General features: G+C 59.4%; 115 protein-coding genes. 73 read left to right on the top strand and 42 right to left on the bottom strand.

Going from position 1 to position 111,750, the window contains the following annotated elements; all coding sequences use genetic code 11:
- Positions 1-169: 169 nt before the first annotated feature.
- On the bottom strand, positions 170-1,087 hold the full coding sequence (gene metR / locus GIW48_RS13465) for a transcriptional regulator MetR (protein WP_017137016.1): 918 nt from the start codon (positions 1,085-1,087) through the stop codon (positions 170-172).
- Positions 1,088-1,269: 182 nt separating this feature from the next.
- Here metR and GIW48_RS13460 point away from each other — a divergent pair, with 182 nt between their 5' ends.
- The gene (locus tag GIW48_RS13460; RefSeq protein ID WP_099548510.1) at positions 1,270-2,289 is read left to right on the top strand and encodes an alpha/beta fold hydrolase; all 1,020 of its coding nucleotides are present in this window, start codon (positions 1,270-1,272) and stop codon (positions 2,287-2,289) included.
- A 57-nt stretch (positions 2,290-2,346) separates the two neighbouring features.
- Complete coding sequence (locus GIW48_RS13455) at positions 2,347-3,000, top strand: DsbA family oxidoreductase (RefSeq protein ID WP_170036373.1); 654 nt, start codon at positions 2,347-2,349, stop codon at positions 2,998-3,000.
- Positions 3,001-3,089: 89 nt separating this feature from the next.
- On the opposite strand, the gene GIW48_RS13450 is transcribed toward GIW48_RS13455, so the two are convergent.
- Positions 3,090-3,860 carry a MipA/OmpV family protein gene (locus GIW48_RS13450; protein WP_236460176.1) on the bottom strand — a complete coding sequence of 257 codons (771 nt, stop codon included), beginning with the start codon at positions 3,858-3,860 and terminating at the stop codon, positions 3,090-3,092.
- Between the two features lie 225 nt (positions 3,861-4,085).
- On the opposite strand from GIW48_RS13450, the gene GIW48_RS13445 reads away from it, so the two are divergent.
- Genes GIW48_RS13445 through GIW48_RS13420 form a run of 6 tightly spaced genes read left to right on the top strand, consistent with a single transcriptional unit; the run spans position 4,086 to position 11,354 of the window.
- A complete protein-coding gene (locus tag GIW48_RS13445; RefSeq protein ID WP_017137020.1) occupies positions 4,086-4,796 on the top strand; it encodes an MtnX-like HAD-IB family phosphatase in 711 nt (236 codons plus the stop codon).
- Positions 4,789-6,183: an aspartate aminotransferase family protein gene (locus GIW48_RS13440; protein ID WP_017137021.1), complete on the top strand. Its 1,395-nt coding sequence runs from the start codon at positions 4,789-4,791 to the stop codon at positions 6,181-6,183. The genes GIW48_RS13445 and GIW48_RS13440 overlap by 8 nt, the downstream gene beginning before the upstream one ends.
- Entirely contained in the window at positions 6,180-7,055 is an 876-nt protein-coding gene (locus GIW48_RS13435; protein WP_236447473.1) for an alpha/beta hydrolase, read from the top strand. The genes GIW48_RS13440 and GIW48_RS13435 overlap by 4 nt, the downstream gene beginning before the upstream one ends.
- A 9-nt stretch (positions 7,056-7,064) precedes the next feature.
- Positions 7,065-8,189 (top strand): GNAT family N-acetyltransferase, encoded by a 1,125-nt coding sequence (locus GIW48_RS13430; RefSeq protein ID WP_170036375.1) that lies wholly within the window; start codon positions 7,065-7,067, stop codon positions 8,187-8,189.
- Positions 8,189-9,967, top strand: coding sequence for a sensor histidine kinase (locus GIW48_RS13425; RefSeq protein ID WP_017137024.1), 1,779 nt, complete (start codon positions 8,189-8,191; stop codon positions 9,965-9,967). The genes GIW48_RS13430 and GIW48_RS13425 overlap by 1 nt, the downstream gene beginning before the upstream one ends.
- Positions 9,957-11,354 (top strand): sigma-54-dependent transcriptional regulator, encoded by a 1,398-nt coding sequence (locus GIW48_RS13420; protein ID WP_017137025.1) that lies wholly within the window; start codon positions 9,957-9,959, stop codon positions 11,352-11,354. Before GIW48_RS13425 ends, GIW48_RS13420 begins: the two co-directional genes overlap by 11 nt.
- A 132-nt stretch (positions 11,355-11,486) precedes the next feature.
- Here GIW48_RS13420 and GIW48_RS13415 read toward each other — a convergent pair whose 3' ends face one another.
- The 11 genes from GIW48_RS13415 to GIW48_RS13365 form a co-directional block, all read right to left on the bottom strand.
- A complete protein-coding gene (locus GIW48_RS13415) occupies positions 11,487-11,825 on the bottom strand; it encodes a GlpM family protein (RefSeq protein WP_177032773.1) in 339 nt (112 codons plus the stop codon).
- Complete coding sequence (locus GIW48_RS13410; RefSeq protein ID WP_017137027.1) at positions 11,825-13,162, bottom strand: sigma-54-dependent transcriptional regulator; 1,338 nt, start codon at positions 13,160-13,162, stop codon at positions 11,825-11,827. The genes GIW48_RS13415 and GIW48_RS13410 overlap by 1 nt, the downstream gene beginning before the upstream one ends.
- Positions 13,162-15,063, bottom strand: coding sequence for a sensor histidine kinase (locus GIW48_RS13405; protein WP_169985332.1), 1,902 nt, complete (start codon positions 15,061-15,063; stop codon positions 13,162-13,164). The genes GIW48_RS13410 and GIW48_RS13405 overlap by 1 nt, the downstream gene beginning before the upstream one ends.
- 209 nt (positions 15,064-15,272) lie before the next feature.
- Positions 15,273-16,007 carry an amino acid ABC transporter ATP-binding protein gene (locus GIW48_RS13400; RefSeq protein ID WP_017137029.1) on the bottom strand — a complete coding sequence of 245 codons (735 nt, stop codon included), beginning with the start codon at positions 16,005-16,007 and terminating at the stop codon, positions 15,273-15,275.
- Positions 16,004-16,675, bottom strand: a complete 672-nt coding sequence (locus GIW48_RS13395; protein WP_017137030.1) for an amino acid ABC transporter permease — start codon at positions 16,673-16,675, stop codon at positions 16,004-16,006. The genes GIW48_RS13400 and GIW48_RS13395 overlap by 4 nt, the downstream gene beginning before the upstream one ends.
- Positions 16,675-17,421, bottom strand: coding sequence for an amino acid ABC transporter permease (locus GIW48_RS13390; RefSeq protein ID WP_099548514.1), 747 nt, complete (start codon positions 17,419-17,421; stop codon positions 16,675-16,677). The genes GIW48_RS13395 and GIW48_RS13390 overlap by 1 nt, the downstream gene beginning before the upstream one ends.
- A 194-nt stretch (positions 17,422-17,615) precedes the next feature.
- On the bottom strand, positions 17,616-18,542 hold the full coding sequence (locus GIW48_RS13385; RefSeq protein WP_058421600.1) for a glutamate/aspartate ABC transporter substrate-binding protein: 927 nt from the start codon (positions 18,540-18,542) through the stop codon (positions 17,616-17,618).
- Between the two features lie 488 nt (positions 18,543-19,030).
- Positions 19,031-20,569 carry a glycerol-3-phosphate dehydrogenase gene (gene glpD, locus GIW48_RS13380; RefSeq protein ID WP_017137033.1) on the bottom strand — a complete coding sequence of 513 codons (1,539 nt, stop codon included), beginning with the start codon at positions 20,567-20,569 and terminating at the stop codon, positions 19,031-19,033.
- Positions 20,570-20,855: 286 nt separating this feature from the next.
- Entirely contained in the window at positions 20,856-21,611 is a 756-nt protein-coding gene (locus tag GIW48_RS13375; protein ID WP_010212755.1) for a DeoR/GlpR family transcriptional regulator, read from the bottom strand.
- Positions 21,612-21,706: 95 nt separating this feature from the next.
- Complete coding sequence (gene glpK / locus GIW48_RS13370) at positions 21,707-23,212, bottom strand: glycerol kinase GlpK (protein WP_138453704.1); 1,506 nt, start codon at positions 23,210-23,212, stop codon at positions 21,707-21,709.
- A 77-nt stretch (positions 23,213-23,289) separates the two neighbouring features.
- The gene (locus GIW48_RS13365) at positions 23,290-24,147 is read right to left on the bottom strand and encodes an MIP/aquaporin family protein (protein WP_169985840.1); all 858 of its coding nucleotides are present in this window, start codon (positions 24,145-24,147) and stop codon (positions 23,290-23,292) included.
- A gap of 325 nt (positions 24,148-24,472) precedes the next feature.
- Here GIW48_RS13365 and ybaK point away from each other — a divergent pair, with 325 nt between their 5' ends.
- On the top strand, positions 24,473-24,943 hold the full coding sequence (gene ybaK / locus GIW48_RS13360) for a Cys-tRNA(Pro) deacylase (protein ID WP_017137036.1): 471 nt from the start codon (positions 24,473-24,475) through the stop codon (positions 24,941-24,943).
- Positions 24,944-25,085: 142 nt separating this feature from the next.
- Here the strand turns inward: ybaK and GIW48_RS13355 are convergent, their stop codons facing one another.
- Together GIW48_RS13355 and argF are read right to left on the bottom strand one after the other, a co-directional pair.
- Entirely contained in the window at positions 25,086-26,195 is a 1,110-nt protein-coding gene (locus GIW48_RS13355; RefSeq protein ID WP_099548516.1) for an ABC transporter ATP-binding protein, read from the bottom strand.
- On the bottom strand, positions 26,192-27,112 hold the full coding sequence (argF, locus tag GIW48_RS13350; RefSeq protein WP_069786197.1) for an ornithine carbamoyltransferase: 921 nt from the start codon (positions 27,110-27,112) through the stop codon (positions 26,192-26,194). The genes GIW48_RS13355 and argF overlap by 4 nt, the downstream gene beginning before the upstream one ends.
- Positions 27,113-27,534: 422 nt before the next feature.
- Here argF and GIW48_RS13345 point away from each other — a divergent pair, with 422 nt between their 5' ends.
- Positions 27,535-29,643: a molybdopterin oxidoreductase family protein gene (locus GIW48_RS13345; RefSeq protein WP_236460177.1), complete on the top strand. Its 2,109-nt coding sequence runs from the start codon at positions 27,535-27,537 to the stop codon at positions 29,641-29,643.
- 84 nt (positions 29,644-29,727) lie between these two features.
- Positions 29,728-30,066, top strand: coding sequence for a Grx4 family monothiol glutaredoxin (gene grxD, locus GIW48_RS13340; RefSeq protein ID WP_056857625.1), 339 nt, complete (start codon positions 29,728-29,730; stop codon positions 30,064-30,066).
- A gap of 132 nt (positions 30,067-30,198) precedes the next feature.
- On the opposite strand, the gene bfr is transcribed toward grxD, so the two are convergent.
- A complete protein-coding gene (gene bfr / locus GIW48_RS13335) occupies positions 30,199-30,669 on the bottom strand; it encodes a bacterioferritin (protein ID WP_236460178.1) in 471 nt (156 codons plus the stop codon).
- 201 nt (positions 30,670-30,870) lie between these two features.
- Positions 30,871-31,089, bottom strand: a complete 219-nt coding sequence (locus GIW48_RS13330) for a bacterioferritin-associated ferredoxin (protein ID WP_010564137.1) — start codon at positions 31,087-31,089, stop codon at positions 30,871-30,873.
- 243 nt (positions 31,090-31,332) lie between these two features.
- On the opposite strand from GIW48_RS13330, the gene GIW48_RS13325 reads away from it, so the two are divergent.
- Positions 31,333-31,935: a peroxiredoxin gene (locus tag GIW48_RS13325; RefSeq protein ID WP_003172097.1), complete on the top strand. Its 603-nt coding sequence runs from the start codon at positions 31,333-31,335 to the stop codon at positions 31,933-31,935.
- A gap of 133 nt (positions 31,936-32,068) precedes the next feature.
- Here GIW48_RS13325 and rnt read toward each other — a convergent pair whose 3' ends face one another.
- Positions 32,069-32,740 carry a ribonuclease T gene (gene rnt, locus GIW48_RS13320; protein WP_017137041.1) on the bottom strand — a complete coding sequence of 224 codons (672 nt, stop codon included), beginning with the start codon at positions 32,738-32,740 and terminating at the stop codon, positions 32,069-32,071.
- A complete protein-coding gene (gene pyrC, locus GIW48_RS13315; RefSeq protein WP_017137042.1) occupies positions 32,737-33,783 on the bottom strand; it encodes a dihydroorotase in 1,047 nt (348 codons plus the stop codon). Before pyrC ends, rnt begins: the two co-directional genes overlap by 4 nt.
- A 156-nt stretch (positions 33,784-33,939) precedes the next feature.
- On the opposite strand from pyrC, the gene GIW48_RS13310 reads away from it, so the two are divergent.
- The 3 genes from GIW48_RS13310 to GIW48_RS13300 all read left to right on the top strand — a co-directional run bounded on the left by GIW48_RS13310 (position 33,940) and on the right by GIW48_RS13300 (position 37,463).
- Positions 33,940-34,848, top strand: coding sequence for a flagellar protein MotY (locus GIW48_RS13310; protein WP_099548518.1), 909 nt, complete (start codon positions 33,940-33,942; stop codon positions 34,846-34,848).
- A gap of 129 nt (positions 34,849-34,977) precedes the next feature.
- Positions 34,978-36,195, top strand: coding sequence for an argininosuccinate synthase (locus GIW48_RS13305; protein WP_003208700.1), 1,218 nt, complete (start codon positions 34,978-34,980; stop codon positions 36,193-36,195).
- Between the two features lie 635 nt (positions 36,196-36,830).
- Positions 36,831-37,463: a response regulator transcription factor gene (locus tag GIW48_RS13300; protein ID WP_017137044.1), complete on the top strand. Its 633-nt coding sequence runs from the start codon at positions 36,831-36,833 to the stop codon at positions 37,461-37,463.
- Positions 37,464-37,548: 85 nt separating this feature from the next.
- Here the strand turns inward: GIW48_RS13300 and GIW48_RS13295 are convergent, their stop codons facing one another.
- The 4 genes from GIW48_RS13295 to metG all read right to left on the bottom strand — a co-directional run bounded on the left by GIW48_RS13295 (position 37,549) and on the right by metG (position 41,811).
- Positions 37,549-37,731, bottom strand: coding sequence for a PA3496 family putative envelope integrity protein (locus GIW48_RS13295; protein ID WP_017137045.1), 183 nt, complete (start codon positions 37,729-37,731; stop codon positions 37,549-37,551).
- 107 nt (positions 37,732-37,838) lie between these two features.
- Positions 37,839-38,477: an endonuclease III gene (nth, locus tag GIW48_RS13290; RefSeq protein WP_017137046.1), complete on the bottom strand. Its 639-nt coding sequence runs from the start codon at positions 38,475-38,477 to the stop codon at positions 37,839-37,841.
- Between the two features lie 69 nt (positions 38,478-38,546).
- The gene (gene rsxB / locus GIW48_RS13285) at positions 38,547-39,515 is read right to left on the bottom strand and encodes an electron transport complex subunit RsxB (protein ID WP_138453760.1); all 969 of its coding nucleotides are present in this window, start codon (positions 39,513-39,515) and stop codon (positions 38,547-38,549) included.
- A 244-nt stretch (positions 39,516-39,759) separates the two neighbouring features.
- Positions 39,760-41,811 carry a methionine--tRNA ligase gene (gene metG, locus GIW48_RS13280; protein WP_017137048.1) on the bottom strand — a complete coding sequence of 684 codons (2,052 nt, stop codon included), beginning with the start codon at positions 41,809-41,811 and terminating at the stop codon, positions 39,760-39,762.
- A 172-nt stretch (positions 41,812-41,983) separates the two neighbouring features.
- Here metG and apbC point away from each other — a divergent pair, with 172 nt between their 5' ends.
- A complete protein-coding gene (gene apbC / locus GIW48_RS13275; RefSeq protein WP_017137049.1) occupies positions 41,984-43,078 on the top strand; it encodes an iron-sulfur cluster carrier protein ApbC in 1,095 nt (364 codons plus the stop codon).
- A 495-nt stretch (positions 43,079-43,573) separates the two neighbouring features.
- On the opposite strand, the gene fdxA is transcribed toward apbC, so the two are convergent.
- From fdxA to GIW48_RS13250, 5 genes are all read right to left on the bottom strand, one after another.
- Positions 43,574-43,897, bottom strand: a complete 324-nt coding sequence (fdxA, locus tag GIW48_RS13270) for a ferredoxin FdxA (protein ID WP_236460179.1) — start codon at positions 43,895-43,897, stop codon at positions 43,574-43,576.
- Between the two features lie 142 nt (positions 43,898-44,039).
- Positions 44,040-46,631 (bottom strand): DNA mismatch repair protein MutS, encoded by a 2,592-nt coding sequence (gene mutS, locus GIW48_RS13265; RefSeq protein WP_099548520.1) that lies wholly within the window; start codon positions 46,629-46,631, stop codon positions 44,040-44,042.
- 274 nt (positions 46,632-46,905) lie between these two features.
- A complete protein-coding gene (locus GIW48_RS13260; RefSeq protein WP_236460180.1) occupies positions 46,906-47,187 on the bottom strand; it encodes a DUF3077 domain-containing protein in 282 nt (93 codons plus the stop codon).
- Between the two features lie 420 nt (positions 47,188-47,607).
- A complete protein-coding gene (locus GIW48_RS13255; RefSeq protein ID WP_236460181.1) occupies positions 47,608-48,927 on the bottom strand; it encodes a sensor histidine kinase in 1,320 nt (439 codons plus the stop codon).
- Complete coding sequence (locus GIW48_RS13250; RefSeq protein ID WP_138451275.1) at positions 48,920-49,594, bottom strand: response regulator transcription factor; 675 nt, start codon at positions 49,592-49,594, stop codon at positions 48,920-48,922. Before GIW48_RS13250 ends, GIW48_RS13255 begins: the two co-directional genes overlap by 8 nt.
- Positions 49,595-49,730: 136 nt before the next feature.
- On the opposite strand from GIW48_RS13250, the gene GIW48_RS13245 reads away from it, so the two are divergent.
- Complete coding sequence (locus GIW48_RS13245) at positions 49,731-49,907, top strand: hypothetical protein (RefSeq protein ID WP_170036389.1); 177 nt, start codon at positions 49,731-49,733, stop codon at positions 49,905-49,907.
- A 370-nt stretch (positions 49,908-50,277) separates the two neighbouring features.
- Here GIW48_RS13245 and GIW48_RS13240 read toward each other — a convergent pair whose 3' ends face one another.
- Both GIW48_RS13240 and GIW48_RS13235 read right to left on the bottom strand, forming a co-directional pair.
- Complete coding sequence (locus tag GIW48_RS13240) at positions 50,278-51,423, bottom strand: serine hydrolase domain-containing protein (RefSeq protein WP_236460182.1); 1,146 nt, start codon at positions 51,421-51,423, stop codon at positions 50,278-50,280.
- 57 nt (positions 51,424-51,480) lie between these two features.
- A complete protein-coding gene (locus tag GIW48_RS13235) occupies positions 51,481-52,548 on the bottom strand; it encodes a fatty acid desaturase (RefSeq protein WP_236460183.1) in 1,068 nt (355 codons plus the stop codon).
- Positions 52,549-52,851: 303 nt separating this feature from the next.
- Here GIW48_RS13235 and GIW48_RS13230 point away from each other — a divergent pair, with 303 nt between their 5' ends.
- From GIW48_RS13230 to recX, 30 genes are all read left to right on the top strand, one after another.
- A complete protein-coding gene (locus GIW48_RS13230) occupies positions 52,852-53,415 on the top strand; it encodes a recombinase family protein (protein ID WP_236460184.1) in 564 nt (187 codons plus the stop codon).
- Positions 53,416-53,526: 111 nt separating this feature from the next.
- Entirely contained in the window at positions 53,527-54,261 is a 735-nt protein-coding gene (locus GIW48_RS13225; protein ID WP_017137055.1) for an XRE family transcriptional regulator, read from the top strand.
- A 148-nt stretch (positions 54,262-54,409) separates the two neighbouring features.
- A complete protein-coding gene (locus GIW48_RS13220) occupies positions 54,410-54,568 on the top strand; it encodes a hypothetical protein (protein ID WP_236460185.1) in 159 nt (52 codons plus the stop codon).
- A 285-nt stretch (positions 54,569-54,853) separates the two neighbouring features.
- A complete protein-coding gene (locus tag GIW48_RS13215) occupies positions 54,854-55,192 on the top strand; it encodes a phage holin family protein (RefSeq protein ID WP_053254660.1) in 339 nt (112 codons plus the stop codon).
- Positions 55,193-55,215: 23 nt separating this feature from the next.
- Positions 55,216-55,731 (top strand): hypothetical protein, encoded by a 516-nt coding sequence (locus tag GIW48_RS13210; protein ID WP_236460186.1) that lies wholly within the window; start codon positions 55,216-55,218, stop codon positions 55,729-55,731.
- Positions 55,732-55,734: 3 nt separating this feature from the next.
- The gene (locus GIW48_RS13205; protein ID WP_170036399.1) at positions 55,735-56,346 is read left to right on the top strand and encodes a phage baseplate assembly protein V; all 612 of its coding nucleotides are present in this window, start codon (positions 55,735-55,737) and stop codon (positions 56,344-56,346) included.
- A 9-nt stretch (positions 56,347-56,355) separates the two neighbouring features.
- Positions 56,356-56,688 (top strand): hypothetical protein, encoded by a 333-nt coding sequence (locus GIW48_RS13200; protein WP_053254663.1) that lies wholly within the window; start codon positions 56,356-56,358, stop codon positions 56,686-56,688.
- Positions 56,685-57,680 carry a baseplate J/gp47 family protein gene (locus tag GIW48_RS13195; protein ID WP_177032757.1) on the top strand — a complete coding sequence of 332 codons (996 nt, stop codon included), beginning with the start codon at positions 56,685-56,687 and terminating at the stop codon, positions 57,678-57,680. The genes GIW48_RS13200 and GIW48_RS13195 overlap by 4 nt, the downstream gene beginning before the upstream one ends.
- Positions 57,677-58,315, top strand: coding sequence for a phage tail protein I (locus tag GIW48_RS13190; protein ID WP_177032755.1), 639 nt, complete (start codon positions 57,677-57,679; stop codon positions 58,313-58,315). Before GIW48_RS13195 ends, GIW48_RS13190 begins: the two co-directional genes overlap by 4 nt.
- Positions 58,312-58,842, top strand: a complete 531-nt coding sequence (locus GIW48_RS13185) for a phage tail protein (RefSeq protein WP_236460187.1) — start codon at positions 58,312-58,314, stop codon at positions 58,840-58,842. Before GIW48_RS13190 ends, GIW48_RS13185 begins: the two co-directional genes overlap by 4 nt.
- Before the next feature lie 23 nt (positions 58,843-58,865).
- Positions 58,866-59,708 carry a hypothetical protein gene (locus tag GIW48_RS13180; RefSeq protein WP_236460188.1) on the top strand — a complete coding sequence of 281 codons (843 nt, stop codon included), beginning with the start codon at positions 58,866-58,868 and terminating at the stop codon, positions 59,706-59,708.
- An 11-nt stretch (positions 59,709-59,719) separates the two neighbouring features.
- Complete coding sequence (locus tag GIW48_RS13175) at positions 59,720-60,043, top strand: tail fiber assembly protein (protein WP_236460189.1); 324 nt, start codon at positions 59,720-59,722, stop codon at positions 60,041-60,043.
- A gap of 84 nt (positions 60,044-60,127) precedes the next feature.
- On the top strand, positions 60,128-60,301 hold the full coding sequence (locus tag GIW48_RS13170) for a hypothetical protein (RefSeq protein ID WP_163005422.1): 174 nt from the start codon (positions 60,128-60,130) through the stop codon (positions 60,299-60,301).
- 2 nt (positions 60,302-60,303) lie between these two features.
- Positions 60,304-61,470 carry a phage tail protein gene (locus GIW48_RS13165; RefSeq protein ID WP_219337791.1) on the top strand — a complete coding sequence of 389 codons (1,167 nt, stop codon included), beginning with the start codon at positions 60,304-60,306 and terminating at the stop codon, positions 61,468-61,470.
- Positions 61,470-61,976 carry a phage major tail tube protein gene (locus GIW48_RS13160; RefSeq protein ID WP_099548528.1) on the top strand — a complete coding sequence of 169 codons (507 nt, stop codon included), beginning with the start codon at positions 61,470-61,472 and terminating at the stop codon, positions 61,974-61,976. The genes GIW48_RS13165 and GIW48_RS13160 overlap by 1 nt, the downstream gene beginning before the upstream one ends.
- A gap of 153 nt (positions 61,977-62,129) precedes the next feature.
- Positions 62,130-62,702, top strand: a complete 573-nt coding sequence (locus GIW48_RS13155; protein ID WP_169985346.1) for a phage tail assembly protein — start codon at positions 62,130-62,132, stop codon at positions 62,700-62,702.
- 127 nt (positions 62,703-62,829) lie between these two features.
- Positions 62,830-64,665: a phage tail tape measure protein gene (locus GIW48_RS13150; protein ID WP_236460190.1), complete on the top strand. Its 1,836-nt coding sequence runs from the start codon at positions 62,830-62,832 to the stop codon at positions 64,663-64,665.
- Positions 64,665-65,048: a phage tail protein gene (locus GIW48_RS13145; RefSeq protein WP_017137070.1), complete on the top strand. Its 384-nt coding sequence runs from the start codon at positions 64,665-64,667 to the stop codon at positions 65,046-65,048. Before GIW48_RS13150 ends, GIW48_RS13145 begins: the two co-directional genes overlap by 1 nt.
- Positions 65,041-65,253, top strand: coding sequence for a tail protein X (locus GIW48_RS13140; protein ID WP_017137071.1), 213 nt, complete (start codon positions 65,041-65,043; stop codon positions 65,251-65,253). Before GIW48_RS13145 ends, GIW48_RS13140 begins: the two co-directional genes overlap by 8 nt.
- A 9-nt stretch (positions 65,254-65,262) precedes the next feature.
- On the top strand, positions 65,263-66,273 hold the full coding sequence (locus GIW48_RS13135; RefSeq protein WP_170036411.1) for a contractile injection system protein, VgrG/Pvc8 family: 1,011 nt from the start codon (positions 65,263-65,265) through the stop codon (positions 66,271-66,273).
- A 47-nt stretch (positions 66,274-66,320) separates the two neighbouring features.
- Complete coding sequence (locus tag GIW48_RS13130; protein ID WP_138451102.1) at positions 66,321-66,479, top strand: Com family DNA-binding transcriptional regulator; 159 nt, start codon at positions 66,321-66,323, stop codon at positions 66,477-66,479.
- A gap of 38 nt (positions 66,480-66,517) precedes the next feature.
- Complete coding sequence (locus GIW48_RS13125; RefSeq protein ID WP_170036413.1) at positions 66,518-67,480, top strand: hypothetical protein; 963 nt, start codon at positions 66,518-66,520, stop codon at positions 67,478-67,480.
- A 157-nt stretch (positions 67,481-67,637) separates the two neighbouring features.
- On the top strand, positions 67,638-67,814 hold the full coding sequence (locus GIW48_RS13120) for a hypothetical protein (protein ID WP_170036415.1): 177 nt from the start codon (positions 67,638-67,640) through the stop codon (positions 67,812-67,814).
- Positions 67,815-67,942: 128 nt separating this feature from the next.
- On the top strand, positions 67,943-68,140 hold the full coding sequence (locus GIW48_RS13115; protein ID WP_236460191.1) for a hypothetical protein: 198 nt from the start codon (positions 67,943-67,945) through the stop codon (positions 68,138-68,140).
- 83 nt (positions 68,141-68,223) lie between these two features.
- On the top strand, positions 68,224-68,409 hold the full coding sequence (locus GIW48_RS13110; protein WP_419789528.1) for a Com family DNA-binding transcriptional regulator: 186 nt from the start codon (positions 68,224-68,226) through the stop codon (positions 68,407-68,409).
- Positions 68,410-68,541: 132 nt separating this feature from the next.
- Positions 68,542-69,303 (top strand): N-acetylmuramoyl-L-alanine amidase, encoded by a 762-nt coding sequence (locus tag GIW48_RS13105; RefSeq protein ID WP_170036530.1) that lies wholly within the window; start codon positions 68,542-68,544, stop codon positions 69,301-69,303.
- Positions 69,304-69,357: 54 nt separating this feature from the next.
- Positions 69,358-69,915, top strand: a complete 558-nt coding sequence (locus GIW48_RS13100; protein ID WP_138451097.1) for a glycoside hydrolase family 19 protein — start codon at positions 69,358-69,360, stop codon at positions 69,913-69,915.
- Positions 69,916-70,023: 108 nt separating this feature from the next.
- Complete coding sequence (locus GIW48_RS13095; RefSeq protein WP_138451094.1) at positions 70,024-70,524, top strand: CinA family protein; 501 nt, start codon at positions 70,024-70,026, stop codon at positions 70,522-70,524.
- Positions 70,525-70,607: 83 nt separating this feature from the next.
- Positions 70,608-71,666 (top strand): recombinase RecA, encoded by a 1,059-nt coding sequence (gene recA / locus GIW48_RS13090; RefSeq protein ID WP_048720087.1) that lies wholly within the window; start codon positions 70,608-70,610, stop codon positions 71,664-71,666.
- Between the two features lie 8 nt (positions 71,667-71,674).
- A complete protein-coding gene (gene recX / locus GIW48_RS13085; protein WP_034118389.1) occupies positions 71,675-72,142 on the top strand; it encodes a recombination regulator RecX in 468 nt (155 codons plus the stop codon).
- A gap of 204 nt (positions 72,143-72,346) precedes the next feature.
- Here recX and GIW48_RS13080 read toward each other — a convergent pair whose 3' ends face one another.
- A complete protein-coding gene (locus GIW48_RS13080; protein WP_236460193.1) occupies positions 72,347-73,459 on the bottom strand; it encodes a TIGR00730 family Rossman fold protein in 1,113 nt (370 codons plus the stop codon).
- Positions 73,460-73,837: 378 nt separating this feature from the next.
- The gene (locus tag GIW48_RS13075; RefSeq protein WP_017137078.1) at positions 73,838-74,278 is read right to left on the bottom strand and encodes a PA3611 family quorum-sensing-regulated virulence factor; all 441 of its coding nucleotides are present in this window, start codon (positions 74,276-74,278) and stop codon (positions 73,838-73,840) included.
- A 179-nt stretch (positions 74,279-74,457) separates the two neighbouring features.
- On the opposite strand from GIW48_RS13075, the gene GIW48_RS13070 reads away from it, so the two are divergent.
- The 3 genes from GIW48_RS13070 to GIW48_RS13060 all read left to right on the top strand — a co-directional run bounded on the left by GIW48_RS13070 (position 74,458) and on the right by GIW48_RS13060 (position 76,518).
- Entirely contained in the window at positions 74,458-75,177 is a 720-nt protein-coding gene (locus tag GIW48_RS13070; protein WP_236460195.1) for a tRNA-uridine aminocarboxypropyltransferase, read from the top strand.
- 252 nt (positions 75,178-75,429) lie between these two features.
- The gene (erdR, locus tag GIW48_RS13065) at positions 75,430-76,080 is read left to right on the top strand and encodes a response regulator transcription factor ErdR (RefSeq protein WP_017137080.1); all 651 of its coding nucleotides are present in this window, start codon (positions 75,430-75,432) and stop codon (positions 76,078-76,080) included.
- Between the two features lie 75 nt (positions 76,081-76,155).
- On the top strand, positions 76,156-76,518 hold the full coding sequence (locus tag GIW48_RS13060) for a diacylglycerol kinase (protein ID WP_017137081.1): 363 nt from the start codon (positions 76,156-76,158) through the stop codon (positions 76,516-76,518).
- Positions 76,519-76,521: 3 nt separating this feature from the next.
- Here the strand turns inward: GIW48_RS13060 and GIW48_RS13055 are convergent, their stop codons facing one another.
- Complete coding sequence (locus tag GIW48_RS13055) at positions 76,522-77,448, bottom strand: LysR family transcriptional regulator (RefSeq protein WP_026013711.1); 927 nt, start codon at positions 77,446-77,448, stop codon at positions 76,522-76,524.
- 124 nt (positions 77,449-77,572) lie between these two features.
- Between GIW48_RS13055 and fpr the strand changes: the two genes are divergently transcribed.
- The gene (gene fpr, locus GIW48_RS13050) at positions 77,573-78,352 is read left to right on the top strand and encodes a ferredoxin-NADP reductase (RefSeq protein ID WP_003189055.1); all 780 of its coding nucleotides are present in this window, start codon (positions 77,573-77,575) and stop codon (positions 78,350-78,352) included.
- A gap of 66 nt (positions 78,353-78,418) precedes the next feature.
- Here fpr and tsaA read toward each other — a convergent pair whose 3' ends face one another.
- From tsaA to rimO, 5 genes are all read right to left on the bottom strand, one after another.
- Positions 78,419-79,114, bottom strand: coding sequence for a tRNA (N6-threonylcarbamoyladenosine(37)-N6)-methyltransferase TrmO (gene tsaA / locus GIW48_RS13045; protein WP_099548535.1), 696 nt, complete (start codon positions 79,112-79,114; stop codon positions 78,419-78,421).
- 3 nt (positions 79,115-79,117) lie between these two features.
- Positions 79,118-79,579 carry a DUF1456 family protein gene (locus GIW48_RS13040; protein WP_003189058.1) on the bottom strand — a complete coding sequence of 154 codons (462 nt, stop codon included), beginning with the start codon at positions 79,577-79,579 and terminating at the stop codon, positions 79,118-79,120.
- 69 nt (positions 79,580-79,648) lie between these two features.
- Positions 79,649-80,359: an rRNA pseudouridine synthase gene (locus GIW48_RS13035; protein ID WP_058421638.1), complete on the bottom strand. Its 711-nt coding sequence runs from the start codon at positions 80,357-80,359 to the stop codon at positions 79,649-79,651.
- Between the two features lie 221 nt (positions 80,360-80,580).
- A complete protein-coding gene (locus tag GIW48_RS13030; RefSeq protein WP_017137085.1) occupies positions 80,581-81,048 on the bottom strand; it encodes a GNAT family N-acetyltransferase in 468 nt (155 codons plus the stop codon).
- A gap of 158 nt (positions 81,049-81,206) precedes the next feature.
- Positions 81,207-82,547: a 30S ribosomal protein S12 methylthiotransferase RimO gene (gene rimO / locus GIW48_RS13025; RefSeq protein ID WP_017137087.1), complete on the bottom strand. Its 1,341-nt coding sequence runs from the start codon at positions 82,545-82,547 to the stop codon at positions 81,207-81,209.
- A 289-nt stretch (positions 82,548-82,836) separates the two neighbouring features.
- Between rimO and GIW48_RS13020 the strand changes: the two genes are divergently transcribed.
- The 3 genes from GIW48_RS13020 (at position 82,837) to GIW48_RS13010 (ending at position 86,493) form a co-directional block, all read left to right on the top strand.
- On the top strand, positions 82,837-84,738 hold the full coding sequence (locus tag GIW48_RS13020; protein ID WP_099548536.1) for a potassium transporter Kup: 1,902 nt from the start codon (positions 82,837-82,839) through the stop codon (positions 84,736-84,738).
- Positions 84,739-84,865: 127 nt separating this feature from the next.
- Positions 84,866-85,972 carry an NADH:flavin oxidoreductase/NADH oxidase gene (locus tag GIW48_RS13015; RefSeq protein ID WP_017137089.1) on the top strand — a complete coding sequence of 369 codons (1,107 nt, stop codon included), beginning with the start codon at positions 84,866-84,868 and terminating at the stop codon, positions 85,970-85,972.
- Between the two features lie 335 nt (positions 85,973-86,307).
- Positions 86,308-86,493 (top strand): hypothetical protein, encoded by a 186-nt coding sequence (locus GIW48_RS13010; protein WP_200432982.1) that lies wholly within the window; start codon positions 86,308-86,310, stop codon positions 86,491-86,493.
- A gap of 117 nt (positions 86,494-86,610) precedes the next feature.
- Here GIW48_RS13010 and GIW48_RS13005 read toward each other — a convergent pair whose 3' ends face one another.
- Positions 86,611-88,236 carry a glucan biosynthesis protein D gene (locus tag GIW48_RS13005; protein WP_236460197.1) on the bottom strand — a complete coding sequence of 542 codons (1,626 nt, stop codon included), beginning with the start codon at positions 88,234-88,236 and terminating at the stop codon, positions 86,611-86,613.
- Positions 88,237-88,540: 304 nt separating this feature from the next.
- Here GIW48_RS13005 and GIW48_RS13000 point away from each other — a divergent pair, with 304 nt between their 5' ends.
- The 16 genes from GIW48_RS13000 (at position 88,541) to GIW48_RS12925 (ending at position 105,239) form a co-directional block, all read left to right on the top strand.
- Positions 88,541-89,251, top strand: coding sequence for a tellurite resistance TerB family protein (locus tag GIW48_RS13000; protein ID WP_236458923.1), 711 nt, complete (start codon positions 88,541-88,543; stop codon positions 89,249-89,251).
- Between the two features lie 171 nt (positions 89,252-89,422).
- The gene (locus tag GIW48_RS12995; RefSeq protein ID WP_099548538.1) at positions 89,423-91,045 is read left to right on the top strand and encodes a methyl-accepting chemotaxis protein; all 1,623 of its coding nucleotides are present in this window, start codon (positions 89,423-89,425) and stop codon (positions 91,043-91,045) included.
- Positions 91,045-91,557: a chemotaxis protein CheW gene (locus GIW48_RS12990; protein ID WP_017137094.1), complete on the top strand. Its 513-nt coding sequence runs from the start codon at positions 91,045-91,047 to the stop codon at positions 91,555-91,557. The genes GIW48_RS12995 and GIW48_RS12990 overlap by 1 nt, the downstream gene beginning before the upstream one ends.
- Complete coding sequence (locus tag GIW48_RS12985) at positions 91,554-92,807, top strand: CheR family methyltransferase (RefSeq protein ID WP_236460199.1); 1,254 nt, start codon at positions 91,554-91,556, stop codon at positions 92,805-92,807. The genes GIW48_RS12990 and GIW48_RS12985 overlap by 4 nt, the downstream gene beginning before the upstream one ends.
- Positions 92,804-93,505: a chemotaxis protein CheW gene (locus GIW48_RS12980; RefSeq protein ID WP_017137096.1), complete on the top strand. Its 702-nt coding sequence runs from the start codon at positions 92,804-92,806 to the stop codon at positions 93,503-93,505. The genes GIW48_RS12985 and GIW48_RS12980 overlap by 4 nt, the downstream gene beginning before the upstream one ends.
- Positions 93,502-95,784 carry a hybrid sensor histidine kinase/response regulator gene (locus GIW48_RS12975; protein ID WP_017137097.1) on the top strand — a complete coding sequence of 761 codons (2,283 nt, stop codon included), beginning with the start codon at positions 93,502-93,504 and terminating at the stop codon, positions 95,782-95,784. Before GIW48_RS12980 ends, GIW48_RS12975 begins: the two co-directional genes overlap by 4 nt.
- Positions 95,781-96,791 (top strand): chemotaxis response regulator protein-glutamate methylesterase, encoded by a 1,011-nt coding sequence (locus GIW48_RS12970; RefSeq protein WP_236447261.1) that lies wholly within the window; start codon positions 95,781-95,783, stop codon positions 96,789-96,791. Before GIW48_RS12975 ends, GIW48_RS12970 begins: the two co-directional genes overlap by 4 nt.
- A gap of 52 nt (positions 96,792-96,843) precedes the next feature.
- A complete protein-coding gene (locus GIW48_RS12965; protein ID WP_017137099.1) occupies positions 96,844-97,845 on the top strand; it encodes a response regulator in 1,002 nt (333 codons plus the stop codon).
- A gap of 233 nt (positions 97,846-98,078) precedes the next feature.
- Positions 98,079-99,174, top strand: a protein-coding gene (prfB, locus tag GIW48_RS12960; protein ID WP_096236834.1) for a peptide chain release factor 2 whose coding sequence is annotated in 2 segments (ribosomal slippage) — positions 98,079-98,150 and positions 98,152-99,174 — 1,095 coding nt in all. Because the reading frame shifts where the segments join, the coding sequence is not laid out codon by codon here.
- Between the two features lie 71 nt (positions 99,175-99,245).
- Entirely contained in the window at positions 99,246-100,748 is a 1,503-nt protein-coding gene (gene lysS, locus GIW48_RS12955; protein WP_017137101.1) for a lysine--tRNA ligase, read from the top strand.
- 162 nt (positions 100,749-100,910) lie between these two features.
- Positions 100,911-101,627, top strand: coding sequence for a TetR/AcrR family transcriptional regulator (locus GIW48_RS12950; protein ID WP_026013712.1), 717 nt, complete (start codon positions 100,911-100,913; stop codon positions 101,625-101,627).
- 57 nt (positions 101,628-101,684) lie between these two features.
- Positions 101,685-102,245 (top strand): hypothetical protein, encoded by a 561-nt coding sequence (locus GIW48_RS12945; protein ID WP_099548539.1) that lies wholly within the window; start codon positions 101,685-101,687, stop codon positions 102,243-102,245.
- 21 nt (positions 102,246-102,266) lie between these two features.
- Complete coding sequence (locus GIW48_RS12940; RefSeq protein ID WP_017137104.1) at positions 102,267-103,544, top strand: flavohemoglobin expression-modulating QEGLA motif protein; 1,278 nt, start codon at positions 102,267-102,269, stop codon at positions 103,542-103,544.
- Positions 103,545-103,718: 174 nt separating this feature from the next.
- Positions 103,719-104,624: an alpha/beta hydrolase gene (locus tag GIW48_RS12935; protein ID WP_099548540.1), complete on the top strand. Its 906-nt coding sequence runs from the start codon at positions 103,719-103,721 to the stop codon at positions 104,622-104,624.
- A complete protein-coding gene (locus tag GIW48_RS12930) occupies positions 104,621-104,947 on the top strand; it encodes a hypothetical protein (RefSeq protein WP_017137106.1) in 327 nt (108 codons plus the stop codon). Before GIW48_RS12935 ends, GIW48_RS12930 begins: the two co-directional genes overlap by 4 nt.
- Before the next feature lie 118 nt (positions 104,948-105,065).
- Positions 105,066-105,239, top strand: a complete 174-nt coding sequence (locus tag GIW48_RS12925; RefSeq protein ID WP_157786501.1) for a hypothetical protein — start codon at positions 105,066-105,068, stop codon at positions 105,237-105,239.
- 50 nt (positions 105,240-105,289) lie between these two features.
- Here GIW48_RS12925 and GIW48_RS12920 read toward each other — a convergent pair whose 3' ends face one another.
- The 3 genes from GIW48_RS12920 to GIW48_RS12910 form a co-directional block, all read right to left on the bottom strand.
- Positions 105,290-106,075, bottom strand: a complete 786-nt coding sequence (locus GIW48_RS12920) for an OmpA family protein (protein ID WP_017137108.1) — start codon at positions 106,073-106,075, stop codon at positions 105,290-105,292.
- A gap of 55 nt (positions 106,076-106,130) precedes the next feature.
- Positions 106,131-106,556 carry a DUF4398 domain-containing protein gene (locus GIW48_RS12915; RefSeq protein ID WP_017137109.1) on the bottom strand — a complete coding sequence of 142 codons (426 nt, stop codon included), beginning with the start codon at positions 106,554-106,556 and terminating at the stop codon, positions 106,131-106,133.
- A 282-nt stretch (positions 106,557-106,838) separates the two neighbouring features.
- The gene (locus tag GIW48_RS12910; RefSeq protein ID WP_099548541.1) at positions 106,839-107,183 is read right to left on the bottom strand and encodes a pilin assembly protein; all 345 of its coding nucleotides are present in this window, start codon (positions 107,181-107,183) and stop codon (positions 106,839-106,841) included.
- A gap of 184 nt (positions 107,184-107,367) precedes the next feature.
- On the opposite strand from GIW48_RS12910, the gene ppc reads away from it, so the two are divergent.
- The 3 genes from ppc (at position 107,368) to tsaB (ending at position 111,696) form a co-directional block, all read left to right on the top strand.
- Entirely contained in the window at positions 107,368-109,995 is a 2,628-nt protein-coding gene (gene ppc / locus GIW48_RS12905) for a phosphoenolpyruvate carboxylase (protein ID WP_169985358.1), read from the top strand.
- Between the two features lie 280 nt (positions 109,996-110,275).
- On the top strand, positions 110,276-110,923 hold the full coding sequence (adk, locus tag GIW48_RS12900) for an adenylate kinase (protein ID WP_056857561.1): 648 nt from the start codon (positions 110,276-110,278) through the stop codon (positions 110,921-110,923).
- An 89-nt stretch (positions 110,924-111,012) separates the two neighbouring features.
- Entirely contained in the window at positions 111,013-111,696 is a 684-nt protein-coding gene (gene tsaB / locus GIW48_RS12895) for a tRNA (adenosine(37)-N6)-threonylcarbamoyltransferase complex dimerization subunit type 1 TsaB (RefSeq protein ID WP_236460202.1), read from the top strand.
- Positions 111,697-111,750 lie beyond the last annotated feature (54 nt).

Here is a 111,750-nt window from a genome sequence, read left to right as displayed (position 1 = left end):
AGGGGAACCATAGTTCTGTGTGGGAGCTGGCTTGTCGAATCGTCGCACCGCTGCGATAGCATCAACTCTGTGTACCTGACACACCGAGGTGTCTGCATCGCAGCGGTGCGACGATTCGACAAGCCAGCTCCCACATTAGAGTCCTCATTGTGTTCACCTTTGTGCGTGATTAACGCACGGCGCTGACCCCATCCAAAGTTGAAAACGAGGTGTCCTTGGCGGTCAGCAAGAAGTCGCGCATATACGGCGCATCCAGCATGTCCGCACGGATCCCCGCATACAACGTCGCGAACAAGCCTTTTTCGCCCAAACGCTTGGCCTTCACATACCCACGCGCGCTGTATTCATGCAGCGCCCAATGGGGCATGCCGCACACGCCACGGCCGCTGGCGACCAATTGCATCATCATCACCGTCAGCTCCGAGGTGCGCACCTGGGCCGGCTCCACGTCGGCCGGTTCCAGGAAACGCGTGAAAATATCCAGGCGGTCGCGCTCAACCGGGTAGGTGATCAGGGTTTCGCTGAGCAAGTCTTGCGGCACGATGTACGACTTGTTCGCCAGCGCATGCTGGTTGGCCACGGCCAACATGGCTTCGTAGGTAAACAAGGGCACATAGGTGATGCCCGGCAGTTCCAGCGGGTCGGAGGTCACCACCAGGTCCAGGTCGCCACGGGCCAGGGCCGGCAGCGGCGCGAAGGCAAAGCCTGAGGCCAGGTCCAGTTCGACTTCCGGCCAGGCATCGCGGAACTGGTCGATGGTCGGCATCAGCCACTGGAAGCAGCTGTGGCATTCGATCGCCATGTGCAAGCGCCCGGCGGTGCCACCGGCCAAACGCGCAATGTCACGCTCGGCGCCGCGCAACAAGGGCAGGGTGGCATCGGCCAGTTGCAGCAGGCGCAAGCCGGCGCTGGTGAAGCGCAACGGTTTGGTTTTGCGCACGAACAGCGGCATGCCCAGGCGCTCTTCCAGTTCTTTGAACTGGTGGGACAGCGCCGATTGCGTCAGGTGCAGGCGTTCGGCGGCTTCGACCAGGCTGTCGGCTTCGCGCAATGCGTGCAGGGTCTTGAGGTGGCGGATTTCGAGCACGGGCGCTCCATGAAGATAATTTGTGATGATTAGATATATCGTGAGTGTGTCTCATGTTGCCAGTCATGTCGACCATGACCGTTGGGCGCACTTCATCAAACTGTCACGCAACTGTGGCAGCGCGCTTGTACAAACTTCATCAGACTCGCGCTCTACTGGGGTTCTGCGTTTCGGTGTTTTTCATGCGCGTGTTGTTTTTATTGGCCGCTCTAGTGTTCGGCCTGCCGTCTTTTGCGGCTTCTCGATGTGATGTCAATGTCCCGACCCAAACGGTCGACCTGGAAAAAGTCAGCATCGCCTATCAGAGCATCGGCCGAGCGTCGGACCCGGCGTTGCTGTTGGTCATGGGCCTGGGCGGGCAGTTGATCCACTGGCCGGATGAAGTGGTGGTGGCCTTGTGTGAACAGGGTTTTCGAGTGATCCGCTACGACAACCGTGACGTTGGCCTGTCCACCTGGCGCCAGGCTCCCGCCAGCGCCAACCTGACGTTCGAAGTGCTGCGCTACAAGCTCGGTTTGCCGGTGGCGGCGCCGTACACGCTGACCGACATGGCCGACGATGCATTGGGCTTGATGGACGCGCTGCAGATCCAGCAATTCCACGTGCTGGGCGCGAGTATGGGCGGCATGATCGCCCAGCACCTGGCAGCCATGGCGCCGCAGCGGGTCGAAAGCCTGACGCTGGTGATGACCAGTTCCGGCGCCGAAGGCTTGCCGGCGCCCAATGCGGCGTTGGTGCAGTTGCTGTCGCGGCGCAGCGCGCCAAACCGTGAAGTGGCGCTGGAGCAACAAGCCGATTTACTCGCAGCCCTGGGCAGCCCCAACGTGAAAGATGATCGCCAGGCGCTGCTGCACCAGGCCGCGCTGTCCTACGACCGCGCCTTCAACCCGGACGGCGTGAAGCGTCAGATCATGGCGATTTTGGCTGAGCCGAGCCGCGTGCCTTTGCTTAACCAATTGCGCGTGCCGACCCTGGTGGTGCACGGCACCGCCGACCCGTTGTTGCCGGTGATGCACGGCGTACACCTGGCCGCGCATATCCAGGGCAGCCAGCTGAAGCTCATACCGGGCATGGCCCACCGCTTCCAGGAAGCCTTCAAGGCACCGCTGCTGACGGCTGTGCTGCCGTATCTGAAAGCCCATCGCGAAGATGCCGCGCATTGGGCGCAGATTGATCTGGGCGAGCCTTCGAAGGTGCTGTGAAGTTGGTGTATGGTGCAACCTTTATGGCGCACATTAATGCCAGCGAGGTTGCCTACTATGAGTACTCCCCTGAAAATCGATTTCGTCAGCGACGTGTCTTGCCCCTGGTGCGTCATCGGCCTGCGCGGCCTGACCGAAGCCCTCGACCAACTGGGTAGCGAGGTGCAGGCCGAGATTCATTTCCAGCCGTTTGAGCTGAACCCGAAGATGCCGGCCGAAGGGCAGAACATCGTCGAGCACATCACCGAAAAGTACGGCTCCACCGCCGAGCAATCCCAGGCCAATCGTGAGCGTATCCGCGACATGGGCGCGGCGCTGGGCTTTGCCTTTCGCACGGACGGGCACAGCCGTATCTACAACACCTTCGATGCGCACCGGCTGCTGCATTGGGCGGGGCTTGAAGGGTTGCAGTACAACCTCAAGGAAGCGCTGTTCAAGGCGTATTTCAGTGATGGGCAAGACCCGTCCGACCACGCGACGCTGGCGATCATCGCCGAAAGTGTTGGGTTGGATATCAAGCGCGCGGCTGAAATTCTGGCGTCTGACGAGTACGCTGCTGAAGTCCGTGAGCAGGAAGAATTGTGGATTACACGCGGTGTGACTTCAGTACCCACCATCGTGTTCAACGACCAGTACGCGGTCAGCGGTGGGCAGCCGGCTGAAGCCTTTGTCGGGGCTATTCGTCAGATCATCCAGGAAGCCAAGGCCTGATGATCGTTCCCTTGCTCTGCGTGGGAACGCCGCCCCGGACGCTCCGCGTCCTGCCCTTGAAGTTATGACGCAGAGCGTCACAGGATGCGTCAGTCGAACTTGTAGCTGATCGCCGTCTGGACCTGGCCCTGGTTTACCTTGCCGGTCTCTTTGACGATGGTGCTGTTCGCCGCCGACCCCACCAGGCGAGTCCAACTGGCGCTGGTCAACAGTGACCAGTGGCTGTCCAGTGGGAATTCGAAGCTCTCGGTCAGCGTCAGGTTCTGAAAGCCTGCGCTGGCGTTATAGGTGCGGATGCCGGACGCAACGGACTCTTTATCATCAACGCCAAAAAACGCCTGGGTCTGGCGCGCATCAGCAAAATGCGCCATCAAGCCAGTGCTGCCGATAATACCGCCGCCCAGCGGGTAGCCCAACTCGCCGCCCAGTTTGCCGAGCACGCCACTTTGGTCACGCGAGCCGCCGACGGCTTGGCCAACCTGGGCGTATACGCGCCAGAACTCGGCCGGTGAGTACTGGACGAACCCCCCGACTTCGGCCATGTCCGGCACATCCCGCAAGCCACGCAGTGAACCGTTGGCCGTGCGGCCCGGCAGGTAATTGATATACGGGCCGGCGCTGAAACCGTTGGTATTGAGTGCGCTCCAGGTCAGGCCGTCGTCGGTGCCCAGGCTCACATTGCCCCAATCCAGATCGAAATAAGGAATCGGCCGGGTTTCGTAGCGGCTGCCTGTCGGGTCATGGGGCTCATAGCTGACGCCCGCGCCGACTTCGCCGGTAATACCTTCGGCCAATACCGAGCTGGAAAAGCTCCACAGCCCCAGCAAACCGGCGAATACAGCAGAAGTAACCTTGAACATGGAGCGTTTCCTTATCTGAACCTGCGCGCATTCACGCGCGAAGAGCGTCCCTGAGGCAAGCACTCATCTTGTTTGTAGCAAGCTACAAAAATTGTAGCTCCTGCGACACAAATCACCCTGTTTATCGACCAAAAACCCAGACCCGCTGGGCTTTGGCCAGTTGGCACAGTCTCTGCAATACCCCTGGCACAAGCGCACAGAGCGCTCCTCTTCCAGGTAAACGCAATGATCCAGTGGCATATCGTGTGCGACTTCGACGGGACCATCACCCCCACCGACGTCATCGACAACGTCCTCCAGCGCTTCGCCGGCCCTGAGTGGGAAACCATCGAACAGGAATGGCTGGATGGGCATATCGGTTCCCGCGAATGCCTGAGCCGTCAACTGGCGCTGATCAAGGCCACCCCGGCTGAACTGCTGGCGTATTTCGACAGCGTTGAAATCGACCCGGACTTCCCGGACTTTGTCGATCACGTCATGGGCCTGGGCGCGACCATCGAAGTGGTCAGCGACGGCATCGAGCAAGGCATCGCGCGCATTCTGTCGCGCAACTACGTGACCTTGCTGCCGATCCTCGCCAACCGCCTGCGCCAGGTCGACCAGAACAGCTGGCGCATCGACTTCCCGTATTCCAGCGATGCCTGCCGCGCCGCCTCCGGCAACTGCAAGTGCAAATCCACGCCGCGCAACAAGCGCGTGCTGGTGATCGGCGACGGCAAGTCCGACATGTGCGTGGCTTCAACCGCCGACTTCGTCTTCGCCAAAGGCAGCCTCGCCAAGTACTGCGAAGCCAACAACATTCCCCATGCGCGCTTCGACACCTTTGCCGAATTGCCCGCACTGCTGACCGCTTTGCCACAAGGCATCGCCGCTAACTCCGGCACCTTTGCCGCCGACCTCTCTGTTGAAAATCAGGAACTCTTCCACCATGTCTGATATTCGTATCGCTACCGCCGAAGACCAGATTCTTCTGGATAAAGAAGCCAAATACTGCTCCTACGGCGACACCGTTCACTACATCGAGCCGCCGCGTATTTTCAGCCGTTGCGAAGGCTCCTACGTGTGGGACACCGAAGACCAGGCCTACCTCGACCTGCAAATGTGGTACTCGGCCGTTAACTTCGGCTACGCCAACCCGCGCTTGAATAACGCGCTGAAACAGCAGATCGACACCCTGCCGCAAATCGCCAGCCAGTACCTGCACAAAGGCAAGATCGAGCTGTCGGAAATGATCGCGGTCGATGCCAAGAACAAATTCGGCCTCGACGGTCGCGTGCACTTCAACGTCGGCGGTTCGCAGTCGATCGAAGACTCGCTGAAAGTGGTGCGTAACGCCTCCAACGGCAAGAGCCTGATGTTCGCCTTCGAAGGCGGCTACCACGGTCGTACCCTCGGCGCTTCGTCGATCACCTCGAGCTTCCGCTACCGTCGCCGCTACGGCCATTTTGGCGAGCGCGCCAACTTCATCCCGTTCCCGTACCACTTCCGCGGCCCTAAGGGCATGACCAAAGAAGAATACGGCAGCCACTGCGTGCAGCAATTCGCGCGGCTGTTCGAGACCGAATACAACGGCGTCTGGGACCCGAAAACCAACCAGTGCGAATACGCAGCGTTCTACGTCGAGCCGATCCAGGGCACCGGCGGCTACGTGATCCCGCCGATGAACTTCTACCGCGAATTGAAGCAAGTGCTGGATCAGCACGGCATCCTGATGGTGTCCGACGAAATCCAGATGGGCTTCTACCGTACCGGCAAACTGTGGTCGATCGAACACTTCGACGTACAGCCGGACGTGATCGTCTTCGGTAAGGCGCTGACCAACGGCCTCAACCCGCTGGGCGGCATCTGGGCGCGTGAAGAACTGATCAACCCGAAGGTCTTCCCGCCAGGTTCGACCCACTCCACCTTCGCCTCCAACCCACTGGGTACGGCGGTAGGCCTGGAAATGTTCAAGATGACCAGCGAAGTCGACTACGGCGCAATGGTCATGGCCAAGGGCAAATACTTCCTGGAAGGCCTGCAAGACCTGCAGAAACGTTTCCCGATCATCGGCGACGTCGATGGCCTGGGCCTGGCCCTGCGCTGCGAAATCTGCGGCCCGGATGGCTTCACGCCGGATAAGGCGACCCTGGACTACATGGTCGAAGAAGGCATGAAGGGCGACATGATCGTCGATGGCCAGAAACTCGGCCTGATCCTCGACGTGGGCGGCTACTACAAAAACGTGATCACCCTGGCACCGTCCCTGGAAATCAGCTACCCGGAAATCGACCTGGGCCTGAAACTCCTCGAGCAACTGCTGGTGCGGGCGACCAAGCGGTGAACAACATCGGGATCGACCTCGGTGAAGGTGATGCCGGCTTCGTTCTCGGTGAAGGTCCGGTCGGGATCCTGTTGATCCACGGCCTGACCGGCACCCCGACGGAATTGCGCCAGGTCGCCAAAGGCCTGGCCAAGGCGGGTAACTGCACGGTGTATGTGCCCACACTCGCTGGGCACTGCGGCGATAACAGCGACCTGCAGGCCACCGGCTGGCTGGACTGGTACGAAGGCGTGCGCAAGACCTTTGCGCAGGTCAAGCAGCGCCATGAGCAGGTGTTTGTCGGTGGCTTGTCCATGGGCGCGGTGATGTCGATGTACGTGGCCGCCGAGCACCCTGGGCAAGTGGCCGGGCTGCTGATGTATTCGACCACCTTGAAGTACGACGGCTGGAGCATTAACAAGCTGGCGTTTTTGACGCCGTTGCTGATGAAGATCCCGTTCGGCGTGCACATCTGTCGCTTCGAAGAGAAGCCGCCTTACGGCATCAAGAACGAGCGCCTGCGGGCGATCGTCGAGCGTCAGATGAAGGAAGGCGAAAGCAGTGAGGCCGGTTTACTGACCATGGAAGGCATCACGGTGCGCGAGTTGCACCGCATGAACGCGGTGGTCAAAAAGCGCATGCCCGAGGTCAAGGTGCCGGCGCTGGTGCTGCACTCCATCGAGGACGACATCACCAGCCGCTGGAACGCTGATTATGTCGAGCGCCACCTGGGCGGCCCGGTGACCAAGATCCTGCTGGATAACTGCTACCACATGATCACCGTCGACCTGCAATACCGCCGAGTGATCGAGTTGAGCGCAGAGTTTGTCGAGCAACACGCCGCCCCGGCTGTGCAGGCGCCCGTGGATTATCGACAGCGGGCCTCAGCCTAAGGACTAGACGTGATCACCGCCCAAGCCTTCTCGACTATCCGGGCCATCCCGCGTTGCGCCTGGAATGACTGCTTTCCCGCAGCCCTGGAGGATTGGGATTTTTACGTTGCCGTGGAAAACGCCGCGATCGATGATTTCAAGTGGCGTTACCTGGCCGTCTACGACGATGAAACGCTGGTGGCCGTTGCCGCCGCGTTCATCACTTATTATCGCCTCGACACCACGGTGTCGGGCGCCGGCAAGCGCTTTACCGAGCGCCTGGAGCGACTGTGGCCGGGTGTTTTGCGCTTGCAGTTGTATGCCATTGGCTCGCCGGTGGCCGAGCGTTGCGATGCGGGCATCGCCAGTCACGTGCCCCAGGGGCAGCGCCGACTGTTGATCAAGCATTTGCTGGAGGCGGCACGCGAGGATGCCACTACCTTCGGGATTGGCCTGGTGGCGGTCAAAGACGTGCCGACCAGTGACCTGGACTGGGCAGAAAATTGCCGCCAGGCAGGCTTTCAGAGTATGCCAAGCTTACCCAGGGGTTGGTTGACGGTGCCTTACGGCTCGGTTGAGGCCTACCTGGGCTCGCTGTGCAAGGCGACCCGCAAAGACTTGCGCCGCAAGTTGCGCGCGCCAGGCCCACGGGTCGAGTGGCGGCACACTATTGATGATGTGTTGCCCGAGGTGATGCGCCTGTACGAAGACACGCTCAGCCGCGCCGATTTGCAGTTCGAACGCCTGCCGGCGCGTTATTTCACCGGCATTCTTGAACAGCTGCAAGGGCGTGCGGTCTGTGCTCTTTACTGGGTGGATGAGCGTCTGGTGGCGTTCAACCTGGTGCTGTTGGACCAGCATCGGCTGATCGACAAGTTTTTCGGGCATGACCGTGAGTTCAGCCGTGCGTACAGTTTGTACTTTCGCTACTGGTTGACCAATGTCGACTACTGTATTGCACACAAGATCCCGGTGTACGAGTGCGGTCAGGAGGGCTATGCCAGTAAGCTGCGCCTGGGGTGCGAGTTCCAGGGCAACAGCATGTTCTTCCGTCACCGTAACCGGCTGGTCAACGGCCTGCTCAAACTCGTGAAAATGTACATAAGACCGGACCGTTCCGACCCTGCCATGGCTGCTGCGATAAGCGAAACCTGATGATCACCAAGACCCGCCCAAAAGCCCGCCCCTTTGCCATTTCGCGTTGGAGCGTCCAGCGCAAGCTGGTGCTGGCGTTCTGGCTGGTCAGCGTTATCCCGACCATGATCGCGGCCGAACTGGCGGCGACCACGTTGTCGCAGATTTTTGACAGCAACGTGCGCATCTGGCTGCAAGAGTCGACCAAGATCGTCAAGGACGAAATCGGCGACATCCTGCATGACAACGCGCGCATGGCCAAGCTGTTCCTGCGCTACACGGCTCCGCCGTTGAACAAACAAGCCGCCAAGCATGACCGGCTCACCGCCGATATTGCCGAGGCCACCGATATCGACGTGGTCTCGCTGATTCGTGTCAGTGACCACAAGATTGTGTTCAGCACGGCCCCTGACGATGTCGTCAAGCAGATCAACCTGACCAGCAACGCAGTGTTGCAAACCATCCAGGTGGCCGGCGTGACGACGGGCCTGGTGGTCTCAACGTTCGAAACCACCCAAGAGGGCGTCGACTACGTGCTGTTGGTGGCCACGTACCTGGACAGCAGCTTCCTCACCAGCGTGGCCGATGTGCACTCCCTCGACCTGCGCCTGTACCTGGCCAACCCTACGGGGTTTTCCGAGATATTCTCGACCCAGCGCTTTGAGAATCATCCGTCACGCATTCCCACGAATGTTGAAACGGCGATGCGCGCCACCAAGCAACCGAGCGAGCAGTTCACCAATAACTACAGCGGTTTGTACTGGCCGATCTTCAATGATGGCGGCGAACTGCAAGGCGTGATTTTCAGCGGCCTGTTGCGCCATACCAGCCTGGTGGGGCTGGTGAACCAGAGCAACCTGTTCGTGCTGATCTTCTTGCTGAGTTCGGCGTTGTCGCTGGGCGCCGGTGTCTTGGTGTCACGCCGCCTGACCAAACCGTTGCGCGATTTATCCCAGGGCGTGGACGCAGTGATCTCGGGCAATTACGAGCATCGCGTGCTGGTCAGCGGCGGCGATGAGCTGGCGCAACTAAGCAGCACCTTCAACCACATGACCGAACGCCTGGGCGAGTTGCACCACCTCGAGGCCCAACTGCGCCGCCGCGATCGCCTGCATGCCCTGGGTGAAGTCGCCATGGGCCTGGCACACGAGATTCGCAACCCGCTGGGCATCATCAAGACCGCCACCCAACTGCTGCACCGTCGCGTCGACCTGCCGGACACCGACAAGCGCCACCTCGAATACGTTATCAGCGAAGTCAGCCGCATCAACGACCTGATCACCGAGTTTCTGGATTTCGCCAAACCCAACCCGCCCCTGCGTGTGTTGCAGGCGGCGCGCCCGGTGGTGGAAGAGATCCTCGGCTTTTGCAGCCCGGAGCTGGCCACCCATAACATCGATGCGCACATCGATGACCAGGCGCCCGGCGCGACGATTTATGCCGATGCCAAGCAGCTCAAGCAGGCATGCCTGAACCTGATCCTCAATGCCATCGATGCGATGCCCGAAGGCGGGCGCCTGACCTTGGGCATTCGCAGTGTGGACGGCAATACGGTGATCAGCATTGCTGACACCGGCCAAGGCATTCCGGCCGATATGATCGAGCGGATCTTCACGCCATTCGTCACCACCAAGGCCTCGGGCACGGGCCTGGGGCTGGCTAAAGTCTATTCGATCATGGAAAGTCATGACGGCAGCATCGAATGTGCCAGTGAGAAAGATGCCGGCGCCACCTTCAGCCTGTACATTCCGGCCCATGGCGAAGACGACGGTGACGATGAGGAAGTTCATGACGCATAACGTATTGGTAGTCGACGACGAGCCCAAGCTCTGCGACTTGTTGTCATCGGCCTTGAGCCAGAACGGCATCCAGGTATTTACCGCCGGCAATGGCCTGCACGCGCTCAAGGTGCTGGAGCAGGAAGACATCGACCTGGTGATCAGCGACTGGCGCATGCCAGGCATGGACGGGCCGGCGCTGTTGGCGGAGATAAAAGTGCGCTTTCCGGAGTTGCCGGTGATCGTGATGACCGCCTACAGCACGGTAAAAAACGCCGTGCAGTCGATGCGTAATGGCGCCTATGACTACATTGCCAAGCCGTTCGATATCGACGAGCTGGACATCACCGTGGCCAAGGCCCTGCAGTTTCGCGACATCATGCGCGACAACGCACGCCTGCGCGCCGAGCTGGATCACCATGCGCAGTTCGACAGCCTGGTGGGCGACAGCCCGGCGTTTCGCCAGGTGCTGCACGCGGTCGATTCGGTACGCGACAGCAACGCCACCATCCTGCTGACCGGCGAAAGCGGTACCGGCAAGGAAATGGTCGCCCGCGCGATTCACAAACATGGCAGCCGCGCCGACAAGCCGTTCGTGGCGGTCAACTGCGCGGCCATCCCCGAAGGCTTGCTGGAAAGCGAGATGTTTGGCCATCGCAAAGGCGCCTTTACCGGTGCCGTGGCCGATCGGGTAGGGCGCTTTATGCAGGCCGACCAGGGCACTTTGTTTCTGGATGAGGTGGGCGATATGCCGTTGGCGTTGCAGGCCAAGATATTGCGGGCCTTGCAGGAGCGGGTGATCGAGCCGGTGGGCGACTCGCGCGAGCGCAAGGTGGATGTGCGCGTGATCGCCGCCACCAACAAGAACCTGCTGGATGCGGTGGCCAATAAAGAATTTCGCGAAGACCTGTATTACCGCCTCAATGTATTCCCGATCCCGTTGCCGGCCTTGCGCGAGCGCGCCGAAGACATCGTGCCCCTGGCCCGGCACTTCGCCCAGACCCTGAGCGCTACCGCGGGCAAACGCATCACCGGCTTCAGCCCCGAGGCATTGCAGGCGATGGCGGCTTACCACTGGCCGGGCAATATTCGTGAGCTGCAGAACTGCGTGGAGCGGGCGACCATCGTGGCGGCTTCGCCGGTGATTGAAGACATTGACTTGCCGGCTTATCTGTTTGCGTCCAAACCTGCCGAGGACGGCGTTACGGCGCTGCTCGGTGACACACCGGGCGTGCCAGCCGACCTGGATGCGGCGCTGGCTGAGGTCGAGAAAACCTACATCATGGCGGCATTGAACGAGAGCAACGGCGTGCAGGCTGCGGCAGCGGCGAAGATCGGGATTTCCGAGAGGAGTTTTTGGTATCGGCTGAAGAAGCTGGGGATTCAGGTCGAGAAGATCATCCGCTGATCTATCAGGCTCACCATGAACCCCAATGTGGGAGCTGGCTTGCCTGCGATAGCGGTATGTCTGTGCCAGATAAGTTGGCTGATACACCGCCATCGCAGGCAAGCCAGCTCCCACAGGTTTAACCGCGGTGTGTCAGGCGTGGACGCGCACCCACACACTCACCAGAATCGTCGCCGCCATCAACCATGCCACTGCCGCCACGGCGAGTGAGGCCTCCAGGCGCATGCGGTCAACCATCACATACAGCGTCGCCAAATACACAAAATACGGAATGATCGACCACATCCCAAACAGGATGGTGGTCTTCAAGTCGTCCACCGAACGGCCCTTGCCGACGATGTAATGCGCGATCAGCGCGAAGGTCGGAAACAGCGGCACCAGCCCTGCGATGTAGTAATTTCTGGTCTTGGCCAGCGCCGCCAGGATCAGCACCACCGCCGCGCCCAGGGCGGCTTTCAAGAGTAAGTCCATCAGTGGCTCAACCCGTATTTCTTGACCTTGTCGAACAGCGTGGTCTTGGCCATTCCGAGTTCCAGGCTCGCCTGGGTGAGGTTGCCGCCGCTGCGTTGCAGGGCGTCGTTAAGCAGGTTGCGCTCGAAGGCTTCCACCGCTTCGGTAAAGGCCAGGCCGTGGTTGCTGCTGCTGGCGCCGCTTTTCTTGAAGGCTGGCAAGCCCAGCGCAAAGCGCTCGGCGACGTTGCGCAGTTCACGCACGTTGCCTGGCCAGTCGTGGCTCATCAGGGTCGATACGGTCTGGTTGTCCAGCTCCGGCACACTGCGGTCAAAACGCAGCGACGATTGCTGCAGGAAGTGTTCGAACAGCTGCAGGATGTCTTCACGGCGCTCGCGTAACGGTGGCAATTCCAGGGTCACGACGTTGAGGCGGTAGTAAAGGTCGCTACGGAATTGGTTGGCGCGGCTCAGTTCGTCCAGGTCGGATTTGGTCGCGGCAATGACTCGGCAATCCACCGCCACACTCTGGTTCGAGCCCAGGCGTTCCAAGGTGCGTTCCTGCAACACACGCAGCAGTTTGATCTGCAGGTTGATCGGCATGCTTTCCACTTCGTCGAGGAACAGCGTGCCCTCATGGGCGTGTTCGATCTTGCCGATGCGCCGCTTGCCCGCGCCGGTAAAGGCGTTGGCTTCGTGGCCGAATATTTCGCTTTCGAACAGGTTCTCCGGCAGGCCGCCGCAGTTCAGGGCAACGAATTGATGGTCGTGGCGTCGGCTGAAATCGTGCAAGCAACGCGCAACCAGTTCCTTGCCGGTGCCGGTTTCGCCTTCGATCAGCACGTTGGCCGAGGTATCAGCGACGTTGGCGATCAGTTCGCGCAGGTTTTGCATGGCGGGCGAGCGGCCGATGATGCGGCCTTCCAGCGAGTCGCGCTCGGCCAGTTGGCGGCGCAGCGACCAGACTTCCCGCGCCAGCCCACGTTGCTCAAGCGCACGGCGCGCCACATCGACCAGGCGCTCGGGGGAGAAGGGTTTTTCCATGAAGTCGTAGGCGCCGTTACGCATGGCACCGACTGCCATCGAAATATCCCCGTGGCCGGTGATCAGCACCACCGGCAGGCTTTTATCCAGGGCCTTGAGGCGGGTGAGCAGCTCCAGGCCATCGATGCCTGGCAGGCGAATATCGCTGATGACGATGCCGGCAAAGTTCTCACCGATGCGCTTGAGCGCTTCCTCGGCACTGCCCACACCCACGCTGTGAATGTCTTCCAGCGCCAGGGCTTGCTGGCAGCCGAGCAGCACATGGGGGTCGTCTTCGACGATCAGAACGGTGAGGTCTTTAGGATCGGTACTCATCATGTCGACTCAGCTTTTTGGGTGCCCACCAACGGCAGGCACAAGACGAAGGCAGTACCACCACTGGCCGGGTGTTCCACGGCGAGGTTGCCGCCGGTGGCCGCCGCCAGGCTGGCCGAAAGTGTCAGGCCCAGGCCCAGGCCTTGTTCGCCGGGTTTGGTGGTGAAGAACGGTTCAAATAAATGTTTGCGCGCTTCGGGGTCGATGCCGTGGCCATTGTCGCGCACTTGCAGGCGGTACTTGCCCTCGCTGCTGTGGCCGTCCAGCCATAGTTCGGGGGCCGGTTGTGCCTGCATGGCGTCGAGGGCGTTGCCGATCAGGTTGACCAGGATCTGTTCCAGGCGGGTCTGGTCGATCTGCAATTGCGCGCTGACAAAGTCACGGTGCACGGTCAACGGCAAGCCGTCCAGGCGCGCGCCCAGAACCTGGAAGGCGGCGTCCACGGCTTTGCCCAGGTTGGCCTCGCCCTGATCATCGCCGCGCCGGGCAAACGAGCGCAGGCTGGCGGTGATGCGGCCCATGCGGTCGATCAACTCGTTGATGGTCTTGAGGTTGGCGCTGGCGGTGTCGAGGGCGCCACGCTCCAGGAAGCGCACGGTGTTACCCGACAGCGTGCGCAATGCCGCCAGCGGCTGGTTGAGTTCATGGGCAATGCTGGTGGACATCTGGCCGATGGCCGCCAGCTTGCCGGCCTGCACCAGTTCATCCTGGGCGCGGCGCAGGGTTTCTTCGGCCTGGCGGCGTTCGCGGATCTGGCCCTTGAGCCGTTCGTTACTGGCGCGCAGGTCGGCGGTGCGTTCGGCAATTCGCCGTTCCAGCTGGCTGTTGGCTTCCTGCAAGGCTTCGCGCGCAGCGAGGCGGGTGGCGATGACTTTGCGCCGCTCGTTCCAGGCAATCAGCAGGAACGCGACCAGGCCAAATGCGACCGCCACCAGAATGCCCTGATTGATCGCGGCGCGACGCAGGTCGTTAAGTGGAGTCAGCAGGGTGAAGTTCCACGGCGTGTCGCTGAGCGGGCGGGTCTGGGCCAGGTAGCTGACTTCGCGCTCGTCGTTGACCACTTCGCTGTTGGCCGGAAAGGTGAGTTTCTCGGTGCCTTCGTTGAGACGCTCGCGGGCCAACGGCTCCAGCTCGTTCAATGTCGCCCAGTAATATTGCAGGCTGTGGGCCAGGCGTTCCTTGGTGTCATCGCTCAGCGGGCGCACGGCCTTGAGACGCCGGGCCGGGTCGCTGGAGAGGATGATGATGCCGTTCTCATCGCTCACAAAGGCTTCGAGACGCGCGCGCTGCCAGCGTTCTTCGAGTGCTTCAAGGCGCACTTTGACCACGGCCACGCCGATGATCTTGCCGTGCTCTTCGAGGCCGTGCGCCAGGTAGTAACCGGGTTCGCCGTTGGTGCTGCCAATGCCATAGAAACGGCCGGGCTGGCCGCGCACGGCGTTTTGGAAATAGGCACGGAAGGACAGGTCTTCACCCTGGTAACTGTCGGCATCGCGCCAGTTACTGGTGGCCAGCACGCGGCCGGTGGTGTCCATCACGTAGATGGCCCGGCTGCGACTGCGTCGGTTCAGGCCTTCGAGGTAATCGTTGACCGTTTGCCGGGTTTCCTGGCTCGGGTCGGCCAGCAGCCTGGAGACGCTGGATTCCAGCTCCAACAGGCTGGGCAGGTAGGTGTATTTGCTCAGTTCGCTTTCGACGGTACGGGCATGCAGCTCCAACTGGCGTTCGCCGTTGTCGCTGAGGGTGCGGATGCCATAGTACTCACTGACCCAGAAGCCGATGTAACCCAAGCCGATCATCAGGGCGATGATCAACGGCGGCAGGAACAGTTGGCGAATCAGACGAGGTTTCACGGCAAGTGATGGCGGTGCGGCGCGAAATTGGTTGGGGTCGCATTTCATCACAGATGCCTTGGGTCAACCAGCGCTGTCAGCCCTGTTGCGAACCCGGTTGTGTGGGCAATTTGATTATGTGGGAGCCGGGCTTGCCCGCGATGCAGGCGCCTCGGTGTATCAGTTGCACCGAGGTGATGCTATCGCAGGCAAGCCAGCTCCCACACAAGCCGTCGTCCACACAAGCCCGGTTCCCACAGGGAGAACAGTGCTGCTTTTTAGTGCTGCAGGATTTTCTCAAGGAAGTGCTGCGCGCGTTCGGAGCGGGCGCTGATATCGCCGAAGAACTCCTCTTTCGGGCAGTCTTCGATGATCTTGCCGGCGTCCATGAAGATCACGCGGTCGGCCACTTTGCGCGCGAAGCCCATTTCGTGGGTCACGCACATCATGGTCATGCCTTCGTGGGCCAGTTGCACCATCACGTCGAGCACTTCGTTAACCATCTCCGGGTCGAGCGCGGAGGTCGGTTCGTCGAACAGCATGACGATCGGGTCCATGGCCAGGGCGCGGGCAATGGCCACACGTTGTTGCTGGCCGCCGGAGAGCTGGCCCGGGTGCTTGTGGGCGTGCGCCGACAGGCCCACACGGTCAAGCAGCTGCAGGCCCTTCTTGGTGGCTTCTTCCTTGCTGCGGCCCAGCACTTTGATCTGTGCGATGGTCAGGTTTTCGGTGATGGTCAGGTGCGGGAACAGCTCGAAGTGCTGGAACACCATGCCCACGCGCGAGCGCAGTTTGGGCAGGTTGGTCTTCGGGTCGGCGATGGAGGTGCCGTCGACCACGATGTCGCCCTTCTGGAACGGTTCCAGCGCGTTGACGCACTTGATCAGGGTGGATTTGCCCGAACCCGATGGGCCGCACACCACGATCACTTCGCCTTTTTTGACATCAGTGCTGCAATCGGTCAGCACCTGGAAGTCGCCATACCACTTGTTGATGTTCTTGATAGAGATCATACGGCAAACCTTTTTTGCAGACGCTTGACCAGCAGCGAGGCGGAAAAGCTGATGATGAAGTAGACGACACCGGCGAAGATCAGGAACTCATTGGAGCGGCCGATGATGTCGCCGTTGGAGCGGGCGGAGTTGAGGAAGTCCACCAGGCCCACGGTGTAGACCAGCGAGGTGTCCTGGAACAGGATGATCGACTGTTGCAGCAGCAACGGGGTCATCTTGCGGAAAGCCTGGGGCAGGATGATCAGACGCATGGTCTGGCCATAGGTCATGCCCATTGCCTGGGCTGCGCCCATCTGGCCCTTGGGGATCGACTGCACGCCGGCCCGCACGATTTCACAGAAGTACGCAGCTTCGAACATCATGAAGGCCACGACGCAGGAAGTGAACGCGCCGATCGGGGTGTCTTCGCCGGTGATCCAGCGCAGCACGAACGGCACCGCCAGGTAGAACCAGGTGATCACCAGCAGCAGCGGGATCGAGCGGAAGTAGTTCACGTAGGCGCCGGCCAGGCGCGACAGCAGTTTGCTGGACGACAGGCGCATCAGCGCCAGGACCGTACCCAGTGCGATGCCGCCGACCACGCCCATGACCATCAACTGCAAGGTCATGACCATGCCGTTCCACAGGCCCGGAATGGCGGGGATGATACCGCTGAAATCGAAGTCCATTATTTACCCCCCACGGAGATCAGGCCGGGCACCGCGACTTTCTTCTCGATCACGCGCATCAGCAACATCAGGCTCATGTTCAAGGTGAAGTAGATCAACGTGGCCAGGGTGAAGGCTTCAAACAGGTTGGCCGAAAACTCGGCAGTCTGTTTGGTTTGCGCCAGCAGTTCCATCAAGCCGATCAAGGACGCCACGGAGGAGTTCTTGAACACGTTGAGGAATTCGGAGGTAAGCGGCGGAATGATGATGCGGTAGGCCTGGGGCAGCAGCACGTTCCAGTAGATCTGTGGCAGCTTGAAGCCCATGGCACGCGCCGCAGCTTCCTGGCCACGTGGCAGCGCCTGGATGCCGGTACGCACTTGTTCGCACACACGGGCGGCGGTGAACAGGCCCAGGCACACGACAACGCTCAGGTAGGCCGAGGTGGTCGGGTTGAGGTCCTGTTTGTACCAGTCCTGCAGGTTCTGCGGCAGCATATCGGGCACCAGGAAGTACCAGATAAACAGCTGCACCAGCAGCGGCACGTTACGAAACAGCTCGACGTAGCAGGTCGCGATGCCCGCTACGATGCGGTTTGGCACGGTGCGCATGACCCCCAGAATGGAGCCAAGCAACAAGGCGATAATCCATGCCACGACAGCGATGGCGATGGTCCAGCCCAAGCCGGCGATGTACCAGTCGAGATAAGTCTCGCTGCCAACGCCAGTGGACTTGAAGAACACGCCCCAGTCCCAGTTGTAATTCATTAGGGTCTCCCCTCGAGATCGATCGATGTACAAGCACCCGCTTGGGGAAGATCCTTTCCCGCCTGACGGTGAACGCCAGGCACACGCGATCGGCTCGAAAACCGCCAGGTCGAGTGTTCCACATTAATGCCAGCAGGTAGTAACAGACGCCTGAGGGAGGGTTGGCTCCCTCAGGACATAAGCTTAGTCAGGTATCAGATTTTTACGTCAGGGGCTGGCTTGTCGCTTGGGTTGGCGATCAGCTCCTTAACCTTTTCGCTCATCGGGAAGTTCAGGTTCAGGCCTTTTGGTGGGATCGGGCTCTCGAACCATTTGCTGTAGATCTTGTTGATCTCGCCGGATTTGTACAGGGCAACGATGGCGTCATCCACGGCTTTCTTGAAGGCCGGATCGTCTTTACGCACCATGCACGCGTAGGCTTCGAAGGACTGTGGAGTACCGGTGATGACCCAGTCGTCCGGCTTCTTGGCCTTGGCTTCTTCGCCGGCCAGCAGGGCGTCGTCCATCATGAACGCGACGGCACGGCCGCTTTCGAGCATCTGGAAGGATTCGCCGTGGTCTTTGGCCGAGATAACGTTCATGCCCATCTGCTTGTCGGCGTTCATCGCTTTGATGATGCGCTCGGACGTGGTGCCAGCGGTGGTCACGACGTTTTTGCCTTTCAGGTCGGCAAAGTCAGCGTAGGACGGCTTGCCATCCTTGTCCTTCTTGACCAGCAGACGGGTGCCGATTTCGAAGATGTTGACGGTGAAATCAACTTGCTGGGCGCGTTCGGCGTTGTTGGTGGTGGAGCCGCACTCAAGGTCCGCAGTGCCGTTCTGGATCAGCGGGATACGAGTCTGCGAAGTCACCAGGTTGTATTTGGCCTTCAGATCGGGCTTGTTCAGGTCTTTTTTCAGGGCTTCAACTACAGCCAACTGAACGTCGTGGGAGTAGCCCACGGGTTTGCCCGAGCCATCCGCGATGTAGGAAAACGGAATGGAGCTGTCGCGGTGAGCGAGGGTGATGGTGCCGGAGTCGTTGATTTTCTTCAGTGTGCCGGTGAGTTCGGCGGCGAAAACTGGAGTGCTGATCAGAGCAGCAGCGATAGCTGCGCCCAGGATATGGGGAACGATGCGCATCAATACTTCCTCGACATTTGTTTTTTTTATGAAGCCGGCTAAGCGACTCTCTTTGTACTGCGAATGCCCATGACGGCTCCTAAGGCGCCTCAGGCAATCGTCAGGGAGTGTAGAGCATGAGTCGTGCCATACCAGAAATAAAAGGTTATTTGATTGATTTATAAGGAGATTAATTTTGTGTTACGAGGGATTTGTAACGGTTTGGTCCGGCAAACCGAATGGGGTGGGGTGTGGCGTTCGGAAAACCGAATGGTCAGCAAGGTATTCCGAGCCAGGCTTTTTGTGGGAGCTGGCTTGCCCCGCGATCCCTGCACCTCGGTCTTTGATTGAACCGAGGTGATGCAATCGCAGGCACCGGCGGCCTATCCGGTGCTGCTGGGCTCGGCCTTCAGTGTGATTCGCGACATGGGCCTGCGCTATGCCAGGACACACCCCATAAAAAAGCCCCTGGACCTTGCGGTACAGGGGCTTCTCGTCACTGCCTGCGATCAGGCTGCTTCAATCTTCGCGCGGTTTTGCTCGACCTTGGACAGGTAGCGCTGCACGTTTTCCTGCTCTTGCGGTGTGGTGAACAAGCCCAGCTTGGTCCGGCGCCACAGCACGTCCTGCGGTTGCGTCACCCATTCTTCGGCGCACAGGTAATCGACTTCGCGGGTGTACAGGCCGCCACCCAGGTGTTCGCCCAAGTCAGCAAGCGATTGCACGCCTTCGAGCAAGCGCCAGGTACGGCTGCCGTACGTGGTGGACCAACGGCGTGCGATCTCGCTTGGCACCCAGTCAAATTTGGCGCGAATCGCTTCGGCCAAGGCTTCTGGCGTAGTCATGTTCTCGCCGCCCGGCAGGCTCGCCGTGGCGGTCCAGCTTGGGCGCATTTGCGTGAAAAACGGCGCCAGTTGCGCCATCGCCGATTCGGCCAGCTTGCGGTAGGTGGTCAACTTGCCACCGAACACCGACAGGATCGGCGCTTCACCGTTACCGCCAGACAGCGACAGGGTGTAGTCGCGGGTGATGGCCGACGGGTTGTCCGATTCGTCGTTGCACAACGGGCGCACGCCGGAGTAGGTGTGCACGATGTCGTCGCGGCTCAACTGCTTCTTGAAGTGCGCGTTGACCACTTTGAGCATGTAGTCGGTTTCACCTTCGGTAATCGCAACCTTCGCTGGGTCACCGGTGTACTCACGGTCGGTGGTGCCGATGATGGTCAGGTGGTTCAGGTACGGAATCGTGAAGACGATGCGCTGATCTTCGTTCTGCAGGATGTGCGCGTGCGCACCTTCGTAGAGTTTCGGCACGATCAAGTGGCTGCCCTGGATCAGGCGGATGCCGTAAGGCGAGTCCAGCTTCAGGTCTTCCTTGATGAACTTGGCGACCCACGGGCCGGCGGCGTTCACCAAGGCGCGGGCGCGGATCGAGAACAGGCTGCCATCGGCGCGTTCCATGTTCATTTCCCACATGCCGTTGCTGCGATGTGCGCTGATGCAACGGGTCTGGGTGTGGATATGCGCGCCTTTTTCACGGGCGGCCATGGCATTGAGTACCACCAGGCGGGCGTCATCAACCCAGCAGTCGGAGTATTCGAAGCCTTTGGTGATTTCACTTTTCAACGGGCTGTCGGGGCCGAACTTAAGGCTCTTGGAACCGGCGAGTTTCTCGCGCTTGCCCAAGTGGTCGTACAGGAACAGGCCCGCGCGAATCATCCACGCCGGGCGCAGGTGCGGGCGGTGCGGCAATACAAAGCGCATCTGCTTGACGATGTGCGGGGCCTTGGCCAGCAGCACCTCACGTTCGGCCAGAGCCTCGCGCACCAGGCGGAATTCGTAATGTTCGAGGTAGCGCAGGCCGCCGTGGATCAGCTTGCTGCTGGCGGAAGATGTGTGGCTGGCCAAGTCGTCCTTTTCGCAAAGGAATACCGACAAACCGCGCCCGGCTGCGTCTGCTGCAATGCCGACGCCATTGATTCCGCCGCCAATTACGGCAACGTCATAGACTTCGGCAAGCGGTGGAGCAGGCAAGGTGGAAGGGTTCATCGGCTGGCCTCGCGATCTTTTCGTCTTGGAATTCGAACATTAATGTTCATTTGCGAAAATGGTAGCTGATAAACGCGCACACAGCCACCCGACTTCGATTGAAAAAACTCATCGAAGGGCTGAAAAGGGAAGAATTGTGAACATGAGCCAAGGAAAGGCTCGAGAGAGGGGGGTTGGATATATCGCCATCGCGGGCAAGCCCGGCTCCCACAGTTGACCGAGTGCCTGCATGAGAATGCGGTCAACTGTGGGAGCGGGCTTGCCCGCGATGGCGCCAGTCCAGGCGCTAAACCACTTCCAGCCTGACTTTGTGCTGGTTCAACAACTGCACCAACGCCGGCACCGGCTGCTGGTCGGTCACCAGACAGTCCACCAGACTGATCGGCCCCAAGCGAATCATGGCATTGCGCCCGAATTTGCTTGAGTCGGCCGCCAGGATCACCTGGCGTGCATTGGCGATGATCGCCTGGGAAACCCTGACTTCCTGATAGTCAAAGTCCAGCAGGCTGCCGTCTTCATCAATGCCACTGATGCCGACCAACGCAAAGTCGACCTTGAACTGGTTGATAAAGTCGACACTCGCCTGGCCCACCACACCGCCGTCACGGCGCACGTTGCCGCCGGTCAACAGCACATCGAAGTCGTCCTTGGCACTGAGCATGGTGGCAACGTTGAGGTTGTTGGTGATGATTTTCAGGTGGTTGTGATTGAGCAGCGCACGCGCGATGGATTCGGTGGTGGTGCCGATATTGATGAACAGCGAGGCGTGATCAGGGATTTGCGCGGCAATGGCTTCGCCGATGCGTTGTTTCTCATCGCGCATCTGGTCGGCACGCATGGCGTACGCGGTGTTCTCGACACTGGAGTCATAGGCCGCGCCGCCGTGGTAGCGGCGCAGCAGGTTGGCGTCCGCCAGCTGGTTGATATCGCGGCGGATGGTTTGCGGGGTGACAACGAATAGCTGCGCCATCTCCTCGATACTGACGTAGCCGCGTTCGCGCACCAGTTCGAGAATTTGTTGTTGGCGGGGAGGCAGATTCATGGGGCGTCCTTTGGGCTGCCATACAAAAGTGGCCCATGATGCCGCAGCAATCGACTCCCCGCCAGTTACAACCCGATTTGGGTCCGACGGTTGGCTTATTCAGCGCCTTCGTGCGGTTCCCAGTCGCGGGTGCGGCTGACTGCTTTTTGCCAGCCGGCGTAGAGCTTCTCTTTGGCGGCTTCATCAAGCTGTGGTTCGAATTCGCGCTCGATGACGGCCTTGCCACGCAGTTCTTCCAGGCTGCCCCAGAAACCGCAGGCCAGGCCTGCCAGGTACGCGGCGCCGAGTGCCGTGGTTTCGCGCATTTGCGGGCGCTCGACCTGGGTGCCGAGGATATCGGCCTGGAACTGCATCAGGAAGTTGTTGGCCACCGCGCCGCCGTCCACACGCAGGGCTTTGAGGCGTTCGCCAGAGTCCTGTTGCATGGCGTCCAGCACGTCGCGGGTCTGGTAGGCAATCGACTCCAGGGCGGCACGGATAATGTGATCCACGCGCACGCCACGGGTCAGGCCGAACAGCGCGCCACGGGCATACGGGTCCCAGTACGGAGCGCCCAGGCCGGTGAAGGCTGGCACCAGGTACACGCCGTTGCTGTCCTTGACCTTGCCGGCGAAGTATTCGGTGTCGGTGGCGTCGGCGATGATCTTCAGCTCGTCACGCAGCCATTGCACGGTGGAGCCACCGTTGAAGACCGCACCTTCGAGGGCGTAAGCCACTTCGCCACGTGGGCCGCAAGCGATGGTGGTGAGCATGCCGTGCTTGGATTTCACCGCCTTGTCGCCGGTGTTCATCAGCAGGAAGCAACCGGTGCCATAGGTGTTCTTGGCCTGGCCGGCTTCTACGCACATCTGGCCGAACAGCGCCGCTTGCTGGTCACCGGCAATACCGCCGATGGCGATGCCGCTTTTGGTGCGGCCGTAGATTTCCGAGGAGGACTTGACTTCCGGCAGCATTTCGCGCGGCACGTCGAGAATCTCCAGCATCTTCGCATCCCACTCCAGGGTGTGGATGTTGAAGAGCATGGTGCGCGAGGCGTTGGTGTAGTCGGTGACGTGGGTCTTGCCGCCGGTAAATTTCCAGATCAGCCAGCTGTCGACGGTGCCGAACAGCAGTTCGCCATTGCGCGCTCGCTCGCGGCTGCCTTCGACGTTGTCGAGGATCCACTTGAGCTTGGTGCCGGAGAAGTACGGGTCGGTGACCAGGCCGGTGGTGTCGCTGATGTATTGCTCGTGGCCGTCGCGCTTGAGCTGCTGGCAGATCTCGGTGCTGCGGCGGCACTGCCACACGATCGCGTTGTAGATCGGGCGGCCGGTGATCTTGTCCCAGACCACGGTAGTTTCACGCTGGTTGGTGATACCGATGGCAGCAACCTGGTCATGGTGCAGGCCGGCTTGTGCCAGGGCCTCGACCATTACCGCGCTCTGGGTGGCGAAAATTTCCATCGGGTCATGTTCGACCCAGCCGGCTTGCGGGTAATGCTGAGCGAATTCACGCTGGGCGGTGCAGACCACGTTGGCGTCACGATCGAAGATGATCGCCCGCGAACTGGTGGTGCCCTGATCGAGGGCAATGATGTAGTTCTTATTCTGAATGTCGGTCATGTCAATTGCCTTGGACGAAATAAGGAAGTCAGAAATCAGCTTGGGCCGCGAAGGGCAGGGGCACCAGGCCGGCGCTTTCAGGAAATACGAGTCTTGCCGTTGACAGCCGTGTCAGGTGTTTCTTCAGCTATAGCAGGTGCGGCGCTCGGCAAGTGGCGGGCAATCAGCCCACGATAAGCCGCTGCGCCGAGGCAGGCGCCGACAATCGGCGCGAAAATCGGTACCAGGAAGTAAGGAATATCGCGGCCGCCAGTAAAGGCCATTTCACCCCAGCCGGCGAAAAAGGTCATCAGCTTGGGGCCGAAATCACGCGCCGGGTTCATCGCAAAGCCGGTCAGCGGGCCCATGGCACTGCCGATAACTGCAATCAGCAGGCCGATTAACAGCGGGGCCAACGGGCCGCGGGGCAGGCCATTGTTATCGTCGGTCAGGGCCATGATCACGCCCATCAGGATGGCGGTGATGACCATTTCCACCAGGAATGCCTGGGCCGTGCTCAGCAGCGCGTGCGGGTAGGTGGAGAACACCGACGCCAATTCCAGGCTGGCCTGAGAGCCGCGAATCATGTGGTGAGTTTGTTCGTAATCGAAAAAGAGGTTGCTGTACAGCGTGTAAACCAACGCCGCCGAGCAGAACGCGCCGGCGATTTGCGCGAGGATATAGAAGGGCAGTTTGCGTTTTTCGAAATCGGCAAAAATGCACAGCGCGATACTTACCGCCGGGTTGAGGTGCGCCCCGGAAATACCGGCGCTCAGGTAGATCGCCATGCTCACGCCGACCCCCCAGATAATACTGATTTCCCACAGCCCGAAGCTGGCACCCGCGACCTTGAGCGCAGCGACACATCCTGTACCGAAGAAGATCAGAAGCGCAGTCCCCAGGAATTCGGCCATGCATTGGCTCGAAAGTGAAGGCTGTTGAAGAGCAGTAGTCATGGCAAACCTCGATTGTTGTTCTTGTTGGCGCACAGCCTCAACGGACCGTTGCGCGATTTTCACCGTAATCAGGATCCCCATCCTGACTGCAGCTTCCCGCTGGAACACTGGAGCACTATTCCTACAGTATTCGGAAACGAAAAAATATAGACAAGAATGACCGCTGTCAAAGGTCGAAAGTGAACCATTGGTCATTTTCGAACTATTGGTCTGGTGAATGATCACGGGTGAGGCTGCAAGCGCGCATGGCGGGAGGGGCGCACTAGAGCGTTTTGCGCGGGCTTGGCCTAGAATTGGCGATCTTTCTGCCGCGCCCGGAGTAGTCATGACACCCGCACTGGACCTGTTGAAAAAAGTTCGCGCCGAACATCGCATCCACAGTTACGAGCACGACCCCAAGGCCGCGTCTTATGGCCTGGAGGCCGCGGAAAAATTGGGGCTCGACCCGGCGCAGGTGTTCAAGACCTTGCTGGCCAGCAGTGAGAAAGGTGAATTGCTGGTGGCGGTGGTGCCGGTCGTCGGAAGTCTGGACCTGAAGGCGCTGGCCCATGCGGCCGGCGTTAAAAAAGCCGAGATGGCCGATCCGGTAGCGGCGCAGCGCTCTACCGGTTACCTGTTGGGCGGCATCAGCCCGTTGGGGCAGAAGAAGCGTTTGCGCACATTTATTGATGAGACCGCGCAACAGTTTGCGACGATTCATGTGAGCGCAGGGAGGAGGGGGTTAGAAGTGGAACTGGCCGCAGCGGTGCTGGCCGAGCATACCCAGGCCAAATTTGCGCCGATTGGGCGAGGCTGAAACTCAATTCTGAATCCACTAAAAACCCAATGTGGGAGCTGGCTTGCCTGCGATTGCATCACCTCGGTTCAACTGACAGACCGAGGTGTCTGCATCGCAGGCAAGCCAGCTCCCACATTTTTTACCCGGTTTAGTCAGTTGCTCAGTGGGCGGCGCTGTAACGTCGCACGCCGGATTCGACTTGAGGAATCTGCGCCGCCGTGCTGCCCGATGCCTGAAACAACACCAGATGCTCCGCCGCCACCCGAATCCCCACCTGCGCGCCCACCTGATGGTCGGCATGGCTGGGGAAAATCGACTCCAGCTGTGCACCGGTCGGCAGTTGCAAGCGGTACAAGGTCGAAGCACCGAGGAAAGTCTTGCCGACAATCCGCGCTTTCAACGCGCTGTCGGGTGCGTAAACGATGTCATCCGGACGTAGCAACACATCCACCGCGCCACCCGTTGGCCAGGTGTAGGCACGGTTGCCACGCAGATCACCCAGTTCGGTACTCACCGATTCCGGCGAACTCAATTGCCCGCGAATGAAGTAACCCTGGCCGATAAAGCTGGCGACATAAGGGGTTTGCGGTTCGTGGTAGAGGTTGTAGGGCGTGTCCCACTGCTCAAGACGGCCCTCTTTGAATACGCCCACGTGATCACTCACGGCGAAGGCTTCTTCCTGATCATGGGTGACCAGAATCGCGCTGGTGCCGCGCGCCTTGAGAATGTCGCGTACTTCATGGCTGAGCTTGCGCCGCAGTTCACCGTCGAGGTTGGAGAAAGGTTCATCGAGCAGCAACAGTTGCGGTTCCGGCGCCAAGGCGCGGGCGAGGGCGACGCGTTGTTGCTGGCCGCCGGAAAGTTCGTGGGGGAAACGCTTGCCGAGGTTTTTCAGGTTGACCAGTTCCAGCAGTTCGCCAACCACGCGGTCTTTTTGCGGGTGCTTGCGAATGCCGAAGGCGATGTTGTCGGCCACGCTCAAATGCGGAAACAGCGCGTAGTCCTGAAACACCATGCCAATGCGACGTTTCTCCGGCGCCAGGGTGAACCCGGCGCTGGAGATTACTTCGCCGGCCAGGCTGATCTCACCTTCATGCACCGGCTCAAACCCGGCGATCGCGCGCAAAGTGGTGGTTTTTCCGCAACCCGAGGAGCCCAGCAGGCAGCCGATGTCACCGGCGTTGAGGTGCAGGTTGAGGTGCTGCACCACGCGTTGATCTTGATAGCCGCATGCCAGATTGCGCAGGTTCAGCAGTAATGGCTGGCTCATGCGTGGTGGTACGACGGCGGGACGAGGAATTCGAGCAGCGCCTTTTGCGCATGCAGGCGGTTCTCAGCCTGGTCCCACGCCACCGAACGCTCATCGTCGAGCAGGTCGAGGCTGATTTCTTCGCCCCGGTGCGCGGGCAGGCAGTGCATGAACAGCACGTCCGGCGCGGCCAGGTCGAGCAGGGCGCGGGTCACCTGGAACGGCGCGAACAACGCCAGGCGCTTGGCGGTTTCTTCTTCCTGGCCCATGGAGGTCCACACGTCGGTACTCACCAGGTGCGCGCCGATGACCGCGTCCCGCGGGTCGCGCACCACGGTCACGCGATCGCCCGCCTGGGCCAGGAAACGTGCATCCGGCTCGTAGCCTTCGGGGCAGGCCACACGCAGTTGGAAGTCGAACTGGATCGCCGCTTCTATATAGCTGTTGCACATATTGTTGCCGTCGCCGATCCAGGCCACGGTCTTGCCCTGGATCGAACCACGGTGTTCAAGGAAGGTTTGCATGTCGGCCAGCAACTGGCACGGGTGCAGGTCATCGGACAGGCCGTTGATCACCGGTACACGCGAGTTGGCGGAAAATTCGGTCACGGTGCTGTGGGCAAAGGTGCGGATCATCACCGCATCGAGCATGCGCGACATCACGCGGGCAGCGTCGGCGATCGGTTCGCCGCGGCCCAGTTGGGTGTCACGCGAGGACAGGAAGATGGCTTGGCCACCCAGCTGGATCATGCCGGCTTCGAACGACACGCGGGTGCGGGTCGACGACTTCTCGAAAATCATCCCGAGCACACGGTTTTTCAAAGGCTCGAACAGTACGCCGCGGTTACGCAGGTCTTTAAGCTCAATGCCTCGACGGATCACGCTGACCAGCTCTTCGGGCGTGCAATCCATCAGGGAGAGAAAGTGCCTTGCGCTCATCATTAACTACCTTTTTGCAACAGACCGCAGATACTCAAAGCCTTGTTTATTGTGACAACGGGCGAGACCTGCGGCGAAAGCCGCACGGGGCGACGAAATAGGGGAAGGCGCGATCTTATAATTAAATGTCGCGTCTTACCAATAGGGCTACAGTTTTTAAGGGTGTTCAAGAGGGGCGCCGAAGCGCTTTTGAAGACTGATTCCTGACAGCAGCGACCCATTTGTACACTGGCGCCAAGACCTTTTGCAATGTGTGGGGCGGGCCTGGAGCGGGTTGTGTCGGTTTCGGAGCGCCTATGCAAAGATTTGAAACACTTGCCCATGGCCTGGCCTGATGCCCCTCGATTCACAGAACGAACGTTGCTGGTGCGCGTTCAGGTGTCGAGCCATAGTTGGGCCAAAGCCCAATAAAGAGACTGGCCATGACCAAGACTCTCCACCACCGTGCCTGCCATCTGTGTGAAGCCATCTGCGGCCTGACCCTGGAAACCACCCAGGCGGACGACGGCAGCCTGGCGATCACCTCCATCAAGGGCGACCCGCTGGATACGTTCAGCCGCGGACACATTTGCCCGAAAGCCGTGGCGCTGCAGGACATCCAGAACGACCCCGACCGCCTGCACCAGCCCATGCTGCGAGTGGGCAGCGACTGGCAGCCGATCCCGTGGGACGAGGCCTTTGCACTGGTAGCCGAACGCCTCGCAGGCATCCAGGCCCGGCATGGGCAGAACGCGGTGGCGGTGTATCAGGGCAACCCCAGCGTGCATAACTACGGGTTGATGACCCACAGCAACTACTTCCTTGGCCTGCTGAAGACGCGCAATCGGTTTTCCGCCACCTCGGTAGACCAGTTGCCCCATCACCTCACCAGCCACCTGATGTACGGCCATGGCTTGTTGCTGCCGATTCCGGATATCGACCACACCGATTTCATGCTGATCCTGGGCGGCAACCCGCTGGCGTCCAACGGCAGCATCATGACCGTGCCCGATGTGGAGAAACGCCTCAAGGCCATCCAGGCCCGCGGCGGCAAAGTGGTGGTGGTTGACCCCCGGCGCAGCGAGACGGCGGCGATTGCCGATCAGCATGTGTTCGTACGGCCCGGTGGCGACGCGGCGCTGCTGTTCGGGCTGCTCAACACCTTGCTCAGCGAAAACCTGACTCGCGACAGCCATTTGCCGATTGCTGGCCTGGAGGATGTGCGCCAGGCGATTGCCGGGTTTACCGCTGAAACCATGAGCCGCCAGTGTGCGGTGCCTGCCGAGCAGATTCGCCAGTTGGCGCGGGACTTTGCGGCGGCGGACAAGGCCGTGTGCTACGGGCGCATGGGCGTATCGACCCAGGCCTTCGGCACGCTGTGCCATTGGCTGGTGCAGTTGATCAATCTGGTCACGGGCAACCTCGACCGTGTCGGCGGCGCCTTGTGCACCACGCCGGCGGTGGATCTGGTGGCCTCCACTGGCGGCGGGCACTTCAATCGCTGGCAAAGCCGGGTGTCCGGGCGGCCGGAGTACGGTGGCGAGTTACCCGTATCGGCCCTGGCCGAAGAAATGCTCACTGAAGGCGAAGGGCAGATCCGCGCCCTGGTGACGGTGGCCGGAAACCCGGTGCTGTCCACGCCTAACGGTCGCCAACTGGAGAAGGCCCTGGACGGTTTGGAGTTCATGGTCAGCGTCGACCTGTATATCAATGAAACCACGCGCTATGCCGACCTGATCTTGCCGTCCACCTCAGCGTTGGAAAACGATCACTACGACACCACGTTCAATATGTTTGCGGTGCGTAACGTCACCCGCTTCAATCGCGCGATCCTGCCCAAGCCGGCCGGCGCGTTGCATGATTGGGAGATCTTTGTCGGCTTGGCCAAGGCCTTCGCTGCGCACACCGGCGCGGTGCTCAAGCCGACCATGGCGCCGGCACAGATGATCGACTTTGGCTTGCGTGCCGGGGTCTATGGCGATGCTTCCGAGCACAAACTGTCGGTGGCCATGCTCGCCGATCATCCCCATGGCGTGGATCTGGGGGCGCTCAAACCCAACTTGGCCGCACGCTTGAAAACCGCCGACGGCCACGTGCAGGCAGCGCCTGCGGTGATCCTGGCAGACCTGGCGCGCTTTGCGGCCCAGCCGGTGCCAATGGTCAATGAGCTGTTACTGATCGGCCGTCGGCATGTACGCAGCAACAATTCCTGGATGCATAACTATCACCGCCTGGTGAAGGGCAAGCCGCGTCATCAACTGCATATGCATCCCGACGACCTTGCCAGCCGACAATTGAGTGATGGGCAGTGGGTGCGCGTCAGCTCACGCGTTGGCGAGATCGAAGTGGAAGTGGTGGCCAGCCTGGACATGATGCCTGGCGTGGTCAGCCTGCCACACGGCTGGGGCCACGGTCGCCCAGGCGTGCGCATGACCATCGCCAGTGGGCAGCCTGGGGCCAGTGCCAATGACCTGACCGACGAGCGGCAATTGGATGAATTGTCTGGAAACGCCGCGCTCAATGGCGTGCCGGTACAGGTGGCCGCCGCATAAGGCCCGAGCACTGCGCTGGAATTTTGCGTTACAATGCGCCACCGTGCCGACCTGTGAGTCGCAAAGTTCCAGCCGAGGTGTTCCATGGATATCATCGAAACGATCAAAGAGCAGATTGCCAATAACACCATTCTGCTTTACATGAAGGGCGCCCCGAACGCTCCTCAGTGCGGTTTCTCCGCGAAGGCTTCCCAGGCCATCATGGCGTGCGGCGAGAAATTCGCTTACGTGGATATCCTGCAAAACCCGGAAATCCGTGCCAACCTGCCGAAGTACGCCAACTGGCCAACTTTCCCACAGCTGTGGGTCGCCGGTGAACTGGTCGGCGGTAGCGATATCATCACTGAAATGGCAGCTGATGGTTCGTTGCAAGCGTTGATCAAAGAAGCAGCGGCAAACGCGGCAGCCAAGACTGACGCCTGATCCGGATGCAATAAAAAGCCCCGCTTCTCGAAAGAGAGCGGGGCTTTTTTGTGATCGTTCCCACGCTCCGCGTGGGAATGCATCCTGTGACGCTCTGCGTCACCATGCTCAAGTGGGAACGATCTTCAGCGCTTATTCACCCATCTGCGATTGCAGGTAGTTTTCCAGGCTGACTTTAATGATCAGACCCAACTGAGTTTCCAGCCAGTCGATATGTTCTTCCTGATCTTCGAGGATATCTTCCAGCAGTTCACGGCTGCCGAAGTCACCTTTGGTTTCGCAATGAGCGATGGCGGCCTTAAGGTCGCTGTGGCTCTTCTGCTCGAACTTCAGGTCGCTGCTGATCATTTCCTGGGTGTGCTCGCCGATGTTCAGCTTGCCCAGGTCCTGTACGTTCGGCAGGCCTTCCAGGAACAGGATGCGCTTGATCAGCGCGTCGGCGTCCTTCATGGCCTTGATCGATTCTTTGTATTCACGCTTGCCGAGCTTTTCCAGGCCCCAATCGTCATACATGCGCGCATGCAGAAAGTACTGATTGATCGCGACCAGTTCATTGGCAAGGATTTTGTTGAGTTGCTGGATGACTGAGATGTCGCCTTTCATGACTGGGGTCCTGCCCTGTAATAGCTGTGTATAAGGCGGAGTTTGAGCGGCGAAATCCCTAGTGTCAAACCTAAGTTATTGAATAATAAATGAAAATTAATCTGAATAAGAATGTTTGTGTTCCGCGTCTTGACGCTAACTAATTGAATTACGGGCATAAAAAAACCGGACATTAAGTCCGGTTCTTCAAAACACGCCTATTTAAGCGTGTGTAAATTCTGCTGAGTAGGGGAGTGCGGCCTGGGCTGTTTGCAGCTGCGTCAGGGTTTCCCGTACCACTTGCTTGGCGAGGCAAGCACATTTGCCGCACTGGCTGGCAACGCCGGTGGTTTCACGTACTTCCTTGTAGCTGCAGCAACCTTCATAGATTGCTTCGCGGATTTGTCCGTCGGTGACGCCAGTGCAGAGGCAGACATACATAAGGGAGAACCATCGCGGGTTTAAGGCTTAAGTGCGATGGATCTTAATGTTAACGAGAATGATTGTCAAAGTAGATTCACAGGGTATTGCCAGGTACCTGCGGCGCGCTGACGAACGGTTTTTTCAGTGTATGATGGTCGGTCTTCACGAAGCGTGACCGCGTCACAGGCCTGTCGCTTAACTGCGCCAGACTTGGGCTGGTCCTTTTACTTCAATCGTCACCCTTACATCAGGAGATACCCAATGAGCGTACTCGTCGGCAAACAAGCCCCGGATTTCGACGTACCTGCCGTCCTCGGCAATGGCGAAATCGTAGACAGCTTCAAACTGTCTGAAGCCATCAAAGGCAAATACGGCCTGGTGTTCTTCTACCCGCTGGACTTCACCTTCGTGTGCCCGTCGGAGCTGATCGCTCTGGACCACCGCATGGACGATTTCAAGGCGCGCAATGTTGAAGTGGTAGCCGTTTCCATCGACTCCCATTTCACCCACAACGCCTGGCGCAACACCGCCATCAATGATGGCGGCATCGGCAAAGTCAAATACACCATGGCTGCCGACATGAAGCACGACATTGCCAAGGCCTACGACGTTGAGTCCGAAGGCGGCGTGGCGTTCCGTGGCGCGTTCCTGATCGACGACAAGGGCGTTGTACGCTCGCAGATCATCAACGACCTGCCGCTGGGCCGTAACATGGAAGAGCTGATCCGTCTGGTTGACGCCCTGCAATTCCACGAAGAGCACGGCGAAGTCTGCCCTGCCAACTGGAAAAAAGGCGACAAAGGCATGAACGCTTCGCCAGAAGGCGTTGCGGCTTACCTGACCGAGAACGCTGGCAAGCTGTAAGCCTCGTTTCAGGTACAAAAAAACCGGCCTGTGAGGGCCGGTTTTTTTATGCACTGCATTTTTGACTCTGTGGCGAGCAAGCTTCTGTGGCGAGGGAGCAAGCTCCCTCGCCACAACCACAAAGGCGTCAGCCTCAGTCGTTGAAGTCTTCCCAGCCGCCCATTTGCTTCCACCGATTGACGATGCCGCAGAACAGCTCGGCAGTCTTCTCGGTGTCGTAGCGGGCCGAGTGGGCCTCACGACCGTCAAAGTCGATACCGGCCGCCTGGCAGGCCTTTGCCAGCACGGTCTGGCCGTAAGCCAGGCCCGCAAGCGTGGCGGTGTCAAAGCTGGAGAACGGGTGAAACGGGTTGCGCTTCATGTCCAACCGCGTCACGGCAGCATTCAGGAAGCCCAGGTCGAAGCTGCTGTTATGGCCCACCAGGATCGCGCGTTTGCAGCCATTGGCCTTCAACGCTTTACGCACACCACGGAAGATATCGGTCAGCGCCGCTTCTTCACTCACGGCCATGCGCAGTGGGTGATCGAGCTTGATGCCGGTGAACTCCAGGGCTGCAGCTTCGATATTCGCGCCTTCAAACGGCTCCACACGGAAGAAGTGGGTGTGTTCCGGGAACACAAAACCCTGTTCATCCATGCCGATAGTGGTCGCGGCGATTTCCAGCAATGCGTCGGTGGCGCAGTTGAAACCACCGGTTTCTACGTCGATGACAACCGGCAGATAACCGCGAAACCGCTCGGCCATCGGGTGGCGGGAGCCGCCACCACTGTGCTCGTGTTCGTCGTCGTAATGGTCTTCACTCACTTGCTTTCCTCCAGCAGGCGCCAGCGCAGTGTTTCACCGGCGCGCAGCGGGATAACAGTCAGCTCGCCAAACGGCAGGCTGGCAGGGGCGGTCCAGTCTTCACGAACCAGGGTAATGCGGTCGGTATTCGCCGGCAGGCCGTAGAAGCGCGGGCCGTTGAGGCTGGCGAAGGCTTCGAGCTTGTCCAGGGCGTTGCGCTGTTCAAACGCTTCGGCATACAGCTCGATGGCGGCATACGCGGTGTAGCAACCGGCACAGCCGCACGCAGCTTCTTTGGCGTGCTGGGCGTGGGGCGCCGAGTCGGTGCCGAGGAAGAACTTCGGGCTGCCGCTGGTAGCGGCGTCCAGCAGGGCTACCTGGTGGGTGTTGCGCTTGAGGATCGGCAGGCAATAGAAGTGCGGCCGAATCCCGCCCACCAGCATGTGGTTGCGGTTGTAGAGCAGGTGATGCGCGGTGATGGTCGCGCCGACATTGGCCGAAGCCTCGTTGACGAACTGCACGGCGTCGGCGGTGGTGATGTGTTCGAACACGACCTTGAGGGTCGGGAACAGCTCGACCACGCGGCGCATATGCTCGTCGATGAAGATCTTTTCACGATCAAACACATCCACATCGCCACGGGTGACTTCACCGTGGATCAGCAGCGGCATGCCGACTTCAGCCATGGCTTCGATTGCCGGCAGGATCTTGTCGATACTGGTCACGCCGGAGTCGGAGTTGGTGGTCGCGCCCGCCGGGTACAACTTGGCGGCGTACACAAAACCGCTGGCCTTGGCCTCGCGGATTTCGGCAGGCTGGGTACGGTCGGTGAGGTAGAGCACCATCAACGGTTCGAAGCGGCTGCCGGCCGGGCGCGCAGCGAGGATACGCTGGCGATAGGCATCGGCTTGCTCGGCATTACGCACCGGAGGTACCAGGTTAGGCATGATAATCGCGCGGCCAAACGTGCGCGCTACATCGGCCACGGTTTGGGGTAACGCAGCACCATCGCGAAGATGAATATGCCAGTCGTCGGGACGCAGCAGGGTCAGGCGGTCGGACATTGGGGATTCCAGGCGGGTCAATCTGGTGGGAATGCTACCGGAAAAGACTCTTGCAGGCACTCGCTATCAAGTTTTGCCGCACGTGTCCGATATCCCTGGGTATGCCTTAACGACGTATGACGCTTTGAAGTGTTGTAGAAACCAGTGGAGCCTCCCGTGCGCCAGCATTATCTAGCCCTGCTCAGTGTGTTCGCCAGCCTGCCTGCGATGGCACTCACATTCCAGACACGTCTGGAGAATATTGAGTGGAAGGTGGAAGGCGACCAATTCGAGTGCCGCCTGGCCCAGCCGATCACCGATTTCGGTTCGGGTGAGTTTGTGCGCCGGGCCGGCGAGCAGGCGACATTTCGCCTGAAAGCCTATAGCGGCGCGCTCGGAGCGGGCTCGGCGACCTTGCTGGCTGCGGCGGCACCCTGGCAACCGGGCCGTGGTGATATCAACTTGGGCGCCGTGCGTGTTGGCAGTGGCGACGTGCTGTTCAACAGCTCCCAGGCCCAGGCCGGGCGTTTGTTCACGGGTTTGCTGGAGGGGCGTAGCCCGACGGTGCGGCATTACGGGCGTGAGGGCGGCTACTCGGAGGTCCGCCTGTTGCCGGTGAAATTCAACAAGGCCTTCAACGACTATCAACTGTGCACCACCAAGCTGTTGCCGATGAATTACGATCAGGTCAAACAGACTGAAGTCGGCTTCCCCGGCGGCGGTATCGAGCTGGACGCCGCTGCCAAGAAGAAGCTGGACGTGATTCTCGCGTTCATGAAAGCCGACCCGACGGTTAATCACGTCGAGCTCAATGGTCATTCCGACAACAGCGGTAACCGCCTGACCAACCGTGACGTCTCGCGCCGTCGTGCCCTGGCGGTGATGGACTACTTCAAGGCCAATGGCATTCAGGAATCGCAGATCACCCTGCGTTTTCACGGTGAAAGTTACCCACTGGCGCCCAATACCAATGCCGCCAACCGCGCCCGCAATCGTCGCGTGAATATTCAGCTCGAACGCGTGGCTGCCCCCGAGAAACCGGCACCCCAGGCCACTGGCCCGAGCAGCGCGGCACACACGTCATAAGGTGCGACCATCGGTCGCCCGCTCGACATAATCTGTCGCTTTATCTTCATTTGCTGTCGCGCCTCTGTAAATTCACGGTTTTGGTCGGTAGAATCGACGGCTTTCCGTACAACCCCGTGGAGTGATGGCATGGCCGACGTAAACAAGGTCGTTCTCGCGTATTCCGGCGGCCTGGACACTTCGGTGATCCTCAAGTGGCTGCAGGATACTTATAACTGTGAAGTGGTGACCTTCACCGCTGACCTGGGTCAGGGCGAAGAGGTCGAACCTGCACGTGCCAAGGCGCAAGCCATGGGCGTGAAAGAGATCTACATTGACGACCTGCGCGAAGAATTCGTCCGCGATTTCGTCTTCCCGATGTTTCGCGCCAACACCGTCTACGAAGGCGAGTACCTGCTGGGTACTTCCATCGCACGCCCGCTGATCGCCAAACGCCTGATCGAAATCGCCAACGAAACCGGCGCCGACGCCATTTCCCATGGCGCTACCGGCAAGGGCAACGACCAGGTGCGTTTCGAACTGGGCGCCTACGCCCTCAAGCCAGGCGTGAAAGTGATTGCTCCTTGGCGTGAATGGGACCTGCTGTCCCGTGAAAAGCTGATGGATTACGCTGAAAAGCACGCAATCCCGATCGAGCGTCACGGCAAGAAGAAGTCCCCGTACTCGATGGACGCCAACTTGCTGCACATCTCCTATGAAGGCGGCGTGCTGGAAGACACCTGGACCGAGCACGAAGAAGACATGTGGAAATGGACCGTCTCCCCGGAGAACGCTCCAGACAAGGCCCAGTACCTGGAACTGACCTACCGCAACGGCGACATCGTTGCACTGGACGGCGTCGAAATGACCCCGGCCACCGTGCTGGCGACCCTGAACCGTATCGGTGGCGAACACGGTATCGGCCGTCTCGACATCGTCGAGAACCGCTACGTGGGCATGAAGTCCCGTGGTTGCTACGAAACCCCAGGCGGCACCATCATGCTGCGCGCTCACCGCGCCATTGAGTCGATCACCCTGGACCGTGAAGTGGCTCACCTCAAAGACGAGCTGATGCCCAAGTACGCCAGCTTGATCTACACCGGTTACTGGTGGAGTCCGGAGCGTCTGATGCTGCAACAGATGATCGACGCCTCCCAGGTCCACGTGAACGGCGTTGTGCGCCTGAAGCTGTACAAGGGCAACGTGATCGTCACCGGTCGCAAGTCTGATGAGTCGCTGTTCGACGCCAACATCGCCACCTTCGAAGAAGACGGCGGCGCCTACAACCAGGCGGACGCGGCAGGCTTCATCAAGCTGAACGCGTTGCGTATGCGTATCGCTGCCAACAAGGGTCGCAAGCTGTTCTGAGTGCTTGGCTCGTTGTAAAAAATGGCCCCTTGTTCCAGGGGCCATTTTTTTTGCCCGTATATAAAGGCAGGCGCTTTAAATACAGCCTGATGTTTAAGCGATGCGCTGTCGTTTAAGTTTTGTTGAATATCGAAGTTGAACGCGGCCGTTTCAGCGGTGGTGTGTTTATTTCTGTACGACTGAATGAATTTTTTACACCTGCACAGGAACTATGTCTTACGGAAAATTCACTACCTAAGTACAGCGAGTATGTAGGGCGCTGAAACTTCTGTAGGAAATAGGGATGTAAATAGGTATGTTGAATGGAACTGAATCAGTTGATTTTTTTTCAGCTGCTCGCTGGCCTTGCTGCGACAAGCAAGGGGTATTTCCTGAAAGTCATGTGCGCTACATTTACCTCGTACCCATTCTGCGGTGCATATTTCACTCAAAATATGTATGGCCCCGGAAAGTTCTGAAGGGTTCCATAAAACCTGACGCACCAGAGTTTGTGTTTTTTTGTAGGTTAATTCCTATATCGTTGTGGGTTGGGTCTCTGCTTGCTGTTGCTTGGGGGGGAGCGCTATGCCAACTAGGAAACGACTAGGCTATTGTGCTTGCTCTAAATAATTCGAACAGCGAAATTGGACTTTCTCATGAATAAAGTGCTGATCGTGGATGATCATCCCGTCATTCGTCTTGCTGTGCGCATGCTAATGGAACGTCATGGTTATGAAGTCGTTGCCGAGACTGATAACGGCGTCGATGCGTTGCAACTTGCACGGGAACATATGCCGGACATTGTCATACTGGATATCGGAATACCCAAGCTCGATGGCCTGGAAGTCATTTGCAGGCTGGCCTCCACCAAGCAGGCTACACCCGTCAAGGTGCTGGTGCTGACGTCCCAGGCGCCTGGCCATTTCTCCATGCGCTGCATGCAGGCGGGGGCGGCGGGCTACGTATGCAAGCAGCAGGACCTGACCGAGCTGCTGAGCGCCATCAAGGCTGTACTTTCCGGCTACAGCTATTTCCCCAACCAGGCGCTCAACTCGGTACGCTCGACCATGGGCAATGCCAGCGAGGCGGACATGGTTGAACGCTTGTCGGGTCGCGAGATGATGGTGTTGCAGCAACTGGCCAGAGGCAAAACCAACAAGGAAATTGCCGATGGCATGTTCCTGAGCAACAAAACCGTCAGCACCTACAAGACCCGCCTGTTACTCAAGCTCAATGCACGCTCCCTTGTGGACCTGATCGAGCTGGCCCAGCGCAACGGCCTCGTGTAGACGCGGTGCGGTTTTGCACCAAAACCCGAAAACCCGGCAAAAAAAAAGCCTCCGTCAGGGAGGCTTCCGGCCGTCAGCGCATCGATCAGAGGTCGAAGTCGTAATCGGCCAGTTGTTTTTGCAAGCGTCGCTCTTCCAACAGGTTGTCGATAGTGCGGCGTTTGCTCAAATTGGTCTTGGCCACCTCTGCCACAGGGGCGTCCCCTTCGTCTTCCGCCACATCAACGAGATCGTCTTCTACATCCAGTTGTTCTTTGCCAGTGCTCATAAGGTTAACTCCAGGCTAAGACTGCCGTTGGCGCTCCTTATAACGATAATCCACGAACGGGTAAAAAAGATTTTTTCAATCGACTGATCGAGAAAACCAATGAACCCTCAATCGTCCGAGGTTTTGTCCTTGTACTCGCACAGGTCTTCGATGCGGCAACTCCCGCAGCGAGGCTTGCGGGCCTGGCACACATAGCGCCCGTGCAGGATCAGCCAGTGGTGGGAGTCGAGCAGATAGGGCTTGGGCACAAACTTCATCAACTGCTTTTCTACCTCGACCACATTTTTGCCACGCGCGATGCCGGTTCGGTTGCTGACGCGGAAAATATGCGTGTCCACTGCCATGGTCAGTTGCCGGAACGCGGTATTGAGTACCACGTTCGCAGTTTTGCGGCCTACGCCGGGAAGGGCTTCCAGGGCTTCGCGGGTTTGTGGCACTTCACTGCCGTGCAGCTCAACCAACAAGCGGCAGGTCTCAATGACATTCTTGGCCTTGCTGTTGTACAGGCCGATCGTCTTGATGTACTCCGACAAACCCTCCACACCCAAGGCATAAATGGCCGCTGGCGTATTGGCCACTGGGTACAGCTTGGCCGTAGCCTTGTTGACGCCCACGTCCGTGGATTGTGCTGACAGGATCACCGCAATCAGCAACTCGAACGGCGACGAGTAGGCCAGCTCGGTCTTGGGTTCCGGATTGTCTTCATGAAACCTGCGGAAAATTTCCAGGCGTTTTGCGGCGTTCATGGGGCAGGTGGTTCCTTGCAGGCGATCAGCGCGATTGTAGTAATACACACAGCAGGGTTTAGCGCGGGTTTAAACGCTGTCATGAGTATCCACTTGGCGTTGTGCGTCATCGACTTTGCTTTGCGCCTCGGCCAGTTGCTGTGGAGTGGCGTTTAGATCCTGGGCTTTCTTCAATGCTGCGCGGTGCATGGCCAGCTGGATTTTAGCGCGCTTGAGATCGGCGCTGTTACTCGGTGCCGTTGCTGGCGTCGGTGTGCTCTGTACTTCCAGTGCGGCCAGCGCCTGCTCCGCTGCTTCGAACTGCTGTTGCAGCACGATCAACTGCGACTGCTGCTCAAAGGTCGGTGGATGTCCAAATGCCTTGAGTGATTTATGCAGTTGGGCGCGACTCATGGCAACGGTGATCTTGGCCTTCTTGACCGCTGTATCCCGGGCCGCCTGAGCGTCATCGGCTTGCACAGGGGCAACCGGCGGGGCCAAACGTTTAGCCCGCGCCAGGCGCTCGGCGAGTTTATGCGCTTCCTCGCGTTGCAGCCGCGCATTGCGTTGCTCAAAGCGCCGCCGCGCGCGGTCGCGCTTGAGGCCGCGCTCATGGCGTTGCCCATCATCGGCCGCCAGGCCGCCGACAATCGCCAGCACAGTGGTCGCTGGACGCATTTCAATGCAATCCACAGGGCAGGGCGCAACACACAGGTCGCAGCCGGTGCATTCATCCATGATCACGGTGTGCATCAACTTGGCGGCGCCGACAATCGCATCCACCGGGCACGCCTGGATGCACTTGGTGCAGCCGATGCATTCGGCTTCGCGGATGTAGGCGACCTGGGCCGGGGCTTCGCCACGACTGGTGTCCAGTTCCAACACCGGCACACGCAACAGCTGGGCCAGGCCGGCAATGGTTTCTTGCCCTCCGGGCGGGCACTTGTTGATTGCCTCACCCAACGCGATGCCCTCGGCGTAAGGCTTGCAACCCGGATGCCCGCATTTGCCGCATTGGGTCTGCGGCAGCAGCGCGTCGATACGTTGAATCAAGTTCATGGGGTGATCATTGGTATGCCGGTTGAACAAACAGTGCCTGTAGTGGCGAGCGCGCGTTCTGTGGCGAGCGGGCTTGCCCCGCGTTGCGGCGCGGAGCGGCCCTTGGTACAGGCACTCGGTTTAACAGGCCAAATGCGGCGACTTTATTGGGGCTGCTGCGCAGCCCAACGCGGGGCAAGCCCGCTCGCCACAGGCAGCCCGTTTGCCACGGGAGGCCCGCTTGCCGCAGACGGGCTTTGCGGGCTTACTTGATACGCTGACCCGGCTTGGCACCGCTGTCAGGGCTCAACAGGTAGATCTCTTCGCCGCCAGGCCCGGCTGCCATCACCATGCCTTCGGAGATGCCAAACTTCATTTTGCGTGGCTTGAGGTTGGCGATCATCATGGTCAAGCGGCCGTCGAGCTTGGAAGGATCCGGGTAGGCGCTCTTGATGCCGGAGAACACGTTACGTTGCTCGCCACCCAGGTCCAGGGTCAGGCGCAGCAGCTTATCGGCACCCTCCACGGCCTCGGCCTTGACGATCAGCGCAACGCGCAGGTCTACAGCGGCAAAGGCGTCGAAGTCGATTTCTGCCGAGATCGGATCCTTGGCCAGCTCACCGTTACCGGCGGGCGCAGCCGAACCGGTGTCGGTCTGGCTGGCGACCAGGTCTTCTTTCGAAGCGTCGGTCATGGCCTGGACTTTCACCGGATCAATACGCGTCATCAACGGCTTGAACTCGTTCAACTGATGGTTGCTGAGCAAGGTGGCGTGGTCGTTCCAGGTCAGCGGCGCGACGTTGAGGAACGCCTCGGCATCAGCGGCCAGCAATGGCAGCACCGGTTTGAGGAAGATTACCAATTGGCGGAACAGGTTGACGCCCGTGGCACAGATAGCCTGGACTTCAGCTTGCTTGCCTTCCTGCTTGTTCAGCGACCACGGTGCCTTGTCGGCGATCCAGGCGTTGGCGCGGTCGGCCAGGCCCATGATCTCGCGCATGGCGCGGGCAAAGTCACGGGCTTCATAGGCGTCGGCGATGCTTGGTGCGGCGGCCAGGAAGGCTTCGGTCAGTTCCGGTGCGGCGTTTTCAGCCACCAGTAAACCGGCATTGCCCTTGTGGATAAAACCGGCGCAACGGCTGGCGATGTTGACCACTTTGCCGACCAGGTCCGAGTTGACCTTCTGCACGAAGTCTTCCAGGTTCAGGTCGAGGTCGTCGACACCACGGCCCAGCTTGGCGGCATAGTAGTAGCGCAAGTATTCCGGCGACAGGTGGTCCAGGTAGGTGCGCGCCTTGATAAAGGTGCCACGGGACTTGGACATTTTCTGGCCATTGACCGTCAGGTAGCCGTGCACGGCGATACCGGTCGGCTTGCGATAGCCCGAACCTTCGAGCATGGCCGGCCAGAACAGCGCGTGGAAGTTGACGATGTCCTTGCCGATGAAGTGGTACAGCTCGGCGGTGGAATCCTTTGCCCAGAACGCGTCGAAGTCCAGCTCAGGCGTGCGGTCGCAGAGGTTTTTGAAGCTGGCCATGTAGCCAATCGGCGCGTCCAGCCACACATAAAAGTACTTGCCCGGCTCGCCCGGGATCTCGAAGCCGAAGTACGGCGCATCGCGGGAGATGTCCCACTGCTGCAGGCCGCTGTCGAGCCATTCGGAGAGTTTGTTGGCCACGGCGTCCTGCAAGGTGCCGCTGCGGGTCCAGGTTTGCAGCATTTGCTGGAAATCCGGGAGCTTGAAGAAGAAGTGCTGGGAATCCTTGAGCACCGGGGTGGCGCCGGAGATTGCCGACTTCGGGTTCTTCAAGTCCGTCGGTGCATAGGTTGCGCCACATTTTTCGCAGTTGTCGCCGTACTGGTCTTCGGTGCCGCATTTAGGGCAGGTGCCCTTGATGAAGCGGTCGGCCAGGAACATTTTCTTTTCCGGGTCGAAATACTGGGTCACCGAACGCTGGTCGATGTGCCCGGCTTCCTTCAAGCGCAGGTAGATCTGGCTCGACAGCTCGCGGTTTTCTTCGGAGTGGGTCGAGTGGAAGTTATCGAAGTCCACCAGGAACTCGGCAAAGTCGGCGCTGTGTTCAGCCTGCACATTGGCGATCAGTTGTTCCGGGGTGATGCCTTCCTTCTCGGCGCGCAACATGATGGCCGAACCGTGGGCGTCGTCCGCGCAGACATAAATGCATTGGTTGCCGCGATGCTTCTGGAAGCGCACCCACATATCGGTCTGGATGTACTCAAGCATATGGCCAAGATGGATGGAACCATTGGCATAGGGCAGGGCGCTGGTGACGAGGATCTTGCGTGGCTCGGACATGGGGCTCGGCTACTTGATGAAACGGAGGTCGGCCACTATAAAGCGCCGGGAAATATATTTCACCCCGTGGTGCTGTTTCTGAATCTTCCCAGGTCTCGAAAGCATGCCGCTGGGCGGCTGGAACGGTTAGGATAGCCGCCTGTTTCAGTCAGTCTTTTTTCGGGAGTAGCCCATGAGCGCCGTCAATCGCGCAGCGGTGGAAGCCGTTCTTCGCCAGTACACCGACCCCTATTTGAACCAGGACCCGGTCAGCGCCGGCTGTGTACGTGCCATCGAGGTCCAGGGCGACCAGGTGTCGGTCCAGTTGGAACTGGGCTATGCCGCCGGTTTGTTCAAGAGTGGCTGGGCACAGATGTTGCAAATGGCCATCGAAGGCTTGGAGGGCGTGCGCTCGGCCAAGGTCGACATCCAGTGCGTGATTGCCGCGCACAAGGCCCAGGCGCAGATTCCGGGCCTGGCCAACGTCAAGAATGTCATCGCCGTGGCCTCCGGCAAGGGCGGCGTGGGTAAATCCACCACCGCCGCCAACCTGGCGCTTGCGCTGGCCCGCGAAGGTGCGCGCGTGGGCATCCTCGACGCCGATATCTACGGCCCAAGCCAGGGCGTAATGTTCGGCATCGCCGAAGGCACGCGGCCCAAGGTCAAGGACCAGAAGTGGTTTGTGCCGATTGAGTCGCTGGGCGTGGAGGTCATGTCCATGGCCTTCCTCACCGACGACAACACGCCGATGGTGTGGCGCGGGCCGATGGTCTCCGGCGCCTTGCTGCAACTGGTCACCCAGACCGCCTGGGGCGACCTCGATTACCTGGTGATCGACATGCCGCCAGGCACTGGCGATATCCAACTGACACTGGCGCAAAAAGTGCCGGTGGCTGGCTCAGTAATCGTGACCACGCCTCAGGACCTGGCGCTGCTGGATGCCAGAAAAGGCGTGGAGATGTTCCGCAAGGTCAACATCCCGGTGCTGGGCGTCGTAGAAAACATGGCGGTACACATCTGCTCCAACTGCGGCCACGCCGAGCATTTGTTCGGCGAAGGCGGTGGCGAAAAGTTGGCGACCCAATACGGGGTTGAATTGCTGGCGTCGTTGCCGCTGGCGATGGAAATTCGTGAGCAGGCCGACGGCGGCAAGCCGACCGTGGCCGCGGAGCCTGATGGACCGATCGCTATGGTGTACCAGGAGCTGGCCCGTCATGTGGGCGCGCGGATCGTCCTGCAGGAAGCGGCCGCACCGGCGATGCCGACCATCACTGTCAGCGACGACTGAGCCTGCTGAAGGAAAACAGCCTCGGCGTTGTCGGGGCTTTTTTATGCCTGCCGATCAGTCAATGGTTCCGAATCATGCGTTTGCGCAATTGCGCGTGTAAGCATTTGCTTACTTTTTCGTAAGTGTTTGGTTTTTTTGCCGGGCATGTCCATCTCGAAACGGTGAACGAATTTTCTATCCATCTGAAAAATAACAATTATTTATACTTGAATGAGCGTTCAAGTCTGTCAGCCGATCACTTGGATCCCGTTGAACTTCCCCCGGAACTCTCTAAGATCAGCCCTGTGTCCACGGATTGGCACAGCCGTCAAGGAACGATGGTTGAAGGAACGTCGCAGGATGCGATTCATCAGGATGATGAAAAGGAATACAGGGACTAGGGAAAAAATGTGGGCGGGTCATACCGCCCCTTTTTTTTGCCTGCAGAAAAGTGAAAACGACCACTCAGAAACGCAAAAAGGCCCGCAAGGGGCCTTTTCGATGCTGGCAGGTAGATCAGCGTTCCAGATCGGCGATCTTGCCTGGCTTGCCATCCCACTCTTCAGCGTCTGGCAGTGCATCTTTACGCTCTGTGATGTTTGGCCAAATGTCAGCCAACTCTTGGTTCAATTCGATAAAGTTTTCCATACCCGCCGGGACTTCATCTTCGGAGAAGATCGCATTGGCCGGGCATTCTGGTTCACACAGGGCACAGTCAATGCACTCATCCGGGTGGATAACCAGGAAGTTCGGGCCTTCGTAGAAGCAGTCCACCGGACACACTTCGACGCAGTCGGTGTACTTGCACTTGATGCAGTTGTCGGTAACGACGAAGGTCATTTCTAATTCTCTCCTCAGGCGGCGGCAGCGAAACCCTTTGTGGCAGGGCTCGCGAGGTTCGGGAGCGATAGTCTGCAGGCCAGGCTAATAACCCGCAGCATCCCAAACCGCGCGAGAGTCTACCAGCTTGCAAGCCTGTGCGTTATATCCGAACTTGCAGTGCATATAACATTTCGAGTGCTTTACGCGGCGTCAAGCCGTCCAGGTCAAGCTTTGCCAGCTCATCCAGCACTGGATGGGGCAGGCTGGCGAACATATCACTCTGGTGCGGCGCGCTGGGTTTTGCGCTGGTTTTGGCCGGGCTTGCCACAGGAATCTCGTGGGGCAGGGCGGTTTCTTCCAGGCGGCTCAAGTGTTCGCGGGCACGGGTGATGACTTGCGCAGGAACCCCCGCCAACTGCGCCACGGCCAAACCGTAACTCTGGCTCGCCGGCCCCGGCAACACGTGGTGCAGGAACACGATGCGCTCGTTGTGCTCAGTGGCATTGAGATGCACGTTGGCCACCAGCGGCTCGCTCTCGGGCAATACCGTCAGCTCGAAATAGTGCGTGGCGAACAGCGTATAGGCGCGCAAATGCGCCAAACGCTCGGCCGCCGCCCACGCCAGCGACAGACCATCGAAGGTGCTGGTGCCGCGCCCCACTTCGTCCATCAGCACCAAACTGCGTTCGGTGGCGTTGTGCAGGATGTTGGCGGTTTCGCTCATTTCCACCATAAAGGTCGAACGCCCGCCGGCCAGGTCATCACTGGAACCGATCCGCGTGAAAATGCGGTCCACCAGCGACAACTCGCAACTGGCTGCCGGCACAAAGCTGCCGATATGCGCCAGCAACACGATCAAGGCGGTCTGGCGCATGTAGGTGGATTTACCACCCATGTTGGGACCGGTGATCACCAGCATGCGCGTGTCGTCATCCAGCGACAGGTCGTTGGCCACGAACGGCGTGGTCAACACCTGCTCCACCACCGGGTGGCGGCCCTGCACGATGCGCATGCACGGCTCACTGACAAAACGCGGGCAGTTCAGGTCAAGGTTCAGCGCACGTTCGGCCAGGTTGCTCAGCACATCCAGTTCCGCCAGGGCGGCGGCGGTGTCTTGCAGCGGCGCCAAGCGGCTGATCAAGTCCTCAAGCAACGCTTCATACAGCATCTTTTCGCGCGCCAGGGCACGGCTTTTGGCCGACAGTGCCTTGTCTTCGAACTCTTTGAGCTCCGGCGTAATGAAACGCTCGGCGCCCTTAAGGGTTTGGCGGCGCTGATAATCAATCGGCGCCGACTCGGCCTGCTTGCTCGGCAACTCGATAAAGTAGCCGTGCACGCGGTTGTAGCCGACCTTCAAGTTGGCCAGGCCGGTGCGGGCTTTTTCGCGGGCTTCCAGGTCGATCAGGAACTGCCCGGCGTTTTCGCTCAGCGATTGCAGCTCGTCCAGCTCGCTGTCGTAACCGGTTTTAAGCACGCCGCCGTCACGGATAATCGCCGGCGGGTTGTCGATAATGGCTTTTTCCAGCAGCGCCGCGAGGTCCGGGTAAGTGCCGGCCGTTACGGCGAGTTGTTGCAGGTGCGGCGTGTCCAGTTCGGTCATGGCCACTTGCAGCTGCGGCAGCGCGCTCAACGCATCGCGCAGGCGCGCCAGGTCACGTGGCCGCGCATTGCGCAGGCCGATCCGCGCCAGAATGCGCTCGATATCACCGATTTCTTTAAGCTGCGGCTGCAGGTTCTCAAAGCGATAGCGATCCAGCAGGCAAGTAATAGAGGTCTGGCGCGCTTGCAGCACGGTCAAGTCGCGCAGTGGGCGGTTCAACCAACGGGTCAGCAAACGGCTGCCCATGGCCGTCTGGCAACGGTCGACCACCGATTGCAGCGTGTTATCGCGGCCACCGGCCAGGTTGGTGTCCAGCTCCAGGTTGCGACGGCTGGCGCCATCGAGCACCACAGTGTCATCCAGGCGCTCATGGCGCAGGCTGCGCAAATGCGGCAGGGCGGTGCGCTGGGTTTCCTTGGCATAGCTGAGCAAGCAACCGGCAGCGCCGATGGCCAGGGTCAAGGTCTCGCAGCCGAAGCCTTTAAGGTCCTGCACCGAGAACTGCTGGCACAGGCTTTTTAGCGCTGTATCGCGCTCAAAATCCCACGGCGCACGCCGCTTGGTCCCACGGCGTTTTTCCGCCGGCAGATCCTTTGGCCAATCATCCGGAATCAACAACTCCACCGGATTGATACGCTCCAGCTCCGCCAGCAGGTTCTCCCAGCCCTTGATCTCCAGCACGCTGAAGTTGCCGCTGGTGATATCCAGCACCGACAGGCCAAACAAACGCTCATCGCCCAACACCGCCGCGATCAGATTGTCACGACGCTCATCCAGCAACGCCTCATCACTCACCGTGCCCGGCGTGATAATGCGCACCACCTGACGTTCCACCGGCCCTTTGCTGGTCGCCGGGTCACCGATCTGCTCACAGATCACTACCGACTCGCCCAGCTTCACCAGCTTGACCAGATAACCTTCCAACGAATGGTAAGGAATCCCACACATCGGAATCGACTGCCCCGCCGACTGCCCGCGCGCGGTCAGGGTGATGTCCAGCAGCTTGGCGGCCTTCTTCGCGTCTTCGTAGAAGATCTCGTAGAAATCGCCCATGCGATAGAACATCAACTGATCAGGGTGCTGGTTTTTGAGGCGCCAGTACTGCTGCATCATTGGAGTGTGGGAGGACAGATCGGAGGTGTTTTTACTCATCAGATAGTTAGCAAATTCGTTAAAAGGAGTGGGGCAAAGATGGGGCACTTGGCCCTGCTAATTTTGCGATGGCGGCAAGGTTAACACGCGAGGTCTAGGGTTCGCAGGTCACAAACAGCCAGGTAAAACCCAAAAATGGCGCAGCGCCCAATGGCCATCACTCTCAAGAATGAACACCGAACCTGTGGCGAGCTACCTCGCCACAGGTTAGCGGTGCTTGAGCTATCTCTTGAGTGATCGGAATCAGGCGCCGCACCGGTTTTTCACTCGCCCCTTACTGAAGGTTACCGGGCGAATCCAACACCCTCACCACATCATCAACCACCGCCTTGACCATCTCCTGCAAGTAATGCGACGCCCAAGCGTAACGGTCCGTTTCCTTGGTCATCGCCGCATCTTCGGCGAGTTGTTTGGCGACGTGGAGGAGGTCCGAGGCGTGGTTTAAGGCTTCGTGCAGGGAGACGCCGCTGTTGACGCGGAATAGCGGTTGGTCGCAGTGGAAGGAGAAGGGGGTGACGCCGAGGGTGGTTAACGCAGACGGATTTGTAGCGGTCATCGGTAAAACTCCCATATCGGTTGAGAGCTACCACGTTCGTTATCAGGCGAATTGGGTGGCAGCTGTGCGCAGGCTGATAAACCGGAGATACAGGAACCCGGCAGACCCGAAGGTCTCCCACGCACAGCCGCCATTGCACGAAATGTTGGGCGAAAAAAAACGCCAGCAAATCGGGTTTTGGGGGCGCTAGGTGCGCCTGCATCTTGCCGGGTTATCAGGCCCGGTCGCTGAATTGGCAGCGACGGAGGGGAGGGTAGCGTGGTGGGGGTATGGGTGCAACTGGGGATATTGCGTCACAGAAAACGAATTTACCCCTGAACTATTCCCGTACGAAAGCTAACCCACTCAAAGCGCCGCATAGACCGGGGCGGCAAGGGGACAGATCAATTTAATTATTATCCAGAAAATAAATCAGTCCCCTCAGTTGTACTTCCCCCCATTATCTAAGGCCCGCACGCGGGTAAAGCCGAGAATCACGGTAAAGCGTTGTTGCTCGAGCACCACTTCAATCTGCCAGCCCAGTTTTGCACATAGCTGGCGCATCAACTGCAGCCCGAGCCCGTAGCCAAAATCGTTGGATTCCTGCCGCGACTTGATCTCCCTGATGTGGTTGACGATGCGCAACTGAGGGTACTTGAAACTGATTTCCACGGTGCCGTCTTCTGCGTATTGCAGCGCATTGCGCAGGAAGTTACCGATCACAATGCGACACGCCGTGGGGGGCAATAGGCAGGGCTCGGTGTGGATGTTGATCATCAAGTCGATATCCCGGTTACCGATCAGGTAGCGATGCTGTTGAATCAACTCGCCAACCAACTCGCTGACGTCAATGTGTTCCTGCGGCAATGGCTCGGGGTTCTCGCGGCTCATCCACAGCAACGTCTCGGCGATCAGTTGCATGTTCAGCACCGAACGTTCGATACGTTGCAAGGGCGGTGGCAGGACGCCGCCGGACTGCATGGCCAGCAATTCAATATTGGCCTTGAGCACGGCCAGCGGGGTCCGAAGTTCATGACTGGTATAGCGCAACAAGCGCTCTTCACGCAGGCTGGCGGCCTGAACCTGCTCAACGCTTTGGGCCAGTACATCAGCCAGCATGTTGAACTCTTTGAAGCTGAAGTCCGGCCGTTTGCCAGACAAGGCTTCCGGATTTTTCAGCGTACTGGACCATTGGGCCAGACGCCCCAGCGGGCGAACCAACCACCAGACCAGCAATGCGATGATGATCAATGCCGGCACAAATACCGCCAGGCTGATCAGCGCAACGCTACGCAGTACCTGGTCAAAGTAGGCGTCGGACAGCGGAGTCTCGACCTCACCCCCGGCTTCATGATCGTGGTCGACGTCGTACATATAAAGAATTTTGCCATCACCGAGGGGCTGCTCGAGGATTATCTGAATCGGCGCGTCGTCGTCATCGGAGTACAGGTCGCCAAAGATATGCACCGCGCCGAAGGACAGACTCGGTGGTGTCGCCAGTATCTGGCGAACGTTTTCCGGTAACGCCTGCTTGCCGATGACGCCGGTATAGAAGTAGTTGCCTGGAGGCGGCGTGGTCGGGTCGTTGTTGTAGTGCCTGGTGAAATACTGGGCTTCCTCTTCCATCATTGCACTGGCGGTGTAGAGCAACCCGCGCACAGTGAATGCAGGCAGCAATTGGCTGTAAATCACTAGGACCACAGTAATCAGCAGCAGAAAGCTCCCACTGATCACCCATTTCAAACTCAGGGCGTTACGCATGGGGTTTTACCTGAATACCGACCCCGGGAAGCGTGTGGATCAAGGGTCGACCAAAGGGTTTGTCTACCGTCTTGCGCAGTCGATGCATATGGACTTTAAGCGTATTGCTGTCGGGTGGCTCGTCGCCCCAGATGCTTGTTTCCAGGCGTTCCCGTGGTACGGGTTCTGGGCTGGCACGCATCAGGTGCTCCAGTAAGGTCCAGCAAATGGGCGACAAATGCAGCGCTTGCCCGGCGCGACTGACTTTACGGGTGCTCAGCTCCATCACCAAGTCATCCACCTGCAGGCGACTGGCCTGACCACTGCGGCGCAGGCTCAGTGCTCGAATCCTGGCCACCAGTTCGGCCAACTCGAATGGCTTCACCAGGTAGTCATCAGCGCCCGCAGCAAAGCTGGCGAGTTTGTCCGACAGAGCATCCAATGAAGTGAGCATCAAAATGGGCGTCTGACTGCCTTGCTGGCGTAACCGTTCACACAATTGCTGGCCGTCCAAACGCGGCAACATGATGTCCAGGATAATGACGTCGTAGTGCTGCTCAAGTGCCAGGTTAAGCCCGGTCTGGCCATTACTGGCGTGGTCGCAGACGATGCCGCTGATCTCCAGGTATTCAATGACGGTAGTGGCCAGATCGAGATTGTCTTCGACCAGCAGCAGGTGAATATGCACGGGATGTCCCCTTGGACGCTTGTCATTTATGGCCCGAAGGATAGCGGAAGTCAGCAGGGGTTCTCTGCAGGTTTACCTGACGTTAACCCATCACTGTTTAAGCTCAGGCTCTTCATATCCTGAGAGCGGCACAGCCATGAACCTGTCCTCGATGATCAAAGGCGCTTTGTTAGCGTTGATTTTTTTCGGCCTGATGGCCAGCGCCCTGCCGTCCCGGGGGCAGTTTGTGCGTCTGGGAGGCGGCGTCTGGTTTCTGATGGGCCAGCACATCGAGCAGACACGTGCGTACGGCGTTGCCAATGCACAGCCATAACGACGGCGTCAGCTACGCCTGGCAGGTAGCCATATGCCTCACACTGGTTGTGTGTGTGTCGGTGTCCATGGGTATCTATATCGTTCGCTTGAATACGCAAATTGATAAGCAACGAGAACTGTCGCCGGTGTATCTGCACGATTGTGACAAAGGGCTTGGGGGCTTTGTGGTCTACACCGACGGCAGGCGTAGCGTGGACAGTTGCTACATAGTCAATGAAAGTGAATCAACGGGCGTCGACGGGGCGCAGGACCCAACAAGACTCACCGCGTGGTGAGCGGCTCAGATACACCCTCTCGTACAATAAAACCGCTCCCTGATCGGTTGGCACATTCCAGACACCAAGAACTCCACCCGCAGGGCAACCCGCTCAAAGCGCTGCATACACCAGTGATGACAGCCTTCCAGGCCGAGGGTCAATCATCGAATGACTGCCCGAAGTCGTGGTGACAAACCCAAAGCTCGCTCGCCTCTCGGGGTCGGCGAAGCTTATCGGACCACCCAGCCCGATATGGCCAAAGGTGCCCGGGCCCATTGCGTGGGAAGCCGTCGGATCACGTTGCTGTTCCAGCATGCAGCCCAAGCCATAACGCATTGGGCGCATCCAGACCCGGTCCATGCCGTGACTGTGTTCTCGTGTGAACTCATTGAGCAGTTCGCGACCGATAAAGTGTCCGGCCATTAATGCCGTGTAAAAACCGGCTAAACCGTGCGCTGTGCCATGCCCGCACACCGCCGGTTGCTGATAGGCCCACCAGCGTGGGTCACTGGTTCGCCTGGGCACCATTCCGGGGTTGGTGAAGGCGAGTGTCGCGATGTGCAATGGCTCGTTTTTGAGCACCGTGCGCAACGCTTGCGAGTAACTGTCACCAATGCGTCCGCTGGCAGCGTCGAAACGAGCAATGCGATGAAAGTCTTTTGCGTCCACGCCAAGGTGAACGTCGAGGGCATGGGGATCCAGAATCTCTTCATGAATAAAGACACAGGGATCACGCCCGTCCACCCGGCGAATCAGCTCTCCCAGGATCCAGCCAAACGTCGTGGTGCCATACCCAAGGTCTGTTCCCGCTTCCCACCAAAGCGGCTCGGCCTCCAGGACCCGCACCATATGCTCCCAGTCATACATCATGGCGTTATGGTCGGGGGCTCGCAGTGCCGGCAGGCCCGCGGTGTGATTCATCACCTGACGCAAGGTCACCTTGGCTTTGCCGTTTTGGGCGAACTCAGGCCAGTAGCGGGCCACGGATGCATCCAACTCCAGCTTGCCCTGTTCAACCAACATCAGCACGGCCACCGCGACGTAGGGTTTTACCACGCAAAAGGTATTGGCCAGCGTGTCGTGGCGCCAGGGCGTGGTGCCTTCCTGATCCGCCGTACCGGCCCATAAGTCGATAACCTTCTTTCCGTCTACTTGCACACACAGCCCTGCACCACGCTCCTGCGGATCATCAAAAATGTCCTCGAAGGCTTGCCTGACCGCTGCGAACTGCTGCGCACAGATCCCTTGTGCTTTCATACTTCAGACTCCTTGTCGTTGTAGTGCTGCCCTTGATACGTGCGAGCGTGATGGCACTCACCCCCGCGACCGAGTGTGTGCGTGCTTCGTGGAATAACGGTTCGCGCGCTTGTAGGTGCCGAAGTCATTGAACCTGACACCGGCTTGCGCCATAACTTTATGCGCATGGGGTGCCGTCATCTGGCGAAGGTAGAACGGGTCTCTGACCACAAAGTGATGAATGCTGTGCGTGCTGCCGAAGTTGAAACAGAACATCTGGAACGGCCACAACCACCAGGGGTTCATCACCTGAGTTTGTTGTAACGGATTGCGCGCGGCAACATCGCCATAATAGTGCATGTTTGAACTGATGAAAAACAGGCAGAATTGGCGTATTAAGTTAGGCGCGATCAGAATAACAACGGCGCTGTTAACTATCTCGATTAACCCCGGCGTTGCAGCGGAAGGGTGAACCTCCTGGCCCATGATTGAGCCAAACCAGACAGTTGCGTGGTAGCCAAGGAACACATACCAGCACCCCCAATACAACAGGCCGAAAGGTGTGTTGAGCCGAATAATCTTGCCTAACAACTTAATCTTTTGCCGCCATCCAGGTGCAAAAATCGCGTTTAGAAAACCAAATATAAAACCATCCATCAGTTTCAATAAGCGCAGTATTCCCCACGGGCTACCACTGGTCGTTATCCAGGCCTCGACATCTGAATCAGTTCCGGACTCTTTGTGATGGTGAAAATGCAGACTGCGTCTTAACCAAGGACTGGGCATGCCCGGTCGGGCCAGCCAGCAAAAAAACATCATGGCATTATGGGCCAGTGGCTTTTTCCTGAAATAAAGACGATGAATCAAGTCGTGCTCGATTTCATGAATAAGCGAAGTCAGTAGCGCATTGATAAAAATGCACAGCCATGCGGGGATAAAACCCTTGATGTAGAGACCTCCTGTGATAACCATGCCCACCAGTGAAAACACCATGACACTTGCGCCCAGCGCATCCTGGCGCAGCAAGATCGGATAACGTTCGCGCAGGTAATTGCCATGCTCGGTAATGCTGCGGGTAACCGTATCGATCTTTTCCTGATCGGTAGTTAGCCGATCAACTTCAACGGCTTTTTCCAAGACTTTCATCCATTCATCCTCTGCTTGCGTCAGGGAATTGCCAGCCTTGTCAAGCCGGCCACGTCAACTGTTTGAACTGGAAAACAATGGGTATTTAACGCTGTTGCGTAAATCCAATGAATGCAAAATCGACGCTGTGTCAAAAACTTGTTAGGATTAATCCAGGCCTCAAAATGATAAGACAAGTTCAAGTCTTTGCAACTGTGTATTTTGGGTGGCTTCAGTGTTACGGATGTGTAAGGATTTAGTGATTTAGTTACAGTTTGTACAAGTATAAAAAGGACTTTGTACAACTATTGCCAAGGAGGCACCATGAGATCTTATCGCATTAGATATTTCCGGCACTCTCTGCAAGCGCCCTGCGATAGCATCGAGAACATACCCAGCCGTGATGTATTTGACGCGGTGTTTTGCGATGAGGCAGCAGACGAGGCGGTAAATCGCGCTGGCCTGGAAAGACTCATTCGCTACCTGCAGTGCGGGGATACCGTGGTGGTCGATAGCATGACCTCGCTGACTTCCAGTACCGAACAACTGTGTACTCTTATTCGACGGCTGATTGAAAAGCAGGTAACGCTGGAGTTTCTAAACGAAAACCTGATTTTCCGGCATGACTGTCTTGAGGTTGTGGAGACCATCATTGCGGTAATGGAGCGGATTGCGGCGTTCGAACGCGCCACAAGAAGGGAGAAACAGGTAACCGGAATCGCTGCCGCAAAGGTCCGTGGGTGCTACGGCGGTCGCAAGAAAAAACTGTCTGGCAATCAGGTGGTCAGTTTGATTGGCCGAGCCAGCGCAGGAGAAAACAAATCTAAATTGGCGCGTGATTTTGATATCAGTCGTCAGACACTTTATCGCTATTTGAAACCCTCATAGGGCGTGTCAGCGGCCGAATGCAGCCGGGCAGAGGTGGAAAATTTTTGATATTGCATAAAATATGCAATTTAGCATTTGCCAACCCCAAAAACTCCCGGCACTATCGCCGTTATGCAAAAACGCAACGTTTCAACCGTCTTAAGAGAGCTGCTGGACCGCGACCGGATCTCCCCCACGGAGCTTCACCGGCGTACCGGCGTGCCTCAATCCACACTTTCGCGGATCCTCAGCGGCAAGATCGTTGATCCGTCGGACAAGCACATCTCGCGCATCGCCGAGTACTTTCGCGTCAGCACCGACCACTTGCGCGGGCGCGCGGCGATGGGTGCTGGGCGCGATGACGGGCGCGACCCGATGCATTCGGAACTCAAGGACATAAGCCTGTGGGACGACGACACGCCCGTTAATGATGACGAGGTGTCGATCCCCTTTTTGCGCGAGGTTGAATTGGCTGCTGGATCAGGAAGATTCGTCATCGAGGAAAGTGAGAAGGCCAGCCTGCGGTTCGGCAAGCGCAGCCTTCGCCACAACGGTGTGCAGTTCGACCAGGCCAAATGCGTGACAGTGCGTGGCAACAGTATGTTGCCGGTGCTGCGCGATGGCGCGACGGTTGGGGTGAATGCGGGCAAGAGCGGCATTGGTGATATCGTCGACGGCGACTTGTATGCCATCAATCACAATGGCCAGTTACGGGTGAAACAGCTCTACCGCCTGCCTTCCGGGATTCGCCTGCGCAGTTTCAATCGCGATGAGCACCCGGACGAGGACTACAGCTTCCAGGATATCCAGGATGAGCAAATCAGCATCCTCGGCCATGTGTTCTGGTGGGGCATGTACGCCCGTTAACCTCCTTGCGTAAGACAAAGCCCGCCCATGTGCGGGCTTTTTTTCGACCGTAGAAAACCGGTAAACCCCTGGCCCATAAGGTTCGAAATGCGCTGGTGCATTCCGATAGCAAAAAAAATGCATTTGTGCATTGACTGTATATGCATACATGCATATTCTCCGTCTCAAGCCAGCCAACAAGGTGGTGGAGGCGGCAAGGATGCTGCCAAGGAAAGTGACAAGGAAGGCACGCAACATCGGCAAGGACGCCATCGAAGCGATGGCAGGGATGCCAGGCAACACCGGCAAGGATGCCGACGCTCTTTAGTTACACCGCTTCAAAAAAACAGGCAGCGATGAACCGGCCTCAACGGTTCAGAGGGTTGGCAACTGACCCGGGTGTGCAGCGTAAAGCACCAGAAGCAGTTATCCGGCAGACAGGGATCGTGGTCGGAAAAACATTGAGGAAAGAACCGTACCGCGCCAGTAGCGCCGAACGTTCGAGGACATCATTACTGAAAAGCCCGGGCAACCGGGCTTTTTGGAATGCCGACCTATCGAAGCATGTGTGAATGAAAAATGGACTATTGAGTGCTCAGCCAGGAGGCGTGACATGACAAATGAACAGCAAGCGTTAGCGGAAATGCCTATCTGGCTGGTCATCGTATTGGCCGTGATCGGCGGTGTATCCGGCGAAATGTGGCGCGCCGACAAAGAAGGCGCACGTGGCTGGTCGCTGATCCGCCGCCTGGCCCTGCGCTCCGGCGCGTGCATGGTCTGCGGGGTTTCAGCCCTGATGCTGTGCTACGCCGCCGGCATGTCGATCTGGACCGCCGGCGCCATTGGTTGCCTCACCGCGATGGCCGGTGCCGATGTCGCCATTGGCCTTTATGAACGCTGGGCCGCCAAGCGCATCGGGGTCAACCAAGGCTCCGGCCAAGACCCGCAGTAACCGTTGCAAGGATGCTACTTAATATGACCCTTATCGAAAAGCCATCCCAACTGCCCAACGCCATAGGCGCGGCGCTGCACGCGGCCTTCCCGAACTTGAAGGTCGGCAATCACCAGGATTTTCAGGGCGCCTTGGATAAAACCGGCGTGTTGATCACGGTCGAAGGCAATGGCCCAGGCATTCGCTCTCGCGAAGGGCGCAAGGCTCACGCCCTGACGATTTCTCTCCGGGCCATGGTGGCGCCGGGTGCGCTGCCGTTTGATGCCTGCGACCTGGCCAGCCAACTGATGGACCAGGTGCTGGATAACCGTTGGGGCCTGCCATTGGCCCAGTGCGATTTGCCGCTAAATATCGTCGCCGCTCCGGTTGCTGCAACAACAGCAGAAACGGACTACGACACTTGGACTGTCTCCTTCACCCAGACCGTCTACATCGGGCCGGTATTACTCACAGATCCTACCGGACAGCCGCTGTTTGCCCGCACCTGGGAAGTGTCGAACATCGACGATCCCGACCAATACAAACCACTGGCGGAGTAGCCCATGTTCGACGCGCTGTTACGCATGCAGCTGGGGCCGATTGTCGAGCGCCTGGCAGAGATGGAAACCCAACTTGAAGACCTGTATCGACGCGCCGAGAGTTTTTGTCGGATCGGCACGTGTCAGTCGGTCGATGCCGCCAGCAATACCTGCAAGGTCAGCCACGGTGATTTGCTCACCCCGGCGATCCGCTTTTTCAACCCCAGCGCAGGCGGACAAACCGAAACGCGTATCCCGTCCGTGGGTGAACAATGCCTGTTGCTCAACTACGGCGGCGGCGAAGGCGGTGGGCAGTCTGTGGCCTTGTTCGGCCTCAACAGTAGTCAGTTTCCGCCCGTCTCCAGCGTTGCCACATTGACCCGACGACGCCATCAGGACGGCACCCAAAGCGACTATGACGATGCCAGCCACATTTTCAATTGGGTCAACGGCCCCACCACGTTCAGCGGTTCGCGCGAACAGGTAGACGTCAAAGTCGGCGCCGCCAGCTTGGTCATGAGCGCCCAGAACATCACCCTGCAAATCGGCGGCACCAGCCTGGTACTGGACGCTGGCGGCGCGCACTTCAGCGGCCCGCTGGTGGACCATCAAGGCCGCGTCATCAGCCCTCGATAAGGACATCCCATGCTCGGCATCGATCGAAACACCGGGGCAGCCGTCGATGACTGGCTGCAGTTCGTGCAGCGCGCCACCCGAGCGCTGACCACCCCCGTGGGCACTCGGCAGAAACGCCCGCTATATGGCTCGCTGATCCCGCAACTGCTCGGCCAGAACCTCGGCGACGACCTGCTGATACTCGCCCAAAGCCACGCCGCGCAGGCGTTCTACAACAGCCACAACGGCATCGGCGATTTTCAACCCCAGGTCATCGTCGCCACCCGCCAAGGCGCCGGCCTGCTGTTGCGCTTCGCCGGCACCTGGAAAAACCGCCAACAAACCTTCGAGGTCGTGACATGAGCATGCTGATCCCCGGCCAGAACCAACTGGCAGAACCGGCCATCATTGCGGTGGATGAGTTCGAGCCGTTGTTGGCCGAATTCAAGGCGTTTGTTGTGGACTACGTCGCCACCCGAGCACCGCAAAGCGCGGCCAAACTCAAGGTCAGCCTCGACAACGAAAGCGAGTTGCTGACCCTGGCCCTGGAAGCCTTCTGTGTAAGGCTGCAAACCCACGAACGCAAATACAATGCCCGTATCAAGCAGATGCTGGCGTGGTGGGCCACCGGCAGCAACCTGGATGCGCGCCTGGCGGACATGGGCCTGGAACGCCAAGTGCTCGATCCAGGCGACCCGGCGGCGTTTCCGCCGGTGCCGCCGACGTTGGAGAGTGACGACGACGCTCGCTTGCGTTATTACCTGGCGCCCCATGCACCGGCAGCCGGCTCGCGGATGCAGTATCGGCGAGAGGTTTTTACCCTTGGTGAACGGCCGTCGGTGAAGGTGCAAAGCGCGACGCCGGGCGTGGTGACGGTCAGCTACACCTTTGATCCGGACGGCTATGCGGCGCAGGTCAAGGACGGCAATGCGCGTAGAACGGCGCCCGGCGAAGTGATGGTCACGGTGCTTGCTCGTGAGAGCGACGGCACGCCGTCCGCCGATTTGCTTGACGGGGTTCGTCGCCATTTCGCACGGCCGGATGTGCGGCCGGAGACCGATCTGGTTAGCGTGCAAGGTGCGCAGATCCTGCGCTACAAGATCCGGGTCGTGGCCAAGATCAATGCCGGGCCGGATTCGGGGCTCACTCAAGTTGCGGCGCAGAAACTGCTGCTGGACTACGCAGAGTCCTGTCATCGTCTCGAAGGGCGGGTGGATCCCAGTTGGATCGACTACGCGATTCACAGCGCCGGTGCCGCGCAGTTACAGATCGTTGAACCGCTCGAACCCATTATCAGTAACGCCTTCCAGGCCCCTTATTGCACGGGTGTCGAGGTGGAGGTGCGCACGCTATGAGTGAGCACAAAGCGAGTTTGTTGCCAGCCAACAGCTCACCGTTGGAAAAGGCTCTGGACGTGGGATTCGGGCAATTGCTCGACCGGGTCATGCCGCCGTTTCCTGCGTTGATGAATCCACTGCAAACCCCTGGCGAATTCCTGCCTTACCTGGCCGCCGACCGCGGCGTCAGTGAATGGGACGCCGACGCCAGCGAAACCGAAAAGCGCCTGACCGTGGCCTTGTCCTGGCAGATCCAGCGTCAGGCCGGCACGCCCAAGGCGTTGAGTTATGCGGTGGAATCGCTGGGGTTCACCCCCAACATCAGCGCCTGGTATCAGCAGCGGCCAAGGGATATGCCCTACACCTTCGACGTGCAGGCCATCATCGGGCGCAGTTGGTCCAGCGGTGATCACAATCGTTTGATTCGCCGTATCAACGCGGCCAAAAGCGAGCGGGACCAGGCGACCATCACCATCGTGCATGAAACCCAAGGGCGACTTGCGCTCACTCAAGTCCTCCATGCGCCGTTAAGTGACGGCGAGTTGTATCTGGACGGAGCGCTGCCGGACGTTGCGCTGGTTGCCCGGCTTAACAGCGCTGGGGTTGCCCAGCACTACACCATTAACGACTACGACCTCAGGGCGCAGCCATGACAGATGACATTACGCGCCTGGTGCGCTTCACCTCCAAGGGTTTGGATGAAGTGCTGCAGGCAAAGAACCAGGGCTTGAAAGGCGAAATCACCCACATCGGCGCCGGTACTGGCCGCTATAACCCGGACGGCACCGAAGTGGCCTTGCGCGACGAGCGCCAGCGTGTCGCCATTGTGGATTACGAGGACTTGGGCGAGCGCCAACTCAGGATGGCCGCGCTGTTTGATGGCGACGGTGAATATGAGATTGGCGAGTTCGGTTTTTACCTCGCCAGTGGGACCCTGCTGGCGGTGTATTCCGTGGCGGGGAAGTTGCTGACCTATAAAGCGTCGGCGGCACGGGTGCTGCAAAAGTTTACGCTGGATATTTCGCCGTTGCCAACAGACAGTGTGACGGTGGTAGTGGGCAGTGAAAACCTCAATGTCTTATTGACCGAAGAATTCGCTCAACTGGCGGCAGCCAGCGTTGACAACATGGCGAGGCATGTGGGGGTTTTGTTTCGCGTCATGAGTATGGAAACCAAATAGATATTTTACAGGGAGTTTAAACGATGAGTTTGGAAACGGTAATCGCCGGCTTGGTGTCGGCATGCAATGCGTTGACGGATACGGTCAACAAAAAGATTTCATTGATAGATCAACGCGTCGCTGCGGCAACTGAACAGGTTCCAGCTGCTGTTCGAGCAGAGGTTAACAAGGCGTTATATGTCGACTCTTCCAGCGGTGTGGATACTAATAGTGGTTTGACTCCCGATAAGCCGCTTAAAACTATTGCGGCGGCGGTGAGCAGAGTTATGTTGTGCGGCTCCGCGACTATTTTTTTGCGACGCGGTAAGGTTTATGAAGTCGGTCGGGGCCTGGGCGGCACCAACGTTGATAACATGTCGCTTCTTTTTGTCCCTTACGGTACGGAAGCCTCTAAACCGATCGTGCGTGGGGCATTGGTGCGCTTTTCTGACTCCAGTACTTATGTGTGTGGTGGGTTCTCTGCCTTCACCGAGATGTCTATAAAGTTTACGGACTGCCGAATCGAAACAGGACTGGCTAATGGCGTGTCGCAATATGGCCCCGATTACGGAGGCTTGTTTTCTCGCGACGGCGGTCTTGGTGAGAGCGTGAGCTTTAAGCTCTTCTTTCATAAGTGTGAAGTCGTTGTTCAAGACGTGCCACTGTTCAGCACGTATTACGGATTTATTCAACTTAGCCTTGCGCAGACGACAATCAGTAAAGGTGGGACACAGAGCACAATCGTGAATGTCGGTGTGCCTAAGATGGTTGATATCAGTAGCGTGTCTATTGTTGGTTTCGGCGCTGGGGCAACGCTGGATAACCTGCTTACTTTGGCGCCGGGTTCCTACACCGCCAGGCAGGTTTATACAACTATTTCTGCATAAGGAGTTTTTAAGTGAGAACAGTTACTTACAAGGGCTCGATCTACGTCAATCCAGACGCAGAGAGTCTTCAGCATATCGGTTTGTCGGCTGACGATGCGGCTGAGGTTATGGCACTGCTGGTTAGCAGTGAAACGCTGCAACGCCGAGACGAGCTACTGCAAATCGCGGCGATACGCATCGCACCGCTGTTGGATGCACAAGAGTTGGGAAAGGCAACCGATGACGAGTTGGCGCGGCTGCAAGCCTGGAGGCTGTATCGAGTCGAACTGAACCGCCTCGATAAGCAGGCAGATTTCCCAACCTCAATTGATTGGCCTGTAGCGCCAATCCAGTGACTGACACGACCGCGAAAGCGGTTTTTTTTCGCCCGCTGAATTTTCTTATTCAGAAGGCATTTTTGCGTCTGGAGAAACTTACCCATGGCCAACCGCCAAACCTACACCGTCCTCATCCCATTCCCCACCGGAGGTGGCCACTGGTCCACCGCCGGTGAGGAGCTTGAACTTCTGGACGTCGAAGCATCCGCCCTGCGCACCGCCGGCCGCCTGGAACTGACCAGCGTCCTTAACTCCACCCCCAAGAAGGCTGACTAATCATGGCTGAGGTTTTGAACTTCGAGCACAACGGCATCACCGTGAATGCCACCGAATCCCCCGAGGCCATGGGTGGCCTGGGCGACAACGTTATCGGCCTGGTCGGCACCGCGCCGAATGCCCACGCGTCGATCCCGAAAAACGCGCCGTTTCGCATCAACAGCTTCACCACCCAGGCGCTGTTGGACCCCACCGGCGCTGAGTCGGGCACGCTGTTTCAGGCGGTGTACCAGATCCTCAAAGTGGTCAAGGTGCCGGTTTATGTGGTGATCGTGGAGGAGGGCGCAACCCCGGCCGACACAATCAATAACGTGATCGGCGGCAACGAACCGACCACCGGCCGCAAGCTGGGTCTGGCGGCTCTGAGCAGCGTCCCTGAAGACCTGACCATCATCGGCGCGCCAGGCTTCACCGGCACCAAGGCCGTGGCCGGTGAGTTCGCTGCCTTTGGCAAGCGCATCAAGGCCCGTGTAGTGCTGGACGGCAAGGATGTCTCGGTCGCTGACCAAGTGACCTACAGCGGTGAACTGGGCGGCGCCGAGCTCGGTTTTGACCGTTGCCTGCTGGTGCACAACCTGCCGTCGGTGTATTCCAAGGCGGCGAAGAAAAACGTGTTCCTGTCGCCATCCTCGCTGGCCATCGCCGCACTGGCCAAGGTCAAGCAATGGGAAAGCCCAGGTAACCAGGTGACCTTCGCCGAGGACGTTTCCCGTGTGGTCGAGTACAACATCCTCGACACTTCCACCGAAGGCGACCTGCTCAACCGTTACGGCGTGAGCTACTACGCGCGCACTGTCCTTGGCGGCTTTTCGCTGCTGGGTAACCGCTCCATCACCGGCAAGTTCATCAGCTATGTCGGCCTGGAAGATGCCATCAGCCGCAAGCTGGTCAAGGCCGGCCAGAAAGCCATGGCCAAGAACCTCACCAAGTCGTTTATGGACCAGGAGGTCAAGCGCATCAACGACTGGCTGCAAACCCTGGTGGCCGATGAAACCATCCCCGGCGGCAGCGTGTACCTGCACCCGGAGCTGAACAGTGTCGAGAAGTACAAGAACGGCACCTGGTTCATCGTCATCGACTACGGCCGCTACGCGCCGAACGAACACATGATTTATCAACTCAATGCCCGCGATGAAATCATCGAGCAGTTCCTGGAGGACGTTCTCTAATGTTTACCAACCGTGTAAGACAGGCCATTGCGGCCACCCTTCAAGGCCTGCCGTTGTCCGCGACAGTAGAGGAGTTCACCCCGCCGAAGATTGAGTTCGACATGGAGTCCATGTCCGGTGGGCGCTTCATCGCCGAAGAAATGGCCAAGAGCGGCAAGGTGCTCAATGCCAAGTTGGTTCTGCAAGGTGCCGGGCCGGAAATCATGTTGGCCCTGGGCGTGCGCTTGGGTGACGACATTCTGCTGAACGTGCGAGAAGCCGGTCAGGATCAGGATGGCAAAACCTACTTCACCTACCACACGGTCGGCGGCAAACTCAAATCCCTGGAGGAGGCGAAGCTGAAGATGGGCGACAAGGTCACCACCACTTTGGAACTGTCCTGCCGTACCTACAACCGTCTGGAAAACGGCATTTCGGTGATCGACATCGACGTGCGCACCCAGAAGTTCGTGCTCAACGGCGTCGACATTCTCGGCGATGCACGCCGCGCGGTGCTGATGCCTTAAAGGCGAAGCGGGCACGGACAATGTGGGAGCTGGCTTGCCTGCGATGGCATCACCTCGGTGCACCAGACATACCGAGTCGCCTGCATCGCGGGCAAGCCCGGCTCCCACATTGACTGTGTTTAACCTCAAAAATGCTTAACAAGGAATTGCCCCATGGCCTGGATGCCACCGCTGCACATTCTGCTGTCCCCGATCACCGCCGATACTGGCGCGACGATCCAGCAGATTCAACTCAAGCCGTTGTTTTACGCCGCGCAAAAAGACGCGCTGGCCCGGGCCGGTGATGACGAGGACGACCAGTTTTTTGAACTGGCGAAACTCGCCACCGGCCTGTCGGAAAAAGAGCTCGACCAGCTCAAGCGCCCGGACTACGTGAGCATCGCTCAGTACGTACATGACATGTCGACACGCCCTACGTCGTTCTTCCTGGATCAGCCTGAAGAAGCGAGCCACGATCAGCCTGTCCAGCTGTTGCTGGCCCTCGACGCGGCCGGTCGCAGCCTGACCGAACTACCCCTGGAAATGCCCGCCCTGCGCGCCACCAAGGTGATGAAAAAACTCGCCACCAACAAAGAACGCGCCGAGTTCATCACCGCTCATTGCACCGGTTTGATGATCCCCGATCTCGCTGGCCTGACCGTACCCGACTGGACGGAACTGCAGGAGCGCATCGACGATTTTTTAAATCAACCGGCGGACTTCTTTCGCAGCGCGACATCGAAGTAATCCTCGATGTGGTGCCGCTGATTTACTCGGTCAATGAGGCAGAGATCCTCGACTGGGACGCCGGCAAAGCATTGCGCCGCTACGACATCGCGATCACTCGCCTTGGCGTTAAACAGGAGTAAGCGGGATGCAAAACAAGTATTCGCTCGCGTATGCCATGGCCAAGGATGGCCAAGGTATTTTTAGCAACGCAGACAACGCAAAGGGGGGCGAGATTGTCAGCCCAGGCCCTTTGGTCTCTGGTGCTCTCGCAGAAGCGCCGTCGTTTTCCTCGATGAGTCTGGCGCTGACCAATGCAGGCTTGCAACTCAATGGCCTCTCGCTGTCCCTGGGGTTAGTGCGCAACAGCGTGGACGCGCTGGAAGACGCCTTGTCGCGGCTGAAGGCGGTGGACGTTGAACCGTCTAAAATCGATCAGCGTAGTGAGCAGAAGACGACCACCGAGGTTAAGTCGAGCGCATCGCAAGATCGGAGCTTGGTCCGTGACGCCATGACGTTGCGCGATGTAAAGAGCCTCGATCCGGTCGCAGCCTTCCAGCAATCGTTTGCTGCACCCGCCGTTGCGGAAAAAACTACCACTCAATTGCGAGAGGAGTCGTCAAAGAGTGAGGAGCGGCTCTCCACCACGCTGAAGCTCGCGCCGGTGCTCGGGGAGGACTGGTGGCTGCAAGCCAAGACCCATGTGATGGACCGCGCCAACACCATAGCGGGTGAGTCGCCCACAGCTGTCACCGCTGTAAAAATGGCTGAGGTGGTCGTTTTGCCGGTTATTTCACCCGTCATTACTGGCTTTTTTTCGGGCTTGGGAGAGACGATCAAAACCCGGGTAACGGGTAACTTGGTTGATGTAACGCTTGGCAAGTTGCCTGGAGTCGCCGGCAAGCTATTCAAGAGTGATGGCTTTAAAAAGGATAAGTCCTGCTGCTGTGCTGCTGCTGTTCAAGCCTCACCCAGTAGCCGCCGCGTCAGCCGTAGAAGTTCTTCTGCCAGGAAGAAGAATACCCAACCGCCAAAATCGCAGAATAAGAAGACGCAGCGCGCGCAGAACAAGCAAGGTTCGCAGAAGAAACAGGCTTCCGTGGCCAAGCCAGCTGCTACCAGGCTTGCATCCACAAAAAGCGGCGGCGTGATGGCGACGCTGCGCGGTGTGTCCGAGCGCTTTGCCAAGTCCTTTTTCCCTGCGCAGTCGAATGGTTTTCACGCCGGTGGCCCTACTCAGGGGATGCAACTGCGCGAGGTCCAGGCAAATAGTCGAAAGCAGGGCGCTGATTACCGTCAACCGGCTGCTGGCAGAGGGCCGGGGCTGATGGAGGCCTTGGAGCGAGGGCTTGTCCCCCTGCCTTCTGATGGGCGTATGACTGCTCTGCCAAACACACAGACCTTCAGCCATGAGCGCTCAACTGAGGCGCTGCCTCACGCGCCGAAGCTGCCGGCCTCCGGCCTGTCAGGCGCGGTGAGCAAGCTGGAGTCCTCCGCCGCCCGCCGCCTCGGCCCGATGAGGTATGTCGACACTGCCATGGATGTGGCCGAGGGTATCCGCAACGGCGACGCCAAAGCCGTCGGTGCAGGCCTCACCACTGCAGGTGGCGCCTGGGCAGGAGCCTCCGCCGGCGCGGCCATTGGCACGCTGATTTTTCCCGGTGTCGGCACCGCGGTCGGCGGCGCCATTGGGGGTTTGCTTGGCAGTGAAGCGGGCACCTGGCTGGGTGACAAATTGTTCGGCTCAACCGACCGACTGCCTGCACCCGGTGCAGTGAGCAAAGAGCTCAGCGCCGCGCGTACCGACAATGTGCAAGTCACCCTCGCGCCGAGCATTCAGATTACCGGCGTGAACCCCGCCGATGCCCAGCAAGTCGTCAACCAGGTGATCCAGGCCCTGCAATTTCAGTGCATGCCGATGGTCACCGACACCCTTGGCATTCGGCGCAACGCGGCGCTGGCCGATCCACCAGGAGGTGATTGATGCAACAACAAATGGTCCTCGGCGACTTTATTTTTGGCCTGTCCCGTGGCTTTGCTTATTCCGGGCTGGTGCGTACCACTGATGGCGGCTGGAGTGACCTGGCGATTATTGCCAGCAAACCCCAGTCGCGGCAAAGCGGGCAGAAGCTGGAGAAGCTCACGTTCACCGGCACAGCGATGTATGCCATCGGCATGCAGCGCCTGGACGAGTTGCGCGCCCTGCAAAATGCGCGTGCGCCCTTACCGCTGGTCGATGGCATCGGCCGTAACTGGGGCCTGTGGCGGATCAATTCGGTGATGGAAACCCAGAGCAACGTGATCGATGACGGCACTGCCATGGTCATGGCCTGGACTATGGAACTGGAGGAATTCGTCAATGCGTAGAGTGCGAAGTATTGCCGGTGATTCGGTCAACCTGTTGCTCTACCGCGAATTGGGCCGTTGCGATGACGCGGCGGAAGAAACCCTTTGGCGTCTGAACCCCGAGCTTGCCGAGTACGGGCCGGTACTGCCCGCTGGTGTGTGGGTCATCGTGCCGGAAATGCAAGCGCGGCCGGCTGCTGTGCGGCCTGTTCTGGCGTGGGATTAAGGAGGCAACATGGCACAGGGATTTACGCCAATCGTGGAGTTTTATGGCGCCAATGCCGCGCTGCTCAATCAACGCCTGATGCGTTGGAGCCATACCGACGCTGCAGGTATCGAGTCTGACCGACTGGAGTTGACCCTCAATATCGAGGGGCTGGAAGGTTTGCCCAGCCTGAGCGGCAAGATCGGTTTGCGCGTGGGTTATCAGGAGTCCGCGCTGGTGGAGAAAGGCGAGTTCGTGATCACCCAGCGCACGCCCGTGCTGTTTCCCATGCGCTTGATGATCGTGGCGACTGCCGCGCCTTTCAGCATGCTCGACGCCAGCGGTTATCGCCAGCGACGGTCGGCCAGTTACGGACCAACCACGCTGGGCGCACTGTTTCGCCAACTGGTCAGTCGTCACGGTTTTTCACCGCGTGTTGCACCTGCGCTGGAAGGCATTGTGATTGCCCATATCGATCAGTCCAACGAAAGCGACATGGCGTTTATCACCCGCCTTGCCAAACGCTACAGCGCGGTCACCAAACCGATCAACGAGTTGTATGTGCTGGCCGAGGCGGGGCAGGTTAAATCGCTGTCCGGGCAATTATTGCCGCAGGTGAAGCTGTCCGTGACCCAGGACAATCGCCCCGGCGATCAGGCCTTCATCACCGCCAAACTCGACGAAACGTCCCGCTCCAAATACATGGGCAGCCGCGTGACCTGGTGGGATGCCGCAGGTGGCAAACAACAGGTAGTCGAAGTTGGGGTGGCCCCATTCAAAACCTTGCGCCAGCGCTGCCAGAACCAAGCCGAGGCGCGTGCCGTGGCTGAAGGCGAACTGCGACGTGTGGGACGCGAAGGTTTGAAACTGCTGATTGATTGCCCTGGCAACCCTTTGTTGGCTGCCGAAGGCGTGTTGTTGCTGGATGAAACTTGGCCTTCGTATATGCAGGGCCAGTGGTCGATGAAACAGGTGGTGCATGTTGGCGATCCGGCGACGGGGTATCGCAGTTCGATCACGGCGAATGGGTTGTCGGCGTGAACAGGTAAGTCATTCGCAGCAGCAGTTCACTGATGTTGGAGGAACTTATGTTGAAAGAGCTTCGATGCGGAAACTGCAAAAAACTCCTTGCTCGAATTGGCGAGGTTACAGAACTCCAGATCAAATGTTCCCGATGCGGGGCATTGAACCATGTGAAGGCCACGCGCCTCGAGCAATCGCCCATGAGCGCCATACGCCCAATATAGAGGCCTGAACTTAAATCAGCTCAGTAACGGAGTTTAAAATGGAAAACGCAAACTCAGCGTCTCAAACCTTGCAAGATCTTTGGACTCAAGTACAACCGGTGGATAACACCGGCATGCTTAGGCGCGTGGTTTTTGCGCAAGGCAAGTTTTATGCGGTTGGTGGCAACGGTCTTACCACAACCACTCAGGTTGTCAGCGGAGGCGCAACTGGTACAGCGTGGACCAAGCTTAAGGGCGCCCTCACCTCTGATAGCGGAAAGGTCCTCAACGAGCTGTACTGGAACGGTATTGGGTCATCGCTTCAAGCCCTTTCTCAATCCGGCAATCTGATCTTCGGCAGCGCAGACCACCCTGAAAGGGCTTGGACAGACCTTACGGCAACTGTTCGCGCGTCCGGAGACTTGCAAGGCATTGTGTTTTATTGGCCAATTTACGGCGAGAACTACACCTGGATACTGGTTGGGTCTAACGGTAAAGTCTTTTCCCGTTATGGCGATTGGTCAGGCCAGGTGGAGCGCACTACGACCTTCACTTCTAGCGAGACTGTGTACTGCGTCAACGTCATTGGCAGTTTTGTGTTGATTGCGGGATCGAATGGGAAGCTGCTTAGCGCTGTGAAGATGGCGACGGATAATCCGCAAACATTCACGACCAGAACCAGCACCTTCGGCTATAGCACCATCCTTTCCATGAAGCTTTGCAACGGGAAAATGTTTATCGTTGGTGCGGATGGCAAGATGGCATATTCATCCGATGGGCTTAGCTGGACTGCTGTTGAAGATACCAGTTTCGGTGGAACCATCATCCGCGACATTGCTTACGGTAATGGCAAGTATGTAGCTGTTGGCGACGGCGGCAAGACAGCCGTTTCCGAGGATGGGATCGGCTGGGTTCAGCAAGCCAACACTTTCGCAGGAACCGATATCCGGAGCGTTGCCTACGGCAACGGCAATTTTACAGCTGTTGGTGCAGGCGGCAAGATTGCTTACTGGACTCCATGATCTTCTATCTCCTTGCGTAATAGAGCCCAGCCGTCGCGCTGGGCTTTTTATTGCCTAATTTTCCCCAAGCCCTCAAAGCCTCTGACTTGTCACGCTGATGAGGGACCTATTCAGGGCCTCAGCATTCGCTGGGGCTTTTCGTGTCTGGAGGTTCAGCATGCTGCTCAGAAGTCTCGAAGAGGCGAAGCTATTTGTGGTGGTCGACGGCATCGCATGCGCCTACTACGCGCAGATCGGTGCAACCGAAATCGAAAATGCAAAACAGGCCGACTCGATTACACCAGAGCAGCGCTGGTTCCTGAAAGGGCTCACCTTCGGACCTATCAATCGTTAATTCCAGGCCTCGCCATTGAACGGGGACGTTTGCCTTAAGCCGTTCGTCCATTGATTGGCACTGACCATGACCTGCCAGCCTCCCATGTTCAAGCGCGGATATCCCGAGCATAAAAACGGAGAGTCAGCATGGACATCGATAAGAATGCGCCAGGCAATATTTCTCAGCAGGAAGTCACACGCGGCACTGATAACGAGACAGGGCATGACCCAAGGCGTGATGAGGACAAGATCCCGCTGCCGCTTGACGACGATGCACCTCTCGAAGAGGATATGTCGGATGTGGACGCCGCTGATTCAGTAGCGAGCGAGCATCCTGACAACTGAGTAAAATCAGCTAACAAACCCGGCGATTGTGTCGGGTTTTTTATTGCCCACGGAAAGGGTAATTCAGCAAAAGGAATTTGCAGATGTTGAAAGAATTCAGATGCAGTAACTGCAAAAGACTTTTCGCCTGCACAGGTGGGTTTACAGAGCTCCAGATCAAATGTTCCCGATGTGGGATGCTGAATCATGTGAAGCCCCCGAGCCTCGAGCAATCGCCTTTGAGCAACATGAAAGTGGAATCTTCCGCGACAAGTCATTCGACTCCATAGGTGAATACACATGAACACTATATTGAACTTCATCGTCTCTGAGAGCGCCAGGTGGCAGCATTCGCGTGCGGTTAATTCAAGGCGCGTGTGCTGCGTAATAGCTAAAGGATGGATAGGAAAAAGGGAGGCTCTATGTTTACGATTGACTACAACACTTATCGCACGCTTAAACCTTACGGCAAACGTGTACGTTTCCTGGTGTTGCACTACACCGCGTTGGACTTTTCTGGCTCGGTCAAATCGCTGACCACCGGGGCTGCAAGTGCGCATTATCTGATCCCGGATCCAACCGATCCGAGCTACATTGCGGCGGGCTTCAAGGGGCAGAAGATTTTCAGTCTGGTGGCGGAAGAGGACCGTGCGTGGCACGCAGGTGTCAGCCAGTGGGCCGGTCGTTCAGGGTTGAACGACACCTCTATCGGTATCGAGATTGTTAACCAGGCCACGGATGTCGACGGCGTTTTCACGTTCCCTGACTACCAGGCTTCGCAAATCAGAGCCCTCAAGCAATTGGCGAGGAACATCCTGCAACGTTACCCGGACATGTCGCCGAAAAACGTGGTAGGCCATTCCGATATTGCGGTCGGTCGCAAATCAGACCCGGGCCCCAAGCTTCCCTGGAAAGACCTTGCGCAGGCAGGTATCGGCGCCTGGTACGAGGATTCAGTCAAAGACAAATACCTCCAGCAATTCAGTGGCGAAATGCCTGAGCGTGAGCAAGTGGTTCAGGCATTTTCCCGCTATGGCTATGGCATTGAAACGCCCACTTCTGATGGTTTTTTCAGTGCGCTGGTACGGGCTTTTCAACTGCACTTTCGGCCTGAAAACCATGATGGCGTGCTGGATTGCGAAACCTGCGCGATCTTGTATGCACTGAATGAAAAATACGCCTGAGTTCGTGCGGCACTCAAAGCTCGATCTTCATTTCGAAGCGCCGAGGAGGGCAACATGGTCCTGTCCGAGCAACAGTTAGTTAAAGTCTTACCACGCTCACAGCTTAAAGCTGGCGTTTTCATTTCTGCGTTAAACGCGGCCATGTCACACCACCAAATCATCACACCTGAGCGCATGGCCGCATTTCTTGCCCAAATCGGCCACGAATCCGGCCAGTTGCTCTATGTGCGAGAACTGGGCAGCGATCAATACCTGAGCAAATACGACACCGGCACCCTGGCCGCGCGTTTGGGCAACACCCCCGAGGCCGACGGCGATGGCCAGAAGTACCGGGGCAGGGGGCTTATTCAGATCACCGGGCGGCGCAATTACCTGGCCTGCAGCCAAGCGTTGTTCGGCGACGAGCGCCTGTTGCAGCAACCGCAACTGCTGGAGCAGCCGCAATGGGCGTGTGAGTCCGCCGCATGGTTCTGGCAAAGCAATGGTTTGAACGAACTCGCCGACAAAGACCAGTTCACCACCATAACCCGACGCATCAATGGCGGGCTGAACGGGCTGGATGAGCGTTTGCAACTGTGGGCGCGGGCGAAGGCGGTGTTGGGCGTTTCCTGAGGTGGCGTGCGCGTCGTCGGCCGTTAGCGTCTTGATGCACTCTCTAACTTGCATGGCCGATAGGCTCCTGTAGGGTAGGCAAACCCCCGCCCACTCCTGGAGACGACTGTGAAGGAAATCACTCAACTGGCTGCTGAACTGGGTCGCCGTTTGCAGGTACTCAATGCCCACGTCACCACTGCCGAGTCCTGCACCGGTGGCGGTATCGCCGAAGCCATCACGCGCATACCGGGCAGTTCGGCGTGGTTTGAGGCCGGTTATGTCACTTACTCCAATCGGCAGAAAACCCGGCAGCTGGGCGTGCCGGAGGCGTTGTTCCCCAAGGTCGGCGCCGTCAGCCAGGAAGTGGTGGAGGCGATGGCGCGCGGTGCGCAGGAAAAAAGCCTGTCGCGCTTTGCCGTGGCGGTCAGCGGCGTGGCGGGGCCGGATGGTGGTTCGCCGGATAAACCGGTAGGCACTGTATGGCTGGCGTTCGGCGTGGGTGATGAGGTGACGGCCGAGTTGGCGCACTTCCCCGGCAACCGCGACGAGGTCCGTCGACAAACGGTAAAGGCCGCGCTGGAGGGCTTGTTGCGACGAGCTGCAGCAGAAATCGAAAATCAGGGGTAGGCGATCCCGGATCTTTGTGGAACAATACTGTCTACTTATACAGGTGTTGGCCGTCAGGCCTTATTGATTACGTGAGGACTTTAATGGACGACAACAAGAAGAAAGCCTTGGCTGCGGCCCTGGGTCAGATCGAACGTCAATTCGGCAAGGGTGCCGTAATGCGTATGGGCGATCACGACCGTCAGGCGATCCCGGCTATTTCCACTGGCTCTCTGGGTCTGGACATCGCACTCGGCATTGGCGGCCTGCCAAAAGGCCGTATCGTTGAAATCTACGGTCCTGAATCTTCCGGTAAAACCACCCTGACCCTGTCGGTGATTGCCCAGGCGCAAAAAATGGGCGCCACCTGTGCGTTCGTCGACGCCGAGCACGCCCTGGACCCGGAATACGCCGGTAAGCTGGGCGTCAACGTTGACGACCTGCTGGTTTCCCAGCCGGACACCGGTGAGCAAGCCCTGGAAATCACCGACATGCTGGTGCGCTCCAACGCCATCGACGTGATCGTGGTCGACTCCGTGGCTGCCCTGGTACCGAAAGCTGAAATCGAAGGCGAAATGGGCGACATGCACGTGGGCCTGCAAGCCCGCCTGATGTCCCAGGCGCTGCGTAAAATTACCGGTAACATCAAGAACGCCAACTGCCTGGTGATCTTCATCAACCAGATCCGTATGAAGATCGGCGTAATGTTCGGCAGCCCGGAAACCACTACCGGTGGTAACGCGCTGAAGTTCTACGCTTCGGTCCGTCTGGACATCCGCCGTACCGGCGCGGTGAAGGAAGGTGACGAAGTTGTTGGTAGCGAAACTCGCGTTAAAGTCGTGAAGAACAAGGTCGCTCCGCCTTTCCGTCAGGCAGAGTTCCAGATTCTCTACGGCAAGGGTATCTACCTGAACGGCGAGATGATTGACCTGGGCGTACTGCACGGTTTCGTCGAGAAGTCCGGTGCCTGGTATGCCTACAACGGCAGCAAGATCGGTCAGGGCAAGGCCAACTCGGCCAAGTTCCTGGCAGACAACCCGGATATCGCTGCCACGCTTGAGAAGCAGATTCGCGACAAGCTGCTGACCCCAGCGCCAGACGTGAAAGCTGCCGCCAACCGCGAGCCGGTTGAAGAAGTGGAAGAAGCTGACACTGATATCTGAAGCAAACGATGACTGTGGTACTGGATACACTCGTCGCCGTTCGGCGCACCGCGATGGACCTGCTCGCTCGCCGCGAGCATGGTCGAGTCGAGCTGACGCGTAAACTGCGTCAGCGCGGTGCAGAGCCCGAGATGATCGAAACAGCCCTCGACCGTTTGACGGAAGAGGGGCTGCTTTCCGAAGCCCGCTATCTTGAAAGCTTTGTTTCCTACCGCGCGCGCTCCGGCTACGGCCCGGCGCGAATTCGTGAAGAACTGAGCCAACGCGGCCTGCAACGTGCCGATATCGACCTCGCCCTGCGTGAGTGCGGTATCAGTTGGCAGTCGCAGTTGGAAGATACCTGGCGTCGCAAGTTTGCCGGCCATCTGCCGATTGATGCCCGGGAGCGTGCAAAGCAAGGCCGCTTCTTGAGCTATCGCGGGTTTTCGATGGATATGATCAGTCGGCTGCTCAGCGGTCGAGACATGGACGATTAAGTCTTCAGGCTGGTAAAAATCTAAATGTGGGAGCTGGCTTGCCTGCGATGGCAGTGGGTCAGCTACCTATAAGCTAGCTGGCAAACCGCAATCGCAGGCAAGCCAGCTCCCACATTGGAATGTGTTGGTTGCCGGGATGCCAAATCCCGATAAAACAAAAGGCCCACTACGACAGTAGTGGGCCTTTTTTTTTTGCCTTAAAAATCACGCCGGCTCCGGCGCCACCCGCTGCTGTGTCTTGCCCTGAGCCTGAGCCCAGTTCTCCGGCAAATTGATGTATTCCACCAATTCCCGCAGGCGGCCCTGATCACGACCGTTGAAGTTGAACACCAGCCGCGTCAAATGGCTGAACCTTGGTTCATCATGTTCCTCGCCTGTGTAAGCAAGCTGCTGGAACTCTCCACTTAGCCGCAAGCTGGCAAACTCGCTCTGCAAGTGGGTCAGTGCCCGATCACTGAGCGGATGATTCATGCGCACCACAAACTCACGCTTCAACCAACGCGTGGAGTGGAAGTTGGCATAGAACTGGTTGATCTCCGCCACCGCCTCTTCAGCGCTGTAGACCAGGCGGATCAGCTTGAGGTCGGTGGGCAGGATATAGCGATTGGCTTCCAACTGACTGCGAATGAAGTCCAGTGCGCCTTGCCAGAAACCACCGCCTGGGGCATCCAGCAGCACCACCGGCACCAGCGGGCTCTTGCCGGTCTGGATCAGGGTCAGCACTTCCAGCGCTTCATCCAGCGTGCCAAAACCGCCCGGGCACAGCACCAACGCGTCGGCTTCCTTGACGAAGAACAGCTTGCGGGTAAAGAAGAAGTGGAAAGACAGCAGGTTCTCGGTGCCATCAATGGTCGGGTTGGCGTGCTGTTCAAACGGCAGGTTGATGTTGAACCCCAGGCTGTGTTCCAGACCTGCGCCCTCGTGGGCAGCGGCCATGATGCCGCCGCCACCGCCGGTGATCACCATCAGGCCGGATTGCGCCAGCAGCGTGCCGACTTCCCTTGCCAAGGCGTACAGCGGGCTTTCGACCGGCGTGCGCGCCGAGCCAAACACCGTGACCTTGCGGCGGCCCTTGAACTGTTCCAGCACGCGGAAGGCGTTATCCAGCTCGCGGATCGCCTGCAGCGTGATTTTTGCATTCCAACGGTTGCGGTCATCCTTGGCCATGCGCAGCACGGTGAGGATCATATCGCGATAAAGGGGGATGTTCGGGCTGTTGGGAGCGACCAGCTGGAGTTGTGCGTCGACCTGCTGGGTGAGGTCAGCGCCGTTTGCTTCAAAATGACGGAGCAGGCGGTCATTCGGTTCGTAAGGCATTCAACTTCTCCTTCTTCACAGAACCTGGGCCATCGGCGAGAGATTCGTCCGCGGCCACGACACTGCGTGTGTCGCTGCACGCCTTAAGCGTTGCACGGTGTTCGCCAGGCGGCAAAACGGGCTCTGTATGTTCCTTGTGATTTGGAAACCTTTGCACTGCAAGTCGCAGGAGGGCAACCCTCTTTTGCCCTGAAAATGTTACAGAACGGCGTGAAAAACGCAGTAGATGGGCTGCCGGGATGGCTTGATCATGAGCCGAAAAACCCTTGGCTGGCAACCGCTTATTGGTCACTCATCAAGCAGTTTAGTTGGCGGCTGGCCAATAAGGCGAGGGAGGTGCGCGCCACCGGACAGCAGCGCGCGATGATCGAGCAACAGTTACTTTTTCTTCTTCGCCGCAGCGGGTGCCGGGCAATCGGCTTCCACGAACTTGACCGACGCTACCGGGCGGTTGGTCTTGTTCTCGGTGATCTCATAACGCATCACGGCGCCCTTGGCCATCAGCTCGCGATAGCCTTTGTTCAGGCATACGCTTTGACCCAGCTGGAAATACACAGCTTTGGGGTTTGCGCGCATCTGTTCGGCACGGTCAGGTAGCACACTGAGGTGATCAATCAGTTGCATGCCTTCAACGGTGTAGGCCACTTCCAGGGTCTTTGCATCGATTTCCCGGGGCAGGTCCTTGTTGCTCTCGGCCGCGACGCTCTGCAGTTTCCTGTTCATTTGGGCCTCCAGCAGCGACGCCGCGTGGGCGCCCATGGGCAGAACCAGCGCAAGGGCGACGGATGGGGCAACAAGGCGCAGCATGGAACGCAGCATGAAACTCTCCTGATTCGGTTACTGGTGCATAGACCAGCCACTGCGCTGTGCGTTCAGTGGCGCGCAATTATAGGGGACCGCTTGCCACTACAGCCAGGCGTATCGCTGGTAAACTGCGGCCACTTAAGCCTGATTCGAGTTTTGCCTGTGTCGATTGACCTCTGCTCGCGGTGCGCCCGATGAGCCACGCCGTCTCCCGCTTGCGTACCCAGCGCCTGGCGCGCGCCGTCCGGCCGTTTCTAAACCGTGGTTCGCGCGCCGAACGTTGCCCCGGTTGCCGGGTGATTCCCGAGTACTGCCTGTGCGCCTGGCGCCCAACAGTGCAGGCCCGCTCGGCCATGTGCCTGTTGATGCATGACGTGGAACCGATGAAACCCAGCAATACCGGCTGGCTGATCGCCGATGTGATCGATGACACCACCGCGTTCGCCTGGTCGCGCACAGAAGTGGACCCTGAGTTGCTGACCCTGTTAGCCGACCCGCAATGGCAACCGTATATCGTGTTTCCGGGCGAATTCGTTGCGCCTGAGCGAGTGTGCAGTGAGGTGAGGGTGCAAGACGGCAAGCGCCCGTTATTCATCCTGCTGGACGGCACCTGGAGCGAGGCGCGCAAGATGTTCCGCAAAAGCCCTTACCTTGCGCACTTGCCGGTGTTGAGCCTGGCGCCCGAACAGCTGTCACGCTACAAGCTGCGCCGGTCCAAGCGCGATGATCATTTCTGTACCGCCGAGGTTGCGGCGCTGTGCCTGGAGCTGGCCGACGACCCAGCGGCCAGCGAAGTGCTGGACGCCTACCTCGATGTGTTCAGCGCGCATTACCTGGCCGCTAAATTTCAATTGCCGCTGGACCCGGCGGACAGCGTGCACATGCGGCTCGCGCCCCATATCCCTACGGTATAACCAGACGACGTTTGCATGATGGCACCGTAAACCCGCAACCGGCTAAAATGCCCACGGGCGTAGTGCTTGACCCCCCAGGCTGCGCTGGGCATGCTGGGCGCCGATTGGGGCGTAACCGTGACTTTTCAGTGTCGTTTCAGGTGTTTTTGATGCTGAGTGTGCCCTGTGGCGATGGCTGCCTGGCCATTGCCTTGTGTACTGGCGAACCCTGAACCCATCAGGGCTCCCATAAAAAACAGGATCATTTAATCAATGGCCACATACGAAATCCTGATAGCCGATGACCATCCGCTGTTTCGCAGTGCGCTGCATCAGGCCGTTACCTTGGGCCTTGGCCCTGACGTGAGCCTGGTCGAAGTGGCCAGCATTGCCGAACTGGAAGCCCGCCTCAACGAAAAATCCGACTGGGACCTGGTGCTGCTCGACCTGAACATGCCGGGTGCCTATGGCTTCTCGGGATTGGTGCTCTTACGCGGGCAATACCCGCAGATCCCGGTAGTAATGGTTTCAGCCCAGGAAGAAGCCGACGTGGTGGTGCGCTCCAAGGAGTTTGGTGCCAGCGGTTTCATTCCCAAGTCCAGCTCTATGGAAGCGATCCAGAAAGCCGTGCGCACCGTACTGGATGGCGACGTGTCATGGCCGCCGCAAGCGTTTGAAGAAATCAACGTGTCCGACGAAGCCAAAGCCGCCCGTGATGGCCTTGCCAGCCTGACGCCCCAGCAATTTCGGGTGCTGACCATGGTTTGCGAAGGCTTGTTGAACAAGCAGATTGCGTATGAGTTGAGTGTGTCGGAAGCGACCATCAAGGCCCACGTGACGGCGATCTTTCGCAAGCTCGGCGTGCGTACCCGCACTCAGGCGGCGCTGCTCTTGCAACAACTTGAGTCAATTTCGCAGCATTAAGCTGTACCCGATTCACGCTTTTTTGACTTTGCGTGATCTAGTTTCCCCACTTCTTTGGTTCAGTTGCCTACATCTATGTCGCCTTTCAAGGGTCAAACCGGTATCAAACGTATCTTCAACGCAGGGGGCTATTCCCTGGATGGCCTGCGCGCAGCTTTCACCGGCGAGGCGGCATTCCGTCAGTTGGTGTTGCTGAACGTGATCCTGATCCCGCTGAGCTTCTTCCTGCACGTCAGTCGGGTCGAGCGCGCCTTGCTCATCGCGGTCTGCCTGCTGGCCTTGATCGTTGAGTTGCTCAACTCGGCAGTGGAAGCGGCTATCGACCGGATTTCCCTCGACCGCCACCCGCTGTCGAAAAACGCCAAGGACATGGGCAGCGCCGCGCAATTCGTAGCGCTGACCATGATTACCCTGGTGTGGGCCGTGATCCTGATCTAAGCCTCAGGCAATGTTGGGCAGCACGATCTCGTCGCTGCGCTGAACCCCGGCGGTGAAGGCGCGGCACAGTTCCAGGAACTCGCGCATCGCCGAGGTCTGGTACTTCTGTTTATGCCAGATGAAGTAAAACTGCCGGGCCAGGTCCAGGTCCGGGGTTTCCACCGGCACCAAACTGCCACGGCGGAACGCATCGCGCAGGGCCAGCCGGGAAATACAGCCAATCCCCAACCCTGACTCCACTGCACGCTTGATCGCCTCGGTGTGTTCAAGCTCCAGGCGGATATTCAGGGCGCTACGGTGATGGCGCATGGCCTGGTCAAAGGTCAGGCGCGTGCCCGAGCCCTGTTCGCGCAGGATCCACGCTTCATGGGTCAGCTCTTCCATCGTCGCCACACCGCGCTTGGCCAAGTGATGCTGCGGCGCACAGAACACCACCAACTCATCCTCGACCCAGGTTTGTACCTCGATGTCCGGGTGGCTGCAGTCGCCTTCGATTAGACCCAGGTCAATTTCGTAATGCGCCACTTGGTGCACGATATTGGCAGTATTCTGCACATGCAGTTTCACCTGGCTCTCGGGGTGCTGCTGCATGAAGCTGCCGATCAGCAGGGTCGCCAGGTAATTGCCGATGGTCAGGGTGGCGCCGACCGCCAGGGAACCAAAGCCGGACTTGCCGTTGAGCAAGTCTTCGATCTCCTTGGCCTGGTCCAGCAGCGCAACGGCCTGCGGTAATAACTGATGGCCAAGAGCGTTGAGGCTCAGGCGCTTGCCTGCGCGGTCGAATAATTGGCAGCTGGATTGACGCTCCAGCTCGGTGATTGAGGTGCTGGCGGCGGATTGAGATAAGGCCAGAAGGCCAGCAGCGCGTGAGACGCTTTCCTGCTGGGCGACGGCGACGAAGACTTGCAGTTGACGTAGAGTAAATCGCATATCGATATAACCGATAACCCTTATCTTAATAATCCAGTTAACAGATATTGTCGCCGCCATTAGAATGCTGTGCAATTGCGCATCTCATCTTTGGCGCAGACCCATTTCCAGGAGTTCCCCGTACATGAGCAACATGAACCACGAACGTGTCCTCAGTGTTCATCACTGGAACGACACGCTGTTCAGCTTCAAGTGCACCCGCGATCCGGGCTTGCGCTTTGAGAATGGTCAGTTCGTGATGATCGGCCTGCAACAGCCCAACGGCCGCCCACTCATGCGCGCGTACTCCATTGCCAGCCCAAACTGGGAAGAGCATCTGGAGTTCTTCAGCATCAAGGTGCCCGATGGCCCGCTGACTTCCCAATTGCAGCACTTGAAGGAAGGCGACGAGATCATCATCAGCAAAAAACCGACTGGCACCCTGGTGCTTGACGATTTGAAGCCGGGCAAACACCTGTACCTGCTCAGCACCGGTACCGGCCTGGCGCCGTTCATGAGCGTGATCCAGGACCCGGAAACCTACGAGCGCTTCGAAAAAGTGATCCTGTGCCACGGCGTGCGTTACGTCAATGAAGTCGCCTACCGCGAATTCATCACCGAGCACCTGCCGCAGAACGAATTCTTCGGCGAGGCGCTGCGTGACAAGTTGATCTACTACCCAACGGTGACCCGCGAGCCGTTCGAAAACGAAGGCCGCCTGACCGACCTGATGCGCAGCGGCAAGCTGTTCAGCGACATCGGCCTGCCGCCGATCAACCCCGAGGACGACCGCGCCATGCTGTGCGGCAGCCCAAGCATGTTGGACGAGACCAGCGAAGTGCTGAACAGCTTCGGCCTGAAAGTTTCGCCACGTATGCGTGAACCGGGTGATTACCTGATCGAGCGCGCGTTCGTCGAGAAGTAAACACTGCTCAAAAAAAATGTGGGAGCTGGCTTGTGTGGGAGCTGGCTCCCACAGTTGTTTCGGCGTTTACTTGGCCGGTACCACTTCCAGCACACAGATGACACCCGCCTCTGGATAGTGCCAACGCACATCCACATCCCAGAACTGCGCGCCGTACTCACGCTCAGGCCCTGGCGTCTGATACGCCGGCCGTGGGTCCTGGGCCAGACACTGCTCGATCAATGCCACCAGCGGCTCATCAAGGCGCTGCGCATGGCCTTGTGCCTGGTGCAGTGCCGTCTTCAGCCACTGCACGGGAATCAGCTGCGGCGCACTGCTGGCAATATCATTGGTGGCGGTGTCAATGATGTCCGCGTACGGCACGTACGGCTTGATATCCAGCACCGGCGTGCCGTCGAGCAAATCGATCCCGGAAACCCACAAGCGGCCCGGCTCGACCTTATCCAGCTTCACCACCGATTGGCCAATGCCATTGGGGCGATGAGTCGCGCGGGTGGCGAACACGCCCATGGAGGTATTGCCGCCCAGGCGTGGCGGCCGCACCTTGAGGCGCGGCTTGTCTTCCAGGGCCTGGTGGAACAGAAACAGCAGCCACACATGGCTGACCTGCTCCAGGCCCTGTACCGCCTCGCCCTGATCGAACGGCGCCACCAGCTCCAGCACGCCGCGTGCGGCCGGGGCCAGCTGCGGCTGGCGCGGGATGGCGAACTTCTCCTTGAAGCAGGAGCGCACGAAGCCGACGGGCGAGACCGAGTAGCTCATGGCTTACGCACGAACCCGCAGGGTCAGGCCCTTAAGGAAATTGCGCAGCAACTGGTCGCCACAGGTGCGGTAGTTGGTGTGGCCGAACTTGCGGAACAGTGCGCTCAACTCAGGCTTGGACACCGGGAACTCAGCAGCCTTGAGGATGGCGTGCATGTCGTCTTCCTTCAGTTCGAAGGCCACGCGCAGCTTCTTGAGGATGATGTTGTTGGTCACCGGGGTTTCGATCGGCTGCGGCGGACGGCTTTCGTCCTTGCCACGCTTGAAGATCACCAGGCCATCAAGGAAGTGCGCCATGACGTCGTCCGGGCAGAACACAAAACCTTCCTCCTCATCTTTCTTGAGGTAGGTCAGCAGGTCTTCCTTGGTGACGTCCATGCCGCCGAGCTTGATGATCTCGACCATCTTGTTGTCGCTGATGTCGAGCATGTAGCGCACGCTGCGCAATACGTCGTTGTGAATCATGGTGGGCAATCCTGGTATTCAACTGAGGGCACCGCGCAGAGTTGCCGGTGCCGGGAAAAGGGGAGCGGCTTAGAATTTCTCTTTGCCGGACAGGTAACGCCATTGGCCGACCGGCACCTTGCCGATGGACACGCCGCCAATGCGGATGCGGCGGATGGCGATGACTTTCAGGCCGACCGCTTCGCAAAACAGGGCAATTACACCCGGCTGCGGGTTTTTCAGCGCAAACCGCAGGCGGTTTTCGTTCTGCCAGCTGGCTTTGACGGCCGGCAGCTCTTTGCCCTTGTAGGTCAAACCGTGGTTCAGGCGGTTGAGGCCATGGGCAACCATGTCACCCTCGACCTCAACCACGTATTCCTGCTCGATCTTGGCGGCATCGGCGGTCAACTTGCGCAGAATCTTCCAGTCCTGGGTGAACACCAGCAGGCCGCTGGCCTTGGCCTGCAGATCGGCGCTGGCGGTCAGGCGCAGGAAGTGGCCCTTGAGCGGGCGCTTGCTGAAACGGTGCTCTTCGGACAGCGTCTCGGCGCTGATCGAGGCCATTGCTGTTTCCACATCCACGCCCACCGGGGCGTGCAGCAGAATGGTCACCGGTTCCGGCACAGTGGCTTTAGCCTCTGGGTCCAGCTCGACCTTCTGGGTAGTGACCTTGAATTGCGGCTCGTCGATCACTTCACCGTCCACCGAGACCCAGCCGCCTTCGATAAACAGCTCAGCCTCCCGACGGGAGCAACCGACCAGTTCGATAAGGCGTTTGGAAAGGCGTATGGGGTCAGTCATGACAAGGGCCGTAGCAAAAGGGGGCGGCTATTGTACCTGTGTGGGCGCGGTTAATCCCGGACCCATTTCAGCGTAGTGGCTTTTTGTGGGCGCTGGCCTGTGTGGGAGTCGGGCTTGCCCGCGATGCAGACACCTCGGTCGTGCATTTGGAATCGAGGTGATGCCATCGCAGGCAAGCCAGCTCCCACACAAGCACGCTCCCACATTGGCGCTGTGTTGTGTCAGCCACTGCGCCGTTGCTGTTGGCGCAAGCGCATATGCAGCAACGGATACGGCTGGCCCAAGCCATCATGTTCCGCCCGTCCGACCACCTCGAAACCCTGCTTGAAGTAAAACCCCAGGGCCTGCGGGTTTTGCTCGTTGACGTCCAGCGCATCGGCATTCAGGTGCTCGATCGCATAACTCAGCAATTGCTGGCCCAAGCCCTGGCCACGGTGTTGCGGGTCGATAAACAGCATCTCGACCTTGCCCGCCGCCACCCCGGCAAACCCGGTGATGCGCTGGCGCGCGTCCTTGGTGCAGATCAGCATCACCGCGTCCAGGTAGCGCGTCAGCACCAGCTCCTTGAGCAGTACGATGTAGCTGTCCGGCAAAAAGTCATGGGTCGCTCGCACGGAGTCTTCCCAGATCTGCGCCAATTGCTGGTAGTCGCTGGTTTTAGGTGTGTGGATAACCGAATGCTGACGCATGCCCGCTGCCCCTTGCCGATGATCGGCGCTGATGGGCAAACGATAGACCTAAAAAAGCCCCGCATCTTGCTCAGACACGAGGCTTTTTCAATTTTTCACGCCGATCGTTCCCACGCTCTGCGTGGGAATGCCTCGCCGGACGCTTTGCGTGCGCAGAGCTAGTCGCGCTTTTCAGCCCACAGGTCGTACTCGTCGGCATCCGTCACGGTGCACCAGACCTTGTCGCCCGGCTTCAAGCCGCTGGCATCGTCGATAAACACGTTACCGTCGATTTCCGGCGCATCGAAGAAGCAACGGCCCACTGCGCCTTGCTCGTCGACTTCGTCGATCAGTACTTCGATTTCCTTGCCGATGCGCAGTTGCAGGCGTGCGGAGCTGATGGCCTGCTGATGCGCCATGAAGCGCTCCCAGCGGTCCTGCTTGACGTCGTCCGGCACGATGGCCGCATCCAGCAGGTTGGCCGGGGCACCTTCGACCGGCGAGTACTGGAAGCAACCGACGCGATCCAGCTGCGCTTCGGTCAGCCAGTCCAGCAGGTACTGGAAGTCTTCTTCGGTTTCGCCAGGGAAGCCGACGATGAAGGTCGAACGGATGATCAGCTCCGGGCAAATCTCGCGCCAGTTCTTGATGCGCGCCAGGGTCTTGTCTTCGAAGGCCGGGCGTTTCATGGCCTTGAGGATTTTCGGGCTGGCGTGCTGGAACGGAATGTCCAGGTACGGCAGGATCTTGCCGGCGGCCATCAACGGGATCAGCTCGTCCACGTGCGGGTACGGGTAAACGTAGTGCAGGCGCACCCACACGCCCAGGCTGCTCAAGGCTTCGCACAGTTCGGTCATGCGGGTTTTCACCGGCGCGCCGTTCCAGAAGCCGGTGCGGTATTTCACGTCGACGCCGTAGGCGCTGGTGTCCTGGGAGATCACCAACAGCTCTTTCACGCCGGATTTGACCAGGCGCTGGGCTTCGTCCAATACATCACCCACTGGGCGGCTGACCAGCTTGCCGCGCATCGACGGGATGATGCAGAAGCTGCAGCTGTGGTTGCAGCCTTCGGAAATCTTCAGGTACGCGTAGTGGCGCGGCGTCAGCTTGATGCCTTGCGGCGGCACCAGGTCGATCAGCGGGTTGTGGTCCTGACGCGGCGGCACCACGTCGTGCACGGCGTTGACCACCTGCTCGTACTGCTGCGGGCCGGTTACCGCCAGCACGCTTGGGTGCACGTTGCGGATATTGCCTTCTTCCACGCCCATGCAGCCGGTGACGATGACCTTGCCGTTTTCCTTGATGGCTTCGCCGATCACTTCCAGCGATTCAGCCTTGGCCGAGTCGATGAAGCCGCAGGTGTTGACCACCACCACGTCGGCGTCCTGATAAGTGGACACGACGTCATAGCCTTCCATACGCAGTTGCGTGAGGATGCGCTCGGAGTCAACGAGAGCCTTCGGGCAACCCAGGGATACAAAGCCGACCTTTGGGTTGGCTTTTGCGATGGTGGTGGACATGTCTAACCTCGGTATTGAATGACGCCGCCAGTCGGGCACGACATGGCGGTAGACGGGCGCTTGGTGCGCCTCTGATCAAAAAGTGCGCAATTCTATCGACGGGCAGCGCGCTTGACCAGCTTTATACGGGGAAATGCGACGAGTGCTGCGCTATGCTTCGCGCCGTTGCGCACGGGTGAAACCCCGGGGTCAATAAAACGTCTGTTACGAGAAGTAAAACAGCGCATGCTAGGGTCAGCTTAGGCGCGTTGTTTATAAAAGACCTCAGGTCAAAGGGCAGGAGTGGTTGATGGGTCAGGCAAATAGTCAGGCAGCAGGTGCCGAGCATTCCAATGCAAAGCCGATTGGCATGCTGGTGGCGGCGGTCGGGGTGGTTTACGGCGATATCGGTACCAGCCCGCTCTATACCCTTAAAGAAGTGTTTACCGGTGGTTATGGGGTTCAAGTCAATCACGACGGGGTCTTTGGCATTCTGGCGCTGATTTTCTGGTCGCTGGTGTGGGTCGTGTCGATCAAGTACGTGCTGTTTATCCTGCGCGCGGACAACCAGGGCGAAGGCGGCATCATGGCCCTGACGGCGCTGGCGCGACGGGCGGCGTCGCCGTACCCCAAGTTGCGTTCGGTGCTGGTGATCCTCGGCTTGATCGGTGCGGCGCTGTTCTACGGCGACAGCATGATTACCCCGGCGATCTCGGTATTGTCGGCGGTTGAAGGCCTGGAACTGGCCTTTGACGGGATTGAACGTTGGGTGGTGCCGCTGTCGCTGGTGGTGCTGGTGGGGCTGTTCCTGATCCAGAAACACGGCACTGACCGCATCGGCAAGCTGTTCGGGCCGGTGATGGTGGTGTGGTTCCTGGTGCTGGGCGGTCTTGGCGTGCACGGCATCCTGCAACATCCCGAGGTGCTCAATGCGCTGAACCCCGTGTGGGGCGTGCGTTTCTTTGTGTCCCATCCGGGCATGGGCGTCGCGATTCTTGGCGCCGTGGTGCTGGCCTTGACCGGTGCCGAAGCGCTGTACGCCGACATGGGCCACTTCGGCCGCAAGCCGATCGCCCGCGCCTGGTTCGCCCTGGTGCTGCCGGCGCTGGTGCTCAATTACTTCGGCCAGGGCGCGTTGCTGCTGGAAAACCCCGAAGCGGCGCGCAACCCGTTCTACTTGCTCGCGCCGGAATGGGCCTTGGTGCCATTGGTCGCGCTGTCGACCCTGGCCACCGTGATTGCATCCCAGGCGGTGATTTCCGGCGCGTTCTCGCTGACGCGTCAGGCGATCCAGTTGGGTTACATCCCGCGCATGCATATCCAGCACACCTCCAGCGCCGAGCAAGGCCAGATCTACATCGGCGCGGTGAACTGGTCGCTGATGGTCGGCGTGATCCTGCTGGTGCTCGGCTTCGAATCCTCCAATGCCCTGGCCTCCGCCTACGGCGTGGCAGTCACCGGCACCATGTTGATTACCAGCATCCTGGTGTCGGCGGTGATGCTGCTGCTCTGGAAGTGGCCGCCGGTGCTGGCGATTCCGGTGCTGATCGGCTTCCTGTTGGTGGACGGCCTGTTCTTCGCCGCCAACGTGCCAAAGATCGTGCAGGGCGGTGCCTTCCCGGTGTTGGCGGGGATTGTGCTGTTTGTGCTGATGACCACCTGGAAGCGCGGCAAGGAACTGTTGATGGACCGCCTCGACGAAGGCGGGCTGCCGTTGCCGATCTTTATCAGCAGTATCCGCGTGCAACCGCCTCATCGCGTGCAGGGCACTGCGGTGTTCCTCACGGCGCGGCCCGATGCCGTGCCCCACGCGCTGTTGCACAACCTGCTGCATAACCAGGTGTTGCATGAGCAAGTGGTGATGCTCACGGTGGTCTACGAAGACATTCCGCGTGTGCCTGCCTCGCGGCGTTTTGAGGTGGACGCCTACGGCGAAGGCTTCTTCCGGGTGATCCTGCATTTTGGCTTTACCGATGAGCCGGACGTGCCCGAGGCCCTGAAGCTGTGCCACCTGGACGATCTGGATTTCAGCCCGATGCGCACCACCTACTTCCTCAGCCGTGAAACGGTGATCGCCTCGCGCATCAAGGGCATGGCCCGTTGGCGTGAGAGCTTGTTTGCGTTCATGTTGAAAAACGCCAACGGCAACCTGCGCTTCTTCAAACTCCCGGTAAACCGGGTGATCGAGCTGGGCACCCAGGTCGAGATGTAATCTTTTGCAACACGGGAGCCGGCATTCGGCTCCCGCTTTCCTTTCTGAACCCTGTGCAATCCACCGTTGTCGACTAGGCTCTAAGCACTGTTTGAATAGTGCCCACAGAACCCAGAAGAGGTGCGCCATGAGTCAGCTGCTCGAACCCTACACCCTCCGTCAATTGACCTTGCTCAACCGCATCGCCGTCTCGCCGATGTGCCAATACTCGTCCGACGATGGCTTGGCCAATGACTGGCACCTGGTGCACCTGGGCAGCCGCGCCGTCGGTGGTGCCGGGCTGATTTTTACCGAAGCCACCGCCGTCACCGCCGATGGCCGCATCACCGCCCAGGACCTGGGCCTGTGGAACGACGCGCAGATCGAACCGCTGCAGCGCATCACCCGCTTTATTGCTGCTCAAGGCGCGGTGGCGGGCATCCAGCTGGCACATGCCGGGCGCAAGGCCAGCACCCATCGGCCGTGGATCGGCAAGCACGGCAGCGTCAAGCCGGAGGAGGGCGGCTGGGTGCCGGTTGGCCCTTCGCCGATTGCCTTTGACCCGAACCACACGCAACCCAGGCCACTGGATGAAGGGCAGATCCAGCAGGTGATTGCCGACTTTGTCGCCGCCGCCAAACGCGCGCTGACCGCCGGTTTCGAAGTGGTGGAGATCCACGCTGCCCACGGTTACCTGTTGCATCAATTCCTCTCGCCGATCAGCAACCAGCGCCAGGACCACTACGGCGGCTCGTTTGAAAACCGTATCCGCCTGGTGCTCGAAGTGACCACCGCCGTGCGCGCCGTCTGGCCCCAGGAGCTGCCGCTGTTTGTGCGGGTGTCGGCCACCGATTGGGTCGAAGACGGTTGGAACCCCGATGAAACCGTAGAGCTCGCGCGCCGCCTCAAAGAACTCGGCGTGGACCTGATCGACGTGTCCTCCGGTGGCACCGCCGCCAACGCCGAGATTCCCACCGGCCCGGGCTACCAGACACGGTTTGCCGAGCGCGTGCGCAAAGAGTCGGGTATCGCCACCGGCACGGTGGGCATGATTACCGAACCGGCCCAGGCTGAACACATACTGCGCACCTGCCAGGCCGACATCATCTTCCTCGCCCGTGAGCTGTTGCGTGACCCTTACTGGCCGCTGCATGCCGACGATGACCTGGGTGGGCGCAAAGCCATCTGGCCCGCGCAGTACCAGCGGGCGACTCACCGTGATCAGCCGATTCACGAGTCTGACCTGAGGGATTGAACCCGCGTCTGCCTGCAATAAACCCACCCGACTCGGTGGGTTTTTTGTTGCCCGCGTTTAACGCATGCCTGATCCGCAGCTGATGCGCAAGAGCTTCCCGATATCCACCTTTAGCGGTCGCTGCGTGAGAAAGGGTTGTAGGTATTTGTTACCGAAGTAATTTTTTAAGTGAATACTCTAAAAAAATCCCACACGTGACGAGATTGTTTCTACGCTTAGGGTAAGTGTGATTTCTGGCCCAGGGAGTCAGGCTGTTTGTCCTTGAAGCCATTGCGCTTCATGAGCGTAGGGAATGGGCACCAGGAGTAATTGACTGATATCAGGAGTAACGGTCCATGACCAAATCCTATGGCGTAGTGGGTGCGGTGGCGTCTTTTTGGAGTCGCCGGATGTCCTTGCGAGGGCGAAGGTTGAGTTCGGATGAGGTGGAGTTGCTGGCGCAATATCGCGCCCTGACCGAAAACGATCAGGTGGCGATGCGCTACCTGATTGGCGCAATGAAGAGCGTGTCGCGGTTTTAACGGCATAAGCTCGTTCCCACGCTCTGCGTGGGAATGCAGCCCAGGACGCTCCGCGTCCTGCTATCACCACGGGATGCGCTCCCACGCGGGAGCGTGGGAGCGCTCTGTTGGCGCGTATCAGCTGTACTTACGCTGGTCCGGTGCCGGCGGGAAGTACTGATACAGCCAGGTTTCACTCAAGGTGCGGTCCTGGGTGCGGATAAACAGCCGCAGTTCAACCGGTTCCACACTGTCGCTGGTCGGGTACCAGTCGAACAGAATGCGATAGCCCTTGATGTTGTCCAGCACCAGCACACTGAAGTCTTTGACTTCCCCGTGGGAGCAGGTCACCACCGGCTCGATCCCGGTGCCGGCCGGCAGGCGATCCAGACCACCGCCCTTGAAATCCACGGCAAAGCGGCGCGCCCACACTTCGGGGTAATGCTCGCCCGGTGCCCAGCCTTCGGTAAAACCGCCCATGCCTGAACGGGTGGCATCCACTTGCGCCAGCGGTGTGCTCACCGGCGGCAGCGCGCTCCAGTACAGCTTGTAGCCATAGTTGAGTGATTCGCCTGCGGCCACGGGCTTTTTTGGGGTCCAGAAGGCCACGATGTTGTCCAGGGTTTCGCCGGTGGTGGGGATTTCCAGCAGGTCGATCGAGCCTTCGCCCCAGGCGGTGGTGGGTTCCACCCACAGGCTAGGGCGCTTGCTGTACCAGTCCACAGTGTCCTGGTAGCTGGCGAACTCATGGTCGGTCTGTACCAGGCCGAAACCTTTCGGGTCGGTGTCGGCAAAAGCGTTGAACTGCAGCTTGGCCGGGTTGTTCAGTGGACGGCAGATCCACTCGCCGTTGCCACGCCACATGGCCAGGCGGTCCGAGTCGTGGATTTGCGGGTGGATGGTGTCGCACATCCGGCGTTCATGGGTACCGCAGCTGAACATGCTGGTCATCGGCGCGATGCCCAGTTGCTCGATGGCGGTGCGCGCATTGATGTGCGCGTCGATGGCCATGACCACCTGGCTGGCCTGGCAGTCGATGTCAAAGCGGTAGGCACCGGTGGCGCTCGGCGAGTCGAGCAGGGCGTAGACCACAAAACGCGTGGCGTCCTTGCTCGGGGTTTCGAACCAGAACTGCGTGAAGTCGGGGAATTCCTCGCGTTTTTTCGCGTAGGTATCAATCGCCAGGCCGCGTGCGGAGAGGCCGTACTGGCCGGTTGCGTCCACCGCACGGAAGTAACTGGCGCCGAGAAACGACAGCACGTCATGGCGATCCAGTTCCGGCGCCTTGAACAGCTTGAAACCGGAGAAACCCAGGTCGCCGGTCAGCTGCTTGGTGTCCACCGTGGTCTTGGCATAGTTGAACAGCGACGGGCGGAAATGCACCTCGCGGGCTTCGCGGGTCTTGGGGTCGACGCTGTGCATGCGTACTGGCGTCTTGAAGCCCATGCCGACGTGGAAAAACTGCACGTCGAGCTGGCCGTTCAGCTCCTTCCACAGCGAATGGTTGCCGTCGTAGCCAATGGCATTGAAATTCTGCGGGGTCATGGTTGCCAGCGTCGGTGGCAGCACCTGTTTGGTGTCTTTATACGCGTTGGCGGCGAGCTGCCTGGCCTGGGCCTTGAGCGATTCGAAGTCAAACGCTACAGCCTTGCCATCGGCGGCACGGTTTCCCGCCCAGGCCTGCGCGGCCAACAGGCCACTGGCCGACAAGCCGGTGTAAGCCGCAATGGCCATGGACGCTTTGAGCAAATTCCTGCGGTGCATAGAGACAACCTGTCGTGAGCAAATCCCGCGCCGTTCCTGGCACGTAACGGATCATAAATAACGGTTCGGACATGCCTTCGACCAAACGCAACGGACAATAAACAGACGCCGGATAGCTTAAGCGGTTCGATGCAGAAGGAAAATTGATTGATGGCGGGATGATGGCGTTGCATGTGAAACAAGACGTTTCAAATACGCGCTGCCGGCGTTACATCTGGAAGCACTCTAGATCGCGGCTTTTTGGCACTTAGTTTTACGCTGGGAGCCTATTGGTCCTACGAACCCAAGTGTCTGGAGGCTACGCATGAATACCCGTGGATTGCTCGATCAGTTGCTCAAATCCGGCCAGGACCTGTTGCAAAACAAGGCGGGCGGGCAACGCAAATCGGACGACAAAAGCGCCCTTGGCGGCTTGCTCGGCGGCGGTGGGCTCGGCAGTTTGCTTGGCGGTGCGGGTGGCGGTGCCCTGGCGGCCGGCGCGATGGGGCTGCTGCTGGGTAACAAGAAGGCACGCAAGTTCGGTGGCAAGGCGCTCACCTATGGCGGGCTGGCAGCACTCGGAGTGATCGCCTACAAGGCTTACGGCAACTGGCAGGCGCAGCAGGCCGGCGCACCCCAAGGCGAGCCGCAAACCATCGACCGCCTGCCGCCGGCCCAGGTCGAACAACACAGTCAGGGCATTCTCAAGGCGCTGGTCGCCGCCGCCAAAGCCGACGGGCATGTAGACGAGCGAGAGCGCGCTTTGATTGAAGGCGAATTCACCAAGCTGGATAACGACCGTGAACTGCAAAGCTGGCTGCACGCCGAGCTGAACAAGCCTCTGGATCCCGCTGATGTGGCGCGCGCAGCGAGCACCCCGGAAATGGCCGCCGAGATGTACATCGCCAGTGTGATGCTGGTGGACGAAGAGAACTTCATGGAAAAAGCTTACCTGGACGAGCTGGCGCGCCAGCTCAAACTTGAACCCGGCTTAAAGGCCGAGCTGGAAAAACAGGTACGCCAAGCCACGCCCTGACCTCCTGAATGATCGCTCCCACGCTCTGCGTGGGAGCGCAGCCCGTGACGCTCTGCGTCAACTGCACAGTGTTTTTGCGTTCTGTGAGCGCGACATCAAAACCTGTTGATAAATGCGGGCACCTGCTCAGCTATACTCCTCGGCATTTGATCGGCCCTTCGAGGAATTACTGTGAAGAACTGGACCTTGCGCCAAAGGATTTTGGCGAGCTTTGCGGTAATTATCGCGATCATGCTGTTGATGGTCGTGGTCTCGTATTCGCGCCTGCTGAAGATTGAAGTCAGCGAAAACTCGGTCCGGGATGACGCCGTACCCGGGGTATTTTTCAGTTCGATGATCCGCAGCGCCTGGGTCGACAGCTACCTGCAAACCCAGGAATTGGTCGGTGCCCACCGAAGTCAGGGCATCTCGGAAGCTGACAAACAGGACTACAAGTCGTTTGAGGCACGCTTGGAACAGCACATGGCCAGTTACGCGAGCACGATCAATATTGATCAGGATCGCACTGAGTTCGACGCCTTCGAAAAGCTCCACCAGAACTACAACAAGATTCTTGCCCTGGTACTGGACGCCCATCAGGCTAACAACGGCGTTGAGGCGCAAAAGCTGTTCGACGAGCAACTCACGCCCGCCTGGACCGCAGGCCGCATGAAGCTCAATGACATTATCAATGAAAACAAACAGGTCGCCGATAACGCCACCGCCGCCATCGATGAAGCGGTGGCCGCCGCCAAAGTCAGCATGTTCGTATCGTTGGTCGTGGCCATTCTCGCAGCGGGCCTGTGCGGCCTGCTGCTGATGCGCGCGATCATGGCGCCGATGAATCGCATCGTCGAAATCCTCGAAACCATGCGCACGGGCGACCTGAGCAAGCGCTTGAACCTTGAGCGCAAGGACGAATTCGGCGCTGTCGAAACCGGCTTCAACGATATGATGACCGAGCTGACCGCCCTGGTTTCCCAGGCCCAGCGTTCGTCGGTGCAGGTGACTACCTCGGTGACCGAGATTGCCGCCACCTCCAAGCAACAACAGGCCACGGCCACCGAAACGGCCGCCACCACCACCGAGATCGGCGCGACATCGCGGGAAATTGCCGCCACGTCCAAGGACTTGGTGCGCACCATGACCGAAGTGTCCACCGCCGCCGACCAGGCGTCGGTCGCTGCCGGCTCCGGCCAGCAAGGCCTGGCGCGTATGGAAGAAACCATGCACTCGGTGATGGGCGCCGCTGACCTTGTGAACGCCAAGCTGGCGATCCTCAATGAGAAGGCCGGCAACATCAACCAAGTGGTGGTGACCATCGTCAAGGTGGCCGACCAGACCAACCTGCTGTCGCTCAACGCCGCCATTGAAGCCGAGAAGGCCGGTGAATACGGGCGCGGATTTGCCGTGGTGGCCACCGAAGTGCGCCGTCTGGCCGACCAGACCGCCGTGGCCACCTACGACATCGAGCAGATGGTGCGCGAGATCCAGTCGGCAGTGTCAGCGGGCGTGATGGGCATGGACAAGTTCTCCGAAGAAGTGCGTCGCGGCATGTTCGAAGTGCAGCAAGTGGGCGAACAGCTGTCGCAGATCATCCATCAGGTACAGGCCTTGGCGCCGCGGGTATTGATGGTCAACGAAGGCATGCAGGCCCAGGCTACCGGCGCCGAACAGATCAACCATGCGCTGGTGCAACTGGGCGATGCCAGCAGCCAGACCGTGGAATCCCTGCGCCAGGCCAGTTTTGCCATTGATGAACTGAGCCAGGTTGCGGTCGGTCTGCGCAGCGGCGTGTCGCGTTTCAAAGTCTGATGAGCGACCTTGCGGCTAAACGCGGCGTCGTCCCGGCAGCGAAAAAGGCGTTGTTTCTGGTGTTCCACATCGGCGGCGAACGTTATGCCCTCAAAGCCACGGAGGTGGCCGAGGTGCTACCGCGCCTGCCACTCAAACCCATCGCCCATGCACCGCTGTGGGTGGCGGGGATCTTTGCCCATCGTGGCGCGCTGGTGCCGGTTGTCGACCTGTGTGCGTTGACCTTCGGCAAACCGGCCCAGGCCCGCACCAGCACACGGCTGGTGCTGGTCAACTACCAGCCGCAACCTTGGATCGAGCCACGCTGGCTGGGGTTGGTCCTGGAGCAGGCCACCGACACCCTGCGTTGCGACCCGGCCGAGTTCCAGCCTTATGGCCTGGATAACCGCGAGGCGCCGTACCTGGGGCCGGTGCGTGAAGATGCGTTGGGCTTGATGCAGTGGATCGGCGTGGCCGACTTGCTCACCGACGACGTGCGCGCCTTGCTGTTTGCCAGCGAGCTAAGCTTATGAGCAACGACCCACGCTTTTTTGCCTTCTTGAAGGACCGTATTGGCCTGGACGTTGCTTCGGTGGGCGAAGCAATCATTGAACGTGCGGTGCGCCAGCGCAGCCAGGCCGTGCAGGCGCAGACCGTGCAGGATTACTGGCAGCATTTGCAGAGTTCGCAGGATGAGCAGCAGGCGCTGATCGAAGCGGTGATCGTTCCCGAGACCTGGTTTTTCCGCTATCCCGAGTCCTTTGCCACCTTGGCGCGTTTGGCCAGGGAGCGCCTGGCGGCGATCAAGCAGATGCGCGCCCTGCGCATTCTCAGCCTGCCGTGTTCCACGGGCGAGGAGCCTTATTCGATTGCCATGGCCTTGCTCGATGCCGGGCTGGCGCCGCACCAGTTCAAAGTGCTGGGGCTGGACGTCAGCCCATTGTCGGTGGAGCGCGCCAAGCGTGGGGTGTATGGCAAGAACTCCTTTCGCGGCGGCGATATCGAGTTTCGCGAGCGTCACTTCAGCGAACAGCCCGATGGTTACCACATTGCCGAGCGGGTGCGCGAACAAGTGCGTCTGCAAGTCGGCAATTTGCTCGACCCGGCGTTGCTGGCCAATGAGCCCACCTACGATTTTGTGTTCTGCCGCAACCTGCTGATCTACTTCGACCAGCCCACCCAGAAGCAAGTGTTCGATGTGCTCAAGAGCCTGACCCATGAGGACGGCGTGCTGTTTATCGGCCCCGCCGAGGGCAGCCTGCTGGGGCGCCATGGCATGCGCTCGATTGGCGTGCCGCAATCCTTTGCATTCAGTCGGCATACCGAGCCGGTCAAGCCTGAACCGGTATTTGTGCCCCTGCCCATCCCCCAGCGCAGCGCGGCACCGATTCCTGCCAAGCCGCGCCCGTTCAGCACCGCGAGTGCCCAAGTGGTGCCGATCAAGGCGCCGCACAGCGATGCGGGCGATTTGCTCAGCCGCATCGCTACGTTGGCTAACGAAGGCAAAAGTGCTGAGGCCCGTGCCGCGTGTGAACAGTATTTGAGTAACCACCCGCCGGCAGCCCAGGTGTTTTACTGGCTGGGGCTGCTCAGCGACGTGGCCGGCAGCGCCCTGGAAGCCCAGGTTTATTACCGCAAAGCCTTGTACCTGGAACCGCAGCACCCGCAGGCCTTGATGCACTTGGCCGCATTGCTCGAGTCCCAGGGTGACAGTGCGGGCGCGCGTCGCTTGCAGGCGCGCGCCGCGCGTAGCGAGCGTGCAGACAGTGAGTCCAAACGATGAATAACCTTGATGCGCTCGACACCGCAGGTCTGGACCTGACCCTGGCCGACACCCAAGCCATCGACGACTGCTGGAACCGCATCGGCATCCATGGCGACAAGTCCTGCCCGTTGCTCGCCGAACATATCCACTGCCGCAACTGCTCGGTGTATTCCGCCGCCGCCACGCGCCTGCTTGACCGTTATGCGTTGCAGCAGGACGACCGACAGGCGTATGCAGCCGCGGAAGTTGACGAAGACATCGTCACCCGTTCGATCCTGATGTTTCGTCTGGGTGAAGAGTGGCTGGGCATTGCCACGCGATGCCTGGTGGAGGTGGCGCCACTGCAGCCGATTCACTCGTTGCCGCACCAACGTTCCCGCGCATTACTGGGCGTTGCGAATGTGCGCGGTGCGCTGGTGGCGTGCCTGTCACTCGTGGAACTGCTGGGGCTGGACCCGGCCAGCACAGGCGCTACCGGCGCGCGAGTGATGCCGCGCATGTTGATTATTGCTGCCCAGGACGGCCCGGTGGTGGTACCGGTAGATGAAGTCGACGGCATCCATGCCATCGATGAGCGCACCTTGAAGGCCGCGTCGGCTTCCGGCACCCAGGCCAGCGCGCGCTTTACCCAAGGCGTGTTGCAGTGGAAAGGCCGCAGCCTGCGTTGGCTGGACGAGGCGCAATTGTTGTCTGCCGTGACCCGGAGCCTCACATGACCCCCGACCAGATGCGCGATGCCTCGCTGCTGGAGCTGTTCAGCCTGGAAGCCGATGCGCAGACCCAGGTATTGAGCGCGGGCCTGCTGGCCCTGGAACGCAACCCCACCCAGGCTGACCAGCTTGAGGCATGCATGCGCGCCGCGCACTCGCTCAAGGGCGCGGCGCGGATTGTCGGCGTGGACGCCGGGGTCAGCGTGGCCCATGTGATGGAGGACTGCCTGGTCAGCGCCCAGGAAAACCGCCTGTACCTGCAACCTGAGCATATCGACGCCTTGCTGCAGGGCACCGACCTGCTGATGCGCATCGCCACGCCGGGCAATAATGTCGGGCCAGCGGACATTCAAGGCTATGTAGCGCTGATGGAACGCCTGCTGGATCCCTCGCAGCCGATTGTCAACGCCACACCAGCCCCCGCCGCTCCCGAACCTGCGCCGGTGATTGAAGCGTTGCCGCCGGAGCCTGAGCCAGAGCCTGTGCCGCCGGTCAGCACTGACCTGCCGCGCCCGAACAAACGCCTGACCGAAGGTGGGGAGCGCGTGCTGCGCGTCACCGCCGAGCGCTTGAACAGCCTGCTCGACCTGTCGAGCAAGTCCTTGGTGGAGACCCAGCGGCTCAAGCCTTACCTGGTGAGCCTGCAGCGCCTCAAGCGCATTCAAAGCAACAGCGCGCGCGCCTTGGACACGCTCGATGGCCAACTCAAGGCCATGAACTTGAGCCTGGAAGCCCAGGAGGCCCTGGCCGACACGCGCCGCCTGTTGAGTGAAGCCCAGGCGTTGCTGGCGGATAAGACCGCCGAACTGGATGAGTTCGGCTGGCAGGCCGGGCAGCGTGCCCAGGTGCTTTATGACACCGCGCTGGCCTGCCGCATGCGACCGTTTGCCGATGTGCTCGCCGGCCAGGTGCGCATGGTGCGTGACCTTGGCCGCAGCCTCGGCAAGCAGGTGCGCCTGGAGATCGAGGGTGAAAAGACCCAGGTCGACCGCGACGTGTTGGAAAAACTCGAAGCGCCGCTCACGCATTTATTGCGCAATGCCGTCGACCACGGCATCGAAATGCCCGAGCAGCGGGTGTTGGCGGGCAAGCCCGCCGAAGGCTTGATCCGCCTGCGCGCCTCCCATCAAGCCGGTTTGCTGGTGCTGGAGTTAAGCGACGACGGCAATGGTGTCGACCTGGAGCGTCTACGTGGCACCATCGTCGACCGGCACCTGTCACCGCTGGAAACCGCGCTGCGCTTGAGTGAAGAAGAGCTGCTGACTTTCCTGTTCCTGCCGGGTTTCAGCCTGCGCGACAAGGTCACCGAAGTGTCCGGGCGCGGCGTCGGCCTGGATGCGGTGCAGCACATGGTCCGCCAACTGCGTGGCGCCGTGGTGCTGGAGCAGACGGCGGGGCAGGGCAGCCGCTTCCACCTGGAAGTGCCGTTGACCCTGTCGGTGGTGCGCAGCCTGGTGGTGGAGGTCGGCGAGGAAGCCTATGCCTTCCCGCTGGCGCACATCGAACGCATGTGCGACCTGGCGCCGAATGACATTGTGCAACTGGAAGGGCGCCAGCATTTCTGGCACGAAGGCCGGCATGTCGGTCTGGTGGCCGCCAGCCAGTTGCTGCAGCGCCCGCCGGGGCAGAGCAATGACGAAACCTTGAAGGTGGTGGTCATCCGCGAGCGCGATGCGGTGTATGGCATTGCGGTGGAGCGTTTTATCGGTGAGCGCACCCTGGTGGTATTGCCGCTGGATGACCGCCTGGGCAAGGTCCAGGATATTTCCGCCGGTGCTTTGCTGGACGACGGCTCGGTGGTGTTGATCGTCGACGTCGAAGACATGCTGCGTTCGGTGGATAAATTGCTTAACACCGGGCGCCTGGAACGCATCGCACGGCGCAGCCAGCAGGCGACCGAAGCACCGCGCAAACGCGTGCTGGTGGTGGACGATTCGCTCACCGTGCGTGAGCTGCAACGCAAATTGTTGCTTAATCGTGGTTACGAAGTGGCGGTCGCGGTCGATGGCATGGATGGCTGGAACGCGCTGCGCTCCGAAGACTTCGACCTGCTGATCACTGACATTGATATGCCTCGTATGGACGGGATCGAATTGGTCACACTCTTGCGCCGTGATAGTCGTCTGCAATCGTTGCCGGTGATGGTGGTGTCGTACAAGGATCGCGAAGAAGACCGGCGCCGTGGACTGGACGCCGGCGCCGACTATTATCTAGCTAAGGCCAGTTTCCATGATGATGCGTTGCTGGATGCCGTGATGGAGCTGATTGGAGGCGCCCGGGCATGAGGATTGCGATCGTCAATGACATGCCCCTGGCCGTAGAGGCCTTGCGCCGCGCGTTGAGTTTAGAGCCGACGCACGAGGTTGTGTGGGTGGCCAGCAATGGCCTGGAAGCTGTGCAGCGCTGCGCCGAGTTGACCCCGGACCTGATCCTGATGGACTTGATCATGCCGGTGATGGACGGCGTGGAGGCCACGCGGCAGATCATGGCCGAGACCCCGTGCGCTATTCTGCTGGTGACCGTCGACCGCCAGGCGAATATGAGTCGCGTGTTTGAAGCCATGGGCCATGGCGCCCTGGATGTGGTGGACACTCCGGCGCTGGGCGTGGGCAACCCCAAGGATGCGGCGGCGCCGTTGCTGCGCAAAATCCTCAATATTGGCTGGCTGATCGGCCAGCGTGGCAGTCGTGTACGCGCCGAAACCGCGCCGGCGCGCACCACTGGCAAACGTCAGAGGCTGGTGGCGATTGGTTCCTCTGCGGGCGGCCCGGCCGCGCTGGAAATCCTGCTCAAGGGTTTGCCCCGCGACTTTCCCGCCGCCATTGTGCTGGTGCAGCATGTGGACCAGGTGTTTGCCGCCGGCATGGCCGAATGGCTGAGCAGCGCCTCCGGCCTGCCGGTGCGCCTGGCACGCGAGGGCGAACCGCCTCAAAACGGCGTGGTGCTGCTGGCTGGCACCAACCACCACATTCGCCTGTTGAAAAATGGCACGCTAGCCTATACCGCGGAGCCTGTGAACGAGATTTACCGGCCTTCCATCGACGTGTTCTTCGAAAGCGTCGCCAGCCACTGGAATGGTGATGCCGTCGGCGTACTGCTGACCGGCATGGGGCGCGACGGGGCTCAGGGCCTCAAGATACTGCGTGAACAAGGATATTTGACCATCGCCCAGGATCAGCAGAGCTGTGCGGTGTATGGCATGCCAAAAGCGGCGGCGGCGATTGATGCTGCTGTTGAAATCCGCCCACTGGACAGAATTGCGCCCCGATTGCTGGAGGTATTTGCAAAATGATCAAGACCTCTCGCAGTGCCGGCTTGCAGGAAAGTAATTCAGGTGACTGCACATGAATGATTTACAGATCGACGACATCAAGACCGACGAAAACGCTGCCATGGTGTTGCTGGTCGACGACCAGGCCATGATCGGCGAAGCTGTGCGGCGCGGCCTGGCTCACGAAGAAAACATCGACTTTCACTTTTGCGCCGACCCGCATCAGGCGATTGCCCAGGCGATCCGCATCAAACCGACGGTGATCCTGCAAGACCTGGTGATGCCCGGTCTTGATGGCCTGACACTGGTGCGCGAATACCGCAACCACCCGGCCACGGCGAATATCCCGATAATTGTGCTTTCGACCAAGGAAGACCCGCTGATCAAGAGCGCGGCGTTTTCGGCCGGGGCCAATGATTACCTGGTCAAGCTGCCGGATAACATCGAGCTGGTGGCGCGCATTCGCTATCACTCGCGCTCGTATATGACGCTGTTGCAGCGCGATGCGGCTTATCGCGCGCTGCGTGTGAGCCAGCAGCAATTGCTGGACACTAACCTGGTGCTGCAGCGGCTGATGAACTCCGATGGCCTCACCGGGCTGTCCAACCGCCGCCACTTTGACGAATACCTGGAGCTGGAATGGCGCCGTGCCATGCGTGACCAGACCCAGCTGTCGTTGTTGATGATCGATGTGGACTTCTTCAAGACCTACAACGACAGCTTTGGCCACGTCGAAGGTGATGAAGCCCTGCGCAAAGTCGCCGCGAGCATCCGTGAAGCCAGCAGCCGACCTTCGGACTTGCCGGCGCGGTACGGCGGTGAAGAGTTTGCGTTGGTGCTGCCCAATACCTCGCCGGGCGGTGCGCGCCTGGTGGCCGAGAAGCTGCGCATGGCGGTTGCGGGGCTGAAGATCCCGCACATTGCCCCGGCAGAAGGGGCGAGCCTGACCATCAGTATTGGCCTGTCGACCATGACGCCGTTGCAGGGTACGGATTGTCGGCAGTTGATCATGGCGGCGGACAAGGGGTTGTACACGGCCAAGCATAACGGGCGCAATCAGGTCGGTATCGAGTAAGCAGAACACCGCCGAACCCTTGTGGGAGCTGGCTTGCCTGCGATAGCGGCCTGTCAGTTACCACATCTGTACCTGATACACCGCTATCGCAGGCAAGCCAGCTCCCACATTTGATCTCAATCGTTCTGGAGATCGTCAACAACCCCGCCTTTTCGCCAAGCGGGCTGCCGTTAGCGCCGGTTTGTCGTTATACTCGTCGGCTTTCAAAAGTTCGCCAACGAGTGCTGCCCGCCATGGAAATCAACCCGATCCTTAACACCATCAAGGACCTGTCCGAGCGCTCCGAAACTATTCGGGGGTATCTTTGACTACGATCAAAAGCATGAGCGTCTGACCGAAGTCAATCGCGAGCTTGAAGATCCGGCTGTCTGGAACAAACCTGAATACGCCCAGGAACTGGGCCGCGAGCGTGCTGCGCTGGCGCAGATCGTCGACACCCTCGACGAGTTGAACACCGGTCTGGGCGATTGCCGCGACCTGCTGGACATGGCTGTCGAAGAAAACGACGAAGGCGCAGTGGGCGATGTCGTCGCCGAGCTGGCCCGTCTCGAGGAAAACCTCGCCAAGCTTGAATTCCGCCGCATGTTCAGCCACGAAATGGACCCGAACAACGCCTACCTGGACATCCAGGCCGGTTCCGGCGGCACCGAGGCCCAGGACTGGGCCAACATCCTGCTGCGCATGTACCTGCGCTGGGCGGATAAACGCGGTTTCGACGCCACCATCATGGAACTGTCGGCCGGTGAAGTCGCCGGTATCAAAGGCGCGACCGTGCACATCAAGGGCGAATACGCCTTTGGCTGGTTGCGGACCGAGATCGGCGTACACCGCCTGGTGCGCAAGAGCCCGTTCGACTCCGGCAACCGTCGCCATACCTCGTTCTCCGCCGTTTTCGTCTCGCCAGAGATCGACGACAAGGTGGAAATCGAGATCAACCCGGCCGACCTGCGGATCGACACCTACCGCTCCTCCGGTGCCGGTGGCCAGCACGTAAACACCACCGACTCGGCCGTGCGTATTACCCACGTACCGACCAACACCGTGGTCAGCTGCCAGAACGAACGTTCCCAGCACGCCAACAAGGACACCGCCATGAAAATGCTGCGGGCCAAGTTGTACGAGCAGGAAATGCAGAAGCGCAACGCCGCTTCCCAGGCGCTGGAAGACACCAAGTCGGATATCGGCTGGGGCCACCAGATCCGTTCGTATGTGCTTGATGCATCGCGGATCAAGGATCTGCGCACTAACATCGAACGCAGCGATTGCGACAAGGTGCTCGACGGTGATATCGACGAATACCTGGAAGCCAGCTTGAAATCGGGGCTGTAAACCGTCAGCCAAGACCTTAAGTCCCCTGCCACCGGTGGGGGCAACGAACCTGTGATGGAATTTCAAAAGACATGAGCGACCAACAACTCGACCCGCAAGCCCTGCAACAGGAAGAAAACTCCCTGATCGCCCTGCGCAAGGAAAAGCTTGCTGCCGAGCGCGCCAAGGGTAATGCCTTCCCGAACGACTTTCGCCGTGACAACTACTGCGATGCCTTGCAGAAACAGTACGCGGACAAGACCAAGGAAGAGCTGGCAGAGGCTGCAATCCCGGTCAAGGTGGCGGGTCGCATCATGCTTAACCGTGGCTCGTTCATGGTGATCCAGGACATGACCGGTCGCATTCAGGTGTACGTCAACCGTAAAACCCTGCCTGAAGAAACCCTGGCCTCGGTGAAAACCTGGGACATGGGCGACATCATTGCCGCCGAAGGCACCCTGGCGCGTTCCGGCAAGGGCGACCTTTACGTTGAAATGACCAGCGTGCGCCTGCTGACCAAGTCGCTGCGCCCGCTGCCGGACAAGCACCACGGCCTGACCGACACCGAGCAGCGCTATCGCCAGCGCTACGTCGACCTGATCGTCAACGAAGACGTGCGCCAGACCTTCCGCGTGCGTTCGCAAGTGATTGCGCACATCCGCAGCTTCCTGATGGCGCGTGACTTCCTCGAAGTGGAAACGCCGATGCTGCAAACCATCCCCGGTGGTGCCGCAGCCAAACCGTTCGAAACTCACCACAACGCGCTGGACCTGGAAATGTTCCTGCGTATCGCGCCGGAGCTGTACCTCAAGCGCCTGGTGGTTGGCGGCTTCGAGAAAGTGTTCGAGATCAACCGCAACTTCCGTAACGAAGGCGTCTCGACCCGTCACAACCCTGAATTCACCATGTTGGAGTTCTACCAGGCCTACGCCGACTACGAAGACAACATGGACCTCACCGAAGAACTCTTCCGCGAGCTGGCGCAGCTGGTACTGGGCAGCACTGACGTGCCGTACGGCGACAAGGTGTTCCACTTCGGCGAGCCGTTCGTGCGTCTGTCGGTGTTCGACTCGATCCTCAAGTACAACCCTGAGCTGACCGCTGACGACCTGACCGACATCGACAAGGCCCGCGCCATCGCCAAGAAAGCTGGCGCCAAGGTGCTGGGCTTCGAAGGCCTGGGCAAACTGCAGGTGATGATTTTCGAAGAGCTGGTGGAGCACAAGCTGGAACAGCCGCACTTCATTACCCAGTACCCGTTCGAAGTGTCGCCGCTGGCACGTCGCAACGATGACAACCCGAACGTCACCGACCGTTTCGAGCTGTTCATTGGCGGCCGTGAAATCGCCAACGCCTACTCCGAGCTTAATGATGCAGAAGACCAGGCCGAACGCTTCATGGCCCAGGTGGCCGACAAGGACGCCGGTGACGACGAGGCGATGCACTACGACGCCGACTTCGTTCGCGCCCTGGAATACGGCATGCCGCCGACCGCCGGTGAAGGTATCGGTATCGACCGGTTGGTGATGTTGTTGACCAACTCGCCGTCGATCCGCGATGTGATCTTGTTCCCGCACATGCGGCCACAAGCGTAACCGTAGCGAAATCCGAAGCCGCCTTTTATAAGGCGGCTTTTTTGTGTGACGAATTCAGCCGTCAGCAGAACGGCGCCAAGAGGCACGCGCTGAGCGTTCCCACGCTCTGCACAGGAATGCAGCCCGTGACGCTCCGCATAACTCATTAAAGGAAGATCTGTCGTGAACCGCGTAATGGCTCAAGAAGGCGCCGCCGGCATTGCTGCTGCCGTGGCTGATAGTGTCCAGTACCAGGGCCGCAAGGCCAGCCGTCGAGGCAGCGAGCAACGCCGGCAAGACATTCTCGATGCGGCCATGCGCATCGTCGTGCGTGATGGGGTACGCGGTGTGCGCCATCGCGCGGTGGCAGCAGAGGCCGGCGTGCCGTTGTCGGCCACCACCTATTACTTCAAGGACATTGATGACCTGCTCACCGATACCTTCGCCCAATACGTGGAGCGCAGCGCTGCCTTCATGGGCAAGCTGTGGGTGCGCAATGAAGGCCTGCTGCGCGAGATGGTCGCCTATGGCGATGGCAGCCCGCAGTCACGCTCACAACTGGCCGATGACATTGCACGGCTGACCGCCGACTACGTGATGCGCCAACTGACCAATCGCCGCGAACACTTGATGGCCGAACAGGCCTTTCGCCAGGAAGCCTTGCTTAACCCGCGCCTGGCTGAGCTGGTGCGCTCGCACCAGCAGATTCTGTTGCAGGGCACCGGGCAGTTTTTCCAGGTATTGGGTTCCCGCGAGCCGCAACAGGATGCCAGAGTGTTGACGGCGATAATCGGTCGGATGGAATATCAGGGCCTGCTCGGCGGCCCTGAGCCTCTGACGGGTGAAGAGATGCTTGAGATTCTCAAGCGTTACATGCATTTGGTGTTGGCCTCGGTCTAGCCCCGTGCGCAATCTGCTTTATGTGGGAGCCAGCTCCCACACTTGATGGGGTGCCCAATGAAAGCCTGGCGTGTCATTGCAATCGCCTTGTCCTTCCTGCTGCTCAGCGGTTGCCTGGTCACCTTCAAGGACCCACTGGCGGCCAGTGAAGCCGCGCCCGACGCCTTGCTCGGCCGCTGGTCGAGTAAAAACGCCTGGGGCGAACCGTTGAATCTGCAGATCACCCGTGTCGATCAGCAGCATTACAAGGCCGTGAGCTACCCTAAAGCCAAGCCGGGCCAGCGTGATGAGTACCTGTTTACGGTGTCGCGCCATGGCAACCGCTGGTACCTTTCTGCGCCGTTGCCGGCGGCCTTGGGTGGCAATTACTTCCTGGCCGGTTTTGACTTTGAAGGTAAGGGCGACAAAACGCGTGAATTGGTGGTCTACAACCTCGACCTTGAGCAGATCCATCAAGCCATAGGCCAAAATGCTTTGCGCGGCAGCACCGTGGAAACCGTCGAAGGTGACGGCGTGCGGGTCGACAGCCCCATGGACCAGGTATTTGCCTATCTGGATGACCCGGCCAATGCCGATGTGTTCGTTGAAGCCGTGCGCTACCGGCGCGCGGGCAAATAACGTTTAAAGAGGAAGCACCGGGTGGACGATTACCAGCAGACGATACGCACCTTGTCCGATCGCATTGTGCTGGCACAAACACCGATTCGCGTCCTCGACGCCGTGAAGTGGGACGAGAACATTCGCCAGGGCTTTCTCAAGGCCAAGGGCAAGGCCATGCCGGCCGTGGACCGCGATTACTACCTGGGCCGGCCGCTGTCGTTTGACTCCAGCGCGGTGAAGCTGGAGTTCCAGAACATCGAGCGCGACATCACCCGTCGTCTCGGCCAGTTCAGCCCGGTGGGGCAGATCATGCGCCGCATGTGCCGCGAGTACCGCATGGTGGTGCGCATGCTCGAAGCGCGGGGCACCGAGGACTTCGGCCTGATTTCCCAGGAACTCTACGGCGCCGCCTCGGACGCGTTCCACGCCGGTGACCCGACGCTGGCCGACCTGGGCCTGATGATGTCTGACTACCTCAACCAGATCGACGGCCGTGGCGACCTCAAGGACGAAGCCAAGACGCTCACGGCCAAGCATGCCGTGGCCTTGCTGCAAACCCGTTTGAATAAGGTGTTCGGTGAGGCCGAAGAGACCATCCGCGTCTTCGAGTCCGACGGTATCGTCGCCGATGCGGCGGCGGGCGCCGACTACATCAAGATCCGCGCCGACGCGATGTTCAACGAGCGTGATGTGCGCGCGCTGGAAGTGCACGAAGGCCTGGTGCACGTCGGCACCACGCTCAATGGCCAGAACCAGCCGATCTGCACCTTTCTGTCCAAAGGGCCGCCCTCGTCAACGGTGACCCAGGAAGGCCTGGCGATTCTGATGGAGATCATCACCTTTGCCTCCTACCCCAGTCGCCTGCGCAAACTGACCAACCGCACCCGTGCCATCCATATGGTCGAAGAGGGCGCCGACTTCCTGCAGGTATTCGAGTTCTTCCGCGAGCAAGGCTTTGAGATGGCCGAAAGCTACGGCAATGCCAGCCGCGTGTTCCGTGGTTCGACGCCGACCGGTCTGCCGTTTACCAAGGATTTGTCCTACCTCAAGGGCTTTATCATGGTTTACAACTACATCCAGTTGGCCGTGCGCAAAGGTAAGTTGGAACAAGTGCCTCTGCTGTTCTGCGGCAAGACCACCCTGGAAGACATGCGCACCTTGCGCCAACTGGTCGACGAAGGCCTGGTGGTGCCACCCAAGTACCTGCCCGAGCAGTTTCGCGACATGAACGCCCTGGCGGCGTGGATGTGCTTCTCCAACTTCCTCAACCACCTGAGCCTGGACCGGATCGAGGCGGATTACTCGAATATCCTGTAGAGATTTCCCTGACACAACCGAATCAAAAAGGTGGGAGCTGGCTTGCCTGCGATAGCGGTGTATCAGTCACCGCTGTTTTAACTGAAAGACCGCTATCGCAGGCAAGCCAGCTCCCACATTTGATCTCATTGGTTCTTGAGAAATGAGTACAACCTATCAGCGAGGCTTCAACGGATGAGAATCCTCGGCATTCTTTGCCTGCTACTCACTTTAAACGGCTGCAGCTCACTGCTGTTCTACCCCGAACCCGGCCTGCCGTTCACGCCGGAAAAAGCCCACCTGGCCTATCGCGACGTCACCCTCACCACCGCCGACGGCGTAAAGCTGCATGCCTGGTGGCTGCCGGCCAAACCCGGTGTGCCGCTCAAAGGCACGGTGCTGCACCTGCACGGCAATGGCGGCAACCTGGCCTGGCATCTGGGTGGCAGCTGGTGGTTGCCGGAGCAGGGCTATCAAGTGCTGTTGCTGGACTATCGCGGTTATGGCCTGTCTGAAGGCAAGCCGTCCTTGCCGGCGGTGTATCAGGACATCGATGCCGCATTCGGCTGGATCGACAAGGCCCCTGAAACCCAAGGCCAGCCGCTGATCGTGTTGGGCCAGAGCCTGGGCGGTGCGCTGGCGGTGCATTACCTGGCGGCACACCCGCAGCGCCAAGCCCAGCTCAAGGCCCTGGTCCTGGACGGCGTGCCCGCCAGTTATCGTGATGTAGGACAATTCGCCCTCAGCACCTCCTGGTTAACATGGCCGTTTCAGGTGCCGCTGTCGTGGCTGGTGCCCGACGCCGACAGTGCGATCAATGCCATGCCCCAGCTTACCGGCGTGCCCAAGCTGCTGTTCCATAGCCTGGATGACCCGATTGTGCCGGTGGCCAACGGCATTCGCCTGTATCAGGCCGCGCCGCCGCCGAGGGTGTTGCAGTTGACCCGTGGCGGCCATGTGCAGACCTTCGCCGACAAGACCTGGCAAACCGTGATGCTGCGCTATCTGGACGACCCGCAGTACTTCAATGGCCTGCGCCGCCTGGGCGAGATACCGAATTACCCTATTCCTAAAGTTGATTCATCAGAGAGCCCGCAATGAGCGAAGAACGCAACATGATCCCGCTGATCCTCACCGGCATCGGCACCATCATCGGCACCGTCGGCTGCCTGTGGTTTTACGGCTACTTGCACTTCGCCAAGCCGGAAGATGCCTTGTTGCTCAGCGACTTCACCATGCTCAAGACCGTGCCGGGCGAGGACTACAAGGTCTCGCTGACTCCGGCTGCGCAGGTGGCGCAATGCATTGATGGCGTATTGGTGATGTTTGATACCGAACAGAAAGGCTTGAGCGGCGTACTGGTCAATAACAAGAAACAAGCCGTGCGTTGCATGGGCCAGGAAACCCCGCAACTTCAAGAGTAAAGCGCTTCAATGCAGCGATACTGAAATATCTGGAACCGTATTCCGTAGGATGCCACTTAAGGGCTTGTCAGCGCTGCTGATGGATAACTTATGAATGGCCAGCCAAGGGAGAGTTACGGTGAATATTGCTGCGATAGACAGGATGTTGGATATGGCCCGGGCGCAGCAAAGTTTGGATGAGTTCAGCGAGTGGGACGCAGAGCTTTCCCAAAAGGAGCAGGACGAAACCAGGCGGCGCACGGAGTTCGAGCTGGCGGGCGGCGACGACAGCAACCGTCAGATCCAATTCTGAAGCAAAAAAAACCACCGTTTCCGGTGGTTTTTTCATCCTGCGTCAATCAATCAGTTAGCAACGGAAGAGCGTGGCTTGACTGGCTGGTTGTCGTTGGAGATGGTCACTTCAACGCGGCGGTTCATGGCACGGCCCGAAACGCTGCCGTTGTCGGCAACCGGGTATTCCTTGCCGTAACCCTGGGTCACGATGCGCGAGATATCCACGCCTTGTTGAGCCAGTGCACGTTGTACCGAAGCGGCACGACGCTCGGACAGGCTCTGGTTGTACGAGTCCGAACCGGTGCTGTCGGTGTAGCCTTCGACGATCACTTTACGGTCCGGGTTGTCGCGCAGGAACTGAGCCAGTTTGGTGATGTTCACCAGGCCACTGGATTTCAGGTCGGACTTATTGGTGGCGAACAGCACGTCACCGAAGGTCACCAGAGTGCCGCGATCAGTCTGCTTGGCGTTCAAGCTGTCTTGCAGTTGCTTGATCTGTGCATCACGGGCTTGCAGCAGGGCGCGAGCACGTTCGTCGCCGGCGTTTTTCAGCTTGGCTTCGGATTCACGCAGCGAGATGGTGTCTTTGGCCACTTCCACACGCTGGTTGGTCAGGTAGGCCAGTTGGTCGACCTTCTTCTCGTCTTCCTTGTCGCGGTAGGCCTTGTCAGCCTTGTCCAGCCAATCCTGCGCGTCCTTGGTTTCCAGCGCCGCTACCTTGGTGGCTTGCGGGTTGGATTGCAGGGCCGAGAAGTTGGTCCGTGCGTTTTCCAGGTTCTGGTTCGGCGGGGTGGAGCACGCCGCCAGAGCAACGCTCATCGCCAGCAGGGCAGGGATCATCAATTGTTTACGCATAGTCGTGTCGTCCTTTCAATTCGATATCGGGTGCAGTGCAATCAGTGGCGGCGGCTTATTGCTGTTTGATAACAGCCGGGCGCATGCCTTCCTGACGCAGTTCCTGCACAGCTTTCTGGGAATCCTTCACAGCCTGGTCAGCTTTGGCAGCCTGGGCCTTGCGCTCTGCGACTCGGGCATCCCACTCGGCTTGCTCAGCCAGTTGACGCGCTTTGTCGTAGTTTTTGTCATGCATGGCCAGTTCGGCAGCTTTGAGCTTGTCCTGGGCCGACTTCATTTCTACCGCTGCGTACTCGGTGCCGCCGGCGCTGACTGCGCTGTTTACGGCGGACTGGGTCACGGCGTATTGCTCGGTCGGAGGGTTGCCGGCGCAGCCCGCCAGAACGAAGCTGGTGCCGATTGCCAGCGCGGCCAATTTCAGCCCGCGCAGATGGTTAAACGAGGATTTGGCAGTGCTGGTCTTCATCGTCTTCAACTCCATTGGATAACTCCTGAAAAAATCAAAATCCACTTCATTGGTTGGCGGTTGCAGGCCCGGCGGTAAAGCACCAAATGCCCTTTCAAACGGCCGTTCCAAGTGATGGCTTACTGGCTGTGACCGGAGCGTTTTTTCAAAAGTTCAGCGGAGATGGCGATTTGCCTAAAAAAATATCTGACTGTTTGGTCAGCGTTTAAAAGTTTGAACTTTCGCGTTGCGCAGAGGTACTCCGAGCCTCTGTGAGGCCCGGAATACAGGGGTTAAACGGGGGGTGTCGAAGGTTTGTCAGTGTTGCTGTTTATCGGCGGTGGCTGATAAATCATGCAGATAGCGGCGTGACAGAGTCAGAAAGCGCGGCGTCGGGCCGACGTCCTCGTACAGTGGGTCACCCTCTTCATCGGTGGCGATCACATGCTGGCCCTTGATGTAGGGGAAGCTCGCTTCCAGCTCTTCAAGGGCCGCGCCGATCAGTTCGCCGAGCAATTCTTCGGTGCTGCGCTTGGGGTACATCTCGGCGATAGCGGCCAGGCGCGCAGCGGACTCGACGTCCAAGTGGATCGCGTACTCGGTTTTGGTCAGGCGACCCTTCGCGTTCTCTTCCCAATGTTGGGCCAGTTCTCGAATTTTCATGGCAACCTCAATAAGCCCGCGATGGCAGGCGGTGATGGGTGTCCAGTCGCCTGCGTGGGTAACACGACGACTCACTGTTGAGACTAGCTGCAAGTCGCAAGGTTTAAAGTGTCTTGTCAGAAACTGACGCGGGCGGCACTCTGGAAGGCCTGCGCGTCCCGGATTTCTGGCTGGAGATTGGCTGATGAGTGATATCGATGCACGCTTGCGTGAGGATGTTCACCTGCTGGGTGAGCTGCTGGGCAACACCATTCGAGAACAGTACGGCGATGCTTTTCTCGACAAGATCGAGCAGATCCGCAAAGGCGCCAAGGCTGACAGACGAGGTGCTGGCGATGAGCTGAGCACCCGCCTCAATCAGTTACAGGAAGATGAATTGCTGCCCGTGGCCCGGGCCTTCAACCAGTTTCTCAACCTGGCCAATATCGCCGAGCAGTACCAACTGATCCATCGGCGCGATGAATCGCAACCAGCGCCCTTCGAGTCTCGCGTATTACCGGAGTTGCTGGCGCGCCTGCAAAGCGAAGGTCACAGCAATGAGTCCCTGGCCCGTCAGTTGGCGCGCCTGGAGATTGAGCTGGTGCTCACCGCCCACCCGACCGAAGTGGCGCGCCGCACCTTGATCCAGAAATACGATGCGATTGCCGCACAGCTGGCGTTGCAGGATCACCGCGACCTCACCAGCGCCGAGCGCGAGCAGATTCGCCAGCGCTTGCAGCGGCTGATCGCCGAAGCCTGGCACACTGAAGAGATCCGCCGCATCCGGCCCACGCCGGTAGACGAAGCCAAGTGGGGCTTTGCGGTGATCGAGCATTCGCTGTGGCATGCCATTCCCAATTATTTGCGCAAGGCCGACCAGGCCTTGCACGCCGCCACGGGCCTGCGCCTGCCACTTGAGGCGGCGCCGATCCGCTTTGCTTCGTGGATGGGTGGCGACCGTGACGGCAACCCGAATGTCACCGCGCCGGTCACCCGCGAAGTGTTGCTGCTGGCGCGCTGGATGGCGGCGGATCTGTACCTGCGAGATGTCGATCATCTGGCGTCCGAGCTGTCGATGCAGCAGGCCAGCCCTGCATTGCAGGCCAAGGTCGGTGATAGCGTCGAACCTTACCGTGCCTTGCTCAAGCAACTGCGCGAACGCCTGCGCGCCACGCGTCAATGGGCGCATACCTCACTGACCGCCAGCACGCCTGCGCCTGCCGATGTGTTGCAAAACAACCGCGACCTGCTCGACCCGTTGGAGCTGTGCTACCAGTCGCTGCATGAGTGCGGCATGGGCGTGATCGCTGATGGCCCGTTGCTCGACTGCCTGCGCCGTGCCGTGACCTTCGGCTTGTTCCTGGTGCGCCTGGACGTGCGTCAGGATTCCAGTCGTCACTCGGCGGCCATGACCGAAATCACTGATTACCTGGGCTTGGGCCGTTATGAAGACTGGGACGAAGAAGCGCGCATCAGCTTCCTGAGCAAAGAGCTGACCAATCGCCGACCGCTGCTGCCGGGTTATTTCAAACCGTCGGCAGACACCGCCGAAGTGTTGAACACCTGCAAGGAAATCGCCGCCGCACCGGCTGCATCACTCGGTTCTTATGTCATTTCCATGGCGGGTGCCGCGTCGGATGTGCTGGCCGTGCAACTGTTGCTTAAAGAGTCGGGCGTGCAACGGCCGATGCGCGTGGTGCCGCTGTTTGAAACCCTGGCCGACCTGGATAACGCCGGGCCGGTGATGGAGCGTCTGCTGCAATTGCCGGGTTATCGCGCGCGCTTGCAAGGCCCGCAGGAAGTGATGATCGGCTATTCGGACTCGGCCAAGGATGCCGGCACCACCGCCGCTGCCTGGGCACAGTACCGGGCGCAGGAACGGCTGGTGGATATCTGCCGCGAGCAACAGGTGGAGTTGCTGTTGTTCCATGGTCGCGGCGGCACCGTTGGCCGTGGCGGCGGCCCGGCGCATGCGGCGATCCTGTCGCAGCCGCCAGGCTCGGTGGCGGGGCGTTTCCGTACGACCGAACAAGGCGAGATGATTCGCTTCAAGTTCGGCCTGCCGGACATTGCCGAGCAGAACCTCAACCTTTATCTGGCTGCCGTGCTCGAAGCCACGCTGCTGCCACCGCCGCCACCTGAGCCGGCCTGGCGGCATCTGATGGATGAATTGGCAGCAGACGGTGTCAGTGCTTACCGCGCCGTGGTGCGGGAAAATCCGCAGTTCGTCGAATACTTCCGCCAGTCCACACCCGAGCAGGAGTTGGGCCGCTTGCCATTGGGCAGTCGCCCGGCCAAGCGCCGTGCGGGCGGTATCGAGAGCCTGCGCGCGATTCCGTGGATCTTCGGCTGGACCCAAACCCGCCTGATGCTGCCCGCCTGGCTTGGTTGGGAAGCGGCATTAAGCAAGGCGCTGGAGCGTGGCGAAGGTGAGCTGTTGGGGCAGATGCGCGAGCAATGGCCGTTCTTCCGCACCCGCATCGATATGCTCGAGATGGTACTGGCCAAGGCCGATGCCGACATCGCGCGGCTGTATGACGAGCGTTTGGTGCAGCCGGACCTGCTGCCATTGGGTGCGCACTTACGCGACCTATTGTCGCAGGCGTGCGACGTGGTACTTGGCCTGACCGGCCAGTCGCAACTGCTGGCCCATAGCCCGGACACGCTTGAGTTCATTCGCCTGCGCAACACCTACCTCGACCCGCTGCACCTGTTGCAGGCCGAATTACTGGCACGCTCGCGCCAGCAGGAGGCGGCGCAGGACAGCCCTCTGGAACAGGCGCTGCTGGTGTCTGTAGCCGGTATTGCCGCCGGTTTGCGCAACACTGGCTGAGGTTTTCTGCGTGTTCTCAATGGCTTGCAGATAAACAACGACGGCCGCCCGGAAACGGGCGGTCGGCGTTTAGGAGGCGGGGTTGCACTCAGGCATACCCTACCTATGACTGCATGGCGGGCGCGGTTCTTGCGACTTTTGGCGGCTTGTATGGATAGAGCCTGCTGTGTATCTTGATCAGCCTTTGGCCGTTTGATCGGCCAGGACCCACATTTTTACGAGATTGGCCCCACGCGGCGAATCCGAGCGTCATCTCTATAAAAAATTGAGGAGCACATCGATGCGCGTCATTCTGCTGGGAGCTCCCGGGGCCGGTAAAGGTACTCAGGCAAAGTTCATCACTGAAAAATTCGGCATTCCACAAATCTCCACCGGTGACATGCTGCGTGCCGCCGTCAAGGCTGGCACCGAACTGGGCCTGATCGCCAAGAGCGTAATGGACAGCGGCGGCCTGGTCTCCGATGACCTGATCATCAACCTGGTCAAGGAACGCATCAGCCAGGAAGATTGCAAGAACGGTTTCCTGTTCGACGGTTTCCCACGCACCATTCCCCAGGCGGAAGCCTTGGTGAAAGCCGGCGTTGAGCTGGACGCTGTGGTTGAAATCGCAGTTGAAGACGAAGAAATCGTTCAGCGTATTGCGGGCCGTCGCGTTCACGAAGGCTCGGGCCGCGTGTACCACATCGTCTACAACCCGCCAAAGGTTGAAGGTAAAGACGATGTGACCGGTGAAGACCTGGTACAGCGTAAGGACGACACCGAAGAAACCGTGCGCCATCGCCTGTCGGTCTACCATTCGCAGACCAAGCCGCTGGTGGATTTCTACCAGAAGCTTTCGGCTGCCCAAGGCAAGCCGAAGTACAGCCACATCCCTGGCGTGGGTTCGGTAGAATCCATCACTGCCAAGGTGCTTGAAGCACTGAGCTGATCCTTCGATCGGCTTTGCGTACAACGGCCCGCTTGCGGGCCGTTGTTGTTTATACTGGCGCACTTTTTTCGACTTGGACACCTACACCGATGAGCACCCTGCTGGCCCTGGACACCGCGACTGAAGCTTGCTCCGTCGCCTTGCTGCACGATGGCAAGGTAACGAGCCACTACGAGGTGATCCCGCGTCTGCATGCGCAGAAGCTGTTGCCGATGATCAAGCAACTGCTGGAAGAGGCGGGCACCACGCTGTCTGCCGTGGACGCGATTGCTTTCGGGCGTGGCCCGGGCGCCTTTACCGGCGTGCGTATTGCCATCGGCGTAGTGCAAGGCCTGGCCTTTGCGCTGGAGCGCCCGGTGTTGCCGGTGTCCAACCTTGCGGTATTGGCCCAGCGTGCATTGCGTGAACATGGTGCCACACAGGTGGCGGCGGCGATTGATGCGCGCATGGATGAAGTGTATTGGGGCTGCTACCGCGAAACCGCTGGCGAAATGCGTCTAGTGGGCGTGGAAGCCGTACAGCCTCCGGAATCGTCGGTGTTGCCTGCTGATGCCAGCGGCGATTGGTTCGGCGCCGGCACGGGTTGGGGTTACGGTGAGCGCATCGACGTAAAGCTGGCTGGCCAGGATGCAACAATGTTGCCGCATGCCGAAGACTTGCTGACCTTGGCGCGCTTTGCTTTCGAGCGCGGCGAAGCGATTCCTGCTGACCAGGCTGCACCGGTTTACCTGCGCGATAAAGTTGCGCAAACCAAGGCTGAGCGCGGCCTTTAAGTGTGGCGAGGGAGCTTGCTCCCGTCGGGCCGCGAAGCGGCCCCGCTGTTAATA

The organism is Pseudomonas sp. PA-6-3C (assembly GCF_021605825.1).
Classification (GTDB): domain Bacteria; phylum Pseudomonadota; class Gammaproteobacteria; order Pseudomonadales; family Pseudomonadaceae; genus Aquipseudomonas; species Aquipseudomonas edaphica.
This window is presented reverse-complemented; position numbering and strand designations above follow the sequence as displayed.

Coding starts and splice junctions, on each gene's coding strand:
- GIW48_RS13460 (WP_099548510.1), top strand. CDS start 1,270: ATGCGCGTGTTGTTTTTATTGGCCGCTCTAGTGTTCGGCCTGCCGTCT.
- GIW48_RS13455 (WP_170036373.1), top strand. CDS start 2,347: ATGAGTACTCCCCTGAAAATCGATTTCGTCAGCGACGTGTCTTGCCCC.
- GIW48_RS13450 (WP_236460176.1), bottom strand. CDS start 3,860: ATGTTCAAGGTTACTTCTGCTGTATTCGCCGGTTTGCTGGGGCTGTGG.
- GIW48_RS13445 (WP_017137020.1), top strand. CDS start 4,086: ATGATCCAGTGGCATATCGTGTGCGACTTCGACGGGACCATCACCCCC.
- GIW48_RS13440 (WP_017137021.1), top strand. CDS start 4,789: ATGTCTGATATTCGTATCGCTACCGCCGAAGACCAGATTCTTCTGGAT.
- GIW48_RS13425 (WP_017137024.1), top strand. CDS start 8,189: ATGATCACCAAGACCCGCCCAAAAGCCCGCCCCTTTGCCATTTCGCGT.
- GIW48_RS13420 (WP_017137025.1), top strand. CDS start 9,957: ATGACGCATAACGTATTGGTAGTCGACGACGAGCCCAAGCTCTGCGAC.
- GIW48_RS13415 (WP_177032773.1), bottom strand. CDS start 11,825: ATGGACTTACTCTTGAAAGCCGCCCTGGGCGCGGCGGTGGTGCTGATC.
- GIW48_RS13410 (WP_017137027.1), bottom strand. CDS start 13,162: ATGAGTACCGATCCTAAAGACCTCACCGTTCTGATCGTCGAAGACGAC.
- GIW48_RS13405 (WP_169985332.1), bottom strand. CDS start 15,063: ATGAAATGCGACCCCAACCAATTTCGCGCCGCACCGCCATCACTTGCC.
- GIW48_RS13400 (WP_017137029.1), bottom strand. CDS start 16,007: ATGATCTCTATCAAGAACATCAACAAGTGGTATGGCGACTTCCAGGTG.
- GIW48_RS13395 (WP_017137030.1), bottom strand. CDS start 16,675: ATGGACTTCGATTTCAGCGGTATCATCCCCGCCATTCCGGGCCTGTGG.
- GIW48_RS13390 (WP_099548514.1), bottom strand. CDS start 17,421: ATGAATTACAACTGGGACTGGGGCGTGTTCTTCAAGTCCACTGGCGTT.
- GIW48_RS13385 (WP_058421600.1), bottom strand. CDS start 18,542: ATGCGCATCGTTCCCCATATCCTGGGCGCAGCTATCGCTGCTGCTCTG.
- glpD (WP_017137033.1), bottom strand. CDS start 20,569: ATGAACCCTTCCACCTTGCCTGCTCCACCGCTTGCCGAAGTCTATGAC.
- GIW48_RS13375 (WP_010212755.1), bottom strand. CDS start 21,611: ATGAATCTGCCTCCCCGCCAACAACAAATTCTCGAACTGGTGCGCGAA.
- glpK (WP_138453704.1), bottom strand. CDS start 23,212: ATGACCGACATTCAGAATAAGAACTACATCATTGCCCTCGATCAGGGC.
- GIW48_RS13365 (WP_169985840.1), bottom strand. CDS start 24,147: ATGACTACTGCTCTTCAACAGCCTTCACTTTCGAGCCAATGCATGGCC.
- ybaK (WP_017137036.1), top strand. CDS start 24,473: ATGACACCCGCACTGGACCTGTTGAAAAAAGTTCGCGCCGAACATCGC.
- GIW48_RS13355 (WP_099548516.1), bottom strand. CDS start 26,195: ATGAGCCAGCCATTACTGCTGAACCTGCGCAATCTGGCATGCGGCTAT.
- argF (WP_069786197.1), bottom strand. CDS start 27,112: ATGAGCGCAAGGCACTTTCTCTCCCTGATGGATTGCACGCCCGAAGAG.
- GIW48_RS13345 (WP_236460177.1), top strand. CDS start 27,535: ATGACCAAGACTCTCCACCACCGTGCCTGCCATCTGTGTGAAGCCATC.
- grxD (WP_056857625.1), top strand. CDS start 29,728: ATGGATATCATCGAAACGATCAAAGAGCAGATTGCCAATAACACCATT.
- bfr (WP_236460178.1), bottom strand. CDS start 30,669: ATGAAAGGCGACATCTCAGTCATCCAGCAACTCAACAAAATCCTTGCC.
- GIW48_RS13330 (WP_010564137.1), bottom strand. CDS start 31,089: ATGTATGTCTGCCTCTGCACTGGCGTCACCGACGGACAAATCCGCGAA.
- GIW48_RS13325 (WP_003172097.1), top strand. CDS start 31,333: ATGAGCGTACTCGTCGGCAAACAAGCCCCGGATTTCGACGTACCTGCC.
- pyrC (WP_017137042.1), bottom strand. CDS start 33,783: ATGTCCGACCGCCTGACCCTGCTGCGTCCCGACGACTGGCATATTCAT.
- GIW48_RS13305 (WP_003208700.1), top strand. CDS start 34,978: ATGGCCGACGTAAACAAGGTCGTTCTCGCGTATTCCGGCGGCCTGGAC.
- GIW48_RS13300 (WP_017137044.1), top strand. CDS start 36,831: ATGAATAAAGTGCTGATCGTGGATGATCATCCCGTCATTCGTCTTGCT.
- GIW48_RS13295 (WP_017137045.1), bottom strand. CDS start 37,731: ATGAGCACTGGCAAAGAACAACTGGATGTAGAAGACGATCTCGTTGAT.
- nth (WP_017137046.1), bottom strand. CDS start 38,477: ATGAACGCCGCAAAACGCCTGGAAATTTTCCGCAGGTTTCATGAAGAC.
- rsxB (WP_138453760.1), bottom strand. CDS start 39,515: ATGAACTTGATTCAACGTATCGACGCGCTGCTGCCGCAGACCCAATGC.
- metG (WP_017137048.1), bottom strand. CDS start 41,811: ATGTCCGAGCCACGCAAGATCCTCGTCACCAGCGCCCTGCCCTATGCC.
- apbC (WP_017137049.1), top strand. CDS start 41,984: ATGAGCGCCGTCAATCGCGCAGCGGTGGAAGCCGTTCTTCGCCAGTAC.
- fdxA (WP_236460179.1), bottom strand. CDS start 43,897: ATGACCTTCGTCGTTACCGACAACTGCATCAAGTGCAAGTACACCGAC.
- mutS (WP_099548520.1), bottom strand. CDS start 46,631: ATGAGTAAAAACACCTCCGATCTGTCCTCCCACACTCCAATGATGCAG.
- GIW48_RS13260 (WP_236460180.1), bottom strand. CDS start 47,187: ATGACCGCTACAAATCCGTCTGCGTTAACCACCCTCGGCGTCACCCCC.
- GIW48_RS13255 (WP_236460181.1), bottom strand. CDS start 48,927: ATGCGTAACGCCCTGAGTTTGAAATGGGTGATCAGTGGGAGCTTTCTG.
- GIW48_RS13245 (WP_170036389.1), top strand. CDS start 49,731: ATGAACCTGTCCTCGATGATCAAAGGCGCTTTGTTAGCGTTGATTTTT.
- GIW48_RS13240 (WP_236460182.1), bottom strand. CDS start 51,423: ATGAAAGCACAAGGGATCTGTGCGCAGCAGTTCGCAGCGGTCAGGCAA.
- GIW48_RS13235 (WP_236460183.1), bottom strand. CDS start 52,548: ATGAAAGTCTTGGAAAAAGCCGTTGAAGTTGATCGGCTAACTACCGAT.
- GIW48_RS13230 (WP_236460184.1), top strand. CDS start 52,852: ATGAGATCTTATCGCATTAGATATTTCCGGCACTCTCTGCAAGCGCCC.
- GIW48_RS13225 (WP_017137055.1), top strand. CDS start 53,527: ATGCAAAAACGCAACGTTTCAACCGTCTTAAGAGAGCTGCTGGACCGC.
- GIW48_RS13220 (WP_236460185.1), top strand. CDS start 54,410: ATGCATATTCTCCGTCTCAAGCCAGCCAACAAGGTGGTGGAGGCGGCA.
- GIW48_RS13215 (WP_053254660.1), top strand. CDS start 54,854: ATGACAAATGAACAGCAAGCGTTAGCGGAAATGCCTATCTGGCTGGTC.
- GIW48_RS13210 (WP_236460186.1), top strand. CDS start 55,216: ATGACCCTTATCGAAAAGCCATCCCAACTGCCCAACGCCATAGGCGCG.
- GIW48_RS13205 (WP_170036399.1), top strand. CDS start 55,735: ATGTTCGACGCGCTGTTACGCATGCAGCTGGGGCCGATTGTCGAGCGC.
- GIW48_RS13200 (WP_053254663.1), top strand. CDS start 56,356: ATGCTCGGCATCGATCGAAACACCGGGGCAGCCGTCGATGACTGGCTG.
- GIW48_RS13195 (WP_177032757.1), top strand. CDS start 56,685: ATGAGCATGCTGATCCCCGGCCAGAACCAACTGGCAGAACCGGCCATC.
- GIW48_RS13190 (WP_177032755.1), top strand. CDS start 57,677: ATGAGTGAGCACAAAGCGAGTTTGTTGCCAGCCAACAGCTCACCGTTG.
- GIW48_RS13185 (WP_236460187.1), top strand. CDS start 58,312: ATGACAGATGACATTACGCGCCTGGTGCGCTTCACCTCCAAGGGTTTG.
- GIW48_RS13180 (WP_236460188.1), top strand. CDS start 58,866: ATGAGTTTGGAAACGGTAATCGCCGGCTTGGTGTCGGCATGCAATGCG.
- GIW48_RS13170 (WP_163005422.1), top strand. CDS start 60,128: ATGGCCAACCGCCAAACCTACACCGTCCTCATCCCATTCCCCACCGGA.
- GIW48_RS13165 (WP_219337791.1), top strand. CDS start 60,304: ATGGCTGAGGTTTTGAACTTCGAGCACAACGGCATCACCGTGAATGCC.
- GIW48_RS13160 (WP_099548528.1), top strand. CDS start 61,470: ATGTTTACCAACCGTGTAAGACAGGCCATTGCGGCCACCCTTCAAGGC.
- GIW48_RS13155 (WP_169985346.1), top strand. CDS start 62,130: ATGGCCTGGATGCCACCGCTGCACATTCTGCTGTCCCCGATCACCGCC.
- GIW48_RS13150 (WP_236460190.1), top strand. CDS start 62,830: ATGCAAAACAAGTATTCGCTCGCGTATGCCATGGCCAAGGATGGCCAA.
- GIW48_RS13145 (WP_017137070.1), top strand. CDS start 64,665: ATGCAACAACAAATGGTCCTCGGCGACTTTATTTTTGGCCTGTCCCGT.
- GIW48_RS13140 (WP_017137071.1), top strand. CDS start 65,041: ATGCGTAGAGTGCGAAGTATTGCCGGTGATTCGGTCAACCTGTTGCTC.
- GIW48_RS13135 (WP_170036411.1), top strand. CDS start 65,263: ATGGCACAGGGATTTACGCCAATCGTGGAGTTTTATGGCGCCAATGCC.
- GIW48_RS13130 (WP_138451102.1), top strand. CDS start 66,321: ATGTTGAAAGAGCTTCGATGCGGAAACTGCAAAAAACTCCTTGCTCGA.
- GIW48_RS13125 (WP_170036413.1), top strand. CDS start 66,518: ATGGAAAACGCAAACTCAGCGTCTCAAACCTTGCAAGATCTTTGGACT.
- GIW48_RS13120 (WP_170036415.1), top strand. CDS start 67,638: ATGCTGCTCAGAAGTCTCGAAGAGGCGAAGCTATTTGTGGTGGTCGAC.
- GIW48_RS13115 (WP_236460191.1), top strand. CDS start 67,943: ATGGACATCGATAAGAATGCGCCAGGCAATATTTCTCAGCAGGAAGTC.
- GIW48_RS13110 (WP_419789528.1), top strand. CDS start 68,224: ATGTTGAAAGAATTCAGATGCAGTAACTGCAAAAGACTTTTCGCCTGC.
- GIW48_RS13105 (WP_170036530.1), top strand. CDS start 68,542: ATGTTTACGATTGACTACAACACTTATCGCACGCTTAAACCTTACGGC.
- GIW48_RS13100 (WP_138451097.1), top strand. CDS start 69,358: ATGGTCCTGTCCGAGCAACAGTTAGTTAAAGTCTTACCACGCTCACAG.
- recA (WP_048720087.1), top strand. CDS start 70,608: ATGGACGACAACAAGAAGAAAGCCTTGGCTGCGGCCCTGGGTCAGATC.
- recX (WP_034118389.1), top strand. CDS start 71,675: ATGACTGTGGTACTGGATACACTCGTCGCCGTTCGGCGCACCGCGATG.
- GIW48_RS13080 (WP_236460193.1), bottom strand. CDS start 73,459: ATGCCTTACGAACCGAATGACCGCCTGCTCCGTCATTTTGAAGCAAAC.
- GIW48_RS13075 (WP_017137078.1), bottom strand. CDS start 74,278: ATGCTGCGTTCCATGCTGCGCCTTGTTGCCCCATCCGTCGCCCTTGCG.
- GIW48_RS13070 (WP_236460195.1), top strand. CDS start 74,458: ATGAGCCACGCCGTCTCCCGCTTGCGTACCCAGCGCCTGGCGCGCGCC.
- erdR (WP_017137080.1), top strand. CDS start 75,430: ATGGCCACATACGAAATCCTGATAGCCGATGACCATCCGCTGTTTCGC.
- GIW48_RS13060 (WP_017137081.1), top strand. CDS start 76,156: ATGTCGCCTTTCAAGGGTCAAACCGGTATCAAACGTATCTTCAACGCA.
- GIW48_RS13055 (WP_026013711.1), bottom strand. CDS start 77,448: ATGCGATTTACTCTACGTCAACTGCAAGTCTTCGTCGCCGTCGCCCAG.
- fpr (WP_003189055.1), top strand. CDS start 77,573: ATGAGCAACATGAACCACGAACGTGTCCTCAGTGTTCATCACTGGAAC.
- tsaA (WP_099548535.1), bottom strand. CDS start 79,114: ATGAGCTACTCGGTCTCGCCCGTCGGCTTCGTGCGCTCCTGCTTCAAG.
- GIW48_RS13040 (WP_003189058.1), bottom strand. CDS start 79,579: ATGATTCACAACGACGTATTGCGCAGCGTGCGCTACATGCTCGACATC.
- GIW48_RS13035 (WP_058421638.1), bottom strand. CDS start 80,359: ATGACTGACCCCATACGCCTTTCCAAACGCCTTATCGAACTGGTCGGT.
- GIW48_RS13030 (WP_017137085.1), bottom strand. CDS start 81,048: ATGCGTCAGCATTCGGTTATCCACACACCTAAAACCAGCGACTACCAG.
- rimO (WP_017137087.1), bottom strand. CDS start 82,547: ATGTCCACCACCATCGCAAAAGCCAACCCAAAGGTCGGCTTTGTATCC.
- GIW48_RS13020 (WP_099548536.1), top strand. CDS start 82,837: ATGGGTCAGGCAAATAGTCAGGCAGCAGGTGCCGAGCATTCCAATGCA.
- GIW48_RS13015 (WP_017137089.1), top strand. CDS start 84,866: ATGAGTCAGCTGCTCGAACCCTACACCCTCCGTCAATTGACCTTGCTC.
- GIW48_RS13010 (WP_200432982.1), top strand. CDS start 86,308: ATGACCAAATCCTATGGCGTAGTGGGTGCGGTGGCGTCTTTTTGGAGT.
- GIW48_RS13005 (WP_236460197.1), bottom strand. CDS start 88,236: ATGCACCGCAGGAATTTGCTCAAAGCGTCCATGGCCATTGCGGCTTAC.
- GIW48_RS13000 (WP_236458923.1), top strand. CDS start 88,541: ATGAATACCCGTGGATTGCTCGATCAGTTGCTCAAATCCGGCCAGGAC.
- GIW48_RS12990 (WP_017137094.1), top strand. CDS start 91,045: ATGAGCGACCTTGCGGCTAAACGCGGCGTCGTCCCGGCAGCGAAAAAG.
- GIW48_RS12985 (WP_236460199.1), top strand. CDS start 91,554: ATGAGCAACGACCCACGCTTTTTTGCCTTCTTGAAGGACCGTATTGGC.
- GIW48_RS12980 (WP_017137096.1), top strand. CDS start 92,804: ATGAATAACCTTGATGCGCTCGACACCGCAGGTCTGGACCTGACCCTG.
- GIW48_RS12975 (WP_017137097.1), top strand. CDS start 93,502: ATGACCCCCGACCAGATGCGCGATGCCTCGCTGCTGGAGCTGTTCAGC.
- GIW48_RS12970 (WP_236447261.1), top strand. CDS start 95,781: ATGAGGATTGCGATCGTCAATGACATGCCCCTGGCCGTAGAGGCCTTG.
- GIW48_RS12965 (WP_017137099.1), top strand. CDS start 96,844: ATGAATGATTTACAGATCGACGACATCAAGACCGACGAAAACGCTGCC.
- lysS (WP_017137101.1), top strand. CDS start 99,246: ATGAGCGACCAACAACTCGACCCGCAAGCCCTGCAACAGGAAGAAAAC.
- GIW48_RS12945 (WP_099548539.1), top strand. CDS start 101,685: ATGAAAGCCTGGCGTGTCATTGCAATCGCCTTGTCCTTCCTGCTGCTC.
- GIW48_RS12935 (WP_099548540.1), top strand. CDS start 103,719: ATGAGAATCCTCGGCATTCTTTGCCTGCTACTCACTTTAAACGGCTGC.
- GIW48_RS12930 (WP_017137106.1), top strand. CDS start 104,621: ATGAGCGAAGAACGCAACATGATCCCGCTGATCCTCACCGGCATCGGC.
- GIW48_RS12920 (WP_017137108.1), bottom strand. CDS start 106,075: ATGCGTAAACAATTGATGATCCCTGCCCTGCTGGCGATGAGCGTTGCT.
- GIW48_RS12915 (WP_017137109.1), bottom strand. CDS start 106,556: ATGGAGTTGAAGACGATGAAGACCAGCACTGCCAAATCCTCGTTTAAC.
- GIW48_RS12910 (WP_099548541.1), bottom strand. CDS start 107,183: ATGAAAATTCGAGAACTGGCCCAACATTGGGAAGAGAACGCGAAGGGT.
- ppc (WP_169985358.1), top strand. CDS start 107,368: ATGAGTGATATCGATGCACGCTTGCGTGAGGATGTTCACCTGCTGGGT.
- adk (WP_056857561.1), top strand. CDS start 110,276: ATGCGCGTCATTCTGCTGGGAGCTCCCGGGGCCGGTAAAGGTACTCAG.
- tsaB (WP_236460202.1), top strand. CDS start 111,013: ATGAGCACCCTGCTGGCCCTGGACACCGCGACTGAAGCTTGCTCCGTC.